Source organism: Actinoplanes lobatus (assembly GCF_014205215.1).
In the GTDB taxonomy this organism is placed as follows: Bacteria; Actinomycetota; Actinomycetes; order Mycobacteriales; family Micromonosporaceae; genus Actinoplanes; species Actinoplanes lobatus.
Genome location: NZ_JACHNC010000001.1, coordinates 8,115,681 through 8,231,023 on the forward strand (window position 1 = coordinate 8,115,681; position 115,343 = coordinate 8,231,023).

Annotated in this window: 95 protein-coding genes (2 of these 95 cut by a window edge); 41 read left to right on the forward strand and 54 right to left on the reverse strand. The window is 70.9% G+C overall.

Features of this window, described 5'->3' with window-relative positions; genetic code table 11:
* On the reverse strand, window positions 1-618 hold the 5' end (the start) of the coding sequence (locus BJ964_RS37275) for an FAD-dependent monooxygenase (RefSeq protein ID WP_188125046.1). The gene continues 837 nt to the left of window position 1, outside the view; only the first 618 of its 1,455 coding nucleotides appear in the window; the start codon lies at window positions 616-618; its stop codon lies off the left edge, out of view.
* A gap of 102 nt (window positions 619-720) precedes the next feature.
* On the opposite strand from BJ964_RS37275, the gene BJ964_RS37280 reads away from it, so the two are divergent.
* The 3 genes from BJ964_RS37280 to BJ964_RS37290 all read left to right on the forward strand — a co-directional run bounded on the left by BJ964_RS37280 (window position 721) and on the right by BJ964_RS37290 (window position 5,911).
* The gene (locus BJ964_RS37280; protein ID WP_262479410.1) at window positions 721-5,022 is read left to right on the forward strand and encodes a tetratricopeptide repeat protein; all 4,302 of its coding nucleotides are present in this window, start codon (window positions 721-723) and stop codon (window positions 5,020-5,022) included.
* A 142-nt stretch (window positions 5,023-5,164) separates the two neighbouring features.
* Window positions 5,165-5,338, forward strand: a complete 174-nt coding sequence (locus BJ964_RS37285; protein ID WP_188125047.1) for a hypothetical protein — start codon at window positions 5,165-5,167, stop codon at window positions 5,336-5,338.
* 18 nt (window positions 5,339-5,356) lie between these two features.
* The gene (locus BJ964_RS37290) at window positions 5,357-5,911 is read left to right on the forward strand and encodes an SMI1/KNR4 family protein (protein ID WP_188125048.1); all 555 of its coding nucleotides are present in this window, start codon (window positions 5,357-5,359) and stop codon (window positions 5,909-5,911) included.
* Window position 5,912: 1 nt separating this feature from the next.
* Here the strand turns inward: BJ964_RS37290 and BJ964_RS37295 are convergent, their stop codons facing one another.
* The 3 genes from BJ964_RS37295 to BJ964_RS37305 all read right to left on the reverse strand — a co-directional run bounded on the left by BJ964_RS37295 (window position 5,913) and on the right by BJ964_RS37305 (window position 8,856).
* The gene (locus BJ964_RS37295; protein WP_188125049.1) at window positions 5,913-6,941 is read right to left on the reverse strand and encodes a zinc-dependent alcohol dehydrogenase family protein; all 1,029 of its coding nucleotides are present in this window, start codon (window positions 6,939-6,941) and stop codon (window positions 5,913-5,915) included.
* A 95-nt stretch (window positions 6,942-7,036) separates the two neighbouring features.
* Window positions 7,037-7,705 carry a response regulator gene (locus tag BJ964_RS37300; RefSeq protein WP_188125050.1) on the reverse strand — a complete coding sequence of 223 codons (669 nt, stop codon included), beginning with the start codon at window positions 7,703-7,705 and terminating at the stop codon, window positions 7,037-7,039.
* On the reverse strand, window positions 7,702-8,856 hold the full coding sequence (locus BJ964_RS37305; protein WP_188125051.1) for a sensor histidine kinase: 1,155 nt from the start codon (window positions 8,854-8,856) through the stop codon (window positions 7,702-7,704). Before BJ964_RS37305 ends, BJ964_RS37300 begins: the two co-directional genes overlap by 4 nt.
* A 125-nt stretch (window positions 8,857-8,981) precedes the next feature.
* On the opposite strand from BJ964_RS37305, the gene BJ964_RS37310 reads away from it, so the two are divergent.
* Together BJ964_RS37310 and BJ964_RS37315 are read left to right on the forward strand one after the other, a co-directional pair.
* A complete protein-coding gene (locus BJ964_RS37310) occupies window positions 8,982-9,962 on the forward strand; it encodes an alpha/beta hydrolase (protein ID WP_188125052.1) in 981 nt (326 codons plus the stop codon).
* Entirely contained in the window at window positions 9,959-11,113 is a 1,155-nt protein-coding gene (locus tag BJ964_RS37315; RefSeq protein ID WP_188125053.1) for an acyltransferase family protein, read from the forward strand. Before BJ964_RS37310 ends, BJ964_RS37315 begins: the two co-directional genes overlap by 4 nt.
* Here the strand turns inward: BJ964_RS37315 and BJ964_RS37320 are convergent.
* The gene (locus BJ964_RS37320) at window positions 11,085-11,552 is read right to left on the reverse strand and encodes a peroxiredoxin (protein ID WP_229806668.1); all 468 of its coding nucleotides are present in this window, start codon (window positions 11,550-11,552) and stop codon (window positions 11,085-11,087) included. The genes BJ964_RS37315 and BJ964_RS37320 overlap by 29 nt on opposite strands.
* Before the next feature lie 136 nt (window positions 11,553-11,688).
* Here BJ964_RS37320 and BJ964_RS37325 point away from each other — a divergent pair, with 136 nt between their 5' ends.
* Window positions 11,689-11,931: a response regulator transcription factor gene (locus BJ964_RS37325; protein WP_188125055.1), complete on the forward strand. Its 243-nt coding sequence runs from the start codon at window positions 11,689-11,691 to the stop codon at window positions 11,929-11,931.
* Between the two features lie 52 nt (window positions 11,932-11,983).
* Here BJ964_RS37325 and BJ964_RS37330 read toward each other — a convergent pair whose 3' ends face one another.
* From BJ964_RS37330 to BJ964_RS37430, 21 genes are all read right to left on the reverse strand, one after another.
* Complete coding sequence (locus BJ964_RS37330; protein WP_188125056.1) at window positions 11,984-14,044, reverse strand: PQQ-dependent sugar dehydrogenase; 2,061 nt, start codon at window positions 14,042-14,044, stop codon at window positions 11,984-11,986.
* A gap of 1 nt (window position 14,045) precedes the next feature.
* The gene (locus tag BJ964_RS37335) at window positions 14,046-14,963 is read right to left on the reverse strand and encodes a sugar phosphate isomerase/epimerase family protein (protein ID WP_188125057.1); all 918 of its coding nucleotides are present in this window, start codon (window positions 14,961-14,963) and stop codon (window positions 14,046-14,048) included.
* Between the two features lie 234 nt (window positions 14,964-15,197).
* Window positions 15,198-16,205 (reverse strand): sugar phosphate isomerase/epimerase family protein, encoded by a 1,008-nt coding sequence (locus BJ964_RS37340; protein WP_188125058.1) that lies wholly within the window; start codon window positions 16,203-16,205, stop codon window positions 15,198-15,200.
* Window positions 16,206-16,383: 178 nt separating this feature from the next.
* Window positions 16,384-18,072, reverse strand: a complete 1,689-nt coding sequence (locus BJ964_RS37345; protein WP_188125059.1) for a ThuA domain-containing protein — start codon at window positions 18,070-18,072, stop codon at window positions 16,384-16,386.
* A gap of 11 nt (window positions 18,073-18,083) precedes the next feature.
* Window positions 18,084-20,882: a PQQ-dependent sugar dehydrogenase gene (locus tag BJ964_RS37350; RefSeq protein ID WP_188125060.1), complete on the reverse strand. Its 2,799-nt coding sequence runs from the start codon at window positions 20,880-20,882 to the stop codon at window positions 18,084-18,086.
* Between the two features lie 116 nt (window positions 20,883-20,998).
* A complete protein-coding gene (locus BJ964_RS37355; protein WP_188125061.1) occupies window positions 20,999-22,036 on the reverse strand; it encodes a polyprenyl synthetase family protein in 1,038 nt (345 codons plus the stop codon).
* 10 nt (window positions 22,037-22,046) lie between these two features.
* Entirely contained in the window at window positions 22,047-23,393 is a 1,347-nt protein-coding gene (locus BJ964_RS37360) for a nucleotide pyrophosphatase/phosphodiesterase family protein (RefSeq protein ID WP_188125062.1), read from the reverse strand.
* A complete protein-coding gene (eboE, locus tag BJ964_RS37365) occupies window positions 23,390-24,505 on the reverse strand; it encodes a metabolite traffic protein EboE (protein ID WP_188125063.1) in 1,116 nt (371 codons plus the stop codon). The genes BJ964_RS37360 and eboE overlap by 4 nt, the downstream gene beginning before the upstream one ends.
* Entirely contained in the window at window positions 24,505-25,356 is an 852-nt protein-coding gene (locus tag BJ964_RS37370; RefSeq protein WP_188125064.1) for a TatD family hydrolase, read from the reverse strand. Before BJ964_RS37370 ends, eboE begins: the two co-directional genes overlap by 1 nt.
* A 21-nt stretch (window positions 25,357-25,377) precedes the next feature.
* Window positions 25,378-25,899 (reverse strand): EboA domain-containing protein, encoded by a 522-nt coding sequence (locus BJ964_RS37375; protein ID WP_188125065.1) that lies wholly within the window; start codon window positions 25,897-25,899, stop codon window positions 25,378-25,380.
* Window positions 25,900-25,912: 13 nt separating this feature from the next.
* Window positions 25,913-26,746: a sugar phosphate isomerase/epimerase family protein gene (locus BJ964_RS37380; protein ID WP_188125066.1), complete on the reverse strand. Its 834-nt coding sequence runs from the start codon at window positions 26,744-26,746 to the stop codon at window positions 25,913-25,915.
* 150 nt (window positions 26,747-26,896) lie between these two features.
* Window positions 26,897-27,739: an SCO3242 family prenyltransferase gene (locus BJ964_RS37385; protein WP_188125067.1), complete on the reverse strand. Its 843-nt coding sequence runs from the start codon at window positions 27,737-27,739 to the stop codon at window positions 26,897-26,899.
* Complete coding sequence (locus BJ964_RS37390; protein WP_188125068.1) at window positions 27,736-28,881, reverse strand: inositol-3-phosphate synthase; 1,146 nt, start codon at window positions 28,879-28,881, stop codon at window positions 27,736-27,738. The genes BJ964_RS37385 and BJ964_RS37390 overlap by 4 nt, the downstream gene beginning before the upstream one ends.
* A gap of 210 nt (window positions 28,882-29,091) precedes the next feature.
* Window positions 29,092-30,273 carry a Gfo/Idh/MocA family protein gene (locus BJ964_RS37395; RefSeq protein WP_188127385.1) on the reverse strand — a complete coding sequence of 394 codons (1,182 nt, stop codon included), beginning with the start codon at window positions 30,271-30,273 and terminating at the stop codon, window positions 29,092-29,094.
* Window positions 30,274-30,326: 53 nt separating this feature from the next.
* Window positions 30,327-31,382: a substrate-binding domain-containing protein gene (locus BJ964_RS37400; protein ID WP_188125069.1), complete on the reverse strand. Its 1,056-nt coding sequence runs from the start codon at window positions 31,380-31,382 to the stop codon at window positions 30,327-30,329.
* Window positions 31,383-31,479: 97 nt separating this feature from the next.
* The gene (locus tag BJ964_RS37405) at window positions 31,480-32,451 is read right to left on the reverse strand and encodes an ABC transporter permease (protein ID WP_229806679.1); all 972 of its coding nucleotides are present in this window, start codon (window positions 32,449-32,451) and stop codon (window positions 31,480-31,482) included.
* A gap of 101 nt (window positions 32,452-32,552) precedes the next feature.
* Window positions 32,553-34,079: a sugar ABC transporter ATP-binding protein gene (locus BJ964_RS37410; protein ID WP_229806669.1), complete on the reverse strand. Its 1,527-nt coding sequence runs from the start codon at window positions 34,077-34,079 to the stop codon at window positions 32,553-32,555.
* A gap of 102 nt (window positions 34,080-34,181) precedes the next feature.
* The gene (locus tag BJ964_RS37415; RefSeq protein WP_188127387.1) at window positions 34,182-35,354 is read right to left on the reverse strand and encodes an ROK family protein; all 1,173 of its coding nucleotides are present in this window, start codon (window positions 35,352-35,354) and stop codon (window positions 34,182-34,184) included.
* A 191-nt stretch (window positions 35,355-35,545) separates the two neighbouring features.
* Window positions 35,546-36,382 carry a hypothetical protein gene (locus BJ964_RS37420; protein ID WP_188125071.1) on the reverse strand — a complete coding sequence of 279 codons (837 nt, stop codon included), beginning with the start codon at window positions 36,380-36,382 and terminating at the stop codon, window positions 35,546-35,548.
* Between the two features lie 217 nt (window positions 36,383-36,599).
* Entirely contained in the window at window positions 36,600-37,685 is a 1,086-nt protein-coding gene (locus BJ964_RS37425; protein ID WP_188125072.1) for a peptidoglycan-binding domain-containing protein, read from the reverse strand.
* 1 nt (window position 37,686) lies between these two features.
* Window positions 37,687-38,016, reverse strand: coding sequence for a hypothetical protein (locus tag BJ964_RS37430; protein ID WP_188127589.1), 330 nt, complete (start codon window positions 38,014-38,016; stop codon window positions 37,687-37,689).
* Between BJ964_RS37430 and BJ964_RS37435 the strand changes: the two genes are divergently transcribed.
* On the forward strand, window positions 38,009-39,781 hold the full coding sequence (locus tag BJ964_RS37435; RefSeq protein WP_229806680.1) for a hybrid sensor histidine kinase/response regulator: 1,773 nt from the start codon (window positions 38,009-38,011) through the stop codon (window positions 39,779-39,781). The genes BJ964_RS37430 and BJ964_RS37435 overlap by 8 nt on opposite strands.
* 27 nt (window positions 39,782-39,808) lie before the next feature.
* Here BJ964_RS37435 and BJ964_RS37440 read toward each other — a convergent pair whose 3' ends face one another.
* The 7 genes from BJ964_RS37440 to BJ964_RS37470 all read right to left on the reverse strand — a co-directional run bounded on the left by BJ964_RS37440 (window position 39,809) and on the right by BJ964_RS37470 (window position 49,030).
* Window positions 39,809-40,354, reverse strand: coding sequence for a chorismate mutase (locus BJ964_RS37440; protein ID WP_203832427.1), 546 nt, complete (start codon window positions 40,352-40,354; stop codon window positions 39,809-39,811).
* Window positions 40,355-40,406: 52 nt separating this feature from the next.
* On the reverse strand, window positions 40,407-41,618 hold the full coding sequence (locus BJ964_RS37445) for a signal peptidase I (RefSeq protein ID WP_188125073.1): 1,212 nt from the start codon (window positions 41,616-41,618) through the stop codon (window positions 40,407-40,409).
* Between the two features lie 35 nt (window positions 41,619-41,653).
* Window positions 41,654-42,232 carry a hypothetical protein gene (locus BJ964_RS37450; protein WP_188125074.1) on the reverse strand — a complete coding sequence of 193 codons (579 nt, stop codon included), beginning with the start codon at window positions 42,230-42,232 and terminating at the stop codon, window positions 41,654-41,656.
* Window positions 42,233-42,752: 520 nt separating this feature from the next.
* Window positions 42,753-43,376, reverse strand: a complete 624-nt coding sequence (locus BJ964_RS37455) for a TetR/AcrR family transcriptional regulator C-terminal domain-containing protein (RefSeq protein WP_188125075.1) — start codon at window positions 43,374-43,376, stop codon at window positions 42,753-42,755.
* A gap of 66 nt (window positions 43,377-43,442) precedes the next feature.
* A complete protein-coding gene (locus BJ964_RS37460; RefSeq protein ID WP_188125076.1) occupies window positions 43,443-44,405 on the reverse strand; it encodes a response regulator transcription factor in 963 nt (320 codons plus the stop codon).
* Window positions 44,406-44,491: 86 nt separating this feature from the next.
* Window positions 44,492-48,121: a S8 family peptidase gene (locus BJ964_RS37465; protein ID WP_188125077.1), complete on the reverse strand. Its 3,630-nt coding sequence runs from the start codon at window positions 48,119-48,121 to the stop codon at window positions 44,492-44,494.
* A gap of 81 nt (window positions 48,122-48,202) precedes the next feature.
* Window positions 48,203-49,030, reverse strand: coding sequence for an alpha/beta fold hydrolase (locus BJ964_RS37470; protein WP_188125078.1), 828 nt, complete (start codon window positions 49,028-49,030; stop codon window positions 48,203-48,205).
* 98 nt (window positions 49,031-49,128) lie between these two features.
* Here BJ964_RS37470 and BJ964_RS37475 point away from each other — a divergent pair, with 98 nt between their 5' ends.
* Together BJ964_RS37475 and BJ964_RS37480 are read left to right on the forward strand one after the other, a co-directional pair.
* Complete coding sequence (locus BJ964_RS37475) at window positions 49,129-49,929, forward strand: alpha/beta fold hydrolase (RefSeq protein ID WP_188125079.1); 801 nt, start codon at window positions 49,129-49,131, stop codon at window positions 49,927-49,929.
* Window positions 49,930-51,257: 1,328 nt separating this feature from the next.
* Complete coding sequence (locus tag BJ964_RS37480; protein ID WP_188125080.1) at window positions 51,258-56,681, forward strand: ATP-binding protein; 5,424 nt, start codon at window positions 51,258-51,260, stop codon at window positions 56,679-56,681.
* A 41-nt stretch (window positions 56,682-56,722) separates the two neighbouring features.
* Here the strand turns inward: BJ964_RS37480 and BJ964_RS37485 are convergent, their stop codons facing one another.
* Together BJ964_RS37485 and BJ964_RS37490 are read right to left on the reverse strand one after the other, a co-directional pair.
* Window positions 56,723-57,367, reverse strand: a complete 645-nt coding sequence (locus tag BJ964_RS37485; protein ID WP_188125081.1) for a response regulator transcription factor — start codon at window positions 57,365-57,367, stop codon at window positions 56,723-56,725.
* 6 nt (window positions 57,368-57,373) lie between these two features.
* On the reverse strand, window positions 57,374-58,585 hold the full coding sequence (locus BJ964_RS37490; protein ID WP_188125082.1) for a sensor histidine kinase: 1,212 nt from the start codon (window positions 58,583-58,585) through the stop codon (window positions 57,374-57,376).
* Window positions 58,586-58,719: 134 nt separating this feature from the next.
* Between BJ964_RS37490 and BJ964_RS37495 the strand changes: the two genes are divergently transcribed.
* Complete coding sequence (locus tag BJ964_RS37495; protein WP_229806670.1) at window positions 58,720-59,772, forward strand: alpha/beta hydrolase; 1,053 nt, start codon at window positions 58,720-58,722, stop codon at window positions 59,770-59,772.
* Between the two features lie 182 nt (window positions 59,773-59,954).
* On the opposite strand, the gene BJ964_RS37500 is transcribed toward BJ964_RS37495, so the two are convergent.
* The 3 genes from BJ964_RS37500 to BJ964_RS37510 all read right to left on the reverse strand — a co-directional run bounded on the left by BJ964_RS37500 (window position 59,955) and on the right by BJ964_RS37510 (window position 62,572).
* Window positions 59,955-61,127 carry an SUKH-3 domain-containing protein gene (locus tag BJ964_RS37500; protein WP_188125083.1) on the reverse strand — a complete coding sequence of 391 codons (1,173 nt, stop codon included), beginning with the start codon at window positions 61,125-61,127 and terminating at the stop codon, window positions 59,955-59,957.
* A 96-nt stretch (window positions 61,128-61,223) separates the two neighbouring features.
* On the reverse strand, window positions 61,224-61,886 hold the full coding sequence (locus BJ964_RS37505; RefSeq protein WP_188125084.1) for an HAD family hydrolase: 663 nt from the start codon (window positions 61,884-61,886) through the stop codon (window positions 61,224-61,226).
* A complete protein-coding gene (locus BJ964_RS37510; RefSeq protein WP_188125085.1) occupies window positions 61,883-62,572 on the reverse strand; it encodes an SDR family oxidoreductase in 690 nt (229 codons plus the stop codon). Before BJ964_RS37510 ends, BJ964_RS37505 begins: the two co-directional genes overlap by 4 nt.
* Window positions 62,573-62,629: 57 nt before the next feature.
* Between BJ964_RS37510 and BJ964_RS37515 the strand changes: the two genes are divergently transcribed.
* The 4 genes from BJ964_RS37515 (at window position 62,630) to BJ964_RS37530 (ending at window position 65,509) form a co-directional block, all read left to right on the forward strand.
* A complete protein-coding gene (locus BJ964_RS37515) occupies window positions 62,630-63,484 on the forward strand; it encodes a phosphotransferase (RefSeq protein WP_188125086.1) in 855 nt (284 codons plus the stop codon).
* A gap of 9 nt (window positions 63,485-63,493) precedes the next feature.
* Window positions 63,494-64,153, forward strand: a complete 660-nt coding sequence (locus BJ964_RS37520; protein ID WP_188125087.1) for an alpha/beta fold hydrolase — start codon at window positions 63,494-63,496, stop codon at window positions 64,151-64,153.
* 11 nt (window positions 64,154-64,164) lie between these two features.
* Window positions 64,165-64,899: a phytanoyl-CoA dioxygenase family protein gene (locus BJ964_RS37525; protein ID WP_188125088.1), complete on the forward strand. Its 735-nt coding sequence runs from the start codon at window positions 64,165-64,167 to the stop codon at window positions 64,897-64,899.
* Window positions 64,900-64,966: 67 nt separating this feature from the next.
* Window positions 64,967-65,509: a hypothetical protein gene (locus tag BJ964_RS37530; protein WP_188125089.1), complete on the forward strand. Its 543-nt coding sequence runs from the start codon at window positions 64,967-64,969 to the stop codon at window positions 65,507-65,509.
* Window positions 65,510-65,531: 22 nt separating this feature from the next.
* Here the strand turns inward: BJ964_RS37530 and BJ964_RS37535 are convergent, their stop codons facing one another.
* Window positions 65,532-66,635 carry a hypothetical protein gene (locus BJ964_RS37535; RefSeq protein ID WP_262479411.1) on the reverse strand — a complete coding sequence of 368 codons (1,104 nt, stop codon included), beginning with the start codon at window positions 66,633-66,635 and terminating at the stop codon, window positions 65,532-65,534.
* Between the two features lie 277 nt (window positions 66,636-66,912).
* Here BJ964_RS37535 and BJ964_RS37540 point away from each other — a divergent pair, with 277 nt between their 5' ends.
* The 4 genes from BJ964_RS37540 to BJ964_RS37555 are packed head-to-tail and all read left to right on the forward strand — an operon-like array spanning window position 66,913 to window position 72,642.
* Entirely contained in the window at window positions 66,913-68,184 is a 1,272-nt protein-coding gene (locus BJ964_RS37540; RefSeq protein ID WP_188125091.1) for an ABC transporter substrate-binding protein, read from the forward strand.
* A complete protein-coding gene (locus BJ964_RS37545) occupies window positions 68,181-69,077 on the forward strand; it encodes a carbohydrate ABC transporter permease (RefSeq protein ID WP_188125092.1) in 897 nt (298 codons plus the stop codon). The genes BJ964_RS37540 and BJ964_RS37545 overlap by 4 nt, the downstream gene beginning before the upstream one ends.
* A complete protein-coding gene (locus tag BJ964_RS37550; RefSeq protein WP_188125093.1) occupies window positions 69,074-69,898 on the forward strand; it encodes a carbohydrate ABC transporter permease in 825 nt (274 codons plus the stop codon). The genes BJ964_RS37545 and BJ964_RS37550 overlap by 4 nt, the downstream gene beginning before the upstream one ends.
* Window positions 69,899-69,924: 26 nt before the next feature.
* Complete coding sequence (locus BJ964_RS37555; RefSeq protein WP_188125094.1) at window positions 69,925-72,642, forward strand: exo-rhamnogalacturonan lyase family protein; 2,718 nt, start codon at window positions 69,925-69,927, stop codon at window positions 72,640-72,642.
* A 3-nt stretch (window positions 72,643-72,645) separates the two neighbouring features.
* Here BJ964_RS37555 and BJ964_RS37560 read toward each other — a convergent pair whose 3' ends face one another.
* Window positions 72,646-73,638, reverse strand: coding sequence for a serine hydrolase domain-containing protein (locus BJ964_RS37560; RefSeq protein WP_188125095.1), 993 nt, complete (start codon window positions 73,636-73,638; stop codon window positions 72,646-72,648).
* An 84-nt stretch (window positions 73,639-73,722) separates the two neighbouring features.
* Here BJ964_RS37560 and BJ964_RS37565 point away from each other — a divergent pair, with 84 nt between their 5' ends.
* On the forward strand, window positions 73,723-73,923 hold the full coding sequence (locus tag BJ964_RS37565; protein WP_188125096.1) for a hypothetical protein: 201 nt from the start codon (window positions 73,723-73,725) through the stop codon (window positions 73,921-73,923).
* Between the two features lie 1,198 nt (window positions 73,924-75,121).
* On the opposite strand, the gene BJ964_RS37570 is transcribed toward BJ964_RS37565, so the two are convergent.
* Entirely contained in the window at window positions 75,122-76,315 is a 1,194-nt protein-coding gene (locus BJ964_RS37570; protein ID WP_188125097.1) for an MFS transporter, read from the reverse strand.
* Between the two features lie 170 nt (window positions 76,316-76,485).
* On the opposite strand from BJ964_RS37570, the gene BJ964_RS37575 reads away from it, so the two are divergent.
* Window positions 76,486-76,962, forward strand: a complete 477-nt coding sequence (locus BJ964_RS37575; RefSeq protein WP_188125098.1) for a SigE family RNA polymerase sigma factor — start codon at window positions 76,486-76,488, stop codon at window positions 76,960-76,962.
* Window positions 76,963-76,967: 5 nt separating this feature from the next.
* The gene (locus BJ964_RS37580) at window positions 76,968-77,630 is read left to right on the forward strand and encodes a hypothetical protein (RefSeq protein WP_188125099.1); all 663 of its coding nucleotides are present in this window, start codon (window positions 76,968-76,970) and stop codon (window positions 77,628-77,630) included.
* On the opposite strand, the gene BJ964_RS37585 is transcribed toward BJ964_RS37580, so the two are convergent.
* Both BJ964_RS37585 and BJ964_RS37590 read right to left on the reverse strand, forming a co-directional pair.
* Window positions 77,617-78,507, reverse strand: coding sequence for a phosphotransferase family protein (locus BJ964_RS37585; protein WP_229806671.1), 891 nt, complete (start codon window positions 78,505-78,507; stop codon window positions 77,617-77,619). The genes BJ964_RS37580 and BJ964_RS37585 overlap by 14 nt on opposite strands.
* Before the next feature lie 154 nt (window positions 78,508-78,661).
* Window positions 78,662-79,516 carry a LysR family transcriptional regulator gene (locus tag BJ964_RS37590; RefSeq protein ID WP_188125101.1) on the reverse strand — a complete coding sequence of 285 codons (855 nt, stop codon included), beginning with the start codon at window positions 79,514-79,516 and terminating at the stop codon, window positions 78,662-78,664.
* 69 nt (window positions 79,517-79,585) lie between these two features.
* Between BJ964_RS37590 and BJ964_RS37595 the strand changes: the two genes are divergently transcribed.
* On the forward strand, window positions 79,586-80,464 hold the full coding sequence (locus BJ964_RS37595; protein WP_188125102.1) for an EamA family transporter: 879 nt from the start codon (window positions 79,586-79,588) through the stop codon (window positions 80,462-80,464).
* 75 nt (window positions 80,465-80,539) lie between these two features.
* On the forward strand, window positions 80,540-80,695 hold the full coding sequence (locus BJ964_RS37600; protein WP_188125103.1) for a hypothetical protein: 156 nt from the start codon (window positions 80,540-80,542) through the stop codon (window positions 80,693-80,695).
* On the opposite strand, the gene BJ964_RS37605 is transcribed toward BJ964_RS37600, so the two are convergent.
* The gene (locus BJ964_RS37605) at window positions 80,665-81,852 is read right to left on the reverse strand and encodes an MFS transporter (RefSeq protein WP_188125104.1); all 1,188 of its coding nucleotides are present in this window, start codon (window positions 81,850-81,852) and stop codon (window positions 80,665-80,667) included. The two genes, BJ964_RS37600 and BJ964_RS37605, sit on opposite strands and share 31 nt — an antisense overlap.
* 326 nt (window positions 81,853-82,178) lie before the next feature.
* Here BJ964_RS37605 and BJ964_RS37610 point away from each other — a divergent pair, with 326 nt between their 5' ends.
* Window positions 82,179-82,931 (forward strand): class I SAM-dependent methyltransferase, encoded by a 753-nt coding sequence (locus BJ964_RS37610; protein WP_188125105.1) that lies wholly within the window; start codon window positions 82,179-82,181, stop codon window positions 82,929-82,931.
* Window positions 82,932-82,938: 7 nt separating this feature from the next.
* Here BJ964_RS37610 and BJ964_RS37615 read toward each other — a convergent pair whose 3' ends face one another.
* Window positions 82,939-83,940, reverse strand: coding sequence for a hypothetical protein (locus BJ964_RS37615; RefSeq protein ID WP_188125106.1), 1,002 nt, complete (start codon window positions 83,938-83,940; stop codon window positions 82,939-82,941).
* A gap of 83 nt (window positions 83,941-84,023) precedes the next feature.
* Here BJ964_RS37615 and BJ964_RS37620 point away from each other — a divergent pair, with 83 nt between their 5' ends.
* The 7 genes from BJ964_RS37620 to BJ964_RS37650 all read left to right on the forward strand — a co-directional run bounded on the left by BJ964_RS37620 (window position 84,024) and on the right by BJ964_RS37650 (window position 90,365).
* Window positions 84,024-84,899, forward strand: coding sequence for an oxidoreductase (locus BJ964_RS37620; protein ID WP_188125107.1), 876 nt, complete (start codon window positions 84,024-84,026; stop codon window positions 84,897-84,899).
* 18 nt (window positions 84,900-84,917) lie between these two features.
* Window positions 84,918-85,505 carry a TetR/AcrR family transcriptional regulator gene (locus BJ964_RS37625; protein ID WP_188125108.1) on the forward strand — a complete coding sequence of 196 codons (588 nt, stop codon included), beginning with the start codon at window positions 84,918-84,920 and terminating at the stop codon, window positions 85,503-85,505.
* 25 nt (window positions 85,506-85,530) lie between these two features.
* Window positions 85,531-85,962 carry a hypothetical protein gene (locus BJ964_RS37630; RefSeq protein ID WP_188125109.1) on the forward strand — a complete coding sequence of 144 codons (432 nt, stop codon included), beginning with the start codon at window positions 85,531-85,533 and terminating at the stop codon, window positions 85,960-85,962.
* Window positions 85,963-85,978: 16 nt separating this feature from the next.
* Window positions 85,979-86,578 (forward strand): nitroreductase family protein, encoded by a 600-nt coding sequence (locus tag BJ964_RS37635; RefSeq protein WP_203832430.1) that lies wholly within the window; start codon window positions 85,979-85,981, stop codon window positions 86,576-86,578.
* A 21-nt stretch (window positions 86,579-86,599) separates the two neighbouring features.
* On the forward strand, window positions 86,600-88,753 hold the full coding sequence (locus BJ964_RS49345) for an McrB family protein (RefSeq protein ID WP_188125110.1): 2,154 nt from the start codon (window positions 86,600-86,602) through the stop codon (window positions 88,751-88,753).
* Window positions 88,750-89,949 carry an McrC family protein gene (locus BJ964_RS37645; RefSeq protein ID WP_188125111.1) on the forward strand — a complete coding sequence of 400 codons (1,200 nt, stop codon included), beginning with the start codon at window positions 88,750-88,752 and terminating at the stop codon, window positions 89,947-89,949. The genes BJ964_RS49345 and BJ964_RS37645 overlap by 4 nt, the downstream gene beginning before the upstream one ends.
* Before the next feature lie 89 nt (window positions 89,950-90,038).
* Window positions 90,039-90,365, forward strand: coding sequence for a DUF6223 family protein (locus BJ964_RS37650; RefSeq protein WP_188125112.1), 327 nt, complete (start codon window positions 90,039-90,041; stop codon window positions 90,363-90,365).
* Here the strand turns inward: BJ964_RS37650 and BJ964_RS37655 are convergent.
* Genes BJ964_RS37655 through BJ964_RS37665 form a run of 3 tightly spaced genes read right to left on the reverse strand, consistent with a single transcriptional unit; the run spans window position 90,352 to window position 93,391 of the window.
* Window positions 90,352-91,011 (reverse strand): response regulator transcription factor, encoded by a 660-nt coding sequence (locus BJ964_RS37655; RefSeq protein ID WP_188125113.1) that lies wholly within the window; start codon window positions 91,009-91,011, stop codon window positions 90,352-90,354. The genes BJ964_RS37650 and BJ964_RS37655 overlap by 14 nt on opposite strands.
* Window positions 91,008-92,129, reverse strand: coding sequence for a sensor histidine kinase (locus BJ964_RS37660; RefSeq protein ID WP_188125114.1), 1,122 nt, complete (start codon window positions 92,127-92,129; stop codon window positions 91,008-91,010). The genes BJ964_RS37655 and BJ964_RS37660 overlap by 4 nt, the downstream gene beginning before the upstream one ends.
* On the reverse strand, window positions 92,129-93,391 hold the full coding sequence (locus BJ964_RS37665) for an APC family permease (RefSeq protein WP_188125115.1): 1,263 nt from the start codon (window positions 93,389-93,391) through the stop codon (window positions 92,129-92,131). Before BJ964_RS37665 ends, BJ964_RS37660 begins: the two co-directional genes overlap by 1 nt.
* A 52-nt stretch (window positions 93,392-93,443) precedes the next feature.
* Here BJ964_RS37665 and BJ964_RS37670 point away from each other — a divergent pair, with 52 nt between their 5' ends.
* Window positions 93,444-94,748 carry an MFS transporter gene (locus BJ964_RS37670; RefSeq protein WP_188125116.1) on the forward strand — a complete coding sequence of 435 codons (1,305 nt, stop codon included), beginning with the start codon at window positions 93,444-93,446 and terminating at the stop codon, window positions 94,746-94,748.
* Window positions 94,749-94,753: 5 nt separating this feature from the next.
* Here the strand turns inward: BJ964_RS37670 and BJ964_RS37675 are convergent, their stop codons facing one another.
* The gene (locus BJ964_RS37675) at window positions 94,754-97,516 is read right to left on the reverse strand and encodes a hypothetical protein (protein ID WP_188125117.1); all 2,763 of its coding nucleotides are present in this window, start codon (window positions 97,514-97,516) and stop codon (window positions 94,754-94,756) included.
* Between the two features lie 164 nt (window positions 97,517-97,680).
* On the opposite strand from BJ964_RS37675, the gene mmsA reads away from it, so the two are divergent.
* The 3 genes from mmsA (at window position 97,681) to BJ964_RS37690 (ending at window position 101,675) form a co-directional block, all read left to right on the forward strand.
* Window positions 97,681-99,201, forward strand: coding sequence for a multiple monosaccharide ABC transporter ATP-binding protein (mmsA, locus tag BJ964_RS37680; protein WP_188127392.1), 1,521 nt, complete (start codon window positions 97,681-97,683; stop codon window positions 99,199-99,201).
* Window positions 99,202-99,274: 73 nt separating this feature from the next.
* Complete coding sequence (gene mmsB / locus BJ964_RS37685; RefSeq protein WP_188125118.1) at window positions 99,275-100,570, forward strand: multiple monosaccharide ABC transporter permease; 1,296 nt, start codon at window positions 99,275-99,277, stop codon at window positions 100,568-100,570.
* A gap of 7 nt (window positions 100,571-100,577) precedes the next feature.
* A complete protein-coding gene (locus tag BJ964_RS37690) occupies window positions 100,578-101,675 on the forward strand; it encodes a substrate-binding domain-containing protein (RefSeq protein ID WP_188125119.1) in 1,098 nt (365 codons plus the stop codon).
* A gap of 40 nt (window positions 101,676-101,715) precedes the next feature.
* On the opposite strand, the gene BJ964_RS37695 is transcribed toward BJ964_RS37690, so the two are convergent.
* On the reverse strand, window positions 101,716-103,830 hold the full coding sequence (locus tag BJ964_RS37695; protein ID WP_188125120.1) for a HoxN/HupN/NixA family nickel/cobalt transporter: 2,115 nt from the start codon (window positions 103,828-103,830) through the stop codon (window positions 101,716-101,718).
* A 215-nt stretch (window positions 103,831-104,045) separates the two neighbouring features.
* On the opposite strand from BJ964_RS37695, the gene BJ964_RS37700 reads away from it, so the two are divergent.
* Both BJ964_RS37700 and BJ964_RS37705 read left to right on the forward strand, forming a co-directional pair.
* Window positions 104,046-104,534 (forward strand): CAP domain-containing protein, encoded by a 489-nt coding sequence (locus BJ964_RS37700; RefSeq protein ID WP_229806672.1) that lies wholly within the window; start codon window positions 104,046-104,048, stop codon window positions 104,532-104,534.
* A gap of 228 nt (window positions 104,535-104,762) precedes the next feature.
* The gene (locus tag BJ964_RS37705) at window positions 104,763-106,331 is read left to right on the forward strand and encodes a pectate lyase family protein (protein ID WP_188125121.1); all 1,569 of its coding nucleotides are present in this window, start codon (window positions 104,763-104,765) and stop codon (window positions 106,329-106,331) included.
* A 208-nt stretch (window positions 106,332-106,539) separates the two neighbouring features.
* On the opposite strand, the gene BJ964_RS37710 is transcribed toward BJ964_RS37705, so the two are convergent.
* Window positions 106,540-107,937 (reverse strand): MFS transporter, encoded by a 1,398-nt coding sequence (locus BJ964_RS37710; RefSeq protein WP_188125122.1) that lies wholly within the window; start codon window positions 107,935-107,937, stop codon window positions 106,540-106,542.
* Between the two features lie 67 nt (window positions 107,938-108,004).
* Between BJ964_RS37710 and BJ964_RS37715 the strand changes: the two genes are divergently transcribed.
* Entirely contained in the window at window positions 108,005-108,580 is a 576-nt protein-coding gene (locus tag BJ964_RS37715) for a helix-turn-helix domain-containing protein (RefSeq protein ID WP_188125123.1), read from the forward strand.
* Window positions 108,581-108,697: 117 nt separating this feature from the next.
* Here BJ964_RS37715 and BJ964_RS37720 read toward each other — a convergent pair whose 3' ends face one another.
* Window positions 108,698-108,934 carry a hypothetical protein gene (locus BJ964_RS37720; RefSeq protein ID WP_188125124.1) on the reverse strand — a complete coding sequence of 79 codons (237 nt, stop codon included), beginning with the start codon at window positions 108,932-108,934 and terminating at the stop codon, window positions 108,698-108,700.
* 265 nt (window positions 108,935-109,199) lie between these two features.
* Here BJ964_RS37720 and BJ964_RS37725 point away from each other — a divergent pair, with 265 nt between their 5' ends.
* Window positions 109,200-110,477, forward strand: a complete 1,278-nt coding sequence (locus tag BJ964_RS37725; RefSeq protein ID WP_188125125.1) for a hypothetical protein — start codon at window positions 109,200-109,202, stop codon at window positions 110,475-110,477.
* Between the two features lie 71 nt (window positions 110,478-110,548).
* Complete coding sequence (locus tag BJ964_RS37730) at window positions 110,549-111,160, forward strand: dihydrofolate reductase family protein (protein ID WP_188125126.1); 612 nt, start codon at window positions 110,549-110,551, stop codon at window positions 111,158-111,160.
* 11 nt (window positions 111,161-111,171) lie between these two features.
* Here the strand turns inward: BJ964_RS37730 and BJ964_RS37735 are convergent, their stop codons facing one another.
* Window positions 111,172-113,115, reverse strand: coding sequence for a hybrid sensor histidine kinase/response regulator (locus BJ964_RS37735; RefSeq protein ID WP_188125127.1), 1,944 nt, complete (start codon window positions 113,113-113,115; stop codon window positions 111,172-111,174).
* Window positions 113,115-113,867 carry a sensor histidine kinase gene (locus BJ964_RS37740; RefSeq protein ID WP_188125128.1) on the reverse strand — a complete coding sequence of 251 codons (753 nt, stop codon included), beginning with the start codon at window positions 113,865-113,867 and terminating at the stop codon, window positions 113,115-113,117. Before BJ964_RS37740 ends, BJ964_RS37735 begins: the two co-directional genes overlap by 1 nt.
* 70 nt (window positions 113,868-113,937) lie before the next feature.
* Here BJ964_RS37740 and BJ964_RS37745 point away from each other — a divergent pair, with 70 nt between their 5' ends.
* Window positions 113,938-115,343: the 5' portion of a PAS domain-containing hybrid sensor histidine kinase/response regulator gene (locus BJ964_RS37745; protein ID WP_188125129.1), read on the forward strand. Its footprint extends 2,482 nt past the window's final position; the window shows 1,406 of its 3,888 coding nt (coding positions 1-1,406); its start codon is at window positions 113,938-113,940; its stop codon lies off the right edge, out of view.

Below are 115,343 nucleotides of genomic sequence, written 5' to 3' on the forward strand. Positions count from 1 at the left end.
CCGGAGACTGAACCGCCTGTCGGTCACGCTGATCTCGGCCACCCGGGCGGCGATCTCCTCCGCCGGGACGGCCACGCCCATCTCGCCCATCAGCGTCTCGTTACGCGCGGGCTCCCCCGGGAAGCCGACGCCGAGCAGTTTGCGCACCGTACTGCGGCCGCCGTCGCAGCCGACGAGAAAGCGGGCACGCACCGTCTCCCCGCCGGCCAGTTCGACGGTCACACCCTCGTCGTCCTGCTCGAGACCGGTCACCGCCGAACCGTGCCGGACCTGCGCGCCCGCTGCGACCGCGTGTTCCTCCAGCAGGCGGACGATCACCGGATGCGGAATGCCGAGCAGGTAGGCGTACCCCGAATCGAGGTTTTGGGGTTGAGGTTTGTCGATCGCCGCGAAGAAACCGGCGGCCGGGCGCCGTCGCCCGTGTTCGAGAATGCGGTCGAGCAGGCCGCGCATCGCCAGCAGTTCGAGACTGCGGATGTGCAGACCGACGATGCGGACGAACGAGGCGGGCTCGGTCTCTTTTTCCACGACGAGGACCCGCACGTCATGCAGCCTCAGCTCGGCGGCGAGCATCGCGCCGGCCGGCCCACAACCGGCGATGATCACATCGAATTCCATGGTGTTGCCTTCCAGGAGTGCCTTCGCGGCGCTCCCGGCGACACCTACGTCAATCGCCCAACCGTGACGGCGAGAGGGAGCACCCACTGCGATACAACGTTCATGGGTCTCACCTCCTCAGGCGGTGTCACGGGCAGCAGAAAACTACCCGCCCGACCGCCGCCCCGTCCAATCCTTTCCGGTCCGCCGGCGTCGCCTCGCCCAAGTCCCTCCCACCCGCCGGCATCGCCCCACCCCCACCCCACCCACCCGCCGGCATCGCCCCACCCCCACCCCACCCACCCGCCGGCATCGCCCCACCTCGCCCCGCCCCGCCCCGCCCCGCCCCGCCCAAACCCTCCCCGCCCGCATCGCCCCACCCAAACCCCTCCTGTCCGCCCGCTTCGCCCCACCCAAACCCCTCCTGTCCGCCAGGTAGTAGTGACGAGAGTGGGAGGTCGGCGGGTGATCACTGGTCTGCTGCTGGACGCTGCCGGGTTCGAAATGCAGGTCGGCGGCGAGCCGGTGGGTGCCCGCCGGAAACTGGACACCGCCGACGTGGAGTTGCTCCAGGGCGTGGCGGGCCGGTATGTCGAGGCGATACACGCCCGCGCGGACGACGCGGTGTTCGTGGGGCTGGGCCGGGAATTGTTCGCGTGGCTCGACGGCGGCGGCGAAATGCTGAGCGTGCGGTTGGAACGCGCCACGGCACCGCTGGTGTTCGAGGTGCGGGCGCCGCAGTCACCGTCGGCGGCCGGGTGGGCGGTGCTGCGGGCGCCGTGGGAGGTCCTCGCCGACCAGGGTGGATTTCTTGCCGCGGACGGGCTGCGGCGCTTCGAGGTGGTCCGCCGACTGGGGACGCCTGTCGCCGCTCCGCCGCTGGACGACCTCCGGCTCGGGTTGATGTTCATGGCGTCGGCGCCGCGCGGCCAGCACGAACTCGACTTCGAAGCCGAGGAGTCCGCCATCCTGACCGCGGTCGGCGACACCCGGGTGGATCTGGTCGTGGACGACACCGGCGACCCGGAGCAGCTCGGGCTGCGGTGGGCCGACCTCGGCGGCCTCCCGGTACTGCACCTGTCCTGCCACGGGGTGAACAACTGGCAGACGACGCCGGACGGGCCCCGAGTGCCGGTGCTGATGATGGAGAACGAGGTCGGCGACGGCCAGGCGGTCACCGCGGCGGACCTGATCCGGCGACTGTCGCCCATGCCGCGGCTGATGGTCGTCTCGGCCTGCCTGACGGCCACGGCGGCGGACGAGGTCGGGCATCTGCCCGGCGGGCCGGACCACCGCTCTCCCGGTGCTCCGGACAGCGGCGGAGCGGCCCAGGGCGAAGTGGCGCATTCGCTGTCCACCAGCCTGGTGCGTGCCGGGGTGCCCGCGGTGATCGGCTGGGACGGTTCGGTCACCGACGGCGCCGCGACCCTGTTCTCGCAGCACCTCTACAAGCAGCTCGGACTGCGACAGGAGCTTGCGGCCGCGGTGGGTGACGCGCGCCGCCAGCTCATGGCGTGCGAGCACCCGCGATTGCGGGCGGATTGGCATCTGGCCCGGATCTGGCTGGGCCCACCGGGCGGCGGTCCAGCGGTGGGTGGGAAACGCCGGCGGCAGCTGATGCCGGCATTGCACGGTACGAAGACGTTCCTGGACCTCAAGCGGCGTCATGTTCCGGTGGCCACGGCGGAGATGTTCGTCGGCCGGCGTCAGGAGATGCAGCACGTCCTGCGGGTGCTGCGCGGTGGCGAGCGGGCCGGGGTGTTGCTGCACGGGCAGGGCCGATTGGGAAAGTCGAGCCTCGCGGCGCGGTTGGCGGACCGGTTCACCGACCACGCGGTGGCGGTGGTGTTCGGTGACTACACGGCGATGGGTGTGCTGGACGCGATCGCGGCCGCGGTGGAGGACAACCCGGCGGCCCGGTCGTTGATCGAGAAGCGGCGAGCAGAGGTCCGCGACCAGCCGGAGGCGCTGCGATGGGTGCTGGTGGACCTGTTGTCCGGTCCGTGCGACCAATCCGGCGACGGGCAGCGGCCACTCCTGCTGATCATCGACGACCTGGAGCAGATCCTCGACTCGCGACCGGACGGTCCACATCAGCTGGTCGCCGGACATGCGCCGGTACTGGCGGCGGTGCTGGCGGCCTTCGTTCCCGGCCGGGGTGACAGCCGCCTGGTGATGACCAGCCGATTCACGTTCACGTTGGACGAGCTACAGGAGCGGTTGGAGCCGGTGCAGTTGGCGCCGTTGTCCCCGGTGGCGCAACAGAAGCTGGCGGTGCGGCACCAGGCGGTGCCGACGGAGCGGCTGCGGGAGTCCCGGGCCGGGCTGGCGGCCCGGGCGGTGGCGGTCAGCGGGGGCAATCCGGGTCTACAGGATCTGGTCGCGTTGCGGCTGGTCTACAGCCCTCAGGTCGATCAGGACCGTGCCGAGCGGGCCGTCGCCGATATGGAGTCCTACCTGAAACGCGGTGATCTGCCTGCCGACGCCGATATCCGCGCTTTCGTGGAGAATCTGGCGCTGGACGCGCTGATCGAGCAGGCCGGCGATGCTCACATCGCCCTGCTGCGGGCGCTGACCCTGTTCGAGATGCCCATTCCGACAGCGGTCACCGACGTGCTGAGCACCCGCACCGGCGGGTCAGCGCAGCGATTGTGCGGCCTGGGGCTGGCCGACGTCTTCCCCGATGTCGGTAACCACGAAGACACCGCCATCGCGGTCAACGCACTGGCCGCCGGCCGCATCATCAAGCTGACCGAAGCTGAGCGGGTCGAGCTGGCCGGTGTGGTGGTACAGCCGTTGCTGGCCGCGTGGGGCGACCCCGAAGAGCGACCCGACTGGAACCCGGTCCTGGACGTGCAGCTGGCCCGGCTGGCAGTGCTGGCCGATGATGCGGCGGTGACCGCGCTCTCCGCCCCGGACGCGGTACACGCCTTGCTTGCCGGTCCGGCGGAACACGCTCTGACGCTCGGGCAGCAGGCCATCGCCGTGCTCGATCGGCACGCCGCCCCTGTGCCTGTGTTCTTGCTGCGCCGCGCCGCCGGGGCGGCCCAGCTTTGCGGTGAGGGTGACATTGCGGCCGCACTGTTCGATCGAGCCGTCGAGCACGCCGCCAGCCATGGGGTCGCGGCCGACCCACTGGAACACGCCCGGGTCAGCGTTGAGTACGCCGGGCTGATGGTCACGCGGGGAAAGCTGGAACAGGCCGAACAGCTGCTGTTTCAAGCCCATGACGTGTTCGCCGCTGCCGGATCCGAGGGTGACGTGGCGGATACCTGGGCCAAAATCGCCAATATCAGGCACCAATGCGGCGAATACGATGAAGCACTCCGCATCCACCGCGAAGTCCAGCTACCCGTCTACGAACGACTCGGCGACGCTAAATCCGCCGCAATGACGTGGGGGCACATCGCCGACAACCTGTACCAGCGCGGCGAATACGACGAAGCACTCCGCATCCGCCGCGAAGTCCAGCTACCCGTCTACGAACGACTCGGCGACACCCGTTCCGCCGCAATTGCCTGGGGCAAGATCGCCGACGACCTGTACCGGCGCCGGGATCACGAGGCAGCACTGCGGATCTATCGGGAGAAGACGCTGCCGGCCTTCGAACGACTCGGTGACACCCGTAACACCGCGAGAGCCTGGAGCAGCATCGCTGACATCCACTATCAACGCGGCGAATACGACGAAACACTCCGCATCCGCTGCGAAGTCCAACTACCCGTCTACGAACGACTCGGCGACACCCGTTCCGCCGCAATTACCTGGGGAAACATCGCTGACATCCACTATCAACGCGGCGAATACGACGAAGCACTCCGCATCCGCCACGAAGTTGAGATGCCGGTCTACGAACGACTCGGCGACACTCGATCCGCCGCGATCACCTGGACCCAGATCGCCGACGACCTGCACCGGCGCGGAGATCCCGAGGAAGCACTCCGCATTCATCGGGAGAAAGCGCTGCCGGCCTTCGAACGCCTTGGCAATGCCCGCAATGCCGCGAGCTGCTGGGGCAGCATCGCTGACATTCTGTTCGAGCGGGGTGAGTACGCCGAAGCGCTCCGCATCCGCCGGCACGAAATCCTTCCTGCCGTGGAACGGCTGAACCACCTGGAGGGTATCGCCGACATCAACTGGGGTATCGCGGAGATCTACGTGGAACTTGAAGATTTCCAAGCCGCGAAACCTCACCTGGCCGAGGCGTTCCAAATCCTCGACCACCTGCAACGCCCGGACGGCATCGCCCTCGCCGGCGGTAGTCTCGGCCAACTCCTGGTCATCCTCGGGGAGCTGGACAGCGCACGAGTGGTACTGGAGAAGGGCCTCGCAGCGGCACGCGAGATCGGGCACACACTTCTCACGGAGCAGATCAGCAAGGTGCTCCGTTACATCGACTCCGAGGATCACCCGGAAGACGAATAGGTCACTGCGCGCGCCGGCCCGGCAACGAGGGAGTGGATCCCCGGGGAGGGCGTACTCGCGGCAGTTGTGTCAGGGCGTTTCCCGCGCGGGCGGGCGGCGGTTGACTGGGGGCCGTAAAATGCGGGCGGTGAGAGGACTGGGCATGCGCAGACGGGATCTGGTCTCCCTGGCGGCCGGTGCGCTCTCCCTGGCCGCGGCCTTCATCCTCATCAACACTCCCCTGCCGGCCGATGTCGGGCGCGGTGGTGGGTTCGTCGTGGTGACGGAGCCGGGCACGCCGGAGAGCGGCGCCGCCTGTCTGGAAGAGTACTTCTGACCTGCTACCTTCCTGATCGTGAACGCGGACGACGATCTTGGGAACGCCCTGCGCGGGTGGAGTGACTCGCTGAGCCGTCTCGGCGCACCGGCCGCCTCCTGGCTGCGGCGCGGACGGCCGGATGAGGAGATCACCGCCGTGCTCGGCGCCGATGTGCCCGCGGCCGTCCGGGCCTGGTTCTCGTGGTGTGACGGCGTCGATGACGCGGACGGCCAGACGATCGGTGACTGCTGGGTGATTCCGGGCTACTGGCCGGTCGCTCTCGACGAGACCAAGGCCGATCTGTCCGTCGAGCTGCCCTACGCCCACTGGGTGCCGCTGCTGCGTGACGGCGGCATCGACCTGTACGTGGCCGCCTGGAACGCGCCGGGCGAGGAGCCGGTGGTCGTGTCGCTGCTGGTGCCGGGCCACCCGGTCGTCGAGTTCAACTCGGTCGCCGAGCTGGTGGCCGTCACCAACGCCTGTTTCGACAGGGGCGTCTACGCGGTGGACGACGACGGCCTGCTCGATCTGGTCGACGACGCCGGGTACGACGCCCTCTACGAGGAGATCACCGGCCTGCCGGCAACGTGAGTCAGGGCCTGAGCAGCGTCTTGATGGAGCGGCGCTCGTCCATCGCCCGGTAGCCCTCGGCCGCCTCGTCGAGTGGGAGCGTGAGGTCGAACACCCGGCCCGGGTCGATCTCGCGCTTGAGGATGAGGTCGATCAGTTCGGGCAGGAAGCGGCGCACCGGGGCGGGGCCGCCGTGCAGGTGCACGCCGGAGAGGAACAGTTCCATGCCGGGCAGCGTGACACCGTGGGCGACGCCGACGTAGCCGACGTGCCCGCCGGGCCGCGTGGAGCGGATCGCCTGCAGCATCGACTCCTGGGTGCCGACGGCCTCGATCGTGGAGTGGGCCCCGTACCCGTCGGTCAAGTCTTTGATCTTGGAAATGCCCTCGTCGCCGCGCTCGGTGACGATGTCGGTGGCGCCGAACTCCAGCGCCAGCTTCTGCCGGTCGGCGTGCCGGCTCATCGCGATGATCCGCTGCGCGCCCAGCCGCTTGGCGGCCAGGACGCCGAGCAGGCCGACCGCGCCGTCGCCGACCACCGCGACCGTCTTGCCGGGGCCGGCCTCGGCGGCGACCGCGCCGAACCAGCCGGTCCCGAGGACGTCGGAGGCGGCCAGCAGCGACGGGATCAGGTCGGCGTCCGGCTGTCCGGGCGTGGCGACCAGGGTGCCGTCGGCCCACGGCACCCGCAGGAACTCGGCCTGCGCGCCGCCGGACTCGTCGACGACCGGCCGGAGATCCGGGCAGCGGGACTGGTAGCCCGCCTGGCAGATCTCGCACGTGTTGTCGCTGGTGAAGAACGAACCGACGACGAACTGGCCGGGTTTGATGTCGCGGACCTCGGCGCCGACCTCCTCGACGACGCCGACGTACTCGTGGCCCATCAGCCGCGGCTCGGCGATCTGGTCGATGCCCCGGTACGGCCACAGGTCGGAGCCGCAGACGCACGCCGCCGCGACCCGGATGACCGCATCGGTCGGACGGGCGACGGCCGGCCGGTCGCGCTGCTCCACGCGGACGTCACCGGGGGCGTACATGACTGCCTGGCGCATGGTGGTCCTCCTCAGGACGGTGTTCTCACCATCATCAAAGCGCCAGGCGCCGGGCGGCAGGGAGTCACTGACGAGACAGGTACCGGCAGGGCACCCTACGGTCCGGGGGCGACCAGGCCCATCTCGTACGCGATGATCACCAGATGGACCCGGTCCCGGGCGTCGAGTTTGGTGAAGAGCCGGGCCACGTGGGCCTTGGCGGTGGCCGGGCTGATGTGCAGCTCCTCGGCGATCTCCGCGTTCGACCGGCCACGTCCCACCAGGGTGAGCACCTCCCGCTCCCGTTCGGTGATCGCGTCGTCCATGCGTGACCGGGCCGGTGACGGGGCGGGTGCGGGGGCGCCGGCGGCGAAGTGCCCGATGAGGCGGCGGGTGACGCTGGGGGCGATCAGCGCGTCCCCGGCGGCGACCACGCGGATGGCGCCGAGGATGTCGTCGAGCGCCATGTCCTTGACGAGAAACCCGCTGGCTCCGGCGCGCAGGGCGGAGTAGACGTACTCGTCGTCGTCGAACGTGGTGAGCATGAGTACCCGGGCCGGGCCGGTCCCCGCGGTGATGTGCCGGGTGGCCTCGATCCCGTCCATGACCGGCATCCGGATGTCCATGACGACGACGTCGGGTTCCTGTTCACGGACCAGGCGTACGGCCTCGGCACCGGTGGCGGCCTCGCCGACGACTCGCAGGTCCTCGGTGGCGTCGATGAGCACCCGCAGCCCGCTGCGGATCAGCGGCTGGTCGTCGGCGAGCACCACGCGGACGCTCATCGGGTGGTCTCCGGGAGCGGGATGGTCGCGGCGATCCGGAATCCGCCGCCGGGCCGGGGGCCGGAGGCGAACTCGCCGCCCAGGAGGCTGACGCGCTCCCGCATGCCGGTGAGGCCGTTCCCGCTGCCGGCGACGGCGGGTACGCCCGTGCCGGGGCCGTCGTCGGTGACCTCGATGGTGAGCGCGCGGCCGTCCTGCTGGACGCCGACGTCGCAGTGGCCGGTGCCGGCGTGCCGGATCACGTTGGTCACCGCCTCCTGGACGATCCGGTACGCGGACAGGTCGATGTCGGGCGGCAGCGGCGCCCGGTCGCCGTGGCGGCGCAGCCGGATCTCCACGCCCGCCTGGGCGCTGCGGGTGACCAGGTCGTCGAGGTCGGCCAGGCCCGGAGCGGGGTCCCGTGGCGCCGGGGCGGAGCCGCCGTCGCTGCGGCGCAGGCTGACGAGCATCCGGCGCAGGGCGGCCGCGGTCTCCCGGCTGGTGTCCTCGATGTTCGCCAGGGCGTTGCGCGCCTCGGCCGGCTGGGTGTCGATGACGCGGCGGCCCATGCCGGCCTGTACGGCGATGACGGCGATGCTGTGCGCGACCATGTCGTGCAGTTCGCGGGCGATCCGCAGCCGTTCCGCCTCGACGGCCCGCGCCTCGGCCTGTTCCCGCTGGGTGGCGGCATGCCGGCGGCGCTGCCGGATCGAGTCGCCGATCACCCACGCGGTGATGACCCCCAGCAGGATCACGGTGAGCACGGTCGGCACGTCGTCGACCTGGCCGATGGTCAGGGCCAGGTTGCCCTGCACGACCGCGGTCAGAGCCGCCGCCGGCAACGACAGCCGCCGTGGCCGGGTGGCCGCCACGTGGCCGGCCATGCCGTCGGCCACGATGACCACGACGAGGATCAGGATGCGGCCGAAGGTCTCGTCCTGGACGAGGAACAGCACGGCTGTTCCGCCGGCGAGCAGCACCAGCAGACCCGCCAGCGGGGATCGGCGGGCCAGCCCCAGGGGCAGCAGCAGGGCCAAGGCGGCCAGGGGCAGCTGGAGCAGGTTCCCGTCGCCGCCACCCGGCAGAGTGATCGTGGCGAACAGGGCGAACGGGAACAGGAGCGCGGCGCTCCAGACCAGCACGCCACCCGTCCGTTTCGGTGGGGTAGGCATGCGGCCGACTGTATCGACGTGAAGATCACCGGCGCATCGGCTCGCGGGCTTACGCCCACGGGCGGATGCCGTTGCCGTCCGCGGGCCGATGTGGCGGCGCCCGGTCGCCGGGCACCGTGATCGGCATGATTCTGATCAATCGGTTGCGGACGGTTCTGGCGGTCACCGCGGTCATCGTGGCGCCGTCGGCGGGCACCGTGCTGGCCGCGCCCCCTGTTCCGGCCCCGGTGGGCGCCGCCGCACGGCCGGCGACGGTCCACGAGTGGTTCGCCGTCATGCCCGGCGACCGGCAGCGGGAGCTGGCCGCCGAACGTCCCGAGGTGGTCGGCAATCTGGACGGGGCGCCGATCACGCTGCGCTACGAGGCGAACCGGCGATCCATGCGGGCGGCCGGGATCGACCGCCCGGACGGCGATTTCCTGCTGTTCGACCCGCGCGGGCGGGGCCGGGTCGCCCAGGTGTTCGGTGACCTGTCGACGGCGCGGCGGATCGCGGTGCTGGTGCCCGGCATGACCAACCGGCTGGCGAATTTCTGGCGGGGTGTGGGCGGGCGGTCATACCGGTCACCGGCCGTGCAGGCGGCCGACCTCCAGCGGGCCGGGGCGGGATCCGGCGGGTTCGCGGTGATCGCGTGGCTCGGCTACGACACACCGCAGGGGTTCGACGAGGCCGGCCGGGCGAACCTGGCGCGGGCCGGGGCCGCGGAGCTGGAACGGTTCGTGGCCGGTCTGGTCGCGGTTCGCCCGCGGGCGACGATCGCGCTGCTCGGGCACAGTTACGGGTCGGCGGTGATCGGGCACGCCGCGCCCCGGTTGCCACCGCAGGTGACCGACATCGCCGTGTTCGGCAGCGCTGGCATGGGTGTCGGCGACGTCGCCGGTCTGCGCACGGGCGCACGGGTGTGGGCCGGTCGGAGCGATCAGGACTGGGTGCGGTGGGTTCCGGAGGTGCGGCTGTTCGGGCTGGGTCTCGGGGCCGATCCGGCCGGGCCGGGGTTCGGCGCCCGGGTGTTCGCCACCGCGGACGTCCACGATCACGATCACTATCTGTCGCCGGGCACCGATTCGCTGGCGGCACTGGCCCGGATCGCCGGTGATCTGCCATGACTCTTTCAAGATCCAAGACCCGTGATCGTACGATCGACGCGCTCCGGGCCGTGGCGATCCTGGGCGTGGTGATCGGGCACTGGCTGGTGTCCGCGGTGGTGAGCGATCCCGCCCGGCCCGCGGCGTGGCACGGGGCGAGCCCGCTGGCGGCGTTCCCGGCACTGACCCCGGCGACGTGGGTGTTGCAGACCCTGGGCCTGTTCTTCTTCGCCGGCGGATTCGCAGCCGCCCGCAGCCGCCGCGAACCCGCCACCCACAGCCGCCGCGAACCGGCCGTCGGCAGCCGCCGCGAACCGGCCGCACGCAGCCGCCCCGGGCTTGCCGCCCGATTTGCCCGGCTTGCCCGCCCGATTGGGCTGCTGGCCGCCGTGTGGCTGCCCGCCTGGCTGCTGCTGCGGGTGACCGGCGCGCCGGACAGCACCCTGCACGTGGTGCGCTCGCTGCTCGTACACCCGCTGTGGTTTCTGTTGGTTTATCTGGTCCTGACCGTGAGCGCTCCGCTGCTGCGGGCCGCGGTCGGCCGATACCGGCTGTGGCCGCTGGCGCCGGCGATCGCGCTGGTGGCGGCCTGTGACGTCGCCCGCCACTTGGAGACAGCGGCCTGGCTGCATCCGGCGGCCACGGTGGCCGGCTGGGCGGTGCCGTATCTGCTGGGTATCGCCCTGGCCGACGGCCTGCTCCCCCAGCGGGCCGGCCGGATCCTGGCGCTGATGGGCGTGGCCGCCGGCGCCGGACTGGTGCTGCTCGCCGGCTATCCGGCCAGCGCGGTGGGCGTCCCCGGTGACGGCTGGTCGAACCTCGATCCGCCGTCGCTGTTCGCGCTGGCTCTGGCCGCCGCGCAGATCGGCGTGTTCCTGCTGGTCCGGGACCGGCTGGCCGGATGGCTGCGGCGACCGGCCGTCGGGACGCCGGTCGCCGTGCTCAATCGGTCGGCGATGACCGTCTACTGCTGGCACCAGAGCGCCCTGCTGCTGGTCACCTTCGGCGGGCTGCTCGCCGGCCCGCTGCCCGGCCTGTCCGGCCCGCCGACCGGGATGTGGCCGCTGTACCGCCTGCTCTGGCTGCCGGTCTTCGCCGTGACCCTGGTGTTCCTCTGCGCGGCCTTCCAGCGCGCGGAGCGGGTCAGGACTTGGCGGCGGACGCCACGCTGAGCGCCTCGGCGGCGTGCTGGTTCATGTCCAGCTCGCTGTGGATGACGTCGAGAATCCTGCGGTCGGTGCCGATCACGAACGTCATCCGCTTGGTGCTCAGCGGGCCGAGGTTCAGCTTGCGCTTCACGCCGTACGCCGCGATGGTCGCCGAATCGGGATCGGACAGCAGCGGGTAGTCGAAGGTGTGGGTCTCCGCGAAGAGCTTCTGCTTCTCGACGGTGTCCCTGCTGATGCCGACCCGCTGCACGCCGGCCGCGCGGAACTCCGCCGCCAGGTCCCGGAAGTGGCAGGCCTCCGCGGTGCAGCCCTTGGTCATGGCCGCGGGGTAGAAGAAGAGGACGACGGGCCCGTCCGCCAGCAGGTCGGTCAGCCGCCGGGGCGTGCCGTTCTGGTCGGACAGCTCGAAGTCGGGTGCGATGTCGCCTTTGCCGATGCTCACCCGACGCAGTCTACGGACACGAACGTATGTCACATTCATTTCACCGGCCGACGCGAGGATGTCAAACCAGAAACGGCACGATGGCCGCCCGGTTGGCGACACGAACGGGCCACTGACCGGCTGGACAGTGAGATCCATGGATGAACTCTTTCGGACCTCGCGCCGACTCGCCCCCATCGACATCGACTCGCTCAGCCACCGGGAGGTACAGATCCTGACCTTGGTGGCGGAGGGTAAGACCAACAAGCAGATCGGCGCCCACCTCTACCTGAGTGCGGCGACCATCCACAGCCACCTGAAGAACGTCTTCCGCAAGCTGGACGCCAATGACAGGGCCCACGCGGTGGCCAAGGCCTTCCGCGCCGGTGTCCTGCAATGATCGAGGTGCCCGGGGACGGAAAGCCCCGGGCACGCCTCGCCTCAGACGGGCATCAGGGTTCGCTGGGTGTGAGGACCACCTCGGCCGAGCCGGTCTGGCCGTCGCTGTCGGTGTACTCGGCGACGAAGACCGCCACCAGACCCTCCGCCCCGGCATGCCCGGGGTCGATGAACGTGGTGATCGAGCCACTGCATCCGGAGGTCGTCGACAGCGGGTGGCCGTGCTCGTCGTGGCCGAGAATGTAGGAGACCTGCACGCTGGCGCAGTTCACCGGCTGGTCGTCGACCACGTTCACTGCGAAGGTGACGGTGTCGCCGAACGCGAACGGCTGGTCCTCGGTCGGTGTCACGAACGACACGGTGGGCGCCACCGGGCCGACGTGCAGGCGGAACTCCGCGGAGGCGGAGCGGCCGGTGGAGTCGGTGACCTTGAGGGTGGCCCGGTAGTCACCGTTCTGGGTGTATGTGTAGGACGGGTCGGCCTGGCGCGAGTCGACGTCGCCGTCGGCGTCGAAGTCCCACGCGTACCGGAGGGCGTCGCCGTCCGGGTCGAGGGTGCCCGCGCTGGTGAAGTTCACCGTGAACGGCGCCGACCCGACCGTGGGTGACCCGCTGATCTTCACGATCGGCGTCCTGTTCTTCGGCGCGTAGTCGATCCGGGCGAGCTGCGCCTCCGGGTTCTCGGAGAAGAAGCCGTCGCCGTACTCGAGGACGTAGAGCGCGCCGTCCGGCCCGAACTCCAGGTCCATCGGGTTGTCGAAGACGATCGACGGCAGCACCGCCTCGATGGCCGTGACCTGGTTGCGGCGGTCCAGCGTGAAGGCTTTCACGTAGTCGCGGGTCCACTCGTAGAACAGCGGTTTCCCGGCGAAGTCGGCCGGCCAGCGCAACGGTGAGGTGTTGCGCCGGTCGTACTGGTAGGCGGGCCCGCCCATCGGGCCGATGCCGCCGGTGCCCAGCTCGGGGAACTGGGTGCTGGCTGTGTACGTGTAGACGACCTCCGCCTTCTCCACCGGCGGCAGGTTGCGCAGGCCGGTGTTGTTGGGCGACTCGTTGACCGGCTGGGCGCAGTTGAACGGCGCCCCGGAGGTGCTCGTCGCGAAGTCGTAGTCGACGTACGGCATGTCGGGCGCCACGCAGTACGGCCATCCGTAGTTGGCGGGTTTGTCGATGGCCATCCAGCGCCCGTGTCCGGCCGGCCCGCGCGCCGGGTCGGCGTTGCGAGCGTCCGGCGAGTAGTCGGCCAGGTAGACGACGCCGGTCTTCTCGTCGACGTCGAACCGGAACGGGTTGCGCAGCCCCATGGCGTAGATCTCCGGCCGGGTCTTGGCCGTGCCGGGTTTGAACAGGTTGCCGCGCGGAATCGTGTAGGCGCCGTTCGGCTCGACGCTGATCCGCAGGAGCTTGCCGCGCAGGTCGTTGGTGTTGCCGGAGCTGCGCTGGGCGTCGAACGCGGGGTTGCGGCCGGCCCGCTCGTCGATCGGGGTGTAGCCGCTGGACGCGAACGGGTTGGTGTCGTCGCCGGTGGAGAGGAAGAGGTTGCCGTGCCGGTCGAAGTCGATCTTCCCGCCGACGTGGCAGCAGATGCCCCGGTCCACCGGGACCTGGAGGATCTTCTGTTCGCTGCCCAGGTCGAGGGTGTTGCCGCGCAGCTTGAACCGGGACAGTTGCAGGTGTCCCTTGAAGGGGGCGAAGTCGGCGGCGGCGCCGTTCTCCGGGGCGTTGCCCTCGTTGACGTTCGGTGTGGCCGGGTCGTCGACCGGGGTGTTCAGCACGGGTGAGTAGTAGACGTACACCCAGTGGTTGTGCTGGAAGTCGGGGTCGACGGCGATGCCCTGCACACCCTCCTCGTCGTGCTGGTAAACCGGGATGGTGGCGGCGAGGACGTTGCGGCCGGTCCGCGGTTCGTGGATGCGGACCTCGCCGCGGCGGGCGGTGTGCAACACCCGCTTGTCGGGCAGGACGGCCAGGGCCATCGGTTCGCCCGGGAAGTCGTTGAGGGTGACCTTCTGGAAGTCGGTGTCCGGCGGGGCGGCCTGGGCCGGGTTGCCGAAGCCGGTGACCAGGGTGGTGGCGAGCAGGGCCGCGGCGGCGCCGGTGACGAGCCGTCGCATGTCAGTACCTCAGTCCGGCGAGGTACTGGTAGCCGACGCGGGCGGTGTCGAGGGCCTGCTCCGGGGTGCGGGGCGGGCTGCCGGCGTCGTCGCGTTCCACGATGTATTCGATGAGGCCGGCCTCGTGGGCGCGGCGGAACACCCGTTCGAAGTCGATCAGACCGTCGCCGGGGTCGGCGAAGCTGCTGCTCACGGCCATGTCCTTGACGTGCACCTGTTTGATGCGGCGGCGGTTGCGCTCGATCAGGTCGACCGGGTCGGCGGCGCCGCGCCAGGCCCAGTAGATGTCGACCTCCAGGTGGACCAGGCGGGGGTCGGTTCCGCCGGTGAGGATGTCGAATCCGGTGATCTCGGTGCCGGTCTGGCGCAGGAACTCGTTGTGGTGGTTGTGGTAGCCGAAGCTGAGCCCGGCCTTGCGGGCCAGCTCGCCGGCCTTGTTGAGGTCGGCGGCGAAGGCGCGGTAGACGGCGCCGTCGCGGATCGGCCCGGTGGGCCCGGTGCCGAAGTACGGGTGGACGATGAATGTGTTGCCGACGACGGCGGCGTCGTCCAGGGTGCGTTTCCAGGTCTCGGCGTTCCACGGTTGTGGGATGCCGGCGTGGCCGGAGGTGGCGCGCAGTCCGGCGTTGTCGAGGGCGGTCCGGAACTGGGCGGCGGTGCGGCCCACGAATCCGGCGTGCTCGACGCGGGTGTAGCCGATCTCGGCGAGTTCGGCGAGGCTGCCCTCGAGGTCGATGGCGAGCTGGTTGCGCAGCGTGTAGAGCTGCACGCTGATCTGGTCGCGGGGGACCCGGTGCGCGGAGCCGCCACCGCCAGCCGCGGCGGGTGATCCGATGGCGGTGGCGGTGGCGCCGGCAGCCGCGGCGCCGAGCAGGTTGCGGCGGCTCAGGGCGGACGGACGGGATGGTGACTCATGCATGGTGGTGCCTCCGGTTACGACAGTGAACACGGATGGCCTGCGAGGAGCGCCCGCAAGCGGCAACTTTCGTGCAGAGCGGTTTCCGTACCGCACGTTACCGCGTATTCACAGTTGTCTCTAGAGAAACATCTGCATGAGTCAATCTAACTTTCGTCGGAGCAGACGAAAGTGCACGACGGCTCGAGCCGGGCGCACACGGGCGCCCGGCCGGGGCCGTGACCAGGAGATGATGGGTTACTGGTGGGAGGAGAAGGCCGCGTCGAACGCCGCCGCCGGCGCGTCGAACGCCAGTCGGCGCACGAACTGGAGAGCCTCCGGGGCGCCGACGAGGCGGTCCATGCCGGCGTCCTCCCACTCGATCGAGATCGGGCCGTCGTAGCCGATCGCGTTCAGCGCCCGGAAGCAGTCCTCCCAGGGCACGTCGCCGTGACCGGTGGAGACGAAGTCCCAGCCGCGCCGCATGTCCGCCCACGGCAGGTGGGAGCTGAGCCGGCCACGCCGACCGTCGCCGGTGCGCACCTTCGCGTCCTTGCAGTCCACGTGGTAGATGCGGTCGGCGAAGTCGAAGATGAAGTTGACCGGGTCGAGATCCTGCCAGACGAAGTGCGACGGGTCCCAGTTGAGGCCGAACGCGGGCCGGTGACCGATCGCCTCCAGCGTGCGCTTGGTGGTCCAGTAGTCGTAGGCGATCTCGCTGGGGTGCACCTCGTGTGCGAACCGGACGCCCACCTCGTCGAAGACGTCGAGGATCGGGTTCCAGCGGTCGGCGAAGTCGGCGTAGCCACGCTCGATCATCGACGGCGGGACCGGCGGGAACATGGCCAGCGTGTGCCAGATCGACGACCCGGTGAAACCCACGACGGTACGCACGCCGAGCTCGGCGGCCGCACGGGCGGTGTCCTTCATCTCCTCGGCGGCCCGTCGGCGTACCCCTTCGGGTTCGCCGTCGCCCCAGATCCGGGCGGGGAGGATGTCCTGGTGCCGCTCGTCGATCGGGTGGTCGCAGACCGCCTGGCCGACCAGGTGGTTGGAGATCGCGAACACCTGGAGGTTGTGCTTGGCCAGGGTCTCGCGTTTGCGGTCGAGGTAGCCGTCGTCGGCGAGCGCCTTGTCGACCTCGAAGTGGTCGCCCCAGCAGGCGATCTCCAGGCCGTCGTACCCCCAGCCGGAGGCCAGCCGGCACACCTCGTCGAACGGCAGGTCGGCCCACTGACCGGTGAACAGGGTGATCGGTCGTGCCATGGTCTCACTTCCTCGCAGCAGTGTCTCGAAAGGGGATTCGATGCCCGGCGCGAGGAGCCGGAGAGAGGCGAGCGGTCAGGGCAGGGTGCGGCGGGTATGCCGGGGTGGGTTGCGCCTCCCGTCCCGGACACCGCTGTGTCCACGGTCGCCGCAACCCACCCTAGTAGCGCTGGTACGTCTAGGGAAGACGCCACTGCTGGTTCGCGCCGGTGTGACAGTCCCAGAGGTGGATCTGCTGCCCGTCGGCGGAACTGTTCTGCGACACGTCCAGGCACCGGCCCGACTGCGGGTTGCGGACCGTGCCGCCGGCCTGCGCGGCCCAGTTCTGGGCGCCGGTGCCGTTGCAGGTCCACAGCTGGACCTTGGTGCCGTTGGCGGTGCCGCCGCCGGCCACGTCCAGGCACTTGTTCGACTGCGGGTTACGCCAGACCTGGCCGCTGATCTGCCAGTTCTGCGCGCCGCTGCCGTTGCACGTCCACAGCTGGATCTTGGTGCCGTCCGCGGAGCCGCCGTTGCTCACGTCGAGGCACTTGCCGGCCAGGCCGACGACCGGCCCGGTGCCACCGACGGGGCCACCCAGCTCCTTGATCCGGATGTTGCGGAACGACGCCTCGTCACCGTCGCCGTGGTTCTGGATGCCGATGTGGCCGGCCAGCGACCGTACCGGATCGGTGTTGGTGTAGTCGTTGATCTTGACGCCGTTGAGGAGGACCTGGAGGCGCTCGCCCTCCACCCGGATCTCGTAGGTGTTCCACTCCCCCGGCGGGTTGAGCGCCGCGTCCCGGGCCGCGATGTCGGCGGCCTTGAACGTGTAGACCGACCCGGTGGTGCGGTCGGCCGCGTCGGTGGCGTCGATCTGAATCTCGTAGCCGTTGTTCACCGCCGACCACGGGTCGCTCGACGGCGGGAACCCGAGGAAGACGCCGGTGTTGTCGTCCCCGGCCAGCCGCCAGTCGAGTTTGAGCGAGTAGTCGGTGAACTGCTTGGCCGAGTACCAGTACAGGCCCATCCCGCCGGTGGACGTCAGGGTGGCGTCGGTGCTGGTGAAGGCGCCGGGACCGGCCTGCGACCAACCGGTGGTGGAGCCGTTGTAGAGCGCGGTGTAGCCGGTCTCCGAGCGGCAGTCGGCGTGCGTACGTTTGGCCGTGTAGCGGATGCCGCCGAGCAGGTGCGCCCGGAAGGCGGGCTCACTGTACGCCGACTGCGTGTGCCCGCCGCCGGTGTAGAAGGAGCGGCCGGAGTCGAGGGTCTTGCACCAGGCGTGCGGGTGGTCGGCGCCCATCGTGCCGCCCGAGTAGGAGCTCTCGTCGAGGGTGGCCAGCACGTGGGCGGTGCTGCGGGCGTTGGTGCGGTAGTCGTACCACTCGTCGGTGCGCGGCCAGGACTGCGGCAGGTGGGCGGTGGCCGCGTGCGCCCGGTCCTCGACCTTGACGGTCGCCTGCTGGACCGCCGGGTGGGAGGCGAACCAGGCGCCGACGAGCTGCCCGTAGAACGGCCAGTCGTACTCGGTGTCGGCGGCCGCGTGGACGCCGGTGAAACCACCACCGCCACGGACGTACGCCTCGAAGGCGCTCTGCTGGTTCGCGTCCAGGACGTCGCCGGTGGTGTTGAGGAAGACGACCGTCTCGAAGCGGGCCAGGTTGGCGGCGGTGAACGCGGTCGCGTCCTCGGTGGCGGTGACGGTGAAGTTGTTCGCCGCGCCCAGGTCACGGACGGCCTGGACGCCGGCGGCGATCGAGTCGTGCCGGAACCCGGCGGTCTTGGAGAAGACGAGGACGTCGTAGGCGGGGTCGGCGGCGACGGCGGGCGCCGCCACGGCGGTGCACGCCACGGTGGTCAGCGCGGCGACGATGGCTCGGGCAAGCATCGGTTCTCTCCTCACTGAGGCAGGTTCCACAGCTGGTTGGCGGCGCCCAGGCAGTCCCAGATGTGGATCTGCTGGCCGTCGTTCGGTTTGACCTCGGAGACGTCGAGGCACCGGCCGGAGACCGGGTTCCGGACCGTCCGGTCGGCCGGTGCGGTCCAGTTCTGGGCGCCGGTGCCGTTGCAGGTCCAGAGCTGGACCTTGGTGCCGTTGGCGGTGGCGCCGCCGGCCACGTCGAGGCACTTGCCCGACTGCGGGTTGCGCCAGACCTGGCCGTTGACGGTCCAGTTCTGCGCGGCGGATCCGTTGCAGGTCCACAGCTGGATCTTGGTGCCGTCGGCGGTGCCGCCGCCGTTGACGTCCAGGCACTTGCCGGCGAAGCCGGTGACCGGGCCGGTGGGGGCCGCGGTGAGGGTGAACGCGTCGACGTCGAAGAGCGCACCCGCGCCGCCGCCGAACGTCAGGTACAGCGTGGTGGTGCCGGCCGGCGGGCTGGTGAGGGCGCCGCCGACGTCGGTGAAGACGTTCCAGCCACCGGTCACCGGCACGGCGGCCGAACCGAGCACGGTCCCGGTGGCCGAACCGGCCCGCACCTGGATCGTGCCGCCCACCCCGGCCGACGAGACCCGGGCACTGAAGCGGGACACGTTACCGAGCTGGTACGGCTGGAACGCGATCCAGTCGCCGTTGTGGATGTCCCCGACGGTCTTGCCGCCCTCGGCCTCCGGCTTGTTCATCGGGGCGACGCCGGCAGAGGTCTTGTAGTGCTCGGCCTGCCGGTGCGCGGGTTGCAGGGTGTGCTGGGTGTGCGTGGTCAGGCCGCCGGCGTCGGTGTACTCGGCGTCGAACACGGCGAAGATGTTCGCCGCGGTGTCGTGCTCGCCGTCGACCGGGATGGTGAGCGTGCCGGTGCAGCCGGTCTTCGAGGTGATCTGGTGCCCGTGCTGGTCGTGGCCGAGCACGTAGGTCATCTTGACCTTGGCGCAGTCGATGGTGGCGTCCTCCGGGTCGGTGACGGTCACCGCGTAGGCGATCGTGTCGCCGAAGGAGAACACCTGCCCGTCGCCGGGCGCGTTGATCCGTACGGTCGGGGCGGTGTTGCCGACCCCGATCTGCACGTTGTCGCTGCCGGTGGCGCCCTGCGGGTCGGTGACGGTGAGTTTCACGTCGTAGGCGCCGTTGGCGGTGAACGTGTGCGACGGGTTGGCCGCCGTGGAGCTGCCGCCGTCACCGAAGTCCCACCGGTAGGTGAGTGCCCCGCCCTCGGGGTCGGTGGAGCCGGCCGAGGAGAACTGCACGGTCATCGGGGCCTGCCCGGAGGTCTGGTCGGCGTTCGCCACCGCGGTCGGCGCCCGGTTGCCGCCGCCCACGTGGTCGTACCGGTACAGCGCCGAGTTCTCGTCGCCGTTGAAGTAGCCGGTGCCGTAGTCGAGCACGTAGAGCGCCCCGTCCGGCCCGAACGCGAGGTCCATCACCTGCTTGCCGTTCCAGGTGAAGGCCGAGATCTCGCCGACCGAGCCGTCGGCGCCGACGTGGATCGGCTTGATCCAGCCACGGCCGAACTCGGCGGCGAAGAAGTGCCCGTCCAGCGACTGCGGGAACTTCGTGGTGGAGGGGTTGGCCGCGTCGTACCGGTAGACCGGGCCGCCCATCGGCGATTCCGAGCCGCCACCGAACTCCGGTGGCGTGCCGGCGTCCCCGCCGTACCGGATCCAGGAGGTCTTGGCGGCCGGAAGCGTGCCGAGGCCGGTGTTGCGCGGCGAGTTGTTGACCGCACCGGCCGCGCAGGTGAACTTCGCGCCGGTGGCGCCGGTGGCGAAGTTGTGGTCGGCGTACGTCTCGGCGGCGGTGTTGGTGCCGGTGCAGTACGGCCAGCCGAAGTTGCCGGGTGCGGTGATCCGGTTGAACTCGACCTGGCCGCTCGGGCCGCGAGCCGACGACGAACCGGCGTCCGGGCCGTAGTCGCCGACGTAGACCGCGCCGGTGGCCTTGTCGACGGTCATCCGGAACGGGTTGCGGAAGCCCATCGCGTAGATCTCCGGGCGGGTCCCGGCCGTGCCCGCGGCGAACATGTTCCCGGCCGGCGAGCTGTACGTGCCGTCCGCGTTGACCTTGATGCGCAGGATCTTGCCGCGCAGGTCGTTGGTGTTCGCCGCGGTCCGCTGGGCGTCGAAGGCCGGATTACGGTCGGCGCGCTCGTCGATCGGCGTGTAGCCGTCGGACTGGAACGGGTTGCTGTCGTCGCCGGTGGACAGGTAGAGGTTGCCGGCCGCGTCGAAGTCGATGTCCCCGCCGACGTGGCAGCAGATGCCCCGGGTGGCCGGCACGTCGAGGACGGTGCGCTCGGCGCTGAGCTTCCAGTCCGCGGTGAGCGTGAAGCGGGCGAGGCGGTTGACGCCGTTCCAGGCCGAGAAGTCGGTGCCGGTGTCCGGCGCGTCGCCGGCCGGGGTGCTCAGCGGCGGGGCGTAGTAGAGGTAGATGAACCGGTTGGTGGCGAAGCCCGGGTCGACGCCGACACCCTGGAGCCCCTCCTCGTCGTGGGTGTAGACGGCGAGGGTGCCGACGACGGCGGTGTTGCCGGCGGCATCGGTGCGGCGCAGCGTGCCGTTGCGGGCGGTGTGCAGCACGGAGCGGTCCGGCAGCACGGCGAGGCTCATCGGCTCGCCGACCTCCGGTTCCCCCTTGGCGAGGGTGACCTGCTGGAAGTCGGCCGGGTCGACGGGGTGCGCCTGGGCTGGGGCCTGGGCGGTCGCGAGGATCAGAGCGGCTATGGAGCCGGCGGTCCACCATCGGCGGCGGGACGAAACGGGCATGGTGCGGCCATCCCTTCAGAGCTGGGGAACGTGCGGAATGGGTGGTCGCGCCGCCGACTTCACCTGCCCGAAACAGTAAAGAAGCCATCGACTTTTGTCACTACGTACGGAACTTTTCAACGCCGGCGGTCAACTATCTCGTGCGCCAGCGCCGTCAGCCGGGCCGCCACCTCGGGTGCGATCCCCGATCCGGCCAGCGCCACCAGGGCGGACTCCACCCTCAGCTTGATCAGTCGTTCCACGCCGTCCAGCGCGCCGGTGTCGACGATGATCCGGCGCAGCTCGGCCGCGCCCTCCTCGTCCAGGTCCGGGCTGCCCAGCAGCGTCCGGATCCGGGCCGCCTGCCGGTGCCCGGCCGCCTCGCGGGCCAGCGCCATCAGCACCGTGCGCTTGCCCTCGCGCAGGTCGTCGAGCACCGGCTTGCCGGTCACCGCCGGATCGCCGAACACCCCGAGCACGTCGTCACGCAACTGGAAGGCGTCGCCGAGCGGATCACCGAACTCGGCGTACGCCGACAGCAGCTCCTCCCCGGCGCCGGCCAGAGCCGCGCCGATCTGCAACGGCCGGGTCACCGTGTACCGGGCCGACTTGAGCCGGATCACGGTCAGGGCGCCGGCGGTCGAGCCGTCACCCACCCCGGAGACCAGGTCGAGATACTGGCCCGCGATCACCTCGGTACGCATCGCGCCGAACACCGCGTAGCCCCGGCTCACCTGCTCGTCACTCAGCCCGCAGCCCAGGAACATCTGGTCCGCCCAGGCCGCGCACAGATCGCCGCAGAGCAGCGCGGTGTTGCGCCCGTACCGGGCCGGGTCGCCGCGCCACGCCGACCGGGTGTGCAGATCGGCGAAGAACGCGTGCACCGACGGCTCGCCACGGCGCCGCTCGCTGCCGTCCATGATGTCGTCGTGGATCAGCGCGAAGGCGTGGAAGATCTCCAGCGCCGCGGCCGCCGTGACGATGCCCGGACCGTCCTCGCCGTCCGCGCCGCGCCAGCCCCAGTAGCAGAACATCGGCCGCAGCCGCTTGCCGCCGGACAGCAGAAACCGTTGCAGCGTGCTGAACAACCCCCGCGGCGCGCCCTCGGGCCACTGCGGGACCTGTCCGGTGAGAAAGCCGTCGAGCTGGGCGTCGAACCGGGCCCGCAGTGTCACGGCCCCTCCCCTACCGCTCGGCCAGGCGCAACAGCAGGCTCTTCACGTCGGTGGCGGCGATCCGGCCGACGGCCCCGGCCGGGTCCGAACAGAGCAGGACCGGGGAGTCCTCGGCGCTCTCCGGCAGGCGGCCGTGCGAGCCGCGGACCGCTCGCGCGCCGGCGTCCAGGCCGACCACCCGCATCAGGTAGCGCATGCCGAGCTTCTTACGGGCCAGCGCGACGGCCGCCCGGCGTTTCGCGGCGGCCGGCCCGGCGGGATCGAAGAACAGCTCGGCCGGGTCGTAGCCGGGTTTGCGGTGGATGTCCACCAGCCGGGCGAAGTCCGGGGCGCGGGCGTCGTCGAGCCAGTAGTAGTAGGTGAACCACGCGTCCGGCTCGGCGACCAGCACCAGCTCACCGGAGCGGGCATGGCCGAGGCCGTCGCGTACCTCGGCGACCCCCGGCAGGTCCTCGAGCAGCTCCGCGACCGCCGGCACGTCCGCCGGGTCCCGCACGTACACGTGGGCGATCTGGTGGTCGGCGACGGCGAACGCCCGTGACGTCCACGGGTCCAGGTACTCCATGCCGGCTTGGGTGTGTACCCGCAGCAGGCCCTTCTCGCGCAGCCGCCGGTTGACGTCGACCGGCCGGCGCACCGGGGTGATGCCGTACTCCGACAGCGCCACGATCGTCGCCCCGCGCGCCCGCGCGGCGTCCAGCAGCGGGCCGAGCACCTCGTCCAACTCGGCCGCGGCGGCCGCCGCCCGGGGGTCGCCGGGGCCGTACCGTTGCAGGTCGTAGTCCAGGTGCGGGACGTAGACCAGGGTCAGGTCCGGGTCGTGGGCGGCCATCACGTGCTCGGCGGCCCGGCAGATCCACGTCGACGAGGCCAGGCCGGCGCCCGGCCCCCAGTAGGTGAAAAGCGGGAAGGTGCCCAGTTTCGCGGTCAGCTCGTCGTGCAGCTCCGGCGGGTCGGTGTAGCAGTCCGGTTCCTTGCGGCCGTCGGCGTGGTAGACCGGTCGTGGCGTGACCGTCCAGTCGACGTCCGCGCCCATGGCGTACCACCAGCAGATGTTGGCGACCGTGTAGCCCGGGGACCGCTTCCGGGCGGCCTGCCACACCTTCTCCCCGCCGACCAGGGCGTGATGCTGGCGCCACAGCAGCACCTCGCCCAGATCCCGGAAGTACCAGCCGTTGCCGACGATGCCGTGCCCGGCCGGGGTCTCCCCGGTCAGCAGGCTCGCCTGTACCGAGCAGGTGACGGCCGGGAGCACCGGGTCGAGCCGGTTGACGGCGCCGATCGCCCGCAGCCGGGGCATGTGCTCGATCAGGCGCGGGGTCAGCCCGACCACGTCGAGGACCACGAGTTTCGTCATGCGTGCCCTCCGGTGAGCTGGTCGCGGGTCCAGGCGAGCTCACCGGCGATGCCGTCGGCCAGTTCCGCGGGCGAGGTGGGCCGCTGCCCGGCCGGCAGCACGTCCCAGGTGTAGGTCTCCACGTCGAAGTGGTCGCAGTCCACGACGGCCAGCGCGTCACGCAGCAGCGGTGTGGTGGCGGTCAGCGGTGGCGCGGGTGGCGTGTGCAGCGGCACGTGGAAGTGGATGCGCCACGGGCCGGGCGGGTTCTCGGCCAGGGCGAGGTCCAGGTCGTCGCAGGCGTGGCCGGCGGCGGTACGGGTCTGGTGCAGGAACCGGGGTTCGGCGTACCGCTCCAGCACCGGCCGGGCCGCGACCGGGTCGGTGACCTCCAGGGCGGCCGACACCTGCACCTTGACGATCGGGATCCCGGCCGTGGCGAGGCGGTCCACCGCGGCTTTCGGATCCTCCCAGGCGCACGCCAGGTGGGCCAGGTCCAGGCAGACGCCGAGCCGGTCGGTGTCCGTGCCGGCCAGCATGTCGACGGCCTGCGCGGTGGTCTCGGCGACACAGCCGGGCTCCGGTTCGAACGCCACCCGGACCACCCGGCCGGTCTGCCAGGCGATCTCGGCCAGTCCTTCGGCGAGCCGGTCCAGCATCCGCCGGGCGGCGTCGTGGCTCTCCGTCGTCCACGGCTCACGCCAGGCCAGCGGCAGCGTCGACACCGAACCCCGGTCGGCGTCGGCGGGCAGCAGATCGACCAGGATCCGGGCCAGGTTCAGCGTGTGGTCCAGCCGTTCCGGGGTCGTCCAGTCGGGCCGGTAGACGGCGTGCTTGACCACCGGCGCCTGGAACGCCTCGTACGGGAAACCGTTGAGGGTGACCACCTCCAGACCGCGCACGTCCAGTTCCCGGCGCAGCCCCCGGCGGGCCTCGCCGTCCTCGGCGAGCACGGCGGCCATCGGCGCGGCCAGCCACAGGCCGAGCCCGAGCACGTCGGCGCCGAGCCGTTCCCGGACCGCGACGGCGTACGTGTCGAGCTGGCCGATGATGCCGGGCAGGTCCTCGGCGGGGTGCACATTGGTGCAGTAGCCGAGGTGGACCTGCCGGCCGTCCGGACGGCGGACCCGCATCAGCTGCCCCCTCGCAGGATCGAGCTGCCCTCGAAGAGCGGCCCGGTGTCGCCGGTCTCGCTCAGGTCGAGACGCCCGGACTGTCCGTAGAACTCGACCGGGTTGCGCCACAGCACCCGGTCCACGTCGTCATCGCTGAACCCGGCCGCGAGCATCGCCTCGCCGGTGCGGCGGGTCAGCAGCGGATCCGAGCGGCCCCAGTCGGCGGCCGAGTTGACCAGCATCCGGTCCAGGCCGTGCGAGCGCAGGATCTCCACCATCCGCGGTGGTGACATCTTCGTGTCCGGGTAGATCGAGAAGCCCATCCAGCAGCCGGTGTCGTGCACATCGCCGACGGTCACCTCGTTGAGATGGTCGACGACCACCCGGCCGGGGTGGATACCGCTCTCCCGCACCACGTCGAGGGTCCGTTTCACACCCTGCGCCTTGTCCCGGTGCGGGGTGTGCACGAGTGCGGGCAGTTCGTACTCGACGGCCAGCGCCAGCTGCACGGCGAACGCCTCGTCCTCCTCCGGGGTCATCGCGTCGTACCCGATCTCGCCGACCGCCACCACCGAGTCCTTGTCGAGGTAGCGCGGGATCAGGTCGAGCACCGGCCGGCAGCGTGGATCGTTGGCCTCCTTCGGGTTCAGGGCGATGGTGGCGTGGTGGCGGATGCCGAACTGGGCGGCCCGGAACGGCTCCCACCCGACCAGCGAGTCGAAGTAGTCGGTGAACGAGCCCGGGTTGGTGCGTGGCTGGCCGAGCCAGAAGGCCGGTTCGACGACGGCCCGGACTCCGGCGGCGGCCATCCGCCCGTAGTCGTCGGTGGTGCGTGAGGTCATGTGGATATGCGGGTCGAAGATGCGCACGGGACCTCCCAGGGGGACGGGTCAGGGGATGCGGTCGAGCAGGCGGTGCGCGTCGTCGGGCAGCCGGCGTCCGGCCGCCTCGCGCTCCGCGCGCAGAGCGGAGACCATCGCGGCCAGCTCACGGTCGGCGCGCCGGTCCAGGTCGTCGATCTTTTCCAGGGGTACGCCCATGAAGACGCACTTGAGCACGGCCTGCCGCCAGGTGTGCTGGTCGAGATGCCGGGCGTACGGGCCGAGGGCGGCCGTGATGAGCCGGGTGTCGTTGGTGCGCAACGCGTCGTGCAGCAGTGGCACCGCCTCGGCGCCGAGCGGCAGCGCCGGCAGTGCCGTGAGGATCGCGAGCCTCTCGCCCGCGTCGCCGTGCCGGTACAGGTCGTCGACCCAGTGGGGCACCGTCTCCGGTGGCAGCGCGAGCAGCAGCCGGGTCCGCGCGTTCTCCTCGGGGCGGCAGTGGCGTCCGGCCGCAGCGAACAGGCGCACGATCGCCGCGGGACTGTCACCGACTCTCGCGACGGCGTCGGTGAGCCAGGCGTTCTCTTCCATGGCGCCTCCTCGTTTACTTCTCGGCGGCTCGCAGGAATTCCAGGGACCGGGCCGCGACCGTGGGGGCGGCGTGCGAATGGCGGGGCAACTCCACGGCGACGAGCCCGGCGTACCCGGCGGCGGACAGGGCCGCCAGCACCGGCGGGAAATCGATCTCCCCGGTGCCGAATTCGAGGTGCTCGTGTACGTCGCGCCGCATGTCGTCGATCTGGACGTTGACCAGGTGTTCGGCCACCGCCGTCACACAGCCGGGAACCGGGATCGGCTCCAGGCATCGACAGTGCCCGATGTCGAGGGTAATGCCGAACCCGGCCGGTGCGCCGAGGTCGGCGTGCAGCCGCCGCCAGCCGGCGATGTCCGGCACGAGCATTCCCGGCTCCGGCTCGAAGCCGAGGGTGACGCCGCGTTCCCGGGCCGCCTCGACGATCCGCGCGCAGCCGTCGACGAGCCGGTCCCAGGCGGTGGCCTCGGCGACGGCGGCGGGACGCACCCCGGCCCAGAACGACACCGCCTCGGCGCCGAGGTCCGCGCCGATGTCGACGGCCCGGCGCAGGAACTCCAACCGCAGCTCACGGTCGTCGTCGAGCAGGGTGGGTGAGTGTTTGCGCCAGGGATCCAGCAGGTACCGGGCGCCGGTCTCGATCACCACGGCGAGGCCCAGCGACGACAGCCGGGCGGACACCTCGCCGACCCGGCGGGGCAGGTCGGCCGCGAACGGATCGAGATGGTCGTGGTCGAGGGTGAGCGCCACCCCCTCGTAGCCCAGGTCGGCGATCACGGCGAGCGCGTCGTCAAGCCGGTGGTTGGCGAAACCGTTGGTGCCGTACCCGAACCGCAGCTCGCTCATGTCGTCACCTCCGCTTCGCTCCGGCGCCGCCATGAGTTCAAGACTGAGCCCGATGATTCACTCGCAAGCTCGCTCATGTCGTCACCTCCGCTTCGCTCCGGCGCCGCCATGAGTTCAAAACTGAGCCCGATGATTCACTCGCAAGCTCGCTCATGTGGGGCTCACCTTCCGGGCCAGCGGGCCGGCCAGGAGCGCGGCGCCGGCCACCGCGACGCCCGCCACGGGACGGCCGGCGCGGGCGGTCAGGGCGCCCTGCAACGCCGGGAACGCGGTGATCCCGGCCGTCACCGCGCCCTGCAACGTCGTCGCGTCCGGGCTGGTCAGGGCGCGTTGCTGGGCGGCGCCGAAGCGGGCCGCGTACCAGGCCGAGAGCAGTCCGCCGACGGTCGTCGTCGGCGAGGCGGCGGCGCCCGCGACGACCGCGGTGCCGGCCAGAGTCGAGGCGGGCAGCGCGGCGGTGGCGCCGGTCGTCTCCCGGCGGGACAACAGCGTGATCAGGTACGTGTGCGCGGCCACCGTACAGGCGGCCGGAACCGCCGCCCGGCGCCGCCCGGTGCCGGCGCCGAGCAGCACGTCGAGCCCACGGCAGGCCGCCATCACGGCGGGCCCGGCGGCGGTCTGCTTGGCCACCAGGTCGTACGCCCAGATGGCACCGGCCAGCGGAACCGCGACCGCGGCGGCCCGGCGGCCCCCGGCGAGCGCCGCGATCGTGACCCCCGCGCCGGTCAGGGCCACGGCGACGCCCAGCGCGGTGCCGGGCCGGACCCGGCCGGACGGGATGGGCCGCCCGGGCCGCTCGACCGCGTCGATCTTCCGGTCCGCGAGGTCGTTGGCGGCCATGCCCGCCCAGTAGAGGCAGACGGACGCGCCGGCCAGCGCCAGGGTCCGCGGTCGCAGGGTGCCGGCCGCGGCCGCTCCGGCGATCACGTCACCGGGCACCGACAGGGCGGCGGGCGCGCGGACCAGCTCGGCCAGATCCCGCCAGCCGGTCACGGCAGCGCCTGATCGAGGCCGGCGACGAACTCGGTGAGCATCCGGTACTGGTCGGCCAGGCCGTGCGGGACGTCGCCGGGTGGGTCCTTGAAGAAGAACGCCAGTTCGGTCAGTGCCCCGGAGCGTCCGGCGGCGTGTGCGGCGCCGGTCAGCCGGGCCAGGTCCAGGACGAGCGGGGCGGCCAGCGCCGAGTCGCAGCCGTGCCAGGTGAACTCCATGCGCATCCGGGTGCCGAGGAAACCGGCGAACGTCACCAGGTCCCAGGCGGTCTTGAAGTTGCCGATGTCCTCGACGTACTCGATCCGGACCGTGCCCTGTGGCTGCTGCCCGAGGGTCTCCCGCAGCACCCGCTGCTTGCTCGCGCTCTTGGCGTCGTTGGCGGCCGGATCGGCGAGGTTCGCCCCGTCTCCGCCGCCGAGCAGGTTGATGCCGGACCAGGTGAGCACGTCCAGGTGGCGCTGGGCGAACATCGGCGCCAGCACCGACTTGAGCAGGGTCTCCCCGGTCTTGCCGTCGCGCCCGGCGTACGGCAGCCCCTGCCGCCGGGCCAGTTCGTCGAGGGCGGGCAGCCGGGCGCCGGTGGACGGGGTGAAGTCGACGTACGCGCAGCCGGCCCGCAGTGCCGCGTAGGCGTACAGCGCGCTCGGCGGCAGCACCGGCCGTCCCGCGGTGAGGGCGGCCTCCAGCAGCGCCAGTTCGGCGTGCGCCGGGTCCGGCCCGGCGATCGGCTCGGTGGAGGCGACGTTGACCACCACGACCCGGTCCAGCCGGTGGCGTTCCCGGAACTCGGCCAGGTCGGCGATGATGAGGCCGGCCGTTCCCGCCTGGGTGGGGCCGGCCGGCAGCGGCCGGATGTCGGCGTCCACCGCGGCCAGGTCGGCCTGCACGGCGGCCACCAGGCGCGCCGGGACGACGCGTGCGTCGGCCAGGGCCTCGGCCCGCTTGGTCAGCGGCACCGTGGACGGATCGTGGCCGCCGAAGACGAGATCGCCGAAACCGGGAAGGGCGGCGGCGCGCAGTTCCGGCAGCTCGGTGACGCACCCGGTCGGCGCGGTCAGACCGGCGCGCAGGGCAAGTGCTCCGACAATGCTGGTGACCGCGACACTGCCGCGACCGCCGACCAGCCAGACACCCAGGGACATGACTCCTCCGAATTCGTTGGCGGGCAGGCAGGCGGAACCGGTGCGGCGTTCCGGCTCCGCCTGCCGTTCAGGGGGTCACCCGGCCCGGCGCGGGAATCCCGTCCGTGCCGCACCGGGTGGCGGTCGTCTCGTCCGCCACCCGTCCGGACACGGGGCGCACCGTGTCCGGACCCTCGCGGGTGAGGGAGGAGCCCGGTCATTCAGCAGTGGTCAGGCGGCCACCTCCGCGAAGATCGGCTCCACGTCGGTCCAGCCGGAGCCGTGCCCGGCCGAGCGGAGGACGGCGTCCAGCACCAGCTGCACCTGGAGGGCATCGGTGAACGACGGGGCCGGGTCGGCTCCGGTGGCGATCGCCTCGATCAGGTCGCGGGCCTGGTGGGTGAAGGAGTGCTCGTAACCGATCCCGTGGCCGGGCGGCCACCAGGCGGACAGGTACGGGTGATCCGGTTCGGTCACCAGGATCGTGGTGAAGCCCTGTTCGGTGGACGGTTCGGTGGCGTCGTAGAACTCGAGTTCGTTCATCCGCTCGAAGTCGAAGGCGATCGACCCCAGCGAGCCGTTGATCTCCACGCGCAGCCCGTTCTTGCGGCCGGTCGCGAAGCGGGTCGCCTCGTACGTGGCGATCGCGCCCCCGTCGAGCCGGGCCAGGAACAGCGCGGCGTCGTCGACGGTCACCTGCCCGGTGGTGACCGTGCCGTTGCCGTCCCCGGCCGCCGCGCTGAGCCCGCTGGAGGCCTGCGGCAGCGGCCGTTCCTTGACGAACGTCTCGGTCAGCGCGGTCACCCCGGTGATGCGCTGACCGGTGACGAACTGGGTGAGGTCGATGATGTGCGCGCCGATGTCGCCGAGCGCGCCGGAGCCCGCCTTGTCCTTCTGCAGCCGCCAGACCAGCGGGAACTGGGGGTCGGTGATCCAGTCCTGGAGGTAGACGGCGCGGATGTGCCGGATGTCGCCGATCCGCCCGTCGGCCACCATCCGCCGCATCAGCGCGACCGCGGGCACCCGCCGGTAGTTGAATCCGCACATCGACCGGACGCCGGCCGCCGCCCGGAGTTCCGCGGCCGCGGCCATCTGCCGGGCCTCGTCGATCGTGTTGGCCAGCGGCTTCTCGCAGAGGACGTGTTTGCCGGCGGCGAGTGCCGCGATCGCGATCTCGGCGTGGCTGTCCCCGGGCGTACAGATGTCGATCAGGTCGATGTCGTCACGGGACACCAGCGCCCGCCAGTCGGTGGTGTGCTGCTCCCAGCCGAGCCGGGCCGCCGCCGCGGCGACGTTCGCCTCGTCACGGCCGCACACCACCGACATCCGGGCGTGCAGGGGCAGGTCGAACACGCGGTTCACGGTGCGCCACGCCTGTGAGTGCGCGGCGCCCATGAACGCGTAGCCGACCATGCCGACCCGCAGTTGCGATTGCGTGGACAAGATGGGTCTCCCCCCGTACGCGGTCAGAACCCGAGCTTGATGTAGCTGCTCGCGTTCCCCTTCGTGATGGTCTCCGAGGCCAGCACGATGTTCTTGGGAACCTGGAGCTCCACCAGGTCGGACATACCCTTGTTCTGGCCGATCAGCCGGGCCAGCGAGATGGCCGACGAGGCCATCGACGGGCTGTAGGTGACCGTCGCCTTGAGCACCGTGTTGTCGGCCTGGATCGTCTCGATGGCCTGCTTCGAGCCGGCGCCGCCGACCATGATGAACTCGCTGCGGCCGGCCTGGTTGATCGCGGCCAGCACACCGACGCCCTGGTCGTCGTCGTGGTTCCAGAGCGCGTCCATCTTCGGCAGCGCCTGGAGCAGCTGTGCCGCCTCCTGCTGGCCGGAGTCGACGGTGAACCGGGCCGCGCGACGGTTGGCCACCTTGAACCCGGCCGCCGTCAGCGTGTCGGTGAAGCCCTTGGACCGCTCCTGGGTCAGTTCCAGCTCGTCCATGCCGGCGATCTCGCCGATGATCGGGGCGGTGATGCCCTTCACCTTCATCTGCGTGATGATGTAGTCGGCCGCGGCCACACCCATGCCGTAGTTGTCGCCCTTGATCAGGGTGCGGTAGGCGCGGGCGTCGGGGAAGGCGCGGTCCAGGTTGACCACCGGGATGCCGGCGCCCATCGCCTCGAGGCCGAACGAGTTGAGCTCCTTGCCGTCGTGCGGCAGCAGCACGATGACGGTGGGTTTCTGCCCGATCAGCGTGGACAGCGCCGCGCGCTGGGCGGCGGCGTCGGCGCCCGCCTCCACCGACTTGAACTCGACGTCCGAGTAGGCCTGGGCCTGCGCCTTGGCGTTGTTGGTGATGGCCGCGATCCACCCGTGGTCGGCCGCGGGGGCGGAGAAGCCGATGACGACCTTCTGGCCCGGCGCCGCGTTGCCCTCGGCGTTTCCGGAGTCCTTGGTCTGCGCCGGGGTCGGCGCCGCTTCGTTGCTGGTGCACGCGGTGAGAAGGGCTCCCGCACCCACCGCGGCGCCGCCGAAGAGCAGCCGGCGCCGCGACAGGTCGGAGTTGATCTTTTCCATGGCCATCTCCTATGTCTCGTCTCGAGGACGGGGGTGTGAAGGGTGTGCGAGACCCGGCGGCCGTCGAAAGACGGTCACCTCGCGGAAGAAGCGGAATTCAGCTGGCGGTTGTTGCCCGTTGCCGGTCGAAGAACTGCGTGACGGACTTGAAGCGGAACTGCTGGACCAGGACCGCCGCGACGATGATGCCGCCCTTCACCATGTTCTGGGCCTCGGTGGAGAGACCGTTGATGGCGAACAGGTTGGTGATCGTCGCGAAGATGAGCACGCCCAGGATGGAACCGACGATCGTTCCCCGGCCCCCGCTGAGCAGGGTGCCACCGATGATCGCGGCGGCGATGGCGTCCAGCTCGTACAGGTTGCCCATGGCCGCCTGCGCGGACGTCGCCTGGGACGTCAGCATGATCGCGGCGATGCCGCAGCACAGTCCGGACAGCGCGTACAGCAGCATGGTGTGCCGTTTGACGTCGATGCCGGCCAGGCGCGCGGCCTCCGGGTTGCCGCCGACCGCCACCGTGCGCCGGCCGAACGTGGTGCGGTTCAGCAGCACCCAGCCGGCCACCGCGACGACGGCGAGGATGTAGACCAGCAGCGGGACGCCCAGGACCCGGTCGCTGGCGAGACTGTTGATGACGGTGTTGGCGGAGATCTGCGTCTGTTTGCCGGAGATCGCCGCGGCCAGGCCGCGGGCCGACACGAGCATCGCCAGGGTGGCGATGAAGGGCACCAGACGGCCGTACGAGATGAGCACCCCGTTGATCAGCCCGACGGACACGCCCACCACGATCGCCGTGAAGATCATGCCGACGGTGCCGTACGACTGGGTGGCCAGCGTCGTGCACCACACCCCGGCCAGGGCGACGATCGCGCCGACCGAGAGGTCGATCCCGCCGCCGATGATGACGAACGTCATCCCGACCGTGACCACGCCGACGACCGATGCCAGTTGCAGGATCGACACCATGTTGTTCCACACCCAGGTGGAGTCGCTGTAGAGCTGCGGCTGGGTGATGGCGCCGATGACGATCAGCGCGACGAGTACGCCGACCAGGACCAGGTTGCGGGCCACCGACTCGCTGGACTCGCCGGCCCATGACCGCTTCTGACCGGCCGCGCCCGGTGGTTCCGTGGCGGCGCCGGGCACCGCCAGACCGGTACCTTCACTGAGCGTCACGCTGGCGTCCCTTCCATCAACGACCCCGCCATCACGAGGTCGAGCACCGTGTCTTCGTCGAGTTCGTGGGCGGGCGCCTGGCGGACGACCCGGCCCTCGCGCATCACCAGCACGCGGTCGGACAGGCCGAGCACCTCGGGCACCTCACTGGAGACCAGCAGCACGCCCACCCCTTCCGCGGCGAGCCGGCGGATCACCCGGTAGAGCTCGGCCCGCGCGCCGACGTCGACGCCACGGGTCGGCTCGTCGAGCAGCAGCAGGCGGGTGTCGCCGAGCAGCCAGCGCCCGACCACGACCTTCTGCTGGTTGCCGCCGGACAGCGTGCCCACCGGACGGCGTACGTCCAGCGGGCGCAGATCCAGTGACGCGGCGATCCGGTCGGCCTCGGCGCGTTCGCGACCGGCGTCGGTGAAGCCCAGACGGGCCAGGCCGCTGAACGTCGCCAGCGTCATGTTGCGGTAGATCGGCTCGCCGAGCAGCAGCGCCTGGCTCTTGCGCTCCTCGGGGGCCATGCCCATGCCGGCCCGAACGGCCGAGCCGACGCTTCCGGGCCGCAGCTTCCGTCCACCGAGCGTGACGGTGCCGGTGTCGGCGCGGCGCGCGCCGTAGACGGTTTCGAGCAGTTCGGAACGGCCGGATCCGACCAGTCCGGCGATGCCGACGATCTCCCCGGCGGCGACGCTGAGCGAGACGTCGCGGAACTCGCCGGCCCGGCTCAGGCCGTCGACCCGCAACAGCTCCTCGCGCCGGGGCGGCTCCTCCGGGCGGGGCGGGAACACGTACTCGATGGTCCGGCCGGTCATCCGGCTGACCAGCTCGCTGGTCGGGGTGTCCTTCGCGGACAGGTTCGCGGCCGTGGTGCGGCCGTCCTTGAGCACGGTGACCCGGTCGCCGATCTCCCGGATCTCCTCCAGCCGGTGCGAGATGTAGATGACGGCGATGCCCTGGGCGGTGAGGCTGCGGATGATCCGGAAGAGGTTCTCCACCTCGTCGTGGGCGAGCACCGCGCTGGGCTCGTCCATGATCATCAGCTTGGCCTCCTGGGACAGCGCCCGGGCCATGCTGACCACCTGCTTCCCGGCGGCCTGCAACGCGTGGACCATGCGGCGGGCCGGGATCTCCCCGTGCCCGAGCGACCCGAGAATCCGCCGGGTCCGGTCGGCCATGGCGCCCCGCCGGATGAACCCCAGCCGGCGCGGCTCGTGGCCGAGGAACACGTTCTCCGACACCGACAGGTCGTCGACCAGGTCGAGTTCCTGGTAGATGGTGGCGATGCCGGCCTTCATGGCGGCCTGCGGGTTGGCGAAGGCCGCCGGCTCACCCAGCCACTGGACCGTGCCGGCATCCGGCCGGTGCACCCCGGACAGCACCTTGATCAGGGTGGACTTGCCGGCGCCGTTCTGCCCGAGCAGGCAGTGCACCTCACCGGCCCGCACCTCCAGTTGCACGCCGTCGAGGGCCCGCACCCCGGGGAACGTCTTGACCAGATCGGTCAGCCGCAGCACCATGTCCGCCTCGCTCATGCCGTCACCTCCGCCGTGCTCCGGCGATGCGAAGAGGTCACTTGCTCGCTCATGCCGTCACCTCCGCCGTGCTCCGGCGATGCGAAGAGGTCACTTGCTCGCTCATGAGGCCTGCTCGAAGGCGACGTCGCTGGCCAGGACGGCCGCTCCGGTGACCCCGGCGCGGGAGCCGAGTTCGGAGAGCACGATCGGGAGGTTGCCGGTGGCCAGGGGCAGTGACCGGCGGTAGACGGCGCTGCGGATCTCGGCGAGCAGGATGTGGCCCAGCTGGGCCAGCCCTCCCCCGATGACGATCATGGAGGGGTTGGCGAAGCTGACCAGGGAGGCGAGCACCGAGCCGAGCCGGTGGCCGCCCTCGCGGATCAGCTTGATGCAGGCGACGTCGCCCTCGGTGGCGCCCTCGGCCACGTCGCGGGCGGTGAGCACGCCGCGGGCGGCCAGCCGGTCGGCGAGCGCGGGCGACCCGGCGCGGGCCGCGACCAGCGCGTCGCGGGCCAGCGCCGTGCCGCTGAACAGGGCTTCGAGACAGCCGACGTTGCCGCACGAGCACATCGGACCGTGCGGGTCGACCTGGATGTGGCCGATGTCGCCGGCGCAGCCGTCGGTGCCGCGGTAGACGCCGTCGTTGAGGTAGATGCCGCAGCCGATGCCGGTGCCGATCTTCACGAACAGGAAGTCCTGCACGCTGTGCGCGACACCGCCGTGCTGCTCGCCGACGGCCATGATGTTCACGTCGTTGTCGACCACCGCGGGGCAGCCGTGCTCGCGGGTGAGCAGCTCCCGGACGCCGAACCGGTCCCAGCCCGGCATGATCGGCGGCGACACCGGCACCCCGTCGCGGAAGCTGACCGGCCCCGGCACCCCGATCCCGATCGCGTCGAGCCGGTCGTAGGCGCCCTCCACCCGGGCCTTGGCCAGCAGTTCGTTGACGCGGTGCAGGATCACCTTGGGGCCGGAGCGGATGTCGGCCTCTTCGGTGTAGTTGGCCACGGGTTCCAGGCGGCCGTTGGTCACCTCGACGTCGATCGAGCTGGCGCCCAGGTCGACCGCGGCGAACCGCAGCCTCGGATGCAGCTCGACTAGCGTCGACCGGCGGCCGCCCCGGGAGGCGGCCATCCCGGCTTCGACGAGGTAGCCCGCGGCGACCAGACGTTCCACTTCGGCCAGCAGCCGCGGGCGGGGCAGTTGCAGGCGATCGGCCAGCTCAGCCCGCGAGATGGCGCCCTCGTTCCGCAGCAGGCGCAGCAGCCGCAGGTAGGGCGGATCGATCGTCATACGCACGTTGGCTCCACATCCGCACGCCACAGCGTGCCGCGTCCGCCGATGTCACATCGATTCTTCGTCGATGTGTTACATGCGCCACAGTAGAAGTGATTGTTCTAGCTGTCCATAGCTTCCAGCTGATCCAACTCAAACTTTCGACAGATCCTGCAAAAGGTCCGGCGGGGCGCCCTCAAGAAAGATCCTTAAAGACCAAAGCCCCAACCATCCAGGGGTACGGTCGGCGGCAGTCCCGGCCACTGCGCGGGCATGACCGGGCAGTGCACCGACCCGTGGCAGAAGTCCGGCAGCAGGTCACGGATGCCCAGGTCCAGGCCGTCGTAGAGGATCCCCGGGCCGTCCGGGCCGCGGACGATCAGCGTCCGGTCACGGTGATCGCGGTGCGGCTGCGGGCGCTGCCGGTGCGGCTTGCCGGCCGTGGGCTCGGCCGCGGGCTTCACGGCCGGCCGGGGGCGGACCGGCTGAGCAACGGCTGGCGCCGGACGGTTCGTCGTCGGCTTGATGATGATCACCGGCGGGGTTTTGGTGGGCCGGCGAGGAGGCTTCGGAGCGCCCGTGCCGGGTTTGATGACGATCACCGTAGGGGCCGGGGGCTTGATGATGATCACCGGCGGCGTCGTGGCGGGCCGGTGCGGCTTCGGAACGCCCGGACCGGGTTTGATGACGATCACCGAAGGGCTCGGGCTCGGCGTGACGACAGCCATCGGGCGAGCCGGGCTCGGGTCGGCGACGACCGGGAGGGCGACGGTGGGCGTGGGGAAACTCGTGACCGGCGACGACTGGATCACGGTGGGCGTGGGCGCCGACGACGGCTGCGTGGCAGCGGGCGCGGGAGATGTCGCCGGCCCCTGCGTGACGGTGGGCACGGGCGTGACCGGGTTGCCCTGCGAATCGAGGATACGCAGCACGAACGCGTCGGCATCGGGTGCCGGGTCCGGGACGGGACCGCCACTGCGGGCGATGGGCGGTGGCAGCAGCGTCGTGATGACGGCGACCCCGGCGAAGGTGACGATCCTGTGCATCCGGGTGATCTCCTCGGGCTGGTGGAACCGAACCACCCGAGGTTAATCCCTAGATCGGACAAAACAGTCATTACTCGCATAAGTGCACTACCTGCGGGTGGCCCGCGGTGACGTCGTCCACCGGCGAGCCACGCGCCGCGCGTACCGAAAGATTGGTTCTGTCAGGGAAATGCTCGAACGAGCGGAGACGACGAGCCGGACCTGCGGTTCCTGACGGTCAGGGCGACGACACCGACGGAGCCGGGGAGGGTCTCGCCGCGAGGGCGTTCTCGACCGCGGCGATCGTGGCCGCGTCCACGGTTCCGGTCGGCTCGACCCCCAGGTCCTTCTGGAACGCCTTGAGTGCCTCGGTCAGCTGGTCGGTCCAGTTGCCGTCGACCGGCCCGGTCCAGAACCCGGCCAGCTTCAGGGTCTGCTGCACGGCCGCGGTGGACGCGATCGCCTCGTCGGCGGCCGCACCGCCCTTGGCCCGCAGATCCTTCTGCAACGCCGCGTCGGTGGCCTTGTCGACGGTGCCGGTCTCGGTCAGGCCGTGCGCCTTCTGGAGTGCCCGCACCGCGTCGACCGTGGTGGGACCGTAGACGCCGTCCACCTCGGCCTTGTAGTAACCGGCCGTGGACAGCGACTTCTGCACGGCCAGCGTGTAGTCGCGGGCCTGACCCCGCTGCTCCTCGGTGGCGCAGCCGGCCTCGCCCAGCAGGTCCAGCCACGACATCTCCAGCGCGACGGCCGCCGAGTTGAACCGCTCCGACGCCTGCCGCAGCGGTGTCTGATCGGCGACGCCCTCCTGGGCCGCGGTGAAGTCGGCGTCGGCCTGTCTGACCCGGCTGACCGTGGTGTCGGCGACGGACGCCCGCGGCTCGGGCGCCTTCGACGGCGACGGCGACGGGGCGGGCGGCAGCGACGCGCCGGCGCGGGCGGACGCCAGGGCCGCGGTCGCCTCGGCCAGCTCCTTCTCGGCGTCCGCGACCGCCTGGCGGGCGGCGGCGAGCTTCTCGACCGAGGTGACCACCTCCGACCGGGGGTCGGCCAGGTCCGCGCCGGCCTCCTTCACGTCGCCGACGGTCGGCGCGGTGCCGGTGATCAGGTCGCCGTACCGGTCCAGGGCGGTCACGTAGGAGGAGCTGGTCCGGCAGAAGGCCTCGATCTGGCCGGCCAGTTCGGCCTGCGCCCCGGCGAGGGCCTCCTGCGCGTCGGCGAGCTGCCGTTCGGCGACCGTCACCCGGGCGCCGCCGTCGGCGCTGTCGCATCCGGTTACCGCGAGAATCCCGGTGAGAATCAGGATCGGTACGCGGGCCCGCATGTCAGCGGCGGTTGTTGCGTTTGCGGAGAAAAACCACGATGCCCGCGACCACCAGTAACAGGGGAAGGACAAGTCCCCACATCAACGCACCAGTCATGCGCTGATCGTGGCACTCCGGCGAGCGCTCCCGGATCATCCCGGCGGGATGAGGAGGCGAAATGACACGATCGGCCGTTTCTCCGGCGGGTTCGGTGGGACGCGAATAGTCTTCCGGTATCCGGCGAGACTGGGGGCGGAGGGCTGCCGACATGAGGCCTCTGAGACCGGCGTCCGAGGCATCGGCCGGCCCGCGTTCGATGCACCTCATCGCGGTGGCCTTCGTGATGATCACCTTGATCGCCGTGGTCTCCGTGGTGCTCCCGGCGGGAATGCACGTCTTCGGCATGACGGCCATCGGGACCGCGCTGGCTGCCGCCTCGGCGAACCCGCGCGGGGTGCTGGCCGTCGGCTGTTACGCCCTCGTCACGGCCTTCGTGGTCTCCACCTGGCAGGGGCTGCTCGGCACCCCCGATCAGATCCTGCGGCTGCTGGTGGGCGCCGCGTTCGTCCCGATCAGCTGGGCGATCGCCGTCCACCTGCGAGAACTGCTGCGGGCGACCGCGGAGGCGGCCAGCGATCGGGGCATGCTGGCCGCGATCGTGGAGCAGTCCACCGACGCGATCACCGTGCTGGACCGCGACGGCACGGTGATGATGTGGAACGCCGGCGCGGAAAATCTGTACGGCTACCGGGCCGCCGAGATGGTCGGCCGGAGCTTCACCCGCGTGCTGCCCGCGGAGCGGGTGCCGTACTTCCGGCGAGCGCTGGCCGACGCGAACGCCGGCAAACACGTGATCCTCGACGAACTGCCGCGGCTCCACCGCGACGGCACCACGTTCCTGGTGTCGCTCGCCGCGGCGCCGATCCGCGACGAATCCGGCCAGGTGGTCGCCTCGGCGGCCACCGAACGCGACATCACCGCCCAGAAACGGCGCGAGGCCGAGGAACGGCAGGCCCGGGAGCGGACCGCCCGGGCGGCGCGGATGGAGAGCCTGGGACAGCTGGCCGGCGGGGTGGCGCACGACTTCAACAACCTGCTCGCCATCATCCTCAACTACGCCGACTTCCTCGCCGACGAGGTCACCGCCGACGGCCGCCGGGATCTCGACCGCATCCGTGAGGCCGCCGACCGGGCCCGCGCGCTGACCGGCCAGCTGCTGCTGTTCGCCAAGCAGGAACCCACCCCGGTCGAGAACGTCGACCTCAACGAGGTCGTCAGCAGCTCCAGCGAACTGCTGAGCCGCAGTATCGGCCCGAACATCCGGCTCGTCTGCCGCACCCACGACCAGCCCCTCCCGGTACGCGCGAACCGCGGCCGCCTCGACCAGATCCTGCTCAATCTGGTCATCAACGCCCGCGACGCGATGCCCGACGGCGGCACGGTCGTCGTCAGCACCGACCGGACGCCTGACGGCGGCGCCCGGCTGTCGGTCGCCGACACCGGCTGCGGGATGACCGCCGAGGTCCGCGACCGGCTCTTCGAACCGTTCTTCACCACCAAACCCGCCGACCAGGGCACCGGGCTCGGCCTGGCCACCGTCTACGGCATCGTCGAGGACGCCGGCGGCCACATCGGCGTCGCATCGTCGCCGGGGGCGGGCACCACCTTCACCATCGACCTGCCGCGGGCCGACGGCCCGGCCCCCGGAGCGGCCGGAACGTCGGCGGCGGGTCCGTCGCCGGGTCACGGTGAGCACGTGGTCGTTCTCGAGGACGAGGATTTCGTACGCGACGCGGTGATCCGGATTCTGCGGGAGAACGGATTCCGGACCACCGTCCTGCATGAACACGATCCGGCCGCCGTCCTGGACGACGCCGACCTGCTCATCGCCGACATCGCGTTGCGCCACAGCTCCGGGCCGGAGGTCGCCGTCCGCCTGCGCCGCCGTCACCCCGGCCTGCGGGTGCTGTTCATGTCCGGCTACAGCGAACGGGACCTGCGCGACCGCTACCAGCTCGACGACTCGGTCCGGATCGTGCCGAAACCGTTCACCGCCGTCGAACTGCTCGCCGCGGTCGGCGACGCCCTGGCGGCCACCGCCGGCCACCACGGATAGCAGCCCACGCGCCGGCTCCCCGGCCCGTCAGCCGGTGCAGATCGGGGCGATCGCGCCGCGCAGGGCCTTCTCGTGCAGCGGGTCGAGCCGGTGCCGGCGGTCTGCCTCACCTTCCGCGAGGAGCAGCAGGTCGCGGCAGCGGCGGGTGGCGGCGCGCAGGTTCGCGGTGGCGGCGAGCCGGCCGACGAACGCGGCGGTGATCCGGTCCAGGTGCGGGCGCACCTCGGTGACCAGGTCGGGCCGTTCGGCCGGGACCCGCTCGGGGTGCCGGGTCCACCGGTCGAACAGGCCGCGCTGCACGGTCTTGCTCATCTCGATCTGCGCCCGGAAGAACGCGACCGTCTCGGCGGGGTCCAGCCCCGCCTCGGTGGCCATCGCGGCGGCCCGGTCGAGCACCTGCTGTTCGCGGGCCGGATCGTCGATCGGCTGGTCCGTGCCGAACTTGGCGGCGGCCACCCGGTCGGCCAGCAGCAGGCGCTCGGCTGCGAGGCTGACCAGCTCTTTCAGATCGCTCGACGGCGGCAGCGCGGTCGTCATCGCCGCGGTCAGACCAACAACAAACAGATATATCACCTTTCCACCATATAGTCCCGGTTTAGGCTGGCCGGCGACCCTGCGGCTATGGCTAGCTGGCCGGGGGCTCGTATGACCAGGTGTTGCCGGCGTTGGATGTCGAGATGATCTGTGCTTCGACCCATTGCTTGTTCATGTCGAACCAGTAGAAGTCGGTGGTGACGGTGCCGGCGTTGGTGTTGTGCTGGGGCACGTCCAGGGTGACGGTGAAGCGGAAGGTCATCTGTGTCTTGCCCGGGGGCCAGGTGAGGTCGATGGGTGCCCACCGGCCGTGGTTGTTGTTCAGGTCGGCGATGGTGCCGGTGTAGACGGTGGTGGCGGATGCTTCGTGGAGGCGTTCGATCGTGACGTTCAGCCATTTCGCCACGTCCGTACCGCTGCCGGTGTAGGACGAGTTGGCCGTGTAGAGGCGCAGGTCGGGATCGTATGAGCCGGCCCCTGGGTCGTAGGTCACCGTGATGGTCCGGGTCATGGTCACCGCGCCGGGAGTGGAGAACGTCGGGTCGGTGGTGGTGAACATCGGGCCGGAGGCGCTGGTGGACAGCGGCGTGGACGGGGCCTGGCGGCCGGAGGCGAAGGTGTTGGCGGCGTTCACGACGGTCGCGGTGTGCGCGGCCGCGGAGCGGCCCACGGTGGCGGGTGCGATGAAGGTGGCCGCGGCTGCGGCGGAGACGGCGAGGGTGAGGATCGCGCTGCGCCGGAAGCCGGGCAGGTGGGACCGGTTGGCGGGCTGGACGCCGGCGAGCAGGCCGGTGAACCCGAGCACGGTCAGCGCGAGTGGTACGACGTCGTGTTGCTTGGCCCACAAGAGGGACATGCCGACCCACGGGACCATGAGGAATGCGCGGCCCTGGACGGCGTCGCGGGTCACCCCGAGCAGGTCGGGGGTGGGGTTGCTGTCGCCCTGGGTGATGTAGGTGCCGTCGGGGTTGATCCCGACGATGCGGTGGGTCAGCAGTGTCCCGGGCTTGGCGGGGTTGTGGACGGTGACGACTTTGCCGAGCAGCGGGGTGTTGTCGTCGATGTCCCTGGTGACGACGATGTCGCCGACCCGGATGCGCGGAGCCATCGATCCGGACACGATGACGGTGGCGTTGAAGCCGAACGGGACGAGCACCACCGCCCACATCGCGAGGCTGGTCAGGGCCCACAGCATCGCGCGGGCCATCATGATCCGCAGGGCCTCGGCCCAGCTGGGGTTCTCCGGCCGGGTGAGCCCCGTGACGCGACGGTGCCGGTCGGCAGGTTCGGCCATGGTCGCCATCACGGGGCTCCTCTCGTCCGCGGCGGTGGGTGCGGCTACTTCCCGGTCGCGGTGAACGCGAACCCGACACTGCCGAGGGTCGCGTCGTACTGGGTGGTGCCGGAGGCCAGCTTCACCGTGAAGACGTACTTCTGCGACTGGGTGGGAGTGGCAGGGTTGCCGGTGATGTCCCACAGGACCGGCACGGACAGCGCGCTGAGCTTCTGCTCGGCGGCGCCGACCACGTCACCCGCACCGTTCTTGACGGTGACGAGCAGGTCGTCGGCCAGCTCTTTACCCGTACCCGTGGCGCCGGTGGCGGTCAGCGCGACCACGGCGTCGTGCTTGCCGGTGTAGTTGACGGTGATCTCATTGGAGATCGTGTCGCCCGGCTTGAGCACACCGTTGGCGGCTTTGCCGTTGAGGTGCTCGGTGGCCGTGTCGAACAGCGGCAGCGTGGCGACGGCCGAGTTCTTGTCGGTCAGCTGGAGGGCGACACTGTCGTGCACGGCGAACGAGTTGCCGGCGTTGGTCTGGGTGTCCGTGAACGCGGCGCCGGAGAACCCGAGCACGACGGCGGCGGACACGGCCAGGCCGAGCGGCGCCGCGGCCCACCTGAGAAGATTCATGTTCATGGCTCGCTCCTTTCAGGAGCCGAACTCGGCGATCGGGAGTACGTCCCGATCGAGGGCACCTCGGCGCGCCGACTGCTGATCCTCATGATCGGTGGGCGGCCGGGTGGTTTACCCGTCGTCTGCAGGCTGGTGCACAAGCTGGCGGGCGACCGCGGTGACCGCGGGTCCGCTGCTCCTGCAGCTGGGTGACCTGTACCGGGATGGGTCTTCGGGGTGCGCGGGGCCGTGTACGGCCGGGGTCATCTCCGGTGGACCGAACAATGCACGGGTACGTCGCGGTGGCCGTGAGGAACGCGTCCTCGGCCCGCTGCCCGGTCGGGTGTCCGAACAAGACCACTATCGCTGGATATGCACTCGGAGGACCACCTCCACCAGCACCCGCCGGGGCGTTGGTGCCGCGGCTTGAGAGGTGCTGCACCCCTACGATCGGCACCAGCCCGCACCGGTACAGCGGCACCACCGACCGATCCCTGTGACCCACGTCGCGCCGAACGGCTACCCGGGCGGCGGACCGGTCCCGTCAGGTGGCTTTGACCGCGGCGCCCTCGATGACCACCTCGAGACAGTCACGGAACAGGTCGTCCACCGTACGGCCGGGTTGGAAGTATTCGGCGACGGCGGCGACCACGGTCGGGTGCTGCCGGGTGAACGTGTCCATGTCGAAGCCTTTCAACGCCTCGGGGTCCGGGCGGGGCGCCTGCTCTTCGAGGACGTGGCCGACCGTGAAGCGCTCGACGGTCAGAACGATCACGCGAGCCTGACGCAGCGGCACGCCGCGGGCCACGAGAGTGTTCATGGCCAGTTCGGAGATCCCCGCCATGGCGCGGGAGAGCTGGGCGGTGGAGACCACCCGGGCGCCGTCCGGATGGGCGAGCAGCGCTCGGCGCAGCCGCTCGGCCAGGCCGCTCAGCCAGTCCCGCCAGTGCTGATCCGGCTCGGGCGGTGACATGTCGCCGAACTCCTGGTCGAGGATCGCGTCGGCGATCGCGGTGACCAGGGCCGCCTTGTTGGGCAGATGCCAGTAGAGGGTCGGCGACTGCACACCGAGCCGCGCGGCGAGTTTGCGTGTCGTCACCCCGTCGAGCCCCTCGGCGTCCAGCAGAGCGACGGCCTCGGCGACGATACGCTGTCGGTCTAGCGCCAATGCGGTACCTCCCGTCGGCACTCTATCAGTGCTAAAGTCACCCTATCAGTGATAGAGAGACCGCTGTCAGGTCCAGTCGTGGCGGGCCGCGTACCACCCGAGTTGCATGCGGGTCTGGACACCGGCCAGGTCCATCAGGTGCCGCAGGCGCCGTTGCAGGGTGCGTAGCGAGAGGTCGAGCTGGGTGGCGACGGCCTGGTCGGTGAGCCCGGCGAGCAGCAGCGCCAGGATGGTCCGGTCCAGCGCCGTGATGACGTCCGCGGCCGGCTCGCCGAGGCCCGCCAGGTCCAGCGGGTGGGCGTGGCTCCACACCGTCTCGAAGAGCGCGTCCATGGCGGTGAGCAGCCCGGACCGGTGCAGCAGGACCGCGCCCGGCTCCTCACCGGCGGCGACCGTCAGCGGCACCAGGGCCAGTTCGTCGTCGGCGAGCATCAGCTTGATCGGCAGGGACTCGGTCACCCGGATCTCGACGCCCTGGCGCAGCGACTCCATCGTCTCGGCGACCATGCCGGGTGAGGAGAGCGCCGGCTGGTCCATGACGACCCGGTAGCGCACCCCCTGGGCCACCATCTGCGACTCGACTGGGTTGTCCCCCGGCGCCACCGCCACGTGCGGGGTGGTGACGAACATACGCACCTGCCGTCGGGCGGCGTGCTGCACCTGCGCGAACCGGTGCCGGAGCGCCTCGACGCCGGTGACCACCTCGATCAGCTCGCTGATGGTGCGGCCGGCCATCGCCTTGCGGTGCTCCTCGGCAAGCGTGACCAGCGCCAGTTCGGCGTTGCGCAGCTCGGCCCGCCGTTCACTGATCATGGCGCCCAGCGCGACCGCCGGGGGCGCCGCCGCGAAGACGCCGTCGGGTGTGGACTTGACCAGCCCGCACGCCGTCAGCCGGTACAGCGCGTCCTCGATGACGGCGACCGGGAGTCGCAGGGCGACGGTGAGTTCGGCCAGGTCGGCCTGGGCGCGACCGGCGAGGACACTGTAGACCGACTCGTGGTCGGGGCTCAGGCCCAGAGCGGCGAGCATCGGTGGCCGTCTCCTCTCCACCCGGGGGTGCGGAGAGGATATGCCGGGCCCCGGGACGTCGCCGCCCCAGGGCCCCGCGAATGGGATCATCGGAGGCCGTACGCCCGAATGATCTCCTGGTTGATGCTGAACCCGGCGTCGGTGGCGCCGGTGGCGCGCACCGAGAGGAAGCCGCCGGGCCGCCTCGGCAGTTTCAGCGTGCTGGTCCACCAGCCGCCGTCCGTGCGCAGCGTCGCCTTCTGCCAGGTGGCGCCGTCGTCGTAGGACACCTCCAGGCCCACCGAGGTGACGGTGCCGGTGTCCGGGCCGCCGCCGGCCTGCGGGATCGGCTTCACCCGGATCTTCCGGGTGCTGCCGGCCGGGACGTCACCGCGCTCGTCGGTGTCCAGGCGGTACTCCATCTGGAGCAGCGCCATCGGCTCGAAACGGTCCGAGTCGTTGGAGCTGGAGACGAAGTCCCATTCGGTGTGGGTACGGGTGGACAGCCGCCACTTCTCGGCCGGGCGGGAGGCGTCCAGGACCAGGTGGTAGGGCAGTGTCCCGGGCGGCACCGCCTTCCATTGCAGCGACGACGAGTACTTGTTCTCGTGCAGCAGCGTGTCGCCCTGGTAGAGCTTGAGGTTGGTGGGCACCGAACCCCACTCCAGGTTGCCGCCGTATTCGAGGGTGTCCCCGGACGACGTCCACGCCTGCACGTTGATGGTCATGTTGTCGCGGTAGCGGCTGTTCTGCACGGCGAACGTCCGGTTGAACGCGGGCCGGATCGCCGGGGCGAACCAGTCCAGGCGGGTGGCGCCCTTGGCGTAGGTGTTGCGGTTGGCCGAGACCGTCCAGGTGCCCTGCGCGTGCGACTCGGACCACACCTGTCCGGGGGTGACCCATTCGGTACGGGTGGACGGGTGCCACTCCCGCTCCGCGAAGCCGAGCGCCGGGACGAACGTCACGTCGTACCGGCCGCCGCTGCCCTGCACCGGCTCGGTCGGGTTGTAGTAGTGGGCGTCGATCCGGGTCAGGTCCGTGGCGCGCGGGTGGTACGTGAGCGGCCGGTCCGGCACCTTTCCGGTGTAGGTGCGGGTCAGGTCGTAGAGGTAGGTGGCGTACGGCACCTGGTTGGTGGCGATGTGCCGCCGGCCCGACTTCGCCAGCTCGATGAGGCGTGCCCCGGCGTCACGGTGCACGCTGGCGACCGGGATCGGCGACGCCCCCACCACCTCGTTGAGGATGCCGGCACCGTCGTTGACGACCAGCAGGAGTTTCGCTCCAGCGGCGACCGCGGCGGCGGCCCGGTCGGCGGCGCTGATCGCGTCGCTGCGGGTCACCACGACCGCCTTGCCCTTGGCGTCCGGGTATTCGCCGGGGGTGCCGGTGCCCGCGTAGACCAGCGGCAGGACGTCCCGGCCCGCCTCCATGGTGCTGCCCGGCTGGACGGTGGCGTCCAGCGGCGGCAGGCCGAGCGCGCTCAGGCTCAGCAGGGGCTCGCCCTTGCGCCACCGGTTGACCAGCGTGAACGTCACGTCCTCGACCTGCTCGGTCGGCGAGAGGTAGACGTCGTCGAACCGGACCGGGATCAGGAACGCGTCCCGGAAGCTGTCGCCGCCGGGGTAGGTGATCCCGTAGTCGACCTTGCGCTGCCGGTTCTCGGTGCGCTGCGGTGTGCCGGTCTCCAGCGGGCGGGCCTTGCTCGCGTCCAGCACGACGGTCGCCGCCTTGCCGTCGATCACGGTCTCCGGGTCGACCAGGATCGCGTAGCCGAGGGAGTCGGCCCGCTCACCCGGCACCTGGAGGACGGACTCGACGGTGTAGGTGCCCGGCGGCATCCGCAGTGTCTGTTCACCGGTGACGGTGTAGTAGTACGGGTCGAACTCCCCCGCCTTCTTCAGCAGGACGGTCGCGGTGGCGGGCTTTCCGTCCCGGCCGAGCAGCTTGATGGTCAGGTCGTAGCGCTCGTCCTCTTTGATCAGACCCAGCGACGTACGCGTGACAGCCGCACCGGTGGCGGCATCGGTGCCGACCAGGTACCCGGTGTAGCGGCCGGTGCCGGGCGCGGTCGGGTCACCGCTGACGCCGACCGTGGCGGCGCCTCCCGCGGGCACCGTCACCGAGCCGGCGCCGAGCTCGAACGGGCCGGTGGCGGCCAGGTTCAGAGTGACCGCGCCGGTGCCCGTGTTGGTGAAGGTGACCTGCTCGGTGACCGGCTCGTCGGTGGGCTCGTGCGGCCAGTCGAAGTTGCCGAAGAACACCGAGCCGGTCGCCCGTACCTGCTCGCGGACGGCGGCGGCCACGTCGACCCGGCCGGTGCCGACCTGGTACGGCGTGTAGTTGGTCAGCCCCTTGGCGCTGCTCATCAGCGCCTCCTTGAGCTGCGGGCCGGTCCAGCCGGGATGCCGCTGGGCCAGGATCGCGGCCGCGCCGGAGACGTGCGGGGTGGCCATCGAGGTGCCGCTGATGCTGCGGTACAGGCCGCTGCCGGTGGTCATCTGCTGCGACCGGGCGGCGTTGATGGCGACGCCGGGCGCGGTGATGTCCGGCTTGAGGGCGCCGCTGCGGATCAGCGGGCCGGTGCTGGAGAAGCCCGCGAGGCGGTCCTGCTTGTCGACGGCGCCGACGGTCAGCGCGCTGGCGGCCGAGCTCGGGGTGCCGATGGTCTCCGGCCCGCTGTTGCCGGCGGCGATCACGAACAGGGTGCCGTACCTGGCGGACAGCGTGTCGACCGCGACCGCCATCGGGTCGGTGCCGTCCGACAGCGTCGGGTCGCTGAGGCTCATGCTGACGATGTCGGCGCCGGACTCGGCGGCCCACTGCATGCCGGCGAGCACCCAGGAGTCGAGTCCGGAGCCGCTGTTGTCGAGCACCTTGCCGACGATCAGGTCCGCGCCGGGCGCGACACCCTTGTTGACACCGCTGGAGGCGGCGCCGGTGCCGACGATCGTCGAGGCGACGTGGGTGCCGTGACCGTTGACGTCGGCGGTGTCCTGGCCGGGCACGAAGCTGACCTTGTCGTCGATCTGGTCGGCGAGGTCGGGGTGGGTGGCGTCGATGCCGGTGTCGAGGACCGCCACCTTCACGCCGGCGCCGTCGTAACCGGCGGCCCACGCCTCGGGCGCGCCGATCTGCGGGACGCTGTCCTTGAGGTTGGCGGTGACCCGCCCGTCCAGCCAGAGCTTGCCCGTCTTCTCGCCGAGTGCGGTCCAGAACGGGCGGGTCTGGCTCTTGTCCACGGTGAGCGCGGCGGCACCCACCGTCCGCAGGTCACGGACCAGTTTCGCGCCGCGCGGGACGGCCGGCGCGGCCGTGCGTGCCGCTCCCGCCGGGACGGTGCTGATCACCGGTACGACGCTGGTCTTCGCGTCGTCGTACCCCATCTCGAGCAGGTCGGTGACGTTGAACAGGCGGCGGTCCAGCCGGTTGGCGCTGAGCAGCGGCAGCACCTCGTCGGGCAGGACGAACAGGTCGTCACCGCTGCGCTGGAGCCGGACACCGCCGGGGGCGCCGTCGGGCCGGTCGACGTCGACGGTCTCGGCGCCGCCGTCGGAGCCTCGCACGGTGACCACGTCACCGGTGATCAGGGTGATCGTGTGGGTGGTGGTGTCGGTCTTCGTCGGTGTTCCGGGAGCGGCCGCGGTGGCGGGGGCCTGCACCGCGACGGCTGCGCCGCTGAGCAGACCGGCCGCGGCGACGGCGGCCAGCAGCCGGCGCCGCATCAAGGGGGAAGACATGAAAGGATTTCTATCGGTACGGTCGATGCCGGTGAATACCTGACGGTGGCGGAGTCGCGCCAAGGCACGACTCCGCCAAACTCAGAGCCGAACCAGGTCGGCGAGCAGTTCCGGAAGTCCCGGCGAGCAGTAGACGTGCCCCATCCCCGGTACGACGTGCAGCTCGGCGTGCGGGATCGCGGCCGCCAGCGCCTCACCGTGGGCGAGCGTGACGACCGGATCCTGGTCTCCGTGCACGACAGCGGTCGGTGCGGTGACCGTGGACAGCGGCGTGCGCAGGTCCGGGCTGTCCCGCTGACAGGCCGGCCCGTGATGAGCGGCCGCCGACGGGTCGACCGCCCGGGCCCAACAGCGTTCCAGCATCGCCCGGCAGGCCGGCTCGTCGAACGGGCGGACGTCGCCGTTCATCACCCGGAACAGGGCCACATCGGACTCCACACCGGGCCGGGTCCCGGCCGTGGCGGCGAGGTGCTTGCGGAAGCGGTCGTCCGGTGGCGGCAGGTCGCCGGGGCGGGCGCCCATCGGGGTGGTGGAGAGCAGGGTCAGCGACCGCACCCGGTCCGGCGCGTGCACACCCAGCCACTGCGCGATCATGCCGCCCATCGACGCCCCGGCGATGTGGGCGGACGGCAGCCCGTAGGCGTCCAGGATCGCCAGCGCGTCGGCGGCCAGGTCGGACAGCCCGTACGGATGCCGGTCGAAGTCGACGACGCTGGACAGCCCGGTGTCACGATGGTCGTACCGGATCACCTGCACCCCACGGTCGACGAGCCGGCCGACCAGCGCGTCCGGGCAGGTGAAGCCCTGCGCCGACGACCCCATGATCAGCAGGACGGCCGGGTCACCCGGATCCCCGGTCCGTTCCGTCCACAGTCGCAGAGGCCCGGCGGTCACCATCGTCTCGGTCATAGCCGGCGACGGTAGGCGATCCACCGATCGCCCGCCGCCGGTTTCCGCACCGGAACCGGATCATTGATCATCGCCGGCTCCGGGTGTTGGATGGCGCGGTGGGCGCTGATCAGTCACTCGACATCAACGGGCGAGTGCTGCGCTATTGCGTCTACGGTCCCGCCGACGGCACTCCGGTCATCGCGCACAACGGCACCCCGAGCACCCGCTGGCGACGGCCGGACCAGATCGAGACGATGCACCGCGCCGGCGTACGGGTGCTGATGCCGGACCGCCCCGGCTACGGCGGCTCGACCCGCCGCCCCGGGCGCAGCGTCGCCGACGCGGCCGGGGACGCCCGGGCGCTCGCCGACGCGCAGGGCTGGGAGCGGTTCGCCGTGTTCGGCGGTTCCGGAGGCGGACCGCATGCGCTGGCCTGCGCCGCTCTGCTGCCCGACCGGGTGACCCGGTGCGCCGTGCTCTCCGGCATCCGGCCGTCCGAACCGGCGGACCCGCCGGACGAGCGCACCCTGCGGCCCGAACTCGAACGGATCTCCCGCGACATCATGGACCGGGTCGCCGCCGGTGGGCCGGAGATGCCCGGCATGCCGCCGGGGCGGCCGGCCCGCGACGATCCGGAGGCCATGGCACGGTTACGGGCGACCTTCACCGACAGCTACGACGGCTGGGTCGACGACAAGATCGCCTTCGCCCGGCCCTGGGGTTTCGCCATGCCGGACGGGACGGTTCCGGTCGGCGTCTGGTACGGCAGCGACGACCCTCACGTGCCGGGCGAGCACGCCCGGTGGCTGCTCGAGAACATCCCCGGAGCGCGGGAACACCGGTACGCCGGCGGCCACGTGCCCGGCCCCGAGACCTTCCGGCAGATCTACGACTGGCTGCGCGCCCCGGCCGGGTGAGTGGCCGGTACGGCGCTCCGGTCACGGTCCGGCATTCCCCCAGAACCTTTCCGGTACGCCCGGCGCCGTCGTCAACCGCAACCCACCCCGTCCCGCCCTGCCACGCGAGCACCTGCCACTCCAGACCGTGCCGCGCCCGCCGGGCTCAGATCGGTGGCCGGGCAGGCCGGCCCAGTCGCCGCCACCGGTACCTGCCGCCGGTCACGGCAGGTTCACCCGCCCGGCCTCCGGTCACGCTGGGCGAATAGTCGCGTTCCCGCCGCCCCGGCACCCGGGTTGCCCAGCCAGTCACGCCGAGCGGGTGGTTACGGTGGTGATCGCCAGGCACCCGGGTTGCCTCTCCCGGCCGTTGCGCCGGTCGCGGCGGGTGGGTGGCGGCGGTTGACGTCAGTCGCGCCGCCGGGAGTTACTCACCGTGACCATGGCAGTGGTGCGTGGCGGCGCGTGGAAGATTGGTGCTGCGCTGGCCACCTCGATGTTCCACAAGGGCCGGCGAACGGGGTTTCTCGCTCACAGGGTGTTCCGGCTGGTCGGGTTTGCGGGGGTGAGCGCGCACGAAAGCCGCCGGGTGGGTGATCGTCACGGCGGCAGGGCGGGGTGAGCGCACACGCTGGCGATGTTGTGATCGCCTACCTGGTCTACAGCGGTGGTGACCGCGCACGTGGCGGCTTCCGTGTGCGGCCACCGGGCCTGACGGAACCGCGGATGACGATTGCCGTGACCGGCGCAACGGCCGAGAGCGGGCAACCCGGGCGCCTGGGAAGCGAGACCGGGACCACCCACCCCCGGTGACCGGCGTCACGGCCGGGAGTTGGGTGACCACGGCGCCGGACCGGCAAGGGGTGACCGCAAGCTGGGCGGGTGGGCGCGACCCTGACCGGCGGCATCCACCGGTTCACGCGAAGGAGCCGCGATTCAGCCGGCGGGCGCGTTGGGGGCCTGGAACCGCCGGGAGGCCGCGTGGCGGGTCACGGGGCGGGGAACTTGCGGTTGTGGGGTGCGCGAAGCGTACGAAAAGCGAGTTTTGGCCTTTAAGTGAAGGCACCCAGGGTGAGCGGGCCGCCGGGTTGAGGGGTATCGACAGGGGCCGCGGACACCCGACTGTGCGGGATAGTGTTTCCGCTGCTCTCGGTATGGGCCGTGCATCGGATCCGGGTCTGGACGATCGAACTATTGCACCCCGGTCTGGCCATCAGGCACAACGCTGTTTGTGGGATTCCTACAAAACACGGTGCCCGACATGCATGATCCGGCGTATGGCTCGACCGGACAGTAGCCGAGAGGGTTGAGGCGAAGGAATCTGACGGGGCTGCAGGGAGGCTCGGCAAGTGTTCAGGCGTGTCGCGATCATCAACCGTGGAGAGAGCGCGATGCGCCTCATCCACGCCGTACGGGATCTGTCCGCGGAGACCGGGACCCGGATCGAGACGGTCGCCCTCTACACCGATGAGGACCGCACCGCGACGTTCGTGCGCGCGGCCGACGTCACGTACTCGCTGGGGCCGGCGGCTGCCCGCCCGTACCTCAATCATGGCCTCCTCGAAGAGGCACTGAGGGCGACCGGCGCGGACGCGGCCTGGGTGGGCTGGGGTTTCGTCGCGGAGGATCCGGTGTTCGCGGAACTGTGCGACCGGATCGGGGTGACGTTCGTCGGGCCGAGCGCGGAGGCGATGCGCAAGCTCGGTGACAAGATCGGCTCGAAGCTGATCGCCGAGGAGGTCGGCGTTCCGGTCGCTCCGTGGAGTCGCGGCGAGGTCGCGACCCTGGAGGACGCGCTGCGCGCCGGTGACGAGATCGGCTACCCGCTCATGCTGAAGGCGACCGCCGGTGGCGGTGGCCGCGGTATCCGCCGGGTCGACTCGGGCGCGGATCTGACCGACGCCTACGAGCGGACGAGTCAGGAGGCGCTGCGGGCGTTCGGCTCCGGCGTCGTGTTCCTGGAGCGTCTGGTGACCGGCGCCCGGCATGTCGAGGTGCAGGTCATCGCGGACGGGCAGGGCACCGCTTGGGCGCTCGGTGTCCGTGACTGCTCGGTGCAGCGGCGCAACCAGAAGATCATCGAGGAGTCGTCCTCGGTGGTGATGGCGCCGGAACAGGCCGCCGAGCTGAAGGCGTCCGCGGTCCGGCTGGCGCTGGCCGTCGGTTACCGGGGCGCGGGCACGGTCGAGTTCCTGTTCCACCCGGGTGAGAAGCTGTTCGCCTTCCTGGAGGTGAACACCCGCCTCCAGGTCGAGCACCCGATCACCGAGATCACCACCGGCACCGACCTGGTGAAACTCCAGCTGCACGTGGCGTCCGGCGGCAAGCTGACCGGTGCGCAGCCGCCCGAGCAGGGGCACGCCGTCGAGGCTCGGCTCAACGCCGAGGACCCGGACCGCGACTTCGCGCCGTCGCCGGGCCGCATCGCCCGCCTCGAACTGCCGGCCGGCCCGGGCATCCGGGTGGACACCGGGGTCAGCGAGGGCGACACCATTCCGGCGGCCTTCGACTCGATGATCGCCAAGATCATTGCGTACGGGCGGGACCGTGACGAGGCGCTCGGCCGTCTGCGCCGGGCGATGGCCGAGACCACGGTCATCATCGAGGGCGGCTCCACCAACAAGAGCTTCGTGCTGGACCTGCTCGGCCAGCCCGAGGTGATCGACGGTTCCGCCGACACCGGCTGGATCGACCGGGTCCGCGCGCAGGGCCGGCTGGTCAGCCACCGGCACTCGGCGATCGCGCTGGCCGCCGCCGGCATCGAGGCGTACCAGGACGAGGAGGACGTCTCCCGGCAGCGGCTGCTCACCACCGCCCACGGTGGCCGTCCGCAGGTGCAGCACGACAGCGGCCGTCCGCTCGACCTGAAACTGCGCGGCGTCGGCTACCGGGTGCAGGTGTCCCGGCTGGGCGCCAAGCGGTTCCGGGTCGGCATCTCGGCGGGCGGCGACTTCTCCTACGCCGACGTGGTCAGCGACCGCTTCGACGCGCACAGTGGCCAGATGCTGGTCAACGGCCACCGGTTCCGGCTGGTCACGGCCACGCACGGCCCGATCCACACGATCGAGGTGGACGGCGTCACCCACCGGGTCAGCCGGGACGAGGGCGGCGTGGTCCGGTCCCCCGCCCCCGCCCTGGTGGTGGCCACGCCGCTGGCGGTCGGTGACGAGGTGGAGGCGGGCGCGCCGATCCTCGTGCTGGAGAGCATGAAGATGGAGAACGTGCTGCGGGCTCCGTTCAAGGCACGGGTACGCGAGTGCCCGGTGGCCGTGGGCAGCCAGGTGGAGACCGGCGCGCCGCTGATGCGCCTGGAGCCGCTGGACGACTCCGCCGCCGAGGAGGCCGCCGACGCGGGCGCCGCCGTCGAGATCGAACTGCCCGTCGCGTCCGGCCACTCGGCGGACCGTGGGCTGGAGGATCTGCGGGCGCTGCTGCTCGGCTACGACGTCGACACGGCCGCGGTCAAGGAATACCTGGCGGCGCGCGGCGACCTCGGCCACCGGCCGCTCGCCGGCGAGATCGAGCTGCTCACCATCGCCGCCGATCTGCTGGAACTCAGCCGCAACAAGCCGGGCGAGGACTGGAACCCCGAGCCGGGCGACGCGGTGCACAGCCCCCGCGAGCACTTCCACACCTACCTGCAGAGCCTCGACGCCGAACGGGCCGGGGTCACGCAGGGCTTCCAGGACCGGCTCACCCGGGTGCTGGCCCACTACGGGGTGGACGGGCTGGAGCGTACGCCGGCTCTGGAGGACGCGGTCTTCCGGATCTTCCTGGCCCTCCAGCGGTCCGCGGCGAGCGTCGGCATCGTGACCGAGATCCTGCGCCGGTGGATCGCCGGGAACCCGCCGCTGGAGCCGCTGTTCGAGCGGTCCGGCATCGCGCTGGAGCACCTGATCGAGGCGACGCAGGTGCGCTTCCCGTCGGTGTCCGACCTGGCCCGGGGCATCGTGTTCCGGTGGTACGCGCAGCCGCTGCTCCGGCGTACCCGGGCCGAGGTCTACGCCTCGGTCCGCGCCGATCTGCGGCACCTGGACCATCACCCGGACGCCCCGGACCGGGCGGCCCGGATCCAGACCATGATGGCCTGTTCCGAGCCGCTGGTCCGGCTGCTGGGGCAGCGGATCGGGCGGCCCGGGCGGGACCATGTTCCGCTGCTGGAGGTGCTGACGCGGCGGTACTACGACAATCGTGGGCTGACGTCCTTCGAGCCGCGGTCGGTCGGGAACATCCGTTTCGTCACGACGTCACATACTGCTGACCGGGTGACGCGGGTGGCCGCCACCGCCGTCGACATTTCCGACTTGTCGGATTCGCTCGCGGCGCTCGGTCCCCTCGACGCCGACGTGGCCGACATCTACGTGGCCTGGGACTCGCAGCCGTCCACCGAGGAGATGGCGCACCACCTCAACTCACTGTTCGCCTCGCTTCCGGTCGCCAGGGTCCGGCGGGTCACCACGACGGTCGCGGGCACGAGTGGCGCGGTCATGCACCACCACTTCACCTTCCGTCGCGATAATTCGGGCAATTTCACGGAGGATCGTCTTATCCGTGGTCTGCACCCGCAGATCGCGCTGCGCCTCCAGCTGGAACGGCTCCGCGAGTTCGATCTGACCAGGCTCCCCTCCACCGACGAGGAGATGTACCTGTTCAAGGCGGTCGCCAAGAGCAACCCGGCCGACGAGCGGCTGATCGCCATGTACCAGGTGCGCGACCTCACCGCGCTGCGCGAGACCGACGGCCGCCTGGTCGCGCTGCCCGCACTGGAGCAGGGCGTCACGCTCACCCTGGACGCGATCCGCAACATCCAGGCGCAGCGTCCGCAGAACAAGCGGTTCGACACCAACCGGATCATGATGTACGTCTGGCCGGTCACCGAACTCTCGCTCGACGAGCTGAACGCGCTCGTCCAGCGGATCCTGCCGACCGCCAGCGGCGCGGGCCTCGAAGAGGTGCAGTTCATCGCCCGGCAGCGGCGCTCCAGCGGGGAGCTCACCGAGGTGTCGGTGCGGATCACCCTGGAACCGGGCAACGGGGCGCAGCTGCACGTGGGCGAGCCGTCGACCGAGCCGGTGCAACCGCTCGACGACTACCGGCAGAAGGTGCTGCGGGCGGCGCGGCGCGGGGCGGTGTACCCGTACGAGCTGACCGGCCTGCTGGGCAGCTTCACCGAGTACGACCTCGCCTCGTCCGGCGTGCTGGAGCCGGTCGACCGGCCGAAGGGGAGGAACTCGGCCGCGATCGTCGCCGGTGTGGTGACCACGCCGACCGAGCGCTACCCCGAGGGCGTCACCCGCGTGGTGCTGCTCGGCGACCCGACCAAGTCGCTCGGCGCGCTGTCCGAGCCGGAGTGCGCCCGGGTCATCGCCGCCCTCGACCTCGCCGAGACGATGCGGGTGCCGCTGGAGTGGTTCGCCCTGTCCGCCGGCGCCCGGATCTCGATGACCTCCGGCACCGAGAACATGGACTGGGTGGCGGCCGCGCTCAAGCGGATCGTCACGTTCACCCAGGCCGGCGGCGAGATCAACATCGTGGTGGCGGGCATCAACGTGGGCGCCCAGCCGTACTGGAACGCCGAGGCCACGATGCTCATGCACACCAAGGGCATCCTGGTGATGACGCCGGACTCGGCCATGGTGCTCACCGGCAAGCAGTCGCTGGACTTCTCCGGCGGTGTGTCGGCCGAGGACAACTTCGGCATCGGCGGCTACGACCGGGTGATGGGCCCCAACGGACAGGCGCAGTACTGGGCGCCCAGCCTGCCGGCCGCCCGCGACGTACTGATGGCCCACTACGACCACACGTACGTCGCGCCCGGCGAGACCGGTCCGCGCCCGGCGACCACGTCCGACCCGATCACCCGGGACGTCTCCGGCTTCCCGCACACGGTCGCCGGCAGCGACTTCGCGACGGTCGGGCAGATCTTCTCGGCGGCCCACAACCCGGACCGCAAGAAGGCCTTCGACATCCGTACGGTCATGCGCGCCGTGTCCGACCAGGATCACCCGGTGCTGGAGCGGTGGGCGGGCATGGCCGACGCGGACACGTCGGTGGTGCAGGACGCGCACATCGGCGGCCGCCCGGTCTGCCTGATCGGCATCGAGTCGAAGTCGGTGGCCCGGCGTGGCTTCCCGCCCACCGACGGCCCGGACACGTACACCGCGGGCACCCTGTTCCCGCGTTCGTCGAAGAAGACCGCCCGGGCGATCAACGCCGCCTCCGGCAACCGCCCCCTGGTCGTCCTCGCGAACCTGTCCGGTTTCGACGGCTCCCCCGAGTCGATGCGCAACCTTCAGCTGGAGTACGGCGCCGAGATCGGCCGGGCCATCGTCAACTTCGAGGGCCCGATCGTCTTCACCGTCATCTCCCGCTACCACGGCGGCGCGTTCGTGGTCTTCTCGAAGGCCCTGAACCCGAACATGACGGTGCTCGCCCTGGAGGGCTCGTTCGCCTCGGTGCTGGGCGGCGCCCCGGCCGCGGCGGTGGTCTTCTCCGGCGAGGTCAACAACCGCACCGCCAACGACCCGCGGGTCAGCTCCCTGCAGGCCCAGGTCGCGGTGGCGGGCGGCGCCGAGCGTTCCGCGCTCAACGCCCGCCTGGCCGAGGTCCAGCAGTCGGTGCGGGCCGAGAAACTGGGTGAGGTGGCCGCCGAGTTCGACCGTGTCCACAGCATCCAGCGGGCGGTCGAGGTCGGTTCGGTCGACGCCATCGTGAGCACCGCCGAACTGCGCCCGCGCATCATCGAGGCCATCGAGCACGGCCTCAAGGGCTGATCCCTTTACGACTCCGGCGTGGCGCTCCCGCCACGCCGGAGTCAGTTCTGCAGGTAGCGGATGACGGCCAGGACACGGCGGTGGTCGGTGTCGGACGGTGGCAGGTCGAACTTGTTGAAGATGTTCGTGACGTGCTTCTCCACCGCCCGCTCGGTGACCCGGATCGCGGCGGCGATCGCCGTGTTGGTGCGCCCCTGCGCCATCAGCGCCAGCACCTCCCGCTCACGTGGGGTGAGCTCGGCGAGCAGATCCCGGTGCCGGGTACGGCCGAACAGCTGGGTGACCACGTCCGGGTCGAGGGCGGTGCCGCCGGCCGCCACCCGGTGCAGGGCGTCCACGAAGTCGTCGAGCTTGGCGACCCGCTCCTTCAGCAGGTAGCCGACCCCGTCGGAGCCGTTCGCCAGCAGCTCGGCCACGAACGCCGTCTCCACGTACTGCGAGAAGATCAGCACCCCGGTGCCGGGCCATTCACGACGGAGCCGGACCGCGGCGCGCAGGCCCTCGTCGGTATGGCTCGGCGGCATCCGGATGTCCACGATCGCCACGTCGGGCGGCTCCGCGGCAACCGCTTCGAACAGCCCCGGAACATCCTCGACCGTGGCGAGCACCTCATGCCCCCGAACGGTCAGCAGCTGAGCGAGGCCCTCCCGAAGGATCGCGGAGTCCTCGGCGATCACGATGCGCATGTCTCGTCACGGCCTCTCTGGGCAGGGGATCTCGACGGTGACGGTGGTCGGCCCGCCGGCCGGGCTCTCCAGCGACAGCCGCCCGTCGACGACCCGGATCCGCTCGGACAGCCCGGCGAGCCCACCACCGGCCCGCAGGAAGGCGCCGCCTCGCCCGTCGTCGTGAACCCGCAGCCGCAGAACATCCCCCCGAAGATCGACCCGAATCGTAGCGGCGGTCGCCCCACTGTGCCGTCCCGCGTTGGTGAGCAGCTCACACACCGTGAAGTAGGCGATGCTCTCCACCGCCGGCGGTGGCCGCCGGGGCAGGCCGACCTCGACCGTCACCGGCACCGGACTGCCGGCCGCCACCGTGGCCAGGGCGGCGTCCAGGCCGTTGTCCAGCACCGGCGGATGGATCCCGCGGACCAGATCGCGCAGCTCGGACACCGCCGTGGCGAGGGTGTCCTGCGCGGTGTCGACCGCTTGGGCGACACTCTCCGGCGACGCGTCGGCGGCGATCAGCTCCCGGACCATCGCCAGGTGCATCCCCACCCCGATCAGCCGGGCCTGGGCCCCGTCGTGCAGGTCCCGCTCGATCCGCCGCAGGGTGACGTCGGCGTCCTTCACCGCACGGTCCCGGGACTCCCGCAGATCGCTCATCCGCTGGCTGGACCGGCTCGGGCCGAGCAGCCCACGGATCAGCATCCGCTCGCCGAACAGGACCAGCCGCACCATCCAGGGAGCGAGCAGGATGATGACCAGCCCGAAGAACCAGGTGACGGGCACCCACCCCTGGAAGTCGTGCTCCTGAAGGGGGTAGAAGGTCAACGTGGCGAATCCGTACGTGTAGAAGCCGGCACCGACCAGCAACGACAGCGGCGCCACCACCACCTTGGCCAGCGGGTAGCCAAGGGCCTTCCAGCCCGCCGGGTCGCTGAGCACGGCCCGCCGCCACCCGAACGCACCGGGGGTGGCCGGTGACCGATCCGGTGCCGGCACCTTCTCGCGGAGCAGTCGCGCGGCCAGCCCACGCCGTCCGGCAGCCAGGCCCGCGGCGGCCCGCAGCACCCCGGCCAGCAGCCACAGCCCCAGCGGAGTGACCGAGAGAACGGCGCCGACCAGGGTCCCGAACAGCAACAGGACGGCGCTGACCAGGTCGATCGGCAGCACCAGCAACAGGTAGGCCACCTCTCGCCACGACTGCGGCTCGATGATGGCGGTCACTATCCTTCTCATCGCCAGTCAGCATTCCCGTTCGGCGCAACCCGGCGCCATGGGGTTACCTGCCGCGCGGATGGCCGGTTTTCCGCACCATCGGGAGCGGGCTCGCCCGACTGCGCCGGAACCCGGCGCTGACCAGGCTGAACGGCATGCCTCGCCGTCTGGTCACCCCGCACCGAGCCATCCTCACGGCCACCCTCTCCGGGCTGGTCCTCCTCGGCGGCTCCATGCTCGGCCCGGCCCGCGCGACACCGCCGGAGACCCCGGTGGGGGCCGCCGCCTGGCTCGCCGATCCGCTCGCTCCGCCCGACCCCGTCACCGCCGGCCCGGCCCGGGTGGCCGCCTTCTTCGCGGGCCTCGCACCGGCCGACGCCACCGCGCTCGCCCGCCGCTTCCCGCAGATCACCGGCAACCTCGACGGCGTGCCGACCCGGTTGCGCTACCTGGCGAACCGGCTGGACCATCCGGAGGCGGCGGACCGGCAGATCCTCGGGTACGACGATTCCGCCGACGGGCGCGTCATCGAGGTGCTGGGCGATCTGGACACCGCCGACCGCGTGGTGATCCTGGTGCCGGGTGTGGACACCGATCTGGCCGGGTTCGACACCGGTCTCGGTGGTGTCCAGCGCCGGGCGCCCGCGTGGCAGGCCCGTCAGCTCCACGACCGGATCCGGGCCGGTGAACCGGGTGCGCGGGTCGCCGTGGTGGCCTGGCTGGGATACGACCCGCCCGAGGGCATGGGCCGGGACACCGTACGGGAGGATCGCGCGGCCACCGGGGCGCTGGCCCTCCAGCGGTTCACCGACGGCCTGGTGCTCGGCCACACCGGCCGGTCGATCGTCGTGGTCGGGCACAGTTACGGCTCCATCGTGGCCGGTCTCGCCGCACCCGGCCTGCCCGCGCAGGTGACCGACATCGTCGCGCTGGGCAGCCCCGGCATGGGCGTCCCCGATCGATCCGGCCTGCGTACCGGCGCCCGGGTGTGGGCTTGCGCCGCCCCGGGCGACTGGATCCGCCGCGTCCCGGGTGTGCGGATCCTCGGACTCGGCCACGGCCGGCTGCCCTCCGACCCGGAGTTCGGTGCGCTGCCGCTGCCCTGCGACGACGTGGACGGACACGACGGCTACTTCGAACCCCACACCGCCGCCCTGCAGGCGCTCGCCGACCTGGCGGCCACCCACCCGGACGGCGACCCCCGATGATCCTGGACGCGTTCGAACTCCTGGCCCGATGGGGCCGCGCCCGCTCCTCCTTCGGCTCCCCCACGTCCCGCGCCTCCCGCACGCCATCCGAGAGCGGCCTCCCTGCACCCGGCGCCGATCGCACGTCATCCGAGGATGACCCGGCGGCCGGCCCACCCGATCGGCAGGGGTAGGCGCGGCGCCTACCAGGTGCCGTCGTCGTGGACCCGGGGCGGCAGCGTGCCGGTGACCAGCGTGGTGAGTGCGGCACCCATGTCCGCGCCGAGATACCACTCCCCGCCATGGTCCAGGGAGAACACCCGGCCCCGCTCGTCGATGGCCAGGACTGCCTCGCCGTCGCCCTCCACCCCGAGCGGGAACAGCGGCACCCCGAGGACCTGCCCGAACGCCTCCAGTGTCTCGACGGTCTCGGCCGCCATGGACGGGTCGACGGCGAACATCCGCCGCCGCAGCGCCACCCCGGCCCCGTCCTGTGTGACGTACAGGCCGGCGAACTCGGCCAGCGCCCGTGACGCCGCCGGAAAGATCCGATGGCTCACGCCGTACCCCGAATGGTTGGGGATCCGGCGCTCCGCCGACCAGCCCGCGCCCCGCAGGACCTCGGCCACCTCGTCGCTGAAACCCCACGACGACGCCGGGCCGGAGGCGGCGGCCGGGTCCGGCCCGGGAACGAACCGGGGCAGAAGGCCCTCCTGGCCTTGCGCGGCGGCGTCGGGGCCCAGCCCGAGATGGTCGAGGAACAGCAGGACGGGCAGCCCGGACCGGAGCCGGCTGCCGCTGAGCGGATCGCCGTCCTCCCGGATCCGGTAGGTCTCCAATCGCGCGCCCCGCACGAGTTCGCGCAGCTCGGGCAGGGCGATCTGGGGCAGCCCGGCGGCACGTCGGCCGTTCTCCTCGGCGTGGAACAGTTCGGAGAACACCACGGCCTCCGAACTCCGCTCGGCCCCCCGCTCGCGATGGTGGGCGGGCATCGTGCCGAAGAAGGTGGCCACCGCGGGATGCAGCGGCTGGTCGGTGTCGGAGCGCAGGCTGAGCGCGACCCGGCCGCGGCCCGCGATGGTGAGCCGGCTCATCGTCGCCGGGTGACGTCGCGGCCCGGCCGGAGCCGGCGCGGGCCGGAAGTCGCGCATGTACCACGCGGCGAGGTTGGCGGGCGGTAGCGTGCCGCCGATCACCAGTTCCCCGGTGTCCCGGTCGAGGATCATGCTGGGTGGCCCGTGCCCGCCGCGGGTGCGGCTGCGGGCGGAGATGACCCAGCCGCGGGCGAACTCGTACAGCACCGGTTCGGCACCCGGGCAGACGTCCTCGACCCATTTCCGCGCCAGGTCTTCCGCATCCGTCCTGGTGATCGCCATGCCGCCCACTCTGCTATCCCCGCGCAAACTCAAGGGCGTCGATATCGATAACGCTCCGCGAACACGGTCACCGCACCGATCGGCACACTGGCGGCTCTACGGATGATCGTCGATCGCCAGCCAGGCGGCCAGCGGGTTCAGGATCGCCCGCAGATCCGCGCCGTCGGCTACGGCATGGGCTGCGGCGCGCGCGGCCGGCGTGGCGTTGAACGCGACGGCCAGCCCCACCTCGGCGAACAGCGGCAGATCGGAGCGGCTGTCCCCGATCGCGGCGCAGACCTTCGGACCGACCCCGAACTCGGCGGCCACCCTCAGCGCGAAGTCGCGTTTGCCCTGCTCGTCGAAGTGCTCCGCGACACGGCCGGTGTAGCGTCCGGCCAGGATCTCCAGGCGTGGTCCGGACGCCCGCACGAAACCGAACCGCTCGCACAGATAGCCGCCGACGCCGTCCCAGGCGAGCGTCGCCAGCACCGGAACCAGATCGTGTGCCCGGCACCAGGCGACCGTATCGGCGATCCCGTCGACCAGCGGCATGGATTCGAGGAATCCGCGGACCTCGGCCGGTGTCCACCCGGCCCATCCCTCCGCATCAACGATCGACACCTCCCGGTTGGTCAGAAGGCCGGCCGCGTAACCCTCCTCCGCCTCCCGCACCACATCGGCGTGCCCGAGCAGCCCGGCGAGGTGCTGACCGCTGCTGGTCCGCGGCACCAAGGTGCCGTCCACATCGAAGAAGACGACGCCCCCGGTCACGGTCACCGCACCTGCTCGAAGCGGAACTCGCGGATGAAGCAGTCCCGGGGCTGGCCGACCGCGAACATCACACAGTCGACCACCGATCGGGCGGTGAGAGCACTTCCCGGCGTACGTGGCCCCTCCTGCTCGAAATCCGGCGGGAACAGCGAGATCACCCGGATCCCCTCGGGCCGTAGCCGGTGCGACAGGATCCCGGCGAACCCGGCCTGCGCGTGTTTCGCCGCGTAGAAGGCGGGATGCGCGGCGGAGCGATGATTTCCCGGCTCCCCACAGCCGGAGATCATGTTGACGATGTCCGGCCGCTCCGACCGGCGCAGAAGCGGCAGCAGGTGCTGCGTCAACAGCACGGTGCCGGTGGCGCCACCGGCGATGATCTGCTCGACCTCGTCATCGGAGATCTCGCCCTCCCGATACTGCGCCGCGTTGTTGACCAGCACGTCGATCCGGTCGGTCGCCGCGTTCACGGCGTCGCCGAACTCTCGCACCGACCGTCGATCGGCGAGATCACACCGGAAGGCCTCGGCCCGGCCGCCCCGCTGGTTGATCACGTCGGCGGCCCGGGAAGCCACGCCCTGATCACGGGCGGAGAGATAGACCCGGGCACCGCGCGCCGCGAACGCCTCGGCCAGGAGCAGCCCGGTGTCACGGCCGGCTCCGGTGACCACCACCCGCATGTCCTCGAATTCCATGATGATCACTCCATCATCTCTCCCCGAGGGGAGAGTCAGTGGGCCATGATGCGGGTCATGGACTGGGATCAGGTGACCCGGCGGTTCGGCCTCGGTGGCGTGACTCGCGAGCCGGTCCGGGTAGCCGGCGGCCTTTCGAACGAGCTGTGGCGCATCACCACCACAACCGGCGTCTTCGCGGTCAAGCGGATGATCGTGAACGCCGGCCACCCCGACTTCGTCACCAACGTGGAGGCCGCCTACCGGGTCGAACGTGGCGCCTGGACGGCGGGCGTGCCGATGCCGGAGCCGATCCCCGATCCGGCGACCGGAACCGCGCTGGCCGGGGTCGACGGCTCCCTGTTCCGGGTGCATCGCTGGGTCGACGGCACGCACGCGACCGGCGAGGACGACGCGGCCGGCCTGCTCGCACGGATCCATGAAGCCGGCCGGCCCCGCCCGGCCCCCGCGCCGGAGTTCGGCCGGATTCCGGAGCACTGGGACCACGATCTGGCCGACCTGGCGAAACGGGTCGGTGAAGGCCCCGATCGGCTGCTCATCGTGGACAGCCACCGCGACCTGGACCGCAAGAACACTCTCCGCGCCCCGGCCGGCACGCTGTTGGCGCTCGACTGGGACGCCGCGGGCCCGATCCCGGCCGTGCACGAGGCGGTCGCGCTGGCTCTGGACTGGTCCGACGGCAACCCCGAGACCTTTTTCAAGACCATTCAGGCGTACGCCGTACGCAGAGAGATCCAGGTGCCCCCGGAGCCGTGGGTGTTCGCCGGCTGGGTGCGAGCGCAAGGCGACTGGCTCGACTACAACGCCACCCACCGCCCCGATTCCGCCGAGGTGACCGGCACCCTGACCCGCCTCCGGGGACTCGCCACCACCATGGACGGTTTGCTACGACAACTGCGCCGAGCGTCATAACCTGGACCGATGGCCACCTTCGTACTGATCCACGGCGCCGGTGACGTCGGCTGGTACTGGCATCTCGTCGAGGCCGAGCTCCGGAAACGGGGCCACGACACGGTGGCGCCCGATCTGCCGTGCGACGACGACACCGCCGGGCTGCCCGAGTACGCCGACGCCGTCACGGCCGCGGCCGGCGACCGTACCGATCTGATCGTCGTCGCCCAGTCGATGGGCGGCCTCGTCGCCCCGCTGGTCTGCGGCCGCCTCCCGGTGCGGATGCTCGTCCTGGTCGCCGCCATGATCCCGCTGCCGGGCGAGGCCCCCGCCGACTACTGGACCGCCACCGGCTACGCCGAGGAGGCCTGGGACCGGTACGACGACGAGATCGCCCTGTTCTACCAGGACGTCCCACCGGATCTGGCCGCCGAGGCGGTCCGCCGCTCGTCGCGCCAGTCCGAGACCCGAATGTCCGAGCCGTCCCCGCTGAAGGCCTGGCCGGACGTGCCGACGAGGGTGCTGCTCTGCCGCGACGACCGCCTGTTCCCGCCCGCCTACCTGCGCCGGGTCGCCTCCGAACGCCTCGGCATCACCCCCGACGAGATCGACGGCGGCCACACTCCGGCCCTGAGCCGCCCCGCCCGTCTAGCGGAAATCCTCGATGCCTATGCCGCCTCCACCGGGTAGTTTCGCGACCCATGGAGAACGGCTACGTCATACTTCCCCGCCTGCTGTCCGATGAGGAGCTGGCGGCCGCCGTCCAGCACGCCGACGACCTGCTGAAGGGTGTCGCCTGGAGCGACAACGACTTCGACGGCCGCCGGACCAGGCGGGTGTACGAGCTGCTCAGCCGGGTCGGCGCGTTCGAGCCGCTGCTGACCCACCCACGGGTGCGGGCCCTGGTGACCGAGGGTCTCGGCGAGGTCCACCAGTTCGGGATGCTGTTCCTGTCCGCGGTCGACCCCGGCCAGGGCGCCCAGGCGCTCCACTTCGACGCCGGCGTCTACCCGCTCCCCCGCGACGTGGAGGCCGAGATCAACGTGATCTGGGCGCTCGACGACTTCACCACCGGGAACGGCGCCACCCTGATCGCTCCCGGCAGCCACCGGTGGCCGGCCGACCGCCGCCCGAGCCGGGACGACCTGATCCCGGTGGTGATGCCCGCCGGCAGCGCGGTCGTCTACAGCGGACGGCTGTGGCACGCGGCCGGCCACAACCGCAGCGAGGCGACGCGACGGGCCCTGATCTGCGAACACGTCCTGCCGTGGCTGCGCCCCGCCGACAACCACACCCTCGCGACCGGGATCGAGGGACTACGATCGTTGTCCCCCGAGTTGCGCCGCCTGGCCGGGATCGCGCCGGCGAGCCCGTACCACGGTTTCATCGGCGGCCAGGACCCGGAGAAGTGGCTGCATCGATCCATACTGGATTGATTTCGCTCGCTTGTGCCGCGACGCGGGTCAGCGCACACAGGACGCTTTGCGTGCGCTGAGTGAAGCGGTGACGCTGACGCGAGCGAGTGGATTCGAGGCCGCCACCCGGAATCGATTGATCATGATGGCGAATTCCGTCAGCACCGATCTGCTCGACGCGGCGGGCCGGCACACCGATGCCGAGGCCCTTCGACGACGGCGACCGAGAGCCGCCCCGCGCAAGGCGGGCGGACCGGGGTTGATACCCGATGATCTGGATCGCAGACGAGGTAGGCAGCTGAGCTCGCTCCGGCCCCGGATCGCCGGTATCGCGGCCACCTACTGGTCAGCTCAGGAGATCGCTGCCGCGCTCGTCACGATCGACATCGACCATCGGATCGGTCTGCGGGAGATGTTCCGGCATTTCGAGCACGAGAAGGTGCAAATGATCGTGTCCTACCTCGTGCGGTACCCGGAGCTGGCCATACGTCCTGGAACGCTGACGTCTCTGATCTATCTCTTGAACTTCTACCCCGATGCGGAAGAAATGGCCATGGAAATGCTGCGCCGCGCCACACCGGACGTGGCCGCAGCCCTTCGGAGGCAGAGGTTCCGTTGGTGGCCCGGCTGATCCGGGCCACCAACGGAGGTGGTCAGCACCAGGTCAGGGTTGAGTTGACCCGGGTGACGTTGGTGACGACGTTGTTGGAGCCGGTGCACGGGCTCCACCGGATGTTCGTGTTGGTCACCGTCAGGTTCTTGAAGGTGATGTTGGCCGATGGCGCGAACTCGGTCCGCGACGAGATCCGGACCTCCCCGCCGCCGGTGATCGTCCCGGACACGCCGGCGATCGTCACGTTGTAGCAGTTCTCGACGAGCACCGAGTTGTTGCCGGTGTTGGCGATGTCGACCCGGTCGATGACCGCCCCGCCGCTCTCCGAGACGCAGAAGACGCCGCGCCCGCCACCACGGGCCTTGACGGTTCCGACGCGGATGTTGGTCGAATAGGAGCTGCCGATCCGCCCGTTGCGGTTGGCCATCCGGAAGGCGGCGTAGCCCGTACCGGTTCCGGCGTTCTCGGCGTCGACGGTGCCGACCGTGGCGTTGATCGTCTGGTTGAGCAGCAGCCCGGATTCGCCGACGTTGCGGGCCGTGACGGTGCCGATGGTGATCCCGTCCACGCCGTAGGTCTCCACGGCGTGCGACGACGCGCCGGAGACGTACACGGATCCGATCTTGATGTTCTTGGCCATGACCGCGGTGTTGCCGTAGTTGTCGATGCGCACACCGAGGCCGCTGGACAGGCGCATGTCGATGACGCCGAGGGTGAGGTTGTTGACGCTGCGGGCGAAGATCCCGTAGATCGGCGCCCCGGTGACGTTGAGGTGCGCGACCTCCACGTCGGTGGTGCCGCGGCTGTAGATCGGGGCGTAGTCGCCGCTGCCGCTGCCGGTCACGTTGATCGTGCCGCACACGTCGATGAGCGTGTAGCTGGGCAGCGAGATCCGCGACCCGGCGCTGATCGAGCCGGACCCGCGAACCAGAACGTTCTGTTTCGAGGTGCGGCTGGGCAGCGCACTGACCGCGGCCTGGACGGCGGCCCGCATGTCGGTGCCGGTGTAGACGGTGGAACTGCCGAGCTTGGAGGTCCAGGTGCTGCCGCTGAGGACGGCGCTGGCCTGGTAGGTGAGGGCGCCGCAGTCGGCCGCGCTGGCCGTTCCGGTGCCGAGGGCGATGCCGCCGGACGCGACGAGCACGCCGGCAGCGACTAACAGGGGGATACGGGGACGCATCGGGTGCTCCGGTCTCTGATGTGGGGATGTCCGAGATGAGCGTCGATCCGCTGAATGTTAGCGATCACTTGGAACCTGTCAAGGTTTCTCGTGCGTTTCACGCAAGCGCTTACGTAAAGACTACTACCTATGGAAGTGTGGCGTTGACGTGCGGATGACCCGCGTGCAAAGCTGCCGAAACTATCGAGTGCCATCAATCGCAGCTCAGGCTGCGTATGAAACGTTTTAGCGGGAGGCTTCAATGTCGGTCAGCAGGCGCGCACTCCTGCGCGGCGGTATCGCCGGACTAACCCTGGCCGGGCTCGGCGGATGCGGCGACGACGGCGGGAGCGGCGGGAAGAAGACGCTGCGGTTCGCCTGGTGGGGCAGCGAGGAGCGGGCCAAGCTCACCCAGCAGGTCGTCGACCTGTACGTGAGCAAGCACCCGGACGTCGAGATCAAGACGACGTACGCCGCCTACGACCCGTACTTCCAGAAGCTGGCCACCGAGATGAGCGGCGGCAACGCCCCGGACGTGCTCCAGATGGGCGACCGCTACCTGCGCGAGTACGCCGACCGCAACACCCTGCTCGACCTCACCCCGCACCTGGGCAGCAAGATCCAGACCGCGGATCTGGAGCAGAAGCTGTTCCCGGCCGGCAACCTCGGCGCCCAGACGTTCGGCCTGCCGATGGGCCAGACCACCCACGTGCTCCAGTACGACGCCAAGCGCTGGGAGGAGGCCGGGGCGAAACTGCCGGCCGACGGCTGGACCTGGACCGACCTGAAGGACGCCGCGTCCAAGGTGTCCGCGAAGTTCGGCCCGAAGGTGAGCGGCCTGAGCGACCCGTTCGGCATCGAGGACTGGTTCGGCGACTGGCTGCGCCAGCAGGGCAAGGATCTCTACACCGCGGACGGCAAGCTCGGCTACACCGAGGCCGAGATCGTCGCCTGGTGGAAGCTGGGCGAGGAGTTCCGCGCCGCCAAGGCCCTGACCCCGCCGGAGGTCACCGCCAACACCACGCTCACCCCGTTCCCGCGCAAGGAGTCGACCGCCGAGTTCTGCCCGGACAGCACGGTCGGCATGACCTCCTGGGACACCTACGGCAGCGAGTTCGCCCTCTCGCACTTCCCGACCGCGGGCAACGGCATCGGCCAGTTCACCCAGCCGCCGATGATGCTCAGCGTCGCGAAGCGCACCGAGAACCAGGACGCCGCGCTCGCGTTCGTCGACTTCTTCCTCAACGACCCGGAGGCCGGCGCCATCCTCGGCATGGCCCGCGGCCTGCCCGCCAACCTCAAGATCCGCGAGACGCTGGCGTCGACGCTGACCGACGAGTGGAAGGCCGTCGCCGCCTACGAGGCGAAGGTGTCGCCGCAGCTCCTGCCGGCTCCCCCGCCGCCGCCGAAGGGCGCCGGCGTGGTGAAGACCCAGTTCCAGCGGATCTACGACGACGTCATGCACGGCAAGGCCAAGCCGGAGGAGGCCGCGCCGCGCCTGATGAGCGAGATCCAGCAGGCCCTGGGCGCATGACCACCGTGCTCGAGCGACCACGCACCAGGGTCAAGACCAGATCAAAACCTGTGCGACGGTACGGGGAAAGGCCGTCGATCGCCTACCTGTTCCTCTCGCCGTGGGTCGTCGGGGCGGTGTTCCTGACCGCCGGCCCGATGGTGTGGCTGCTCTACCTGTCGTTCACCGACTACGACCTGTTCACCGCCCCGCGGTGGGTGGGCCTGGACAACTACGTCCGGATGCTCACGGTCGACCCGCACTTCTGGAACGCGGTCTGGGCCACCACCAAGTTCGTGGTCATCTCGGTGCCCGCCCAGCTGATCGCCGCCCTCGGTGTGGCCATGCTGATCAACCGCCGGAGCCGGGCGCAGGGCTTCTACCGGTCGGCCTTCTACGCCCCGTCACTGCTCGGCGCGAGCGTGAGCGTGGCCCTGGTCTGGCGGGTGATCTTCCACGACTGGATCGGCCATCCGGACCGGGCCCTGCTCGCGCTGGTCCTGCTCGCGGTGTGGCAGTTCGGCGCCCCGATGGTGATCTTCCTGGCCGGGTTGCAGCAGATCCCGCAGGAGTACTACGACGCCGCCGCGGTGGACGGCGCCGGCCCGTGGCGGACCTTCCTGAGGATCACCGTGCCGATGCTGTCGCCGGTCATCTTCTTCAACCTGGTGCTCGACACGATCCGCGCCTTCCAGGTGTTCACTGGCGCCTACGTGGTCAGCAACGGCACCGGCGGTCCCAGCGACTCGACCCTGTTCTACACGCTCTACCTCTACGAGAAGGGGTTCGTGGAGTTCAAGATGGGCTACGCCTCGGCCATGTCCTGGTTCCTGCTCCTGGTCATCGCCCTGATCACGGCGCTGCTCTTCCGTACCGCCAAGGGTTGGGTCTTCTACAGCGGGGACGAGTCGTGAGCCGGCGGCTGTGGCACCCGGCCGTGATCCTGCTGCTGATCCCGCTGCTGTACCCGATCGTCTGGCTGGCGTTCGCGTCGTTCAAGTCGGGTTCGGAGATCGTGCAGAGCCTCGCGCTGCTGCCCGAGGAGTGGATCCTGGACAACTACCGGGCACTCGGCGACGACCTGGCCGGGGTGCCGGCGTGGACGTTCTTCGTCAACTCGACGATCGTGGCGGCGAGTTGCGCGATCGCCAACGTCGCCAGCTGCTCGCTCGCCGCCTACGCCTTCGCCCGGCTGCGGTTCCGGCTGCGTACGCCGCTGTTCGCCTTCACGCTCGCCACGATCATGCTGCCGGTGCACATCGTGACGATCCCGCAGTACTCGCTGTTCCAGAAACTCGGGATGGTCGACACGTTCTGGCCGCTGATCCTGCCGAAACTGCTGGCCACCGACGCGTTCTTCATCTTCCTGATGGTCCAGTTCATGCGGACGATCCCGCGTGAACTGGACGAGGCGGCCCGGCTCGACGGCTGCGGCTCGATCCGGATCTTCTCCTCGGTGGTGCTGCCGCTGGTCCGGCCGGCCCTGGTCACCACGGCGATCTTCACGTTCATCTGGACCTGGAACGACTTCTTCACCCAGCTGATCTACCTCTCCTCCCCGGAGAACCTCACCCTCCCCCTGGCCCTGCGGCTGTTCATCGACACCACCGACTACAACGCGTTCGGGCCGATGCTGGCGCTGTCGGCGCTGGCCATCGTGCCGATCCTGCTGTTCTTCGCCGCGTTCCAGCGGCTGCTGGTCGAAGGTTTCGCCACCTCGGGCCTCAAAGGCTGATCCCCCACCTAAGGAGCCGGTGCAGCATGCCCGACATCTCCCGACGTACGTTCGTGCGCGGTCTCGCCGCCACCCCCATGGCGCCGTATATCCCTTTCAAAGCACCCGAATCGATCCCCGCCGCTGTCACCGCCGTCGTCCCCGCGCCGGAGACCGTGGCGCTGAACTGGCTGGAAGGCAAACCCGGCACCAACGTCGGCAGCACCTGGGGCGTGCCGTGGCCGAAGGGCGCGGTCCCCGCCGACTCGCCGTTCTCCCTGGCCGCCGCCGACGGGGCCGCCGTCCCGGTGCAGAGCTGGCCGATCGGCTACTGGCCGGACGGGTCGCTGAAGTGGAGCGCGCACGCGCTGCCCGCCGATGCGCCGGTGTCCGGCTCATACACGTTGTCGCGGTCCGCCGGAGTAGCCGGAACCAGTGCGGTGGCCGTCACCGAGCTTCGCGAGACGGTCACCGTGGACACCGGCGTCGTTGTCGTCACCATCGGACGGCGCGGCTCGGCGCTCATCCGGTCGATCACCCGCGGCGGCACCGAGATCGCCGGCAACCTGGAACTTGTCAGCCTGCGGCAGACCGCCATCGAGAACGACGACGAGCGGCGCGGCTCCCGCGAGAAGCTGACCGGCTCCATCAAGAAGGTGACCGTCGAGCAGCGCGGACCGGTCCGGGCGGTGGTCCGGATCGAGGGCGACCACCGGCGGCGCGGCAAGTCGTGGCTGCCGTTCATCGTGCGCCTGTACTTCTACGCCGGGGCCGAGCACGTGCGGGTGGTGCACACGTTCCTGTTCGACAGCGAGGGGCAGAAGGAGTTCATCGCCGGGCTCGGCGTGCGGGTCGGGGTGCCGATGCGCGACCAACTCTACGACCGGCACGTCCGGCTGTCCGGCGACGGTGACGGACTTCTGCGCGAGGCGGTCAAAGGCATCACCGGCCTACGCCGGGACCCCGGAGCCACGGTACGCGCGGCGCAGATCGCCGGTGAGAAGCTGGCCGACCCGGCGACCTGGGACCAGCGGGTCACCACCCGGTTGCAGTACATCCCGGCGTGGGGCGACTACACGCTCAGCCAGCTCAGCTCCTCCGGCTACACCATTCAGAAACGGACCAGGACGGGGTACGGGTGGGTCGGCGTCGACGCCGGGCAGCGGGCCGCCGGGTTCGGGTACGTCGGCGGGGTCAGCGGTGGCCTCGGGTTCGGGATGCGGGACTTCTGGCAGAAGTACCCGGCGCAGCTCGACATCCGGGGCGCCGACACCGACCGGGCCACGGCGACGATCTGGATGTGGTCGCCGGACGCGGGGCCGATGGACACCCGGTTCTACCACGACGGGATGGGCCAGGACACGTACCCGGAGCAGCTCGAAGGCCTCAACATCACCTATGAGGACTACGAGCCCGGGTTCGGCACCCCGTACGGCGTCGCCCGTACCACTGAATTGATGTTCTTCGCCCTGGCCGCGACCCCGCCGGCCGAGCGTCTCGCCGCGCTGGCCCGGACCGTCGTCGCTCCGCCGCAGGTCGTCGCGCCGCCCGCGCACCTGGCCGCGTCCGGTGCGTTCGGCGGCCTGTTCAGCCCGGTCGACCGGTCCACGCCGGCCCGCGCCAAGGTCGAGGACCGGCTCGACTTCCTCTTCGACTACTACCGCGACCAGACCGAACAACGCCACTGGTACGGGTTCTGGAACTACGGCGACGTCATGCACACCCCCGATGTGGACCGGCACGTGTGGCGCTACGACGTCGGCGGGTACGCGTGGGACAACTCGGAACTGTCCCCCGACCTGTGGCTGTGGTTCGCCTACCTGCGGTCCGGGCGGGCCGACATCTTCCGGTTCGCCGAGGCGATGACCCGGCACACCGGCGAGGTCGACGTCTACCACCTCGGCAAGTGGGCCGGACTCGGGACGCGGCACGGGGTGCAGCACTGGGCGGACAGCGCCAAGCAGCAACGCATCAGCACCGCGGTCTACCGCCGGATCTTCTACTTCCTGACCGCCGACGAGCGGGTCGGCGACCTCATGCACGAGCTGGTCGACTCGGACAGGACGTTCCTGGCGCTCGACCCGCTGCGCAAGATCCGTACGGAGCCGTACACGCCGGACCCGCACGCCCTGTCGATCGGCCTCGGCACCGACTGGAGCGGCCTGGCCGCCGCCTGGCTCACCGAATGGGAACGGCGCGGCCCGAAGGCGGCCGTCGCCGAGAAGAAACTGCTGGCCACCATGCGGACCATCGGCCGGATGCCGAACGGGTTCGTCACCGGAAGCGGCCTCTACGACATCGACACCGGCGAGTTCGCCGTCGCCGAGAAGGTGGTCAGCGTGTCGCACCTGAGCGCCATGTTCGGCCAGGTGGAGATCTGCGCCGAGCTGATCGGCCTGGTGGACCTGCCGGAGTTCGAGAAGGCGTGGTTGCAGTACTGCCGCCTCTTCAACGCCACCCGCGCCGAACAGACCGCCGAATGCGGCGCCCACTTCGGCACGCTCATCCTCAAGCAGGGCCACTCCCGCCTGACGGCCTACGCGGCCGCCCGCCTCGGCGACGCCACCCTGGCCGCCCGCGCGTGGACCGAGTTCACCGCCACGGACGGCTACACCGACGCCTCCCCGTGGCAGACCACCCACCTGACCGGCCCGGTCGTCCTCAACACCGTCGACGAGGCGCCCTGGGTCGACACCAACACCACCGCCCTGTACGGCCTGGCCGCCATCCAGAACCTGGCCCTCGCCGCCTCCGCCCTCCCGTGACGCTCAGCCCCGTGCCGCCGGCGTGAAGACCTCGGCGGCACGGGCCAGCAGCTCGTGGGTGGCGGGGCCGGCCTCCCCCGCCACGGTCATCGAGACGGCCAGCTGCCGGGCGGGCTCGTCCTGGTGGAAGACCCACGTCCGGAAACCGTGGAAGCCGCCCTCCTTGCCCCACACGACGGCACCGTTCGGCAGCGTGTAGCGGTTGACGCCCAGACCGCCGTCGACACCGGCGATATCGGTCGCGACGGTCGACCGCATCTCGCGCTGTTCGGCGTCACCGAGCAGGTCGCCGGCCATCAGCGCGGCCAGGAACCGGTTGAGGTCGGCGGCCGTGGAGACCATGCCGCCGGCCGCGCCGGCCTGCGAGGGGCTGCACTCGGTGATGTCGACCGGCACCCCGTCCACGTCCAGGTAGGCGTGGGCGTGCGGCTCCGGCAACCGCGTCCCGTGGTCGTCGGCCCGGGTCCGGCGCAGGTCCAGCGGGCGCAGGATCCGCTGCTCGACCTCCGCACGGTACGAACGGCCGGTCACCCGCTCGATCAGCATGCCGAGCAGGACGTAGCCGGTGTTGTTGTAGGCCCGCGACGCGCCGGGTGGGAAGTCCGGCTCCCGGTTCCGCGCCGACGCGACGACCTCCTCCGGAGTCCATTGTCTGAACCGGTCACGGAGGATGCCCTCGGTGGTCAGGTCAAGGGTGTAGTTGTAGAGGCCGCTCGTGTGGTTGAGCAGCTGCCGGACCGTGATCCGCCCGCCCTCGACCGGTTCGTCCAAGGCCAGTCGCCCCTCACCCACCAGTTGCAGGGTCACCGCCGTGACGAAGAGCTTGGTCACGCTGCCGATCCGGAACCAGCCCACCGGATCCACCGGCCGCCCGGTGCCCAGCTCGGCGACCCCGCTGCTCAGCCGCCACGTGGCCGCACCGTCACGAAACTCCGCCAGGACACCGACCGCGCCCTCACCCACCAGCTCGTCGAGCAGTCGCCGCAATTCGATCACGGACTCTTCGTACCACCAAAGGATGAGGCCGGCGTCGATCCGATGGCGGACGGCTGGGCCGCCGCCTGCCGTCATCGTGGAGCCATGAGTACGAAGAAGCCGGAGAGCAGCAGGTGGGCGCCGTGGTGGGTCTATGTGGTCGTCATCACGGGAGCCAACCAGGTCAAGCAGCGCTACGCGGAGAATCTGCCGGTCCCGGTCAACGCGGCCATCACGATCACGCTGGTCACCACACTGGTCCTGGCGATCACCGCGGGGTACCGGGGCCTGCGCCGCCCGGATTGACCACCGATCTACGCCCGGTGGGCGCGGCACAGGCGGGAGTGGGCAGCGGTAGACCATCACCCATGATCCATTTTCCCTGGAAGACCTTGGGCTATCGGATACCTCTGGGAGCTCTCTTCTTGGTCGCCCACGGCCGAATCCGCAATCCCTCGACAGCAGGACGCGTCACCCGGAGCGATCTTGAACGATTTACCATTCGAGGCGGTGGTAAATCGATCAAGATCGCACAACAGCGGCGTGCAAAGCGGGCGAAACGGGCGCGCCCGTTTCCGGCGAAAGCCCCATTTCCGCCTAGCGCGGCGGGCGGCGCCCCCATTTTGGTGGTTCGCCCGACCGGGCGCTTGACGTAGAACCGCAAACACCCGAGAAGAAGACTCCTGGACGGCCACGATCGCCCAAGATCGCGCCGACCGGTAACGATTGCCCAAGATCTACACCGGTTTTCGCGGATGGCTCGAACGGCCGCCGGTGACCGGCCGAATCTCACGCCGAAGGCGGGAAACAAGCGAACAGGCGACTTGACCTCGACGCCAGGCGACGACCGAGAGAGACTCCCTGGCTTACCTCGATCTACCACAAAGGCCGATGAACGGTGTCACTCGCCTACTCGGAGTGTCGGCCGGCCGGGTTTGTGGAGTGAGCTCGCACGAAGCCGTCGGCGGGGCGGCCGTCACGGCGATGGGCGGGGTGGGCGCACACGCTGGCGATGTCATGGTCGCCTACCTGTCCGCACGCGGCGACGTGCGTGTGCGGCCACCACGTCTTCGACCCGACGTGTACACCCACCCACGCTGAAGCCCGGCCGTGTAAACCCCGCCCGCCGCGGAGGACGGCCGTGTGCGGCCGCCGGGCCCGGCGGGACCACGGATGACGAGTTCCGTGACCGGCGCAACGGCCGAGAGCGGCAACCCGGGTGTCTGGCAACCAAGACCGCGACCATCCGCTCAGGGCGACCCGGTCCGCCGAGGGCGAGAGCCGACCGCCCCGGCCGTGACCGGCGGCGGGCAGGGGTGGCGGCGACGGGGGTGGCCCGCCGGGCGACCGTTCTACGCCCGGCGGGGGCGGCAAAGGCTGGAGTGGCAGCGAGATCGCGCCGACCGGACGGGACGGTCCAGATGAGGCTGGACGAGGTCACGCGTACCGCAAAAAGGAGCTGGAAGCGGCACGCGCGACCTCGAACGATCTCTAGCGTGTCGGATCAGGCTTCTCGGAGCGGGCGCCAGGCACCCAGGGTGATGAGCGCCATGATGACGGCGGCGATCCAGAACGGTGCGGTGATCGACCACACGCCCGCGAGGAGACCGCCGAGCAGGGAGCCGAGCGCCGCCCCACCGGTCTGGATCAGCAAGTAGACGCTGGACACCCGGCCACGGAGGTGGTCGGGAACGGCCCGCTGCCCGATCGTCGCGGTGATCACGCCCCACACCATGGTGTGGACGCTGAAGACGATCAGGACAGCGGCCGCTACCCACGGTGACGTGGTCACGGCGAGCGTCACATGGACGAGCACCTCGGTGATCAGTCCGGCCCGCAGCACCGCCCCGTTGCCGAAGCGGCGGCTCAGGCGCGTCGCGACTCCCGCGCCGAACAGGCCACCGACCGCGAAGGCGGTCAGCAGGATTCCGTAGCCGACCTCGTGGAGGCCGAGCCGGTCCCGGCAGTAGACGACGAAGACCGCGAACGCCGCACAGAACGCGATGTTGCCGACGCCCATGCTGACCGCCGTGGTCCGCAGCAGACGGTGGCCCCACAGCCAGCGGATGCCGGCGCCGATCTCGCGGCGGAGCGAGGTACGTTCGTGCTGCTCGGAAGGTGGAACCGGGCGGATGCCGGCGAGCAGCGCGGCGGACGCGGCGAAGGTCAGCGCGTCCACGCCGAACGGCACCGCCGCCGAGATCACGAACAGCCAGGCACCGAGCGGCTTCGCGATGAACTGGTTGACGCTGAACGTGGCGCCGAGCCGGGCGTTGGCGCTCGACAGGTGCTCCGGGGCGACGATCGCCGGGATCAGGGCGCCCATCGCGGTGTCGGCCAGCGTCTCACCGACGCCGAGCAGGAACACCACCAGGTAGACGACCGGAATGGTGACCGTGCCGGTGGCGATGGTGGCGGTGAGCACGGTCAGGGCCGCGGCGCGCAGCACGTTGACCACCACGGCCGTGGTCCGGCGGTCGAGACGATCCACCCACGCGCCGCTGACCAGGGCGATCAGCAGCCACGGCAACTGTTGGGCGAAGACGGCGCCGGCGATCAGCGACGGGTTGTCACTGATCGAGGCGACCAGCAGCGGGCCGGCGGCCATGGTGACGCCGTCGCCGATGTTCGAGATCGCGGATGCGGTCCAGAGACGGTTGAAGTCCGCGCCGATTCGCGCGGATAGAAGGGCACGCAAAACTAGCTCCTCAAGCCAGGAAGAGAAAAGTGGCGAGGAGCCGGCCGGTCAGCGTGTTACGCGGCCTGCTCCTCGGGCGAGAGAGCGACCGTGACCATGGTGAGAAGCATTTCTCACTCCCTTCTACCGGGACTGCAACAGATCCGGCGTCCGAGAGTGTAGTAGAGGGTATGAGGGATACGGGGTTCGAGGCCTTCGTGCGGGAGAGCGCCGCCGGGCTGCTGCGGCTCGGCAACGCGCTGACGCTCGACTCGGCTGCCGCCGAGGATCTCGCCCAGGAGACCCTCATCCGCGTGGGCACGTCCTGGTCGCGGGTGCGCAGGGACGGAAACCCGGTGGGGTACGCGCAGCGCACGATGATCAACCTGTTCCTGAACGAGCGGAGGCGACGCCGGGCGATCCCCGTCGCCACGGTGCCCGACACGGCACGGGAGGACGCGGCGCTCGCCTCGGTCGAGTCGTCCGCGGCGGTCCGGCAGATCCTGGCCGGGCTGCCACCGCCGCAGCGTGCCGCGATCGCGCTGCGCTATCTGTGCGACCTGCCGGACGAGGAGATCGCCGCGGTGCTGGGGTGTGCCGCGGGCACGGTGCGGTCGCACCTGTCCCGCGGTTTGACGACGTTGCGCGGCCGGATGACGCAGGGGTGAGCGAGATGCTGTCCAAGTCCGATTTCGATCTGCCGGTGCCGGCCGGGTTCACCGAGCGGGTGCGGCGCGGGGTCCGCCGGCGCCGCCGTCTGCGCGTGTTCGCCGTGGTGGGCTGTGTGCTGCTCGGGCTGGCCGGGATCTCGGTGGCGGCCTGGCCGGAGCCACGCCGGGCACCGGTGGAGTCCCCCGCCCCCGCCGTGGGCGAGGTGGCCGGTTTCCGGATCGGCTACGCGCCGCCCGGGTTGCGCCTGGATCCACAGGTCAGCAGCTCGGTGCACACGGTGACGGAGAACCTGCTGGTGAACGACGGCTCCGAACCGGGACCGGGTCAGGCGAGCGCCGTGGTCACGATGCGCGTCTTCGTCAAGGCGAACGGTGGGAACTCCCTGTTCATCACCGTCCTGCAGCCGCTGGGGACGACGCCGCGGGCCGACCGGGCGGCGATCACGCGATGGCTGTCCGCCTGGTCCACGATCGGGATGGAGCAGGTCGGCGAGTTCGCCGTGCCCACCGGGACCGCGCGGCTGATGCGGGGGCAGACCACGGACGGGCCGAAACACCAGGTGCTGATCACCACGGCGGACGGGACGGTGATCGACGTGGGCGGCAACGCCGAACTGTCGGCGGCCGAGTTGACCTCGGTCGCGACCGGGCTCAGCCGCGGCTGAGCGGTCTCCGGCTCCGCAGGCGACTGTCCAGCCAGGTCAGCAGGTGGTGGGCCTGTTCCTGCTGCATGTGGCGCAGGCGGAACGGCCCGGGCAGGTGGCAGTCGCGCCAGGCACGGCTCGCGAGACCGGCCAGGGCCACGTCGATGTGGTCGGCGGGCGTGTCGTGCCAGCAGGTGCTCCGCAGAAACAGCTCCGGGTCCTGCCCGCAGGCGGCCAGGTCGGGCAGGAGCCGGATCAGGTCCATCCAGCCGGGCGCGGTCCACAGGTGGGTCCAGTCGACGATCCGCAGGCGGCCGCCGGGCTCCCGGATCACGTTGTCGCGGCGCAGGTCACCGTGGTGCAGGGCGGTCCCCGGGGCGAGGACGTCGAGCCAGCGGTCGGCCAACTCGGCGAGGCGCTCGACCGGGACGGTGATCGGCGGCGGCTTGGCAGGGCCCAGGATCCGCCAGTCGGCCATCAACGGCACAAAGGCTTCGGCGTACGGGGTGGTGCCCCCGATCGGGGACGGGTCCATGCGGTCGCGCATCCGCTCGACGACGAGCCGCAGGTGGTCGAGGTCGTCGCTGGTCCAGCGGGTGACGGTGTCGCCGTCGACGACTTCGAAGACCTCGATCGACCAGTCCCCCACTGTCCGGGCGGCGATCAGCCGGGGTCCGAGGTCGCCGGCCGCACCCGCCAGCGGCACGGCGGGCCCCTCGCCACCGGGGGCGGCCTTGACGAACAGACGCCGGCCATCGCTGCCGGTCACCAGCGAGGCGATCGACGGGGTGAAGCCGCCGACGGCGGATTCCTCCCGGACGACGTGGCCACCGAGCAGGCCGGCCACCGCCTCCCTGACCGGTTGCGGCGCGTCGGCCAACAGGGGGCGGGTATCCACGGTGATCACCTTAGGCTGACCGTTTCCCGCCCGATCAACGGGTCGCCGCCGCCGGGAGGAATCGGGTGCTCGTGCCCGTACCGGGAAAGGGTTTTCGGGGTTGTCCTGGCACCGGCATGGCGCTGATCGTCTGCAGAGGTCGCCGCCGGCAGGCTCACCGCCGGAGCAGGTCGCGCAGCAGCGTGGCCAGGGCGGGGACTGCCGGATGGGTTGGTGGTTCGCGCCAGGCGAGGTGCAGTTCGATCGGGCGGGCGCCGGTCAGCGGGAGGTAGGTGACCGCCGGGTGGGGATGCATGGCCGCGGTCGCGGTGCTGGTGACCCCGGCGGTGCGGCCGGCCGAGATCGCGGCCAGCCAGTCGTCGGTGTTCGCCACCTCGACCGTGATGGCCGGGGTCGCGTCCGGTGGCCACAGGTCGAGGCTGGTGGTGCCGGTGACCGTGTTGATCGCGATGGCCCAGTCGGCCAGGTCGGTCAGCGTCAGGCTGGGGTGGCGGGCCAGGTCGCTGTCGGCCGGGACGGCGGCTACCCGCTGTTCGGTGGTCAGCAGTTCGGTGTGGATGCCGGGCGTCTCGCCGGGGTCGCGCAGGACCGCGGCGTCGGTGCGGCCCTGGGCCAGCCCGGCGGTGCGGTCGTCGACCCGCAACAACCGCAGTGGGATGTGTGGATGCGTCTCCTGCCAGGCACGGAGAAGGGTGGTGGTGTGTTCGCCGAGAGCCGACCAGGCATGACCGAGCCGTAGCGGCCACGTTCCGGCGCGCGCCGGGTCGAGGGCCTCGTCGACGGCGGCGACCGCCGCGGCCGCCCGCGCCCGGAAAGCCTCCCCTGCCGGGGTGAGTTCCAGGTGATGGGTGGAACGGTCGACGAGCCCGACGCCGAGATGCTCCTCCAACTGGCGCAGCGTGCGGGACAGCGCCGGCTGGGTGAGATGCAGCCGGGCCGCGGCGCGGGTGATGCTGCCCTCGGCGGCGATCGCCAGGAAAGCGCGGAGATGCCGTAACTCGGCGGTCATAACCGGGAAGCATAACCACTGCTCGATCAGCATTTCCGGGCCGCCGGGCGGGCGCATAGCGTCAGCGTCATGAGGGCGGGAGTGGGCCTCGTGCTGGGCGGGGCGATGTCGGTGCAGTTCGGGTCGGCGGTCGCGGCGCTGCTGTTTCCCCGGGCCGGGGCGGCCGGAGTGGTCACGTTGCGGTTGCTGATCGCGGCCGGGCTGCTGCTGGTGGTGTGCCGTCCCCGCCTGCGCGGGCACAGCCGGGGCGACTGGGCGGTGGTCGCCGGGTTCGGGATCGCGCTGGCCGGCATGAACACGCTGTTCTACCAGGCGATCGACCGGATACCACTGGGCCCGGCCGTGACCCTCGAGGTACTCGGCCCGCTCACGCTGTCGGTGGTCGCCGCCCGGCGCCGGGCCAGCTGGTGGTGGGCGGGTCTGGCGCTGGCCGGGGTGGCCCTGCTCGGCTATCAGGGCTTCGACCGTCTGGACCCGGCCGGGGCGGCGTTCGCGCTGGGTGCGGGCGTGATGTGGGCCGGGTACATCGTGTTCAGTGCCCGTGCCGGGCAGCGTTTCCCGAAAGCCGACGGGCTGGCCCTGGCGATGGGCGCGGCGACGCTGCTCAGCCTGCCGCTGGGCGCCCGGCCCCACCTTCTGGAGCCGGTCACCCTCGGCCTCGGCACGGTGGTGGCGCTGATGTCGTCGGTTCTGCCGTACACGCTGGAGCTTCGCGCCCTGCGCCGCCTGCCGACGTCGACCTTCGCGGTGCTGATGAGCCTCGGCCCGGCGCTGGCCGTACTGGCCGGCTGGACCGTCCTCGGACAGCGCCTGTCCGCCCTCGAACTGGTCGCGGTAGCCCTGGTGATCGCCGCGAGCGTCGGCGCGGTCCGTACTTCCCGGCCCACTTCCCGGCCTGGCTCCCGGCCCGCTCCCTCTCCTGGCAAGCCCCGCGAGGAAGCGCGCTGAGTTGCGCGTGTGCGCCGACCGGGCAGCTCGCCCTCTTCCCCACCCGGCCGCGGACTGGAGAGAACCATGTTCCTGGTGACCGTTGACGGCGGCGAGGTGGTCGACGGCAAGGTGCACCTGCACGTCACTCTCGCCGGGGAGGACATCGTGGTCGCCGGTCATCTGCATCGGGCGACCGTGCGTGACTTCTTCGTCCGGGCCTATGTGAGTCCGCTCCGCACCGAGCGGTGACGGATGGTCACGGCCAGCAGGAGGAGGATGACGGCGGCCACCGGGGCCGGCGCGAATGCGGCGGTGGTGTCGACGCTGTCGGCCAGATGGCCGGCCGCCGGGGCCGCGAGCGCCGATCCGGCCGCGCTGAACGAGTTGTTCCAGGTGAGCGCCTGAGTCAGAACCCCTCGGTGTACGGAGTTCTCGGTCAGCACGTTCAGCAGGACGAGGGTGGGCGGGATCGCCGCCTCGGTGAGCACCACGGTCACGGCCATCCAGACGGGCGACGGGGCGAACGGAACCAGCAGGGCGGTGGCGGCCATGTAGGCGGCGACGGTGACGAGTCGCCGTTCCGCCGGGGCGCGATGGCGGCGCAGGCCGTACAGATAGCCGGAGGCCAGGCCGCTCAGGCTCGCGGCCAGCAGGATCCCGGTGGCCGCCGCCGGGACGCCGCGGCCGGTGGCGTAGGCGCTGACCGCCACCCCGATCGTGCCGAAGTAGATGCCGACCGCCAGATTCGACAGGGCGAGCAGGAGAAAGCCGAGCCCCAGCAACTGTCCGCGGGTCCCGATCCGGATGGGCTCCGGCGCGGTGCCGCGCTGGAGCGCAAGCGCCGTCCCGCCCGCCAGGATCAGGCCCGCGGCCAGGGCGCTGGCCACCGCCGCGTGGCCGGCCGCGCCGAGGGTGGTGGCCACCGCCGGGCCGATCAGGAAGGCCGTGGCGTTGGCCAGCGATTCCAGGGAGAACGCGGTGGAGAGCGCCTCGCGTGTGCCGCCGAAGCGGAGAAGATGGGACCAGCGGGCCGCGGAGAGCGCACCGAGCTGGGGTACGACGGCGCCCGCGCACGTGGCGGCGAGGATCAGCGTGGCGGCGGAGTCGGCGGTCAGCAGGATCAGGACGGCAGATCCGTGCGCGGGCAGGGCGAACGGCAGCACGCGGGTCTGCCCGTATCGGTCGATCATGCGGGCCAGTTGCGGGCCGATGAGCGCCTCGGCGAGCGCGAATCCGGCGGTGGCCAGGCCGGCGGCGCCGTAGGAGCCGGTACGGGCGTGTACCAGCCAGATCAGGCTGAGACCCGTCATACCGATGCCGATCCGGCCGATCGCGGCGGCCAGGAAGAAGGCGGCGGCGCCGGGAAGACGCAGAAGGGTGGAGTATCCGGACGTGGCGGAAGACATGGGAGTCCTTCGTCGCCGCCGGTAGGGCAGGGGTTCTGAGGATGCGACCCAGGCCCGCCACGGGCACTCGACATGGTGGAGGGAGGTGCCCGATCGCCCGGCGGAGGTGAGATCTCGGCTCGGCCAAGGCGGGTCCGAACGACTACCCGGACTCTAGCAGGGGCGAATCGGGCCCCACACATCGACGTTCGGCGATTCCCCGGTGGGGATGCTGAGCGGCGGGAGCCATGCGAAAGCTACTGATCAGCGTCCGGCCCGGGTGTCGCGGGCCGGCACTGTGGGCGGTTCCCCGGAGCCGGCCACGAGCCTGCGGGCACGATGACGGGATGACTGATTCGTGGGCGTTGTTCGACCGGCTCGCTGACGACTACGACCAGGTGGTTCCGTTCTTCGCCGGGTTCGCGGCACGGTTCCTCGAGGTGGTCGGCCCGACGCCGGGGAGCCGGATGGTGGACGTCGGCAGTGGCCGCGGTGCGATCGCGACAGCGGCCGCCGCCCGCGGTTGTGCCGTGACGGCGGTCGACGCCGCGCCGCGGATGGCGTCGTTGCTGGCCGCCGGGCATCCGGAGATCGACGTCCGGCTGATGGACGTGCACCGGCTCGACCTGCCGGATGGCTGTTTCGATGTGGCGACCGGCGGTTTCGTCATCCACCTGGTCGCCGATCCGGTACGGGTGCTCGGCGAGCTGCGCCGGGTGCTACGGCCGGGCGGTGTGGTGGCGCTGTCCGTTCCGGGCCGTCGCGAACCGGGCCATCGCTGGGAGCGGTTCAACCGCATCTGGGCGGAGGTCACGCCGCCGGACCGGCCCCGCATGGATGTTCCGGGCTGGCTGGCCGAGGCCGGCTTCACCGACCTGCGTACCGTCGACATCGCCGTGGACATCCCGGTCCCGGATCCGCGGACGTGCTGGGACTTCCACATGTCGCACGGCTTCGCGGCCCGGGTGGAGACGCTGAGCCCGGCCGACGCCGGCGAGTTCCGCCGCCGGTCGCTGGCCGAGCTGACCCGCATGCACGAGGACGGCGGGATCGTGCTGGACAGTCCGGCCGTCGTGCATATCGGGCGGGCGGCCGGCTGATCCGGCGTCACTGCATGGCGGTCGCCGCCGGGTGGTCGAAGGACTCGGGGCAGCGGAAGACGTACAGGTCGTAGCCACGGCCGAAGGCCACGCTGACGAAGTCCGGGGACGCGTCCGGGTCCTCCTCGATCGGCCGCCAACTGCAGTGCCTGCCGTTCCAGTCGGTCGAGGCCGCGGTGAAGGTCAGGGTCATCGCGACCCCGCAGACAGAGCAATTCATCGGGTACGGGTCGGTCAGCGACCATCTGGCGAACCCGCCGACCTTCCAGCCCGGCGCTTGCGACAGTGCGCTCTGATAGTCGAGGAGTTCGTCCTCGTCCTCCTCCTCCAGTTCCTCGTCCCGGGCGTCGAGCCGGTCCCGCAGATCCTCGGGAAGCAGGTCGGCGTACTGGTACTCGCGCACCTGCTCCGGATGCACCACGCAAGGATCCGGCAGATACATGTCGCTGATCACCGCCGGTTCCGGAGGTGTCTGGCGAACCTGCCCGACCGCGGCGCTGTCCCGCCAGAAGAAGAACACCTTCGGGCTGTAGTGGGCGTCCTCGTGGTCGACCGGGCACCACAGCACCTGGAGCAGATCGGTGCCGTCCGGCCCGGCGTAGTCGGGGACGTCCTTCCGGTACAGCTGGGCGACGGGGATCAGCGGGATCGGCTCCTCGAGCAGGTCGTCCAGTTCGAGGTGTTTGTCGGCATCGACCTCGGCGCGTTCCGCCGCGGTGAGGAACTCTCCGCCGGGCAGCGCCGGCCGGGCCCAGGCGTCGGCGAGGATCTCCCGCTTGCGGCGCTCGATGGCCGGCGTGGTCAGGTTGGACGTCCCGTGGGCGCCCGCGTCGTCGCAGACCGGCCACGGCTCGTCGGCGGGCCACAGCAGCGGGCCTCCGACCGAGCTGTCGGCGACGGTCGGCTCGCCCGGCCGCGGGTGCAGGCGGGTCGCGGTCGTCGAGTGTTCCCGCAGCTCAGGGAAGAGCTGAGTGATGTCCAGGGGCCGCGGCGGCGTGGTTCGAGACATAGCCGGTGATCTTAGAACACCATGGGAAACCCACCAGGTGTACGGTACCGTTTCGTACATCGACGTTCGAGGAGGGTTCGGGTATGGCGGGAATCGCGGTAGTCACCGGGGCGGCCGGCGGCATCGGATATCACACGGCGCTCGGGCTGGCGCGGTCTGGGACGGGCGTGCTGATCGCGTCCCGCGACCGGCGGCGGGGTGAGGCGGCGGCCGAGCGCATTAGCGCCGAGACGGCCGGGAACAGCCCGGAAACAGCCTGGTGGGAGCTCGATCTGGGCGATCTGGCATCGGTCCGGCGGTTCAGCGAGCGATTCCATGACGCGTACGATCGTCTCGATCTCTTGATCAACAATGCCGGCGTGATGGCGCTGCCCCGCTCGGTGACCACCGACGGTTTCGAGCGTCAGCTCGGCGTCAACCATCTCGGGCACTTCGCGCTGACCGGCCTGCTGCTGCCCGCCCTGCTCACCACCGAGGGCTCCCGGGTGGTGACCGTGACGAGCGGCCTGCACAAGCGTGGCCGGATCGCCCTCGACGACCTGATGAGCGAACGCCGCTACGGAAAGTTCCGCGCCTACTGTCAGTCCAAGCTGGCCAACGTGCTGTTCGCGCTGGAGCTGGGCCGCCGGACCCCGCTGACCAGCGTGCTCGCCCACCCGGGGGTGGCGCACACCGATCTCGCCCGTACCGGAAATCGGTTTCGATCCTTGCTGATCGCCGCGGCCCGGGTGGGGGCGCAGTCGGCCGAGGATGGCGCGCTTCCGCTGTTGCACGCCGCGATCGCCACGGATGTGCGCGGCGGCGAACTGTACGGCCCGGACGGCCCGGACGAGCGCCGCGGGAAACCGGCCCGGCTGGAGGTCGCGGCGCGGGGCCGGGACGAGGAGACCGCCCGCCGCCTGTGGACGATCTCCGAGGAGCTGACCGGCGTACGGTACGGTACGTTCGTCCAGCATTGATCCGTCTTGGAGGGCGGTTTGCCCCAGTCCCCCGCCGCCCAGCACCGTCTGGATCCGGCGCGTGAGCAGGCCATCCTCGACGCGATCCGGGAGCTGCTGACCGAGGTCGGCTACGACCGGATGTCCATCGACGAGGTGGCCCGCCGGGCCCGGGCCAGCAAGGCCACCATCTACCGCCGCTGGGCCGGCAAACCCGGCATGGTCACCGCCGCCCTGCACGGGATGATGCGGGAGCACCCGGCGCTGCCGGACACCGGAACGCTGCGCGGTGACCTGATCGCGGGCCTGACCATGTTCTGCCGGGTGTACGAGCGCAAGCACCCGTACGTGCTGGCCCTGCTGTCGGCGATCCGGGCCGACCCGTCGCTGGGCCGACTGCTGCACGAGCACGTCCTGGCGACCGGCACGGCCGAGGCGGAGATCGTCCTCGACCGTGCCGTCCGCCGCGGCGATCTGCCGGCCGCTCCGGGCACCGGGGTCGCCGTCGAGGTATGCAAGGCGATGCTGTGGCACCGGCTGCTGCTCACCGGCCTGCCGCTGGACGACGCATGGGTGGCCCACCTGGTCGACGACATCGTCCGCCCGCTGTTGGGCTCACCCTGGTGAAGGTCGCCCGCGTAGGGTGACGGCCGTGACTCTTATGATCGACGAGGACAGCCGCAAGGGCGGACAGTTCGCCTGCCAGTGCTGCGACAGCACCGCCGACCGGACGTGGGCGTTCATCCACGACGAGAACGGCGCGGTGGCCGTCTACTTCGCCAGCTGCTACCACCACGACGGGGTGCACGAGGCGTGGATCGACGCGATCCTCGGCACCTGGGGTGAGGGCCGCACCGACGACCACATCACGTTCGGCTGCCGGGTCGGCCCGGTCCAGGGCCAGACCACGCCGGCCGCGACGCTTGTCGACGGGGGTTCGGCCGCGCCCGACGACCCGATGTTCGGGCAGAAGCTGAGCCGCGCGGACGGGCTCGCGCACCCGCGGATCGCCGAGTTCTGGAAGATCGTCGACACCATCCTGGAAAAGGACGATCTGGTACGGGGCCACCTCTACGGCGCGTGAGGCGTACCGTGTCGAAGTGACCGACTTCAATCAGGTTCTGCGCGGGCGGCGGATGGTCCGCAACTACCGGCCCGACCCGGTGCCGGACGAGGTGATCGAGCGGGTCGTCAAGGTGGTGCACCGGGCCCCCAGCGCCGGTTTCAGCCAGGGGCACCGGATCGTCGTCGTCTCCGATCCGAAGAAGCGGGCCGAGCTGGCCGCCGTCGCCGAGCCCTGGTATCTGGAGCACGGCTTCCACCCGTGGATCTCGCAGGCGCCGGTGCAGCTGGTGATCGGCATCCGCGAGGCGTCCTACCACGAGCGGTACACCGAGGCCGACAAGCTGGAGGCCGCCGAGGAGATCCCCTGGCCGGTGCCGTTCTGGTGGTTCGACTCCGGCGCACTGTTCGCGCTGCTCCAGTTGGCCGCCGCGAACGAGGGCCTGGCCAGCGGTTTCTACAGTCCGGCGTTCCCGGACGAGCTGGCCGCACTGTCCGCGGTAGCCGGGCTGCCCGACGACGTGGCCCTGGCCGGCGTGCTGACCGTCGGCTACCCGGCTGACGATCCGGGCGTGCCGACCGCCAAACTCGCCAAGCGCCGCAAGCCCATCGACGAGCTGGTCACCTGGCTGCGCTGAGGCCGTGATGAAATAGCCGGCGTGAGCGACGACGTCATCATTCCCGCCCGTCAGGACGAGCGTGTCCGCGAGGTCGGGCGGGAACTGATCGAACGAGGTTTCCGGGACGGGACGTCCCTGTTCACCCCGGAGCGGGCGGTGTGGCGCCTGGAGACCGCCCTGGAGTTGCGGCGCTGCTACAACGAGCGGCCCGACCTCGGTTCCGACCCGTTCATGGTCAAACTGTCGAGGCAGCTGGGTGATGCGTCCGATGACGCGAAACAGCTGCTCGCCGAGTTGCTGACACTCCAGGGGCTGCCGCTGTCGAACCTGACCGGCGGCAAGCTCCAGCAGCGCGTGACGACGGTGCTCGGCTGGATGGATCAGCCGGTCGCCGTCCCCGCACACGTGCAATTGGCCTTCGACCAGGGCACCTGGAACGGCGGCACCGGCGCCCACACCATGCTGTGGCGGTGGCTCGCCGACGCGGTCGACGTGCTGTGCGGCTGGTTCCAGCTCCCGGAGCCGGAGCGGCGGGAGGCCCTGTCCGGGGCGTGGGCCTGGCAGGCCGCCGTCGACCATTACCGGATCATGCCGTCGCTGCGGGCGTCGCTGCTCTACCTCGCCTTCCCGGACCACTTCCTGCCGATCCTGAACACCGCTCACCGGAAGGCGATCCGGGGCGTCTTCTTCAAGCCGGGCACGCCCACCGACGGTGACCTGGACCGGGAGCTCTTCGACATCACCGTGCGCCTGCAACGGGTGTCCGGGCAGCCGGTCGACTACTACCGGCCGCCGTTCGTCGCGCAGTGGCGCAACACCACCCGGCCGCCCGGTGAGCGCCGGGCCTGGCTGGTCCGGCCACGCCCGGGCGGGGCGGAGCTGGCCGCGCGGTGGCGGGAGCAGTCGTTCGTCTCCCTGGCCGCCACGCACCTCGGCGGGATCCCGGCGGGCGCCCCGGTTCCGGACGTCCGGGCCGCCGTCGAGGCCGGGTACCAGCACCTCGACTACGCCCGGCAGGTGGCCCTGGTCAGCGAGTTCCACGCGGTCCTGTCCCGGATGGACAGCGACGACATCGTCGTCACCCTGGTGGACGATCAGCTGTATCTCGGTGTCATCGACGGCGAGGCCGAGTACGGCGACGCCCAGCTGCGCCGCCCGGTCGGCTGGCTCACCACACCGCCCGTCCCGATCGGGTCGCTGCCCGCTCCGCTCCCCGCCGAGCTGGACAAACAGGGCACCGTCGTCGACCTGACCGGCTCCCTGGACGCGCTGTCCGCGCTGGTGGACTCCAGCGAGCCGGTCGACGAACCGCAGCCGGTGTCCGCCCGCCCCGGGCTCACCGGTCTGCCCCCGGTGACCGCCGGCCTGGCGGACGAGCTGTTCCTCGACCGGTTCTGGCTACAGGAACTGGTCGAGCTGCTGTGGGACCGGCGGCAGGTGATCCTGCACGGGCCGCCCGGCACCGGCAAGACCTTCCTGGCCCGGGCCGTCGCCAACCACATCGCCGAACGGGACGCCGTCCGGCTCGTGCAGTTCCATCCGTCGTACTCGTACGAGGACTTCTTCGAGGGTTTCCGGCCCGCCGAGGGAGCGGCCGGGTCGGTGGCCTTCGCCAAGACCCCCGGCCCGCTGCGGGCGATCGCCGCCGAGGCGCGGGACAATCCGGACCGCCCCTACGTGCTGATCATCGACGAGATCAACCGCGGCAACCTCGCGAAGATCTTCGGCGAGCTGTACTTCCTGCTGGAGTACCGGGACGAGGCGGTTCTTCTCCAGTACTCGCCGTCCGAGGCGTTCAACCTGCCGCCGAACGTGTTCATCATCGGCACGATGAACACCGCGGACCGGTCGATCGCCATGGTCGACGCGGCGATCCGGCGGCGGTTCGCGTTCCTCGAGCTGCATCCGGGTGAGGCACCGGTGTCCGGCCTGCTGGCGGCCTGGCTGAAGGAGCACGGCACCGACGGCGACCAGCGGGCGGTTCTGCTGGACGCGCTCAACGACGCGATCGGCGAGGAGGACCGCGACTTCCAGATCGGGCCGTCCTATCTGATGCGCAAGAACGCGGTGCTGGAACGGGTGTGGCGGCATGACCTGCTGCCGCTGCTGGAGGAGCACTACTACGGCCGGATGTCGCGTCGGCAGGTACACGACCGGTTCGGGCTCGACGCCATCCGTGCGCAACTGCCGTGAACCGCGTCGACCTGGGTGAACTCGACAAGAGCGGGGCCCGCTGCGAGCTCACCGTGGACCAGGCGGCGGCGCTCGACGCGACCGGCCTGGTGAAGCCGCGTCCGGAGGGCGGTGGGTGGTGGCGCCTGTGGCCGAACGGGTACGCGGGCGCCGTACGCATCGACGATCTTGATGTTGAAGTGCACCCCAAGGTGGGCATCGCGCGGCTGCTCTTCCTGCTCGGTTATGCCGGTGATCCCGGGTTCCGGCCGGAGGACGTCGGCGCGGAGGCGGAGACGGAACTGTGGCCGGCGCTGGCCGAATCGCTGGCCCGGCAGGCGGAGCGGGCGCTGGCGGCCGGGGTCATGCAGGGGTATGTCTCGGTTGACGACGCGCTGCCGCTGGTGCGTGGCCGGATCCGGTTCGCCGACCAGATCTCGCACCGGGCCGGGCTGCCGCTGCCGGTCGAGGTCCGTTACGACGAGTATTCGCCGGACATCGCCGAGAACCGGATCCTGCGGACGGCGCTGCGGCGGATGCGCGCGGTGCCGCGGCTGCCCGAGTCGGCGCGGGCCCGGCTCGGCCATCTGGACGCGCGCCTCGACGGGGTGCGGGTGCTGCCGCATGGCGCGATCCCGCCGGAGTGGAGGCCTTCTCGCCTGAACGCCCGTTATCTGCCGGCGCTGCGGCTGGCCGCTCTGGTGCTGCGCCAGCACAGTGCCGAGCCGGGCCCGGGCGGTCAGCGCATGGCGGCGTTCGTGGTGGACATGGCGCGGGTGTTCGAGGATTTCCTGACCACGGCGTTGCGGGAGGCCCTGGCCGGCCGTCCGGGGCACACCGCCGGGCAGTACCACACCCATCTGGACACCTCACGCAAGATCCTGATCAAGCCGGACGTGGTTCATCTGGCCGGCGGGCGGCCGGTCGCGGTGTTCGACGCCAAGTACAAGCTGTCCTATCCGAACGAGGACGCCTACCAGATGCTGGCCTACTACACGGCGCTCGGCCTGGCCCGCGGCTGGCTGGTCTACGCGCAGGGCGCCGCCTCCGGCCCGCTGCCGGTCCGCAACACCGGGATCGAGATCATCCGCCGTCCGCTCGATCTGACCGCCCCGCCCGGCGAGTTGCTGGCGCAGGTCCGCATTCTCGCCGACCAGGCGGTTCCCGCCCAGGAGACAACCACGGGGGTACGCCGTCCGCGCGCCCTACCTCCGTAGTGGTACGCCAGGTCCCAACTCCGGCCTGACGCTCCGTGACTCTCCCGTTCCTACGCTCCCCTGTATCGGTTTCGTGGAAGGGGACCATGATGGGTGTTCAAGAGGTGCTGGCCGCCGGGGTGTACACGATGAGCAGTGGCCGGATCATTGCCGGTGCGGCCGCGGTCGCCGGGCTGGCCGGGGTGATCGCCGGTGCCCGCGCCCTGGCCCGACCGGCCCGCGGCCCGGCCCTGTTCTCGCTGGCCGCGGCCCTGGTCGCGCTGGTCGGCGGCGGGTTCGTGGCAGCCACGTCGGACAGCGGCATCGGCACCGGCAACGGGCGCGGCGGAGCGTACGTGGCGATGGTGCTCGGCGTGATCAGCCTCGTGGTCGGCGGGCTGGTCCTGGCCCGTTCGCGCCGCGTCAGCGCTCCGTAGGGGCTGACCAGCCCGGAACGATCAGGCCCGATTCGTAGGCCAGAATCACCAGCTGAGCCCGGTCCCGGACGCCCGTCTTGGTCATGATCCGGCTGACGTGGGTCTTCGCGGTGGCCGGGCTGAGCACCAGGTGGGCGGCGATCTCGTCGTTCGACAGGCCGGCCGCCACCAGGGCCATCACCTCGCGTTCCCGGTCGGTGAGCGCGCTCAGCCTCGGGCCCGGGTCCGGGTGGGTGGCGCGGGCCGCGAACTCGGCGATCAGGCGGCGGGTGACGGCCGGCGCGATCAGAGCGTCCCCGCGGGCGACGACCCGGACGGCGTGGATCAGCTCGGCCGGTTCGGTGTCCTTGACCAGGAAGCCGCTCGCGCCGGCGCGCAGTGCACCGTAGACGTACTCGTCCAGGTCGAACGTGGTCAGCATGATCACCCGAGCGCCGGTGATCTCCCGGGTGGCGGCCAGCCCGTCGAGCCGCGGCATCCGGATGTCCATGAGCACCACGTCCGGCCGCAGGTCCCGCGCCAGGCGGACGGCCTCGGCCCCGTCACCGGCCTCGCCCACCACCTCCAGGCCGTCCTCTCCGTCGAGGATCGACCGGAATCCGGCCCGGACCAGCGTCTGGTCGTCCGCCAGCAGAATCCTGATCATGACGGCGCCCGGTCGGGGCTCAGCGGGAGGCACGCGCTGACCCGGAAGCCGCCACCGGGCCGCGGGCCGGTGGTCAGGGTCCCGCCGAGTGCCCGGGCCCGCTCCTCCATCCCGAGGATCCCGTTCCCCGGGCCGGTGTCACCGCGGACGCCGATGCCGTCGTCGTCGATCTCCACCAGGACGCCGGACCCGTCCGGCCGGATCCGGACGACCGCCTCCCCGGCGGCCGCGTGCCGGGTCACGTTGGTGATCGCCTCCTGGACGATCCGGTAGGCGGCCAGATCCACCTCGGACGGCAGTGGCCTCGTCTCGGTAACCTCGACGCGGATCGCCAGGCCGGGGGCGGTCAGGTCGCCGAGCCGGTTCAGGCCGGGCGGCGGGGCCAGTGGCGCCTCACCGTCCTGCCGGAGCGCGTTCAGCGCGGCGCGCAGCTCGCGCAGCGTCTCCCGGCTGGTCTCCTTGATCGTGGTGAGCGCCTGCTCCGACCGGACCGGGTCGGGCCGGTGCAGGGCGGCGCCGGCCTGCACGTTGATCAGCGACAGATGGTGGCCGAGGATGTCGTGCAGTTCCCGGGCGATGCGCAGCCGGTCCTCGGTGGCCCGGTGCCGGGCCTGCTCGGCGGCCCGCGACTCGGCGGCGGCCGTGCGCGCCTCCACCTCGGCGAGATAGGCCCGGCGGTTGCGGGTCACGCCGGCGATAACTGCGACCAGCCAGCCGGCGTGCAGGAAGGTGGCGCCGTTCCCGGACACACCGGTCCTGGTGAGACTGTCCGCGGCCGCGAAGGCCAGCACCGACGCGACGCCCAGCCCGATGGCGACCGCGAGATGCCCCTCGTCCACCACGGTGTAGAGCGCCACGACGAAGACCAGCATGATCGGGCCCGGCTGCTGCAGCAGGAACCCGTAGGCCGCGACCGCGGCCAGCGCGACGACCCCCACCGCGACCGGGAAACGGCGGCGGAGAAACAGGAGACCCGACGAGATCACTACGGCGAGAAGCGCCGCGAACTCAGCGGCGCTGCCGAGGCCGCCCGACTGCACGACGAGCCCCGCGACACCGATGAGGGCCACCACGGGCACCAGGACGGCGTCGGTCCTCCGGCCGCGCGATACCGCCATCAGCCGAGTCTAGGGCCTGACCGGACCGCCAGGACGGCCGCGCGACCGGCCAGACCGATGGTGAACATCAGGATTCCGGCCAGCACCGATTGCCCGGGCAGGGTGCTGACCAGGGTGAGGCAGCCGGCCACCCCGACGGCGTTGAGCCAGCGGGGCCAGCGACGTTCGGCGGCGGGCTGGGTGAAGGCCGACGCGTTCGCGATGGCGTAGTAGACGAGGACCCCGAACGACGAGAAGCCGATCACGCCGCGCAGGTCGACCGTCGCGACCAGGGCGCAGACCACGACCGCGAGCGCGATCTCGGCGTGGTGCGGGACCTGGAAGCGGGGATGGACGGCGGCCAGCCAGGTGGGCAGGTCACGGTTTCTGGCCATGGCCAGACCGGTACGCCCGATGCCCGCGATCAGCGCGAGCAGGGCGCCGAGGGAGGCCAGTACGGCGCCGGCGCGGACCACCGGGGTCAGGTAGCCCACTCCGGCGGCCTCGACCGCGGTGACCAGCGGGGCGCTCGACACGGCCAGGCGGGCGGGACCGGCGGCGAGCAGGGCGGTCACGCCGACGACCGCGTACACCGCCACGGCCAGGAACAGGGCGAGCGGGATGGCGCGGGGGATGGTGTGGGCCGGGTCGCGGACCTCCTCCCCCATGGTGGCGATGCGGGCGAAACCCGCGAAGGCGAAGAAGAGCAGCCCGGCCGACTGGAGGACACCGTAGGCGCCGACGTGCCGCCAGTCGCCCAGGTGGGTGACCGTGGCCTGGCCACCCACCACGATCCCGCCGACCACCACGGCCAGCGCGGTGAGGCTGGTGGCGACCAGGACGCGGGTCATCAGGACGGTACGGGTGACGCCGCGGTAGTTGAGGGCGGCCAGCCCGGTCACGCAGGCGACGGCGAACGCCCGCTGCGCCCACCACGGCCCGGGGATCGCGTAGGTGGCCACGGTCAGCGCCATCGCCGCACACGACGCGGTCTTGCCGACGACGAAACCCCAGCCCGCCGTGAAACCCCACCAGTGCCCGAGACGCTCCCGCCCGTACACATAGGTGCCTCCGGAGGTGGGGTGGACGGCCGCGAGTTGCGCGGAGGCGGTGGCGTTGCAGTAGGCGATGAACGCGGCCAGGACCAGGCCGATCAGCAGGCCGTTGCCGGCGGCGCGGGCGGCGGGGCCGAAGGCCGCGAAGACGCCGGCGCCGATCATCGAGCCGAGGCCGATGACGACGGCGTCCCTCGTGCCCAGCCGTCGTGCCAGGGTGCCGGACATCAGGTCCCCCAATCCATCAAATCAGTTTGACTCATCCTAGGTGGAAATTCGGATGACATCCCGGCGGGCAGCGGCGAGCATCGGCGAGCCCGGACCGCTGGAGGGGGATCACTTGTTCTCGTCGTACCGCCGCCTTTTCGCCGCCCCGGGCGCGGCCGCCTTCACCCTCGCCGCCCTGCCGGCCCGCATGGCGATCTCGATGTTCGGGGTCAGCGTCGTGATCATGGTGGCGTCGCTGCGGGACTCGTACGCCCTGGCCGGCTCGGTCTCGGCCGCCGGCCTGGTGGTGACCGCCCTGCTCGCGCCATGGATCGCCCGGTGGGTGGACCGGTACGGGCAGTCCCGCGTGGTGGTGCCGACCGCCCTGTTCTCCGGGGCCGGCGCGGCGGCCCTGGTGATCTGCGCGGGCGCGGGCGCTCCGGTGTGGACGCTGTTCGCCGCGAACATCGTGGCGGCCGCGAACCCGAACGTCGGCTCGATGGTCCGGGCCAGATGGGTGGCCCTGCACCGGGACCGGCCGGATCTGCTGCACACCGCGAACGCCCTGGAGCAGACCATCGACGAGCTGTGCTTCATGACCGGCCCGGTGATCGCCGCCTTCCTGTGCACGGCGGTGGCCCCGCAGGCCGGCCTCACCGTGACGATCGTGCTGTTCGTGACCGGCTCGCTGGCGCTGGCCGCGCAACGGCGCACCGAACCGGCGGTGCACGGCGTGCGGGAGCGCGGCCGGTCGCCGCTGCGGCAGCGGGGCGTGCTGGAGATCGTGGTGACGTTCCTGTTCACCGGCGCGGTCTTCGGCAGCGTCGAGGTGGTCACCGTGGCGTACGCGGAATCGCTCGGCCATCCGTCGTCGGCCGGGGTGATCCTGGGACTGTTCGCCGGTGGGTCGGCGGTCGCCGGGCTGGTGTTCGGGACGCTGCGGGTTCGCGGCGCGGCGGCCGCCCGGTTCCTGATCTGTGTCACGGCGATGGCCGTGCTGATCCAGCCGGTGCTGCTCGCCGGGAACCTGTGGGCGCTGGCCGCGGTGCTGTTCGTCGCCGGGCTGGCCACCGCCCCCACGATGATCACGAGCATGACGCTGGTGCACGAGCTGGTGCCGTCGGCACGGATCAACGAGGGCATGACCCTGACCGTGACCGGCCTGCTGATCGGCGTCTCGGCGGGCGCGTCGATCGGCGGCTGGACGGTGGAGGCGGCGGGCGCACACGCCGGGTATGTCACGCCGACGGTCGCGGCCGGGCTCGCGCTGGTGGCCGCGCTGATCGGTTTCGGTCCAGCAGTGCTCAGATCACGACGCGCGGCGGTCGTCGGCGGGCCACAGGAAAGAGCGGAGGCCCGAGGAAAGCCCGGCGGCTGACGAGGTCATCCTTCCAGAGCGGCCCGCGTCCGGGCCAGCGCCGTCGCCAGCTCCGGCCGCGCACGATGCAGAAGATCCAGTTCGGTACGCAGCCGCAGTGCCTGGGCCCAGAGCAGCCCTCGCCCGTTGTCGAGGAATTCGGTCGCCCGGCCGGGGTCACGACCGGCCACGGCGGTGGCGGCCGCGTCCCGGGCGAGCCCGGACTCCTCCTGTTCCAGCAGGTGCTGCTGGTCGCCGCGGGCCATCCCGGGCCACGCCAGCAGGCCGAGCAGATCGACGCCGAGGGCGTAGACGTCCACGGCCGCCGCCGGTCCGTCACCCTCCGCGAGGCAGGTGGCCCACCCGTACACGCTTCGCAGCCGCGCCCAGGTGAGCCCGGCCGGTGCCGACGCCGCCGCCTCCCAGGCCGCCAGCGCCCCGGCACGGTCGGAGTCGATGCCCCGCCGGTCCAGGCTGACCGCCAGGTTGCACAGCGCCGACGTCCGCTCCGGATGCCCGTCCGGCAGCAGGGCGACGGCCCGCCGACCGGCCGTGATCGCCGCGTCGAGGTCGGCCGGATCGTGGCCCGCCCGGTGCCGGGCCATCAGCACGAGCGCCCGCCCGAAATGGCTGCCGGGCAGCGAGCCGACCCGTGCGGCCGCGTCGAAAGCGGTCACCGCCGCGTCGAGATCACCGCGGACCCCGCTGTACTCGAAACGCCGCATCAGCATGAGCCCGAGCGTGGCGAGCGTGCCCTCCCACCGCTCCGAGCCGGGCGGGAAGGACCGCAGCGCCTCCCGCAGGTCCCGCACCGCCGCGTCCAGCCCATCCAGGTCGGGGACGTCACCCGCCTCCAGGCGCAGACGCCACAGGATCGCGGTCTCCACCAGGTACATGGCCCGGTGTTCACTGTCAGCGCCGGGATCCCGCAGCAGGTCGACGGCGGTGGTCAGGTCGGACAGCGCGCCCCGGCGCTGGTAACGCATCCGCAGGGCGGAGACCAGGTTGAGGGTGGTGCGCGCCCGGTCCTCCCCGGACAGTTCGCCGACGCCACGCAACCGGTCGCCGAGCACGCTCACGAGCCGGTCCAGATCGGCCGGATCCCAGGAGGCCTCGAAGCGGTCGAAGTACAGGCTCGCGAGGATGTCCAGGCAGGAATCGCAGTTGCGGTGCGCGGGATCGGCGACGGCGCCCGTCGCGGCGGCGAGAGCCTCGTCCCGGTCGGCGCCGGACGGGCCGCGCCGGTGGCGCTGGTGGAGCATGTTGACCAGATTGTGCCGAAGCGCGGGCAACTGGTCACTGCCCTCGCCGAGTTCCACGCCGCGGCGGGCGGCGGCGACCGCCTCGTCCAGGATCGCCGGGTCGCCGCCGGCCTCGAACAGGTTGTACAGGGCGCCGGCGAGGTTGGTGTGCCGGCCCGCGGCGTTCGGATCGCCGGGCTCCAGCTCGGCCACCAGCCTCCGGGTGACGTCAACAAGTTCCGCCAGGTCCGCGGGTTCATGGTTCATCCGGTGTCTGGTGTGCAGGATGGCGCTGAGCATGTGCGGACTGCCCGCGGTGCGGGCCAGTTCGGCGGCGGGTTCGAGGACGGCCACGTCGCCGATGGCCTGGGCCCGGGTGAGCAGGTCGACGGCGGTACGGACCCGTCGTTCGGACTCGGCGGCGGGATCGGGCAGGGGCGGCAGCATCCCGCCGGTGGACGGTGGGCTGGAGTATCCGCCGGGGCGCTGCGCCTGGATGGTCCGGACGTGGCCGAGCAGGACGTTGGTGTGGGCGGGGTCCTTCTCGTCGAGCATCTGCGCCGCCTGCCGTCCGGCGTCGACGGCCGCGACCAGGTCAGCGCCCGAGCCGGTGTGCTCGTAGCGGGCACCGAGCGCGGCGCCGTACATCGCGAACGTGACGTGCCGCATCCGGTTGTCCACCGGCATCTGGTCCACGGCCCGGCGCCCGGTGTCCACGGCCGCGTCCAGATCGGCGGGGTTCCGGGTGTGCTCGAACCGCATCCGCAGAGCGATGCCGAGGTTGGTCAGGTCGCCGGGCTCGTCCGACGCTTCCAGCAGCTCGATGGCGGCGGCCAGCGCCTCGGTGTCCCCGGTCCGGTCGGCCCGTTCCAGCAGGGCCACGGCGCCGGTCGCCGAGGTGGCCGGCGGCTCTGCCGGGTCATCGGCGGCCGGCCGTTGCGGGGCCGGTTCGGGTGGTTGCGACGGATCGTGGCCGTGCAGTTCCCGCGTGGCCGCTCGCAGGCTCACGCCGAACCGGGTCTCGTCCGGGTTGCCCTCGGGCACCGCCGCGACCGCCGCGGTCAACGTTTCGACGGATTTCCGCAGGTCGGCCAGGTCTCCGGTGTGGGCGAACCGGCGGTGCAGCGCGACACCGAGGGTGTGCAGGAGCTCCGCACGGCCGGGATGGTCGTCGTCGGAGAGCGCCTGGGTGGCGGACTCGATGGCGGATTCCAGGTCCACCACGGATCCGCTCTCGCCGTACCGGCGTAGGAGGGTGTGCGCCAGTCGCTCGTCGCCGGCCACCCTTGTCGCGGCCCGTATCTGGCGGTCGAGGTGCAGGGCGATCTGACCGTAGGCGGGGTCGGCGGTCATCTGATAGGCGGTTCGGCAGACCTCCAGGAGTCGCCGGGTCCAGTGCGGCTGTCGCGGATCGGCCAGTGAGGTGGTGTCCCTCAGTTCGACCAGGAGCGCGCCCGCCTGGCGCACCGCCTCGACGTCCTTCTCCTCGATGCCCTGGCGCAGCAGTTCCCCGGCCCAGCGCTCGTTGTGCTCCGGATCGTCGGTCACCGGCTCATCGTCGCAGCCCTCCCGGAGTTCCGGAACCGTGATCGGCCGCTCCACCATGGCGGTTGCTGACAATTCGATTTACAGTGCGGAAACATCCCACCAATCGATGTGGATCTTTACGGAGACGCACTCGGGGGGTATTCGTGGGCCACGCTCTGCTCGAAATGCGGTCGATCACCAAGGAGTTCCCGGGCGTCACGGCGCTGTCGGACGTCAGTCTGGTGGTGCGGCCGGGCGACATCCATGTGATCTGCGGTGAGAACGGCGCCGGGAAATCGACCTTGATGAAGGTTCTCAGCGGGGTTCACCCGTACGGCAGTTATCAGGGAACGATCTTCTATCAGGGTAGGGAATGCCGGTTCGCCGATATCCGGGCCAGCGAGCACGCCGGGATCGTGATCATTCATCAGGAACTCGCTCTGGTTCCCGGAATGTCGATCACCGAGAACCTCTTCCTCGGCAACGAGCCCCGCAGATGGGGGCGCATCGACTGGCGGGAGGCCAACCACCGGGCGCTGGAACTGATGCGCCTGGTCGGGCTGAACGAGGACCCGGACACCCTGGTCCGGGACATCGGCGTGGGGAAACAGCAGCTCGCCGAGATCGCGAAGGCGTTCGCCAAGGACGTGCGGCTGCTGATCCTGGACGAGCCGACGGCCGCGCTCAACGAGACCGATTCCCGGCACCTGCTCGACCTGCTGCGCGGTTTCAAACAGCGCGGGATCACCTCGATCATGATTTCGCACAAGCTCAACGAGGTGGAGGCGATCGCTGACGCGATCACCATTCTCCGGGACGGGCGCGCCATCGAGACGATCACGGTGGCGGAGTCCGGCGCCGACGAGGACCGGATCGTACGGGGAATGGTCGGCCGTGACCTGGAAAGCCGTTTCCCGGAGCACGTCCCGAACATCGGTGAGGTGTTCTTCGAGGTGCGGGACTGGACGGTCCGGCATCCGGTCTCGGCCGAGCGGCTGGTCTGCAAGAACAGTTCCTTCACGGTACGGCGCGGGGAGATCGTCGGATTCGCGGGACTGATGGGCGCCGGGCGCACCGAGTTGGCGATGAGCGTTTTCGGGCGCTCGTACGGCGTACATCTCGAGGGTCGGATTGTGAAGGACGGCCGTGAGACAGAGATCAGAAGCGTGGCCGACGCGATCCGGAACGGTCTCGCCTATGTCAGCGAGGATCGCAAGGCGATCGGCCTGAATCTGCTCGACGACGTGAAGACGTCGGTGGTCGCCGCGAAACTGTCGAAGATCACCCGGAGGGGTGTGCTGGACGAGGCGGCCCAGTATCACGAGGCCGAGCATTACCGGCGCACTCTGCGGATCAAGACGCCGTCGGTGGACGAGGGCGTCACCCGGCTGTCCGGCGGCAATCAGCAGAAGGTCGTCCTGGCGAAATGGATGTTCACCGACCCGGATCTGCTGATCCTCGACGAACCAACGCGGGGCATCGACGTGGGCGCGAAATACGAGATCTACGGCATCATCCAGCGGCTCGCCGACGAGGGAAAGGGCGTCATCGTCATCTCCTCGGAACTGCCCGAGCTGATCGGGCTGTGCGACCGCATCTACACCGTCTTCGAGGGCACGATCACCGGCGAGATCGACCGGCGTGACGCCGACCCGGAACTGCTCATGAAGCAGATGACCTCCACCAAGAGGATGCGCACCACATGAGCGAGCTTGCGAGCGAATCATTCAGCTCAGTAATGAACTCATGGCGGCGCCGGAGCGAAGCGGAGGTGACGGCATGAGCCGACGCAGAGACTTGCAGAAGAACCTCTTCGGGGGTACGACCTCCAACGCCCGTCAATTCGGCATGATCTTCACGCTGGTCGCGATCATCGTGTTCTTCCAGCTCATGACCGACGGGTTGACATTGACGTCGGGCAACATGATCGCGTTGACGCAGCAGTACGCGTACATCTCGATCCTGTCGATCGGCATGCTCATGGTGATCGTCGCCGGGCACATCGACCTGTCGGTGGGATCGGTGGCCGCGTTCACCGGCATCGTGGTCGCCAAGGCGATCAGCGAACAGGGCCTGCCCTGGCCGGCCGGAATCGCCCTCGGCCTGCTCGTCGGCGCGCTGATCGGCGCCTGGCAGGGATTCTGGGTCGCCTACATCGGGGTGCCGGCGTTCATCGTCACGCTCGCCGGAATGCTGCTGTTCCGTGGCGGGAACCAGTACATCGGCAACGCCGACACGGTTCCGGTGCCGGAGGGTTTCCGGACGATCGGCGCCGGATATCTGCCCGAGACCGGCCCGGACACCGGCTACAACAACCTGACCCTGCTGCTCGGGCTGGCGCTGTGCGCGGCCGTGGTCTGGCGGGAATGGCACGCCCGGCGGGTCCGGCAGCGGATGGAGGGCGCCGAACCGGCCCCACTCTGGGTCTCCGCCGTGCGGCTGGCCGTCATGGTCGGCGTGATCCTGTTCGCCACCTTCCGTTTCGCCGGCGGGCGGGTCGGCACCAGTTTCCCGGTCTCCGGCATCATCCTGGCGGTCCTGGTGATCGCCTACTCCTTCTACACCCGCAACACGGCGGGCGGCAGGCACATCTACGCGGTCGGCGGCAACGCGCGCGCCGCGGAACTGTCCGGTGTGCAGCTGCGCCGGGTGAACTTCCTGGTCATGACGAACATGGGGATCCTCGCGGCGCTCGCCGGGATGATCTTCGTGGCCCGGTCGGCGGCATCCGGGCCGCAGGACGGGCTGAACTGGGAACTCGACGCCATCGCGGCCGTCTTCATCGGCGGGGCCGCGGTCTCCGGCGGTCTCGGCACGGTCAGCGGGTCGATCGTCGGCGGCCTGGTCATGGCGGTGCTCAACAACGGGCTCCAGCTCATCGGCACCGGCGCCGACATGGTCCAGATCATCAAGGGGCTGTTCCTGCTCGGGGCGGTCGCGCTCGATGTCTACAACAAGAAGCAGGGGCGCTTCTCGGTCATCGGATCGTTGATGCGCCCGTTCCGTCGCGAGCCGCCGCGGATCCCCGCGCCGGACACCTCGACTCGTGAAGCCGAATTTCTGCCAGGAAGGTGATCGCTTCATGCGTACCTCTCTTCACAAGGTTTTGGCGGTTGGATTTGTCGCGGCCCTGGTGGCGAGCGGCTGTGGATCGGAACGCTCGGAATCGGGTACGACGGCGCCCGAGAAGGGGTTCGCGGCCGACGCGCTGATCGGCGTGGCGCTGCCCTCGAAGACGTCGGAGAACTGGGTGCTCGCCGGTGACCTGTTCACCAACGGGCTGAAAGAGGCGGGCTTCCAGTCGGACGTGCAGTACGCGGGCGCGTCCACCACCGTCGCCGACCAGCAGGCGCAGATCACCGCGATGATTACCAAGGGCGCCAAGGTGATCGTGATCGGGGCGACCGACGCGGCGCAGTTGTCCACACAGGTGGGCCAGGCCAAACAGTCCGGTGCCGTGGTCGTCGCCTATGACCGGCTGATCACCAACACGCCGGACGTGGACTACTACATCGCGTTCGACAACTTCAAGGTCGGGCAATTGCAGGGGCAGGCGCTTCTGGACGGGATGAAGTCACGGAAGGCCACCGGGCCGTGGACGATCGAACTGTTCTCCGGCTCGCCGGACGACAACAATTCCGGGGTGTTCTTCAACGGGGCGATGGACGTGCTCAAACCGTTGATCGACCGGGGTGAGGTGGTGGTCGGTTCCGGTCAGACCGACGTGAAGCAGACCGCGACCCAGGGGTGGAAGGCGGAGAACGCGCAGAGCCGGATGGACTCGCTGCTCAACTCCACCTATGCCGGCGACAAGACGCTCGACGGGGTGTTGTCGCCGAACGACACGCTCGCCCGCGCGATCATCACGTCGATCAAGGGGGCCGGGAAGCCGATCCCGATCGTGACCGGACAGGACTCCGAGGTCGAGTCGGTCAAGTCAATCATGGCGGGTGAACAGTACTCGACCATCAACAAGGACACTCGCAAGCTTGTCACGGAGACCGTCAACATGGTCAAGACGTTGCAGGCCGGGAATCAGCCGACGGTCAACGACACCAAGTCGTACGACAACGGGGTCAAGGTGGTTCCGGCCTACCTGCTGCCGCCGATCATCGTGACCAAGGCCAACGCGACCGAGGCGTACGCCGACGATCCGAAGCTGTCACCCCTCACGAAGTAGCCCTGTGGCCGGCCGCCACGCTTGGCGGCCGGCCGGTGTCTCAGGGCAGCGGGACGGTTCCGGGGGTGGGGTTCCAGCTCTGGAGGGCCACCACCGTGCCGGCCCGGCCGTGGCGGATCAGGTCCAGCACCGCGGTCACCGCCTCGTCCTGTGTCGTGAACGGCTGGTCGGTGGTCAGGCACATGATCCGTACGCCGTCGCGGTCCCCGGCCCGGTCGGCGGTGAAACGGACCAGCGCGGGGGTGTCCGCGGAGGCCGACGGGACCACGTTGAGGATCGCGCCGCCGCCACGAATCCGCATGGATTCCCTGGTCAGGTCGGTCAGTTGCATCTCGGCGGTCCGGCCCGTCACGGGGCTGGGCCAGCCGCCGGCGCCCGCGTTCACCAGGACCACCGGACCGCCCCACTCGTCGGCCACCGCCACGATCCGCTCCAGGTAGCCCGGTTGACGGAAATCCGGGCGTACGGCCTGGGCGGGCACACCGTAGTCGCGGGCCTGCATGGCGCAGGCGGCGGCACTGTCGGCGTCCAGGTCGGCGGCGAGGATCCCGTACCCGGCGCCGGCCAGGCCCAATGCGACAGCCCGGCCCAGACCAGCGCCGGCCCCCGTGACGATGGCGATGCCGGTCTGCTCTCCCGGGAAGGGCTGCGCCACGATCGGTTCCGTGTAGTCGGGGTCGGTGACCACGACCGGCTGGCCGTAGACGACGGGCTGCACCGCGGGGCTGACCGGGGTGGCCGCCACCGGCTGCACCACCACCGGCTGCACCACCACCGGCTGCACCACCGCGGCCGCCACCGGCTGGGCGGGCGGGGTGGCGGTCGCTCGCGCGGGCCGCGGCGCGGCGGCGGCGCGCACGGGCGGCGGCGCGGCCTGGGCCGGGCGGGCGGTGGCGCGCGCCGGCCGGGGGCGGTCGGTGGTGGTGGCGCGGCCGCGGGCGTAGGTGGCCGGGGTCGCGGCCGGGCGTGGGGTGGCCGGGGCCGCGGCCGGGCGCGGTGCGGCGGCGCTACGGGCGGCCGCCTCCTGGCGGGCCTTCTGGGCCGCCTTCTCCCGTTCCCGGGCCTGCTTCTCCTGTTCGCGGGCGGCCTTCTTGCGGGCGCCGGCCTCCTTGCGGTCGCGCAGGGCGGTACGGATTCGGTCGGCCAGGCCGGGCTTCGCCGGGCCGGAGCGGCCGGGCGCCGACGCGGTACGGGCGGGTCTGGCCGGCGCGGCCCCGCTCGCCGAGTCGCTCTTGCGCCGCCGGAGGGCCACCACGACCACCAGCACGATCAGCAGGAGCAGCAGCAGGCCGGGGCGGTCGAGCAGGTAGTTCAGCAGGCGGCGGAGCAGGCGGAAGAGGGCCACGAACACGTCGCCGAGGAAGCCGAAGATCCGGCCGAGCAACCCGTCGGGCACGGGACCCAGCACGCGCACGGCACTCGCGATCAGCGCCACCACGGCGGCGGCCGCCGTGAACGCGATGTTGAGAACCGGCAGCTTGCCTTCGATACGGGAGCCGGCGGCACCCTGCACGGTCGCGCCGAGGGACATGCCGGCCGCGAAGACCATCGGCAGGACCCACGTCAGGTACATCGGCGCGACCAGGGACAACTGCCCGGCGGCCAGGATCAGCAGGCCCACCTCCACGGCGAGGAACAGGCCGAAGCCCAGGAGCAGGCCGACCGGGAACAGCTGCCAGGAGTTGCTCACCCGGCCGAGGAAGCCCTCGAGGCGGACCGGCGGCGACGATCCGTCACGCCGCATCCGTACCGCGCCGATCAGGGCGACGAACTGGAGGATGCCGAAGATGCCCAGGAAGACGCCGGTGAAGGAGCCGTCAAGGATCACCGGCCGATCGCGCCACGCGAGCATCTGCAGGCCGATCGTGAAGAGCACGGCCAGGACGTAGACGGTGGTCGCGAACCCGAGCGCGAACCAGAACGCGGCCATGGCGGTGCTTCGCCCGAGCCCGGCGATGCGATCACCGGCCCGGTCGACGGCGGCGGTGTTGCCCGGTTCGAAGGCCCAGCGCATGCCCAGCAGGTAGGCGACGACGAAGACCCCGAGTGGGAACTGTGGCGGGAGTCCGTTGAGTGCCCAGAATCCGGCCAGGTGCAACAGCACGACGACCCCGGCCATCACGGCCAGTGATCCCCGGTTCCCCTTGTCCGCCATGTCGGCTTCCCTTCGCCCGATCACAACTCGGCTGGCGAACGGGATTCGCGGCCGGCGCCCCCACGGATTGCCGTACGTCACTGAACTGACACACATCGCGCCTGCGCTGCGGCAACCGGACGGTGACCCAGGCGCACCGGCCCGGCAATCACCCCCGCACGAACCGGACCGAAGTCAACGGTGAGCCCGGAACACACTCGCCGGAAGGACCGATCTTGCGCCAGCTTCTCCGCCGCATCGCCGTGACCGCCCTCATCGCCCCGGTCGCCGCCGGCACCGTCATGATCGCGTCCCCCGCCGAAGCCGCCCCGGCCAAGCCCACCGAGGTGGCCCTGCAGACCGAGGTCAACCGGCTCGTCAACATCCAGCGCGCCAAACACGGCTGCCCCGCCGTCAAGGCCGACGCCAAACTCATCAAAGCTGCCCGCGGCCACAGCGCCTGGATGGCCCGCACCGGCAAGTTCTCCCACACCGGCGCCGGCGGCTCCACCTTCATCAAACGCGTCAAGGCCGCCGGACACACCAAGCCCTCCAGCGAGAACATCGCCTGGGGCTACCGCACCGCCGCCACCACCGTCGACGGCTGGATGAACAGCCCCGGCCACCGCGCCAACATCCTCAACTGCAAATCCAAGACCGTCGGCGTCGGCGTCGCCTACGCCGCCAACGGCACCCCCTACTACACCCAGGACTTCGGTTACTGAGACCCCCTTCCGAACAGCGACGCCCCAGCCGGTCCCCCTGCGGCTGGGGCGTCGCGCTGTCCGGTCGGCGTAACGCGCTTGCCACATTCACTCGGGTCGCTCTATATTCTCGCACTAGGAAAGCGCTTTCCCGCATCTAGAGGCGCTCCGCGGCGGTCATCCCCAGCGTTCCACCCGCCGCCCATCCCCCATGCGCGCACCCCGATGCGCGAGAACAGGTGAAGCGAGATGAGACGATCAGTCGCTCTGCGACTCTCCGCGGTTCTGGGCGTGGCCGGCGCGGCCGGCGCGATCGCCCTGGGCCTGCCGCAGCACGAGGCGTCCGCGGCGGCGAACGCGGCCACCGGTTTCGCCAGCCAGAACGGCGGCACCACCGGCGGCGCGGGCGGGACCACCGTCAAGGCCACCACCGGCACCCAGATCCACAACGCGCTGTGCACCCGGGCGGCCAGCGACACGCCGATCATCATCCAGGTCGAGGGCACGATCAATCACGGCAACACGACCAAGGTGTCCGGCGACAGCTGCAACACGGCGGCCGACAAGATCGAGCTGAAAGAGATCAGCAACGTCACGATCGTCGGCGTCGGGGCCGGTGCGACCTTCGACCAGCTGGGCATCCACATCCGGGACTCCAGCAACATCATCATCCAGAACGTGACGGTCAAGAACGTCAAGAAGTCCGGCTCGCCGACCTCCAACGGCGGTGACGCGATCGGCATGGAGAGCACCGTCCGCAACGTCTGGGTCGACCACGCCACCCTCGAGGCGTCCGGTGGTGAGTCGGAGGGCTACGACGGTCTCTTCGACATGAAGGACGACACCGAGTACGTGACGCTGTCCTACAGCATCCTGCGCAACTCCGGCCGCGGTGGCCTGATCGGCTCCAGCGAGACCGACACCGGCAACTCCAACATCACGTTCCACCACAACAAATACCAGAACATCGATTCGCGTACGCCGTTGCTGCGCGGCGGGATCGCCCACATCTACAACAACCACTACGTGAGCCTCAACGAGTCGGGCATCAACTCGCGGGCCGGCGCCAAGGCCCGGGTGGACAGCAACTACTTCGAGGACTCGAAGGACGTGCTCGGCACCTTCTACACCGACGCGGCCGGCTACTGGCAGGTGTCCGGGAACATCTTCGACAACGTGACCTGGTCCGCGGTCGGCACCGAGAACAACCCGGCCGGCCCGAACGTCGTGTCCAACACCAGCGTGAGCATCCCGTACGCGTTCACCGCCGACAGCGCGTCCTGCGTACCGTCGATCGTCGCGGCCACCGCCGGCGCGAACACCGGCCTGAAGGTGTCGACCGGCACCTGCTCGGTGACGTCGTCGCCGACCGCCTCGCCCACCTCGTCGCCGACCTCCAGCCCCACGTCCTCGCCGACCTCCAGCCCGACCGCGTCGCCGACCGCGACCTCCGGCACCAACCTGAGCATCGGCGCCGGCGCGGACGGTTCCAGCAAGGCCAGCGGCACCAGCTACGGCAACGTCAAGGACGGCGACGTCAGCACGTACTGGTCGCCGAGCGGCACCACCGGTGACATCTCGATCAAGTGGTCGTCGGCCACCACGGTCGGCCGCATCAACATCGTCGAGGCGTCCGGCTCGACCGGCGCGATCGGCGCGTGGCAGGTGCTCAACGGCGCAACCGGGGCGGTGCTGAAGTCGGGCACCGGGGCGGGTTCCATCTCCTTCACCGCCACCTCGACCACCAAGGTCACCTTCCGCATCACCGGCGCGACGGCGACCCCGAAGGTCGCCGAGTTCCAGACCTTCGCCAGCTGATCCACCGAACGTGTGCCGCCCCGCCGTTTCGCCAGGCGGCGGGGCGGCACGCCCGCGGGGCACGCCGTCCACGACGGCGTGCCCCGCCTCCTTCACCGCCCCGGCCCGGCGACCGAACCAAACTGCGCCCACGTTCCCGCCACGCCTCGTTCACCGCGCCGTCGCGGCGGCCGGGCCGGGTTGCGCCCACGTTCCCGCCACGCCTCGCTCACCGCGCCGGCGCCGCGACCGGGCCGGGTTGCGCCGCGTCGGTTCTGGCCACACCGGACGGCGACGCCTGGGCCACCGCCAGGATCGCCAGCCCACACGCGGCGACCAGCGCCCATCCGGGTCGCGTCGCCCCGGCCAGCCGCTCCGGCGCCAATCCCGCGACCATGCCCCCGGCGATCGCCACGCCGAGCGCGGCACCGACCTGCCGGGCCGTCGAGGCGATGCCGCCGGCCAGGCCGGAACGCTCCGGCGGCAGGCCGCTGACCGCGGTGTTGGTGATCGGCGCGTTCGCGAACCCCACCCCGATCCCGGCGAACAGGTAGGCGACCAGCAGAACAGCCATACCGGTACGGTCGCCGAGCCCGGCCAGCATCGCCCCGCCGATCACGGTGCACACCCCGGCCACCCGCAACGGCAGTCGCGGCCCGATCCGGCCGACCAGACGGCCGGACAGCGGCGCGCACACCGTCGCGGCGACGGCCATCGGCAAGGTGACCAGGCCCGCCTCGATCGGGCGCAGACCCCGTACCTGTTGCAGGTAGAGGGTGCCGAGCAGCAGTGTCACGTTGAGCGCCACGAAAACGGCCACCGCTCCCCCGACCGCCGCGGCGAACGGCGGCCGCCGGAACAGATCCAGGTCGATGAGCGGCTCGGCACGCCGGGACTCGGTTCGCACGAACGCCGCCAGGGCCGCCGCGATGACCGCGAATCCGGCCAGCAGCGCCGGTGACGTCCAGCCCAGGCGCGGGCCCTCGATCAGCACCGCGACTCCTGCACCCAGGAGCACCACCAGCAGGATCTGGCCAGGCAGGTCCAGCCGGCGGGCCCTCGCCGCACGCGACTCCGGAACGAAGAGCGCGGTCAGCACCAGGACCACCGCGATGATCGGCAGGTTGGCCCAGAACACGATCCGCCAGCCGAGCCCGGTGATCAGCGCCCCGCCGAGCACCGGCCCGGCCGCCATGCTCAGGCCGAACACCGCCGCCCACACCCCGATCGCCCGGGCCCGCTCCCGCGGATCGGTGATCACGCTGACCACGATGGCCAGCGCCACCGGGCTCAGCATCGACCCGCCGACACCCTGCAGCGCGCGGGCCGCCACCAGCACGCCGATCGACGGGGCCAGGGCGCACGCCACCGACCCGGCGCCGAACAGCACCAGCCCGATCCGGAAGACCCGGCGACGGCCGATCCGGTCGGCCAGCGCACCCGAAGTGATCATCAAGCTGGCCAGAACCAGGGTGTACGCGTCCACCGCCCACTCCAGGTCGGCGGTCGCGAGCCGCAGGTCGTCACCGATGGCGGGCAGCGCCACGTTGACGGCCGTGGTGTCCAACCCGACCAGGAAGATGCTGGTGGCACAGATCGCCAACACCAGCCATCGTTGCTCTCTCATGGCGCCGATCGTCACGCCGGCGCCCCTCCCCGGCCCAGCGGTCTTGCGAAGGCCGCAAAATGCTCGGGTGGACGCGGAACTGGAACGACTGCTGAACGACATCGGCCCCCGCCTGAACCGGGTGCGCCAGGATCGCGGCCTGACCCTCGACGATTTGGCCGGCGCCACCGGCATCTCGGTGAGCACCCTGTCCCGGCTGGAGTCCGGCAAACGCCGCCCCACGCTGGACCTGCTGCTGCCGCTGGCCCGCGTCTACCGGATGTCGCTGGAGCACATGATCGGCGCCCCGCAGACCGGCGACCCGCGCGCCCACCTCACCCCACACCACCGGGAGACCCGCACCGGCATCGACAGCGTGGTGATCCCGCTGACCACCTACCCTGGCCGGATCCAGGTGTTCAAACAGATCCTGAGCCCCACGACCGCCACGCCGACACTGGTGACGCACCCCGGGCACGCCTTCTTCTACGTGCTCGCGGGCACGGTCCGGCTGTTGCTCGGCGACCACGAGCGTTTGCTGAAACCCGGCGACAACGCCGATTTCGACGCCGGCGAGCCGCACTGGTTCGGCCCGGCGGGCGACTCACCCGCCGAGATCCTCCACCTGTACGGCCCGCACGGCGACCGTTTCCCGGCGGGATAGGGAACTTGTGGCCGAGGTCCGCGTTTCGCCGGCCCTTTCCGGTACGCGGGACGAGGACACGCGTACAAGAAAGAAGGAAGCTGGAAGCGAAACGCGGACCTCGACCACGAACGATCTCTAGCCGCGGCGGATGTAGACGGTCACCACGCCCAGCGCACACAGCATGATCAGCGCGAAGGCGGCGACCGCGGAGTACGCGAGACCGGCGGGGATCGCCCCGTAGGCCGCCGCGCCGATGATTCCGGTCAGCCCTACGGCGGATGCCCCGGCGACGGTGAGCGAGGTCTTGATGACCCCGGCCCGATGATCGGGACTCTCCTGTCGACGGCCCGGCCGATTGGATAACGTACTCATGTTGCTCCCCTGGTGATGGTCCTCGCACGGTCGTTTCCGGTACCGAGCAACTCGACGGCCCGCCTGCCAGCGGGCCGTCGACTGTCCTACCGATCGGTACATCCGCCAAGTCTGCCGTCCGTGACCGCTACCGGGCCCAGGATCGGACGGCGGCTGACAAAGGTTGACCGGCGAGAATTCGCAGATGGTGACTCCCCGGAGCACGCGCTGTACCTGACCGGGCCGGTCGGCGAATCCGCGGGAGTGGATGCTTAGATCCTCGATCATGACGGATCTGCATGTTTCGAAGAAGGTGGCCGCCCTCGCGGTCACGGTGCTGGCCGTCGTCGCCGGGGCCGCGGTGTTCTGGCCGGAACGGGAGCGGCCCGCCACCGCGACGCCGCAGCCGAGCGCCAGCGCCTCCTACTACAATCCGGAGGCCGAGGCGCGGGCCGACATCAAAGAGGTCTTCGACGCACAGGCGAAGGCGCTGGTCGCCGGGGACGAGCGAGGCTGGCTGGCGCCGCTCGACCCGGCTCTGCACGGCCGGTTCCGGATGCTTTACCGCAACCTGCGGACACTCGAGGTCAGTCACGCCCGGATCGACTTCCTCTTCCGGGAGTACGGCGAGTCTCAGGTGTCCGTCGGTGTGGAACTCGGCTACTGCCTGAGCGCTGTCGAGTGCCCGTCCTGGGCCTCCGGCGCCGGCTTCGGCCCACCGAAGATGTTCTACACGCTGTCGATGGCGCGCCGCGATGGCTCCTACATCGCGACCACCGCCGAGAAGTCGCCCCTGCTCAATCATCTGGAACCGGCCCCCTGGCAAAGCGCTGATCTGCGGTTCCTCCGGGGTTCGCGGGTCATCGTCGCGGCGCCAGCCACGTTGGCGAAGCAGCTGCCGCGGGTGCTGCGCCTCGCCGAGAAGGCCGCCGCGGTCGCCGACCGTTTCGCGGCCGCCACCGGCACCCCGCCGAAGCGCTACCGGGTCTATCTCGCCGACAACAAGGCTTGGAAGACCTGGTACGGCGGGGAGAAGAGGAAATGGGTGGCCGGCTACCACAAGTCCCTGAACCAGACCGGAAGCGACCTCGTCCTGAACGCCGGCAAGGTGCTGGACTCCGACCGCCAGTTGCGCGAAACGATCCAGCACGAGATGGGGCACGCCGTCACCCTGCTGCCGACCGTCGACTGGGCCGATGACGATGAGGACTGGCTGGTCGAGGGCATCGCCGAGTACATCGGGTCCGCACCGGCCAAGGCGCCGAACACCGGCAGCGCCTCGGTGCTGCGCCGGTCCTTCGCCAGGCGCGGCGCCCCGAAGTCGATCGCCCTGCCCGCGCTGACCGAGAAGAGTGACGATCTGACCGTCGACACCCTGTACGCGCACAGCCACATGGCCGCGGCCTGCCTCGCCGATCGGTACGGTGAACGCAAGCTGCTCGACTTCGCCTACCGGGTCCTGCGGGACGGGAAGGGGGTCGACGTGGCGTCGCGTGCGGCGTTCGGGCGGTCCTTCACCGTCGTCGACAAGGCATGCGTGGCCTGGATCAGGAAGAAGATCTGAACCGCCGATGAGTTCCGGTCACGGCGCCGGTCCACCCATCGAAGGACACACGACGTGAGAGAGGTGCCACCATGGCCAAGGTCATTTCCACCCTGTTCATCTCCGCCGATGGTGTGGCGGAGATCGACCCGGACTGGCACTTCCCGTACTTCGACGAGAACATGGGCCGGGCCGTCACCGAGGACTACGAGACGGCCGACGTGCTGCTGCTGGGCCGGGAGACGTTCGACAGCTTCGCCGGTGCCTGGCCGGATCGGGAGGCCGCCGGCGGGGAGGACGCCGGGTTCGCCAAGCAGCTCGGTGACACCCGCAAGGTGGTGGCGTCCCGGCAGCGGCTGGAGTTCTCCTGGCGCAACTGCGAGCTGATCGACGGCGATCTGGTGTCGGCCGTGACGGCGCTCAAGGCCGACGCCGGTGTGAAGGGTGTGCTCATCCCCGGCTCGATCTCGGTGGTGCAGCAGCTTCTGGCCGCGGGTCTGGTCGACGAGCTGCGGCTGCTGGTGCACCCGGTGGCCGCCCGTAAGGGGCGCCGGCTGTTCGACGAGGGCGACACGGCGTACCACCTGAGCGTGATCGCCACCGAGGCGTACCCGACCGGCGTGATCCGGGTGATCTACGCGCCCACCGAGGCGCCCGCGCCGGCCGGCTACGACGACGCGAAGGAGCAGCTCAACGCGGAGTGACGCGGCGCCGCCTACCGTCGCGCGGCCGCGGTGAGGGTGGCGTGCAGAGCGGCGAGCAGCCGGTCGGCGGTGAACGGCTTGCCGACCACGGTCACGTCCGGATCGAGCTGCCCCTGGTCGGTCATCAGCGGGTCGGCGTACCCGGACATGTAGAGCACCGGCATGCCGGGCCGTTCCGCGGTCAGCGCCGCGGCCAGTTCCGGCCCGTTCATGTGCGGCATGACCACGTCGGTGAGCAGGGCGTCGATGGCGCCGGGGTGGTCGCGGGCGACGCGCAGCGCGGCTCGCCCGTCGCCGGCGACCAGAACCGTGTACCCCGCCCGGTTCAGGATGCGCCGGGCCGCCTCGCGGACGCCGTCCTCGTCGTCGGCGATCAGGACGGTCTGCCCGGTGCCGGCGGACGCGGCCGCGGGCGGCGTGGATCCGGCCGCGGGCTCGTCGGTGGCGGGCAGGTAGAGGTGCACCGTGGTGCCGTTGCCCGGCGAGGATTCCAGCACCAGCTCGCCGTGGGCCTGGCGGAGGATCCCGTACGCGGTGGCCAGCCCGAGACCCGTACCGTGGCCTTTGGGTTTGGTGGTGAAGAACGGCTCGACGGCGCGGTCCAGCACCTCGGGGCTCATGCCGTGCCCGGTGTCGTGGACGGCGATGTGCACGTTGTCCCCGTCGTTGTCGGCGGTCAGGGTGAGCGCACCGCCGTCGGGCATCGCGTCGCGGGCGTTGCTGGCGAGATTGATCAGGATCCGAGTGAGCTGGCCACCGTCGGCGACGATGTTGCGCAGGTCCGGGTGCAGGTCGACGCTGACCGTGACGTGCCGGCCGAGCACCGGTTCGAGCAGCTCGGTCACCTCGGCGAGGATGGCGTGCGGGTCGAGCACGGTCGACTGGACGACCTCCCGCCCGCCGAAGGAGAGCAGCTGGTGGGTGAGGTGCGCGGCGCGTTTGCCGGCCTGGCTGATCCGGTCCAGGTCGTCGAGCATGTCGCCGGCCTGCTCGGCGGTCAGGGTGGTGCCCACGGCGTCGCGCAGCGCCTCGGCGGTGAACTCGCTGAACGACAGGATGATGTTGAGCATGTTGTTGAAGTCGTGGGCGACCGCGCCGGACAGCCGGGCGAGGCTCTCGAAGCGCTCGGCGATCCGGCGGCGCTCGGCGATCTCGTGCTCGACCATGGCGGTGACGTCGTCGACGGTGGCGACGAAGCCGCCCTTCTCGTCGGTGATCTGCCGGATGGTGGTGTGCAGCCAGCGGCGGCCGCCGGGCAGATGCTGCTCGCCGTAGAAGCTGACCGGGTCGACCGGCAGGCCGTCGTTCAGCAGTTCCTCGCGGTGCCGCTGGTCGAGGCAGCACATCCAGCCGTGCCCGGCCAGTTGCTCGGGATCCAGTCCGGTGATGTCGGCCAGGCGCGGGTTGGTGTAGGTCGCATGCAGCCCGGTGTGCCCGGAGACGATGCCGACCGGCGAGACGTCGGCGAGGGCATGGAACCGGGCCTCGCTCGCGTCGAGGGCGAGCACCTTCTCCAACAGCTTGGCGTTCACCGTACGCAGGTGCTCGGCGCCCACGTCACCGGTGGTGACGGCGGCTATGACCGGTTCGGCGTGCAGTGCCTGCTCGACCGCCGCGAGCAGGACGTCCGGGTCGGCGGACTTGGCGAGAACCTGGGTGACCCCGTACGCGGCCGCCAGCGGCAACGCCTCGTCCGGCCGGTAGTTGGCGGTGTAGAGCAGCACCGGGATGTCGGCGGTGCCCGCGTCGGCGCGCAACTGGTGGACGAACTCGTAGCCGTCCATGCCGGGCATCACCACGTCGGCGAGAACCACGTCGGGGTGCAGGCGCCGGGCCAGGTCGAGCGCCTCCGGGCCGCCGGTGGCCTCGATGACGTGGTGGCCCCCGTCGTCGAGGGTGAGGCGGGCGACCTCGCGGTTGGTGGCGCGGTCGTCGACGACGAGGACGGTGGCCATCAGGGCTCCCCCACCCCGGGGCCGGGCTGGAAGACGACGGTGCAGATGGTTCCGGCCGGCGAGGTCCGTACGGTCAGGGTGGCGCCGCAGCGGCGGGTGAGGTGCTGGGCCAGGCACAGGCCGAGCCCGGTGCCGTGCTCGTCGTGGTCGTGGGCGGCGGCGCCGCGTTCGAACGGCAGGAAGACGCGCTGCTGATCGGCGGGTGTCAGCCCGGGGCCGTGGTCGGCGATCTCGACGGCCGGGCCGGTGGCCGTGTCGCCGGGGCGGACGGTGACGTGGATGTCGGGGTGGTCGGCGTACCGGACGGCGTTGGCGAGCAGTTCGGTCACCGCGTGGCGGGCGTCGTCGGGATGGGCCAGCGCACGGACCGGGCCGTCCGGCGTCCGTACGATGATGTGCCGGTTTCTCGCCGCGGCGGTCTCCCCGGTCGCGGCGACGGCGTCGGCGGCGATGGCGGCGCAGTCGACGGGTTCGAGACGGCGCTCGTCGGCCGGGGCGGCGCTGTGGGCGAAGGCGATGATGCGCTCGACGGTGCCGAGCAGCTCCGCCGCGCTGCTGTTGATCATCTCGAGCTGGCGGGTCTGTTGCGCCGGATCGGCCGTGCCGGTGGCGGCCTTGCGGGTCATCAGGCCGGTCAGGCCGATGATGCCGGTCAGCGGTCCGCGCAGCTCGTGGCCGAGCCGGGACAGGGCGTTGCCGGCGAACAGGTCGCCGGGTTCCGGCAACGCCACGACGGCGGCGGTCTGGTCCACATCTTCTCCGCGAGGTAATTTCCTAGATGCGGCTTGTATTGGCATTTTATTGGTGACGCTAGAAGTTGTGATGGTTTCTGCGGTGACCGGCATGCGGCACCGGGTGCTGATCTGGCGGATCGCTGCGGTGGCGGCCACCGTGATCGGCACGGCCGCACTGGCCGGCCATGTGGCGGACGCCCTCGAATGGTGGTCGATGTCGCCGACCAGTGCCGTTCTGGCCGTCACCGGCGGTGCCGCGCTGCTCTTCTCCGGCCCGGTCCAGGCCGCCGGATGGCGCCACTGGACCGGCCGTGTCCTGGCCGTGCTGGTGGTGGCGATCGCGGTCGCCGCGCTGGTGACGGCCCTGTTCGGGGGGACCACCCTCGTCGAATGGCTGTCCGGTTCGGCGATGCCCACCAGGCCGCCGCCCGTACGTTCGCTGGTGGCGTTCCTGCTGATCGGCATGAGCCTGGTGCTGCTCGACGTCGGTCCCCGCCGCGGATACCTGGCCTCGCAGCTGCTGGCCGCGGCAGCCGGGCTGGTGATGGGGGTGGCGGAGCTGGCGGCGCTGTTCGGCCTGTCGTCGCTCTACTCGGACGCCGTCGTATGGGTGACCCCGCCCGCCACGCAGGCCTGCGTGCTGCTGCTGGCCGTCGGGGTGACGGTCAGCCGTCCCGGCGCGCTCGCGGTGCAGGTCTTCGGCGGCCGGTGGCTCGGCAGCCGGGCGGTGCGCCGCCTGGCTCCGGCGGTCGCGGCCGTGGTGGTCCTGATCGCGTTGGCACCGGCGCTCATGGCCCGTTTCGGCATCGACGTCGAAAGCGTCGGGGGCGACATCATGGTGAGCCTGCTGCTGCTCACCCTCTACCTGGTGCTGCTGCGATCCGGCCACATGCTCAACGAGGCCGACCGGCGCCGGCAGGCGGTGATCGCCGAACTGCGCGGCCAGCGCGACTTCAACGACATCGTGCTGACCGCCCTGATCGAGGGAGTGGTGACGCTCGCCCCGGACGGCCGGGTGCTCAGCGCCAACGAGCGCTGGTCACAGATGACCGGCTACCCGGCCGACGAGGTGATCGGGATCCGGCCGCCCTACCCCTGGTGGCCGGACCACGAACGGGATCTCCAGGTCATCCTCGGCACCGAGGGCCGGATGGAGTTCTCCACCGACATCCAGCGCCGGGACGGCGAGAACCTGCCGATTCTCGCCACCGTCTGCCCGCTGCGCACCGATCATCAGCTCAGCATGCTCATCATCACCTGCCGCGACCTGACCGACCGGGACCGGGAACAGGCGGAGCGCCGCCGGATGGCCGAGGAGCTCGACCACTTCTTCACGCTCTCCGGGGACATGCTCTGCATCGCGTCCGCGAACGGCTACTTCACCCGGGTCAATCCGGCGTGGACCCGCACCTTCGGCTACAGCGTCGCGGAGGTACGCGAGCGGCCGTTCCTGGCGTTCGTGCACCCGGACGACATCGACCACACCATGGACCA

Coding starts and splice junctions, on each gene's coding strand:
- BJ964_RS37735 (WP_188125127.1), bottom strand. CDS start 113,115: ATGGCCACCGTCCTCGTCGTCGACGACCGCGCCACCAACCGCGAGGTC.
- BJ964_RS37540 (WP_188125091.1), top strand. CDS start 66,913: ATGTCGGTCAGCAGGCGCGCACTCCTGCGCGGCGGTATCGCCGGACTA.
- BJ964_RS37445 (WP_188125073.1), bottom strand. CDS start 41,618: ATGGCGACCATGGCCGAACCTGCCGACCGGCACCGTCGCGTCACGGGG.
- BJ964_RS37490 (WP_188125082.1), bottom strand. CDS start 58,585: ATGAGAAGGATAGTGACCGCCATCATCGAGCCGCAGTCGTGGCGAGAG.
- BJ964_RS37605 (WP_188125104.1), bottom strand. CDS start 81,852: ATGTCTTCCGCCACGTCCGGATACTCCACCCTTCTGCGTCTTCCCGGC.
- BJ964_RS37310 (WP_188125052.1), top strand. CDS start 8,982: ATGATTCTGATCAATCGGTTGCGGACGGTTCTGGCGGTCACCGCGGTC.
- BJ964_RS37705 (WP_188125121.1), top strand. CDS start 104,763: ATGAGACGATCAGTCGCTCTGCGACTCTCCGCGGTTCTGGGCGTGGCC.
- BJ964_RS37450 (WP_188125074.1), bottom strand. CDS start 42,232: ATGAACATGAATCTTCTCAGGTGGGCCGCGGCGCCGCTCGGCCTGGCC.
- BJ964_RS37525 (WP_188125088.1), top strand. CDS start 64,165: ATGGAGAACGGCTACGTCATACTTCCCCGCCTGCTGTCCGATGAGGAG.
- BJ964_RS37695 (WP_188125120.1), bottom strand. CDS start 103,830: ATGGCGGACAAGGGGAACCGGGGATCACTGGCCGTGATGGCCGGGGTC.
- BJ964_RS37470 (WP_188125078.1), bottom strand. CDS start 49,030: ATGACCGAGACGATGGTGACCGCCGGGCCTCTGCGACTGTGGACGGAA.
- BJ964_RS37515 (WP_188125086.1), top strand. CDS start 62,630: ATGGACTGGGATCAGGTGACCCGGCGGTTCGGCCTCGGTGGCGTGACT.
- BJ964_RS37435 (WP_229806680.1), top strand. CDS start 38,009: ATGATCACCTTGATCGCCGTGGTCTCCGTGGTGCTCCCGGCGGGAATG.
- BJ964_RS37400 (WP_188125069.1), bottom strand. CDS start 31,382: ATGGAAAAGATCAACTCCGACCTGTCGCGGCGCCGGCTGCTCTTCGGC.
- BJ964_RS37295 (WP_188125049.1), bottom strand. CDS start 6,941: ATGCGCCAGGCAGTCATGTACGCCCCCGGTGACGTCCGCGTGGAGCAG.
- BJ964_RS37335 (WP_188125057.1), bottom strand. CDS start 14,963: ATGCATGAGTCACCATCCCGTCCGTCCGCCCTGAGCCGCCGCAACCTG.
- BJ964_RS37500 (WP_188125083.1), bottom strand. CDS start 61,127: ATGGCGATCACCAGGACGGATGCGGAAGACCTGGCGCGGAAATGGGTC.
- BJ964_RS37415 (WP_188127387.1), bottom strand. CDS start 35,354: ATGACGATCGATCCGCCCTACCTGCGGCTGCTGCGCCTGCTGCGGAAC.
- BJ964_RS37350 (WP_188125060.1), bottom strand. CDS start 20,882: ATGCCCGTTTCGTCCCGCCGCCGATGGTGGACCGCCGGCTCCATAGCC.
- BJ964_RS37495 (WP_229806670.1), top strand. CDS start 58,720: ATGCCTCGCCGTCTGGTCACCCCGCACCGAGCCATCCTCACGGCCACC.
- BJ964_RS37520 (WP_188125087.1), top strand. CDS start 63,494: ATGGCCACCTTCGTACTGATCCACGGCGCCGGTGACGTCGGCTGGTAC.
- BJ964_RS37315 (WP_188125053.1), top strand. CDS start 9,959: ATGACTCTTTCAAGATCCAAGACCCGTGATCGTACGATCGACGCGCTC.
- BJ964_RS37670 (WP_188125116.1), top strand. CDS start 93,444: ATGACATCCCGGCGGGCAGCGGCGAGCATCGGCGAGCCCGGACCGCTG.
- BJ964_RS37300 (WP_188125050.1), bottom strand. CDS start 7,705: ATGAGCGTCCGCGTGGTGCTCGCCGACGACCAGCCGCTGATCCGCAGC.
- BJ964_RS37710 (WP_188125122.1), bottom strand. CDS start 107,937: ATGAGAGAGCAACGATGGCTGGTGTTGGCGATCTGTGCCACCAGCATC.
- BJ964_RS37325 (WP_188125055.1), top strand. CDS start 11,689: ATGGATGAACTCTTTCGGACCTCGCGCCGACTCGCCCCCATCGACATC.
- BJ964_RS37665 (WP_188125115.1), bottom strand. CDS start 93,391: ATGTCCGGCACCCTGGCACGACGGCTGGGCACGAGGGACGCCGTCGTC.
- BJ964_RS37345 (WP_188125059.1), bottom strand. CDS start 18,072: ATGCTTGCCCGAGCCATCGTCGCCGCGCTGACCACCGTGGCGTGCACC.
- BJ964_RS37655 (WP_188125113.1), bottom strand. CDS start 91,011: ATGATCAGGATTCTGCTGGCGGACGACCAGACGCTGGTCCGGGCCGGA.
- BJ964_RS37565 (WP_188125096.1), top strand. CDS start 73,723: ATGAGTACGAAGAAGCCGGAGAGCAGCAGGTGGGCGCCGTGGTGGGTC.
- BJ964_RS37305 (WP_188125051.1), bottom strand. CDS start 8,856: ATGCCTACCCCACCGAAACGGACGGGTGGCGTGCTGGTCTGGAGCGCC.
- BJ964_RS37610 (WP_188125105.1), top strand. CDS start 82,179: ATGACTGATTCGTGGGCGTTGTTCGACCGGCTCGCTGACGACTACGAC.
- BJ964_RS37395 (WP_188127385.1), bottom strand. CDS start 30,273: ATGGTCGGCTACGCGTTCATGGGCGCCGCGCACTCACAGGCGTGGCGC.
- BJ964_RS37690 (WP_188125119.1), top strand. CDS start 100,578: ATGCGTACCTCTCTTCACAAGGTTTTGGCGGTTGGATTTGTCGCGGCC.
- BJ964_RS37460 (WP_188125076.1), bottom strand. CDS start 44,405: ATGCTCGCCGCTCTGGGCCTGAGCCCCGACCACGAGTCGGTCTACAGT.
- BJ964_RS37375 (WP_188125065.1), bottom strand. CDS start 25,899: ATGGAAGAGAACGCCTGGCTCACCGACGCCGTCGCGAGAGTCGGTGAC.
- BJ964_RS37380 (WP_188125066.1), bottom strand. CDS start 26,746: ATGAGCGAGCTGCGGTTCGGGTACGGCACCAACGGTTTCGCCAACCAC.
- BJ964_RS37730 (WP_188125126.1), top strand. CDS start 110,549: ATGGCCAAGGTCATTTCCACCCTGTTCATCTCCGCCGATGGTGTGGCG.
- BJ964_RS37410 (WP_229806669.1), bottom strand. CDS start 34,079: ATGAGCGAGGCGGACATGGTGCTGCGGCTGACCGATCTGGTCAAGACG.
- BJ964_RS37285 (WP_188125047.1), top strand. CDS start 5,165: ATGCGCAGACGGGATCTGGTCTCCCTGGCGGCCGGTGCGCTCTCCCTG.
- BJ964_RS37545 (WP_188125092.1), top strand. CDS start 68,181: ATGACCACCGTGCTCGAGCGACCACGCACCAGGGTCAAGACCAGATCA.
- BJ964_RS37720 (WP_188125124.1), bottom strand. CDS start 108,934: ATGAGTACGTTATCCAATCGGCCGGGCCGTCGACAGGAGAGTCCCGAT.
- BJ964_RS37590 (WP_188125101.1), bottom strand. CDS start 79,516: ATGACCGCCGAGTTACGGCATCTCCGCGCTTTCCTGGCGATCGCCGCC.
- BJ964_RS37280 (WP_262479410.1), top strand. CDS start 721: ATGGGTCTCACCTCCTCAGGCGGTGTCACGGGCAGCAGAAAACTACCC.
- BJ964_RS37725 (WP_188125125.1), top strand. CDS start 109,200: ATGACGGATCTGCATGTTTCGAAGAAGGTGGCCGCCCTCGCGGTCACG.
- BJ964_RS37425 (WP_188125072.1), bottom strand. CDS start 37,685: ATGCGGGCCCGCGTACCGATCCTGATTCTCACCGGGATTCTCGCGGTA.
- BJ964_RS37465 (WP_188125077.1), bottom strand. CDS start 48,121: ATGTCTTCCCCCTTGATGCGGCGCCGGCTGCTGGCCGCCGTCGCCGCG.
- BJ964_RS37340 (WP_188125058.1), bottom strand. CDS start 16,205: ATGGCACGACCGATCACCCTGTTCACCGGTCAGTGGGCCGACCTGCCG.
- BJ964_RS37650 (WP_188125112.1), top strand. CDS start 90,039: ATGGGTGTTCAAGAGGTGCTGGCCGCCGGGGTGTACACGATGAGCAGT.
- BJ964_RS37330 (WP_188125056.1), bottom strand. CDS start 14,044: ATGCGACGGCTCGTCACCGGCGCCGCCGCGGCCCTGCTCGCCACCACC.
- BJ964_RS37420 (WP_188125071.1), bottom strand. CDS start 36,382: ATGCACAGGATCGTCACCTTCGCCGGGGTCGCCGTCATCACGACGCTG.
- eboE (WP_188125063.1), bottom strand. CDS start 24,505: ATGCGGGTCCGCCGTCCGGACGGCCGGCAGGTCCACCTCGGCTACTGC.
- mmsA (WP_188127392.1), top strand. CDS start 97,681: ATGCGGTCGATCACCAAGGAGTTCCCGGGCGTCACGGCGCTGTCGGAC.
- BJ964_RS37595 (WP_188125102.1), top strand. CDS start 79,586: ATGAGGGCGGGAGTGGGCCTCGTGCTGGGCGGGGCGATGTCGGTGCAG.
- BJ964_RS37620 (WP_188125107.1), top strand. CDS start 84,024: ATGGCGGGAATCGCGGTAGTCACCGGGGCGGCCGGCGGCATCGGATAT.
- BJ964_RS37615 (WP_188125106.1), bottom strand. CDS start 83,940: ATGTCTCGAACCACGCCGCCGCGGCCCCTGGACATCACTCAGCTCTTC.
- BJ964_RS37360 (WP_188125062.1), bottom strand. CDS start 23,393: ATGACGAAACTCGTGGTCCTCGACGTGGTCGGGCTGACCCCGCGCCTG.
- BJ964_RS37555 (WP_188125094.1), top strand. CDS start 69,925: ATGCCCGACATCTCCCGACGTACGTTCGTGCGCGGTCTCGCCGCCACC.
- BJ964_RS37390 (WP_188125068.1), bottom strand. CDS start 28,881: ATGTCCCTGGGTGTCTGGCTGGTCGGCGGTCGCGGCAGTGTCGCGGTC.
- BJ964_RS37485 (WP_188125081.1), bottom strand. CDS start 57,367: ATGCGCATCGTGATCGCCGAGGACTCCGCGATCCTTCGGGAGGGCCTC.
- BJ964_RS37660 (WP_188125114.1), bottom strand. CDS start 92,129: ATGGCGGTATCGCGCGGCCGGAGGACCGACGCCGTCCTGGTGCCCGTG.
- BJ964_RS37510 (WP_188125085.1), bottom strand. CDS start 62,572: ATGGAATTCGAGGACATGCGGGTGGTGGTCACCGGAGCCGGCCGTGAC.
- BJ964_RS37575 (WP_188125098.1), top strand. CDS start 76,486: ATGAGGGATACGGGGTTCGAGGCCTTCGTGCGGGAGAGCGCCGCCGGG.
- BJ964_RS37580 (WP_188125099.1), top strand. CDS start 76,968: ATGCTGTCCAAGTCCGATTTCGATCTGCCGGTGCCGGCCGGGTTCACC.
- mmsB (WP_188125118.1), top strand. CDS start 99,275: ATGAGCCGACGCAGAGACTTGCAGAAGAACCTCTTCGGGGGTACGACC.